The 115343-nt window shown below is 61.0% G+C and carries 98 protein-coding genes, 2 tRNA genes and 3 pseudogenes (2 of these 103 running past the window's edge); 55 read left to right on the plus strand and 48 right to left on the minus strand.

Going from position 1 to position 115343, the window contains the following annotated elements:
• Positions 1-414 carry the 3' portion of a trimeric intracellular cation channel family protein gene (locus tag KZH41_RS03930; protein ID WP_169875734.1) on the plus strand. The gene continues 204 nt to the left of window position 1, outside the view, so 414 of the gene's 618 nt are visible here — the last part of the coding sequence; the start codon falls outside the window, past its left edge; the stop codon is at positions 412-414.
• On the opposite strand, the gene queG is transcribed toward KZH41_RS03930, so the two are convergent.
• Complete coding sequence (gene queG, locus KZH41_RS03935; protein ID WP_094950976.1) at positions 411-1475, minus strand: tRNA epoxyqueuosine(34) reductase QueG; 1065 nt, start codon at positions 1473-1475, stop codon at positions 411-413. The genes KZH41_RS03930 and queG overlap by 4 nt on opposite strands.
• Before the next feature lie 63 nt (positions 1476-1538).
• Here queG and KZH41_RS03940 point away from each other — a divergent pair, with 63 nt between their 5' ends.
• From KZH41_RS03940 to KZH41_RS30385, 14 genes and pseudogenes are all read left to right on the plus strand, one after another.
• Positions 1539-2399 (plus strand): NAD(P)H-hydrate dehydratase, encoded by an 861-nt coding sequence (locus KZH41_RS03940; protein ID WP_263274416.1) that lies wholly within the window; start codon positions 1539-1541, stop codon positions 2397-2399.
• Positions 2387-2857: a tRNA (adenosine(37)-N6)-threonylcarbamoyltransferase complex ATPase subunit type 1 TsaE gene (gene tsaE / locus KZH41_RS03945; RefSeq protein WP_263274417.1), complete on the plus strand. Its 471-nt coding sequence runs from the start codon at positions 2387-2389 to the stop codon at positions 2855-2857. The genes KZH41_RS03940 and tsaE overlap by 13 nt, the downstream gene beginning before the upstream one ends.
• Positions 2858-2874: 17 nt before the next feature.
• On the plus strand, positions 2875-4296 hold the full coding sequence (locus tag KZH41_RS03950) for an N-acetylmuramoyl-L-alanine amidase (protein ID WP_094950973.1): 1422 nt from the start codon (positions 2875-2877) through the stop codon (positions 4294-4296).
• Positions 4296-6209: a DNA mismatch repair endonuclease MutL gene (gene mutL / locus KZH41_RS03955; protein ID WP_094950972.1), complete on the plus strand. Its 1914-nt coding sequence runs from the start codon at positions 4296-4298 to the stop codon at positions 6207-6209. Before KZH41_RS03950 ends, mutL begins: the two co-directional genes overlap by 1 nt.
• Positions 6209-7180 carry a tRNA (adenosine(37)-N6)-dimethylallyltransferase MiaA gene (miaA, locus tag KZH41_RS03960; protein ID WP_242154100.1) on the plus strand — a complete coding sequence of 324 codons (972 nt, stop codon included), beginning with the start codon at positions 6209-6211 and terminating at the stop codon, positions 7178-7180. Before mutL ends, miaA begins: the two co-directional genes overlap by 1 nt.
• 93 nt (positions 7181-7273) lie before the next feature.
• Positions 7274-7534: an RNA chaperone Hfq gene (gene hfq, locus KZH41_RS03965; RefSeq protein ID WP_094950970.1), complete on the plus strand. Its 261-nt coding sequence runs from the start codon at positions 7274-7276 to the stop codon at positions 7532-7534.
• Positions 7535-7546: 12 nt separating this feature from the next.
• Positions 7547-8848, plus strand: a complete 1302-nt coding sequence (hflX, locus tag KZH41_RS03970; protein ID WP_242154102.1) for a ribosome rescue GTPase HflX — start codon at positions 7547-7549, stop codon at positions 8846-8848.
• 96 nt (positions 8849-8944) lie between these two features.
• The gene (hflK, locus tag KZH41_RS03975; protein ID WP_094950968.1) at positions 8945-10120 is read left to right on the plus strand and encodes an FtsH protease activity modulator HflK; all 1176 of its coding nucleotides are present in this window, start codon (positions 8945-8947) and stop codon (positions 10118-10120) included.
• The gene (gene hflC, locus KZH41_RS03980) at positions 10120-10986 is read left to right on the plus strand and encodes a protease modulator HflC (protein ID WP_094950967.1); all 867 of its coding nucleotides are present in this window, start codon (positions 10120-10122) and stop codon (positions 10984-10986) included. The genes hflK and hflC overlap by 1 nt, the downstream gene beginning before the upstream one ends.
• A gap of 293 nt (positions 10987-11279) precedes the next feature.
• Positions 11280-12467, plus strand: coding sequence for an ATP phosphoribosyltransferase regulatory subunit (locus KZH41_RS03985; protein ID WP_094950966.1), 1188 nt, complete (start codon positions 11280-11282; stop codon positions 12465-12467).
• A 54-nt stretch (positions 12468-12521) separates the two neighbouring features.
• Positions 12522-13811: an adenylosuccinate synthase gene (locus tag KZH41_RS03990; protein WP_242154105.1), complete on the plus strand. Its 1290-nt coding sequence runs from the start codon at positions 12522-12524 to the stop codon at positions 13809-13811.
• 1114 nt (positions 13812-14925) lie between these two features.
• Positions 14926-14979 (plus strand): annotated as a pseudogene (locus KZH41_RS30375) (hypothetical protein); the annotation flags it as partial.
• Between the two features lie 411 nt (positions 14980-15390).
• Positions 15391-15657: pseudogene (locus KZH41_RS30380) on the plus strand (methyl-accepting chemotaxis protein); the annotation flags it as partial.
• Positions 15658-15675: 18 nt separating this feature from the next.
• Entirely contained in the window at positions 15676-15885 is a 210-nt protein-coding gene (locus KZH41_RS30385; protein WP_200189760.1) for a hypothetical protein, read from the plus strand.
• A 108-nt stretch (positions 15886-15993) separates the two neighbouring features.
• Here KZH41_RS30385 and KZH41_RS04000 read toward each other — a convergent pair whose 3' ends face one another.
• The 4 genes from KZH41_RS04000 to KZH41_RS04015 all read right to left on the minus strand — a co-directional run bounded on the left by KZH41_RS04000 (position 15994) and on the right by KZH41_RS04015 (position 19092).
• The gene (locus KZH41_RS04000) at positions 15994-17559 is read right to left on the minus strand and encodes an ABC transporter permease (protein WP_263274418.1); all 1566 of its coding nucleotides are present in this window, start codon (positions 17557-17559) and stop codon (positions 15994-15996) included.
• A complete protein-coding gene (locus tag KZH41_RS04005) occupies positions 17559-18584 on the minus strand; it encodes an iron ABC transporter substrate-binding protein (RefSeq protein ID WP_094950962.1) in 1026 nt (341 codons plus the stop codon). Before KZH41_RS04005 ends, KZH41_RS04000 begins: the two co-directional genes overlap by 1 nt.
• Positions 18585-18742: 158 nt before the next feature.
• Positions 18743-18829 (minus strand) — tRNA-Leu (locus KZH41_RS04010).
• A 176-nt stretch (positions 18830-19005) separates the two neighbouring features.
• Positions 19006-19092 (minus strand) — tRNA-Leu (locus tag KZH41_RS04015).
• A gap of 224 nt (positions 19093-19316) precedes the next feature.
• Here KZH41_RS04015 and rnr point away from each other — a divergent pair.
• The 16 genes and pseudogenes from rnr to KZH41_RS04090 all read left to right on the plus strand — a co-directional run bounded on the left by rnr (position 19317) and on the right by KZH41_RS04090 (position 39475).
• Positions 19317-21950: a ribonuclease R gene (rnr, locus tag KZH41_RS04020; RefSeq protein ID WP_094950961.1), complete on the plus strand. Its 2634-nt coding sequence runs from the start codon at positions 19317-19319 to the stop codon at positions 21948-21950.
• On the plus strand, positions 21947-22702 hold the full coding sequence (gene rlmB, locus KZH41_RS04025) for a 23S rRNA (guanosine(2251)-2'-O)-methyltransferase RlmB (protein WP_094950960.1): 756 nt from the start codon (positions 21947-21949) through the stop codon (positions 22700-22702). The genes rnr and rlmB overlap by 4 nt, the downstream gene beginning before the upstream one ends.
• Positions 22703-23013: 311 nt before the next feature.
• Positions 23014-23436 carry a 30S ribosomal protein S6 gene (rpsF, locus tag KZH41_RS04030; protein ID WP_003217491.1) on the plus strand — a complete coding sequence of 141 codons (423 nt, stop codon included), beginning with the start codon at positions 23014-23016 and terminating at the stop codon, positions 23434-23436.
• Between the two features lie 28 nt (positions 23437-23464).
• Entirely contained in the window at positions 23465-23695 is a 231-nt protein-coding gene (rpsR, locus tag KZH41_RS04035; protein WP_003171373.1) for a 30S ribosomal protein S18, read from the plus strand.
• A gap of 36 nt (positions 23696-23731) precedes the next feature.
• Positions 23732-24625 carry a hypothetical protein gene (locus KZH41_RS04040; RefSeq protein WP_242154107.1) on the plus strand — a complete coding sequence of 298 codons (894 nt, stop codon included), beginning with the start codon at positions 23732-23734 and terminating at the stop codon, positions 24623-24625.
• An 18-nt stretch (positions 24626-24643) separates the two neighbouring features.
• Complete coding sequence (gene rplI / locus KZH41_RS04045; protein ID WP_003171376.1) at positions 24644-25090, plus strand: 50S ribosomal protein L9; 447 nt, start codon at positions 24644-24646, stop codon at positions 25088-25090.
• Positions 25091-25200: 110 nt separating this feature from the next.
• On the plus strand, positions 25201-26595 hold the full coding sequence (dnaB, locus tag KZH41_RS04050) for a replicative DNA helicase (RefSeq protein WP_064450415.1): 1395 nt from the start codon (positions 25201-25203) through the stop codon (positions 26593-26595).
• A 99-nt stretch (positions 26596-26694) separates the two neighbouring features.
• Positions 26695-28998 carry a YgiQ family radical SAM protein gene (locus tag KZH41_RS04055; RefSeq protein WP_094950958.1) on the plus strand — a complete coding sequence of 768 codons (2304 nt, stop codon included), beginning with the start codon at positions 26695-26697 and terminating at the stop codon, positions 28996-28998.
• Between the two features lie 220 nt (positions 28999-29218).
• Positions 29219-30151, plus strand: a complete 933-nt coding sequence (locus KZH41_RS04060; protein ID WP_242154109.1) for an NAD synthetase — start codon at positions 29219-29221, stop codon at positions 30149-30151.
• On the plus strand, positions 30148-30597 hold the full coding sequence (locus KZH41_RS04065) for a hypothetical protein (protein WP_263274419.1): 450 nt from the start codon (positions 30148-30150) through the stop codon (positions 30595-30597). Before KZH41_RS04060 ends, KZH41_RS04065 begins: the two co-directional genes overlap by 4 nt.
• A gap of 86 nt (positions 30598-30683) precedes the next feature.
• Positions 30684-30881: pseudogene (locus tag KZH41_RS30390) on the plus strand (hypothetical protein); the annotation flags it as partial.
• Positions 30882-31101: 220 nt separating this feature from the next.
• Complete coding sequence (locus KZH41_RS04070) at positions 31102-32019, plus strand: NAD synthetase (protein ID WP_263274420.1); 918 nt, start codon at positions 31102-31104, stop codon at positions 32017-32019.
• Positions 32019-32462 (plus strand): hypothetical protein, encoded by a 444-nt coding sequence (locus KZH41_RS04075; protein WP_263274421.1) that lies wholly within the window; start codon positions 32019-32021, stop codon positions 32460-32462. Before KZH41_RS04070 ends, KZH41_RS04075 begins: the two co-directional genes overlap by 1 nt.
• Before the next feature lie 187 nt (positions 32463-32649).
• Positions 32650-35940, plus strand: coding sequence for a DUF2126 domain-containing protein (locus KZH41_RS04080; RefSeq protein ID WP_263274422.1), 3291 nt, complete (start codon positions 32650-32652; stop codon positions 35938-35940).
• A gap of 158 nt (positions 35941-36098) precedes the next feature.
• On the plus strand, positions 36099-38585 hold the full coding sequence (locus tag KZH41_RS04085) for a circularly permuted type 2 ATP-grasp protein (protein WP_242154120.1): 2487 nt from the start codon (positions 36099-36101) through the stop codon (positions 38583-38585).
• The gene (locus KZH41_RS04090) at positions 38585-39475 is read left to right on the plus strand and encodes a transglutaminase family protein (RefSeq protein ID WP_094950953.1); all 891 of its coding nucleotides are present in this window, start codon (positions 38585-38587) and stop codon (positions 39473-39475) included. Before KZH41_RS04085 ends, KZH41_RS04090 begins: the two co-directional genes overlap by 1 nt.
• 46 nt (positions 39476-39521) lie before the next feature.
• Here KZH41_RS04090 and KZH41_RS04095 read toward each other — a convergent pair whose 3' ends face one another.
• Positions 39522-39704 carry a hypothetical protein gene (locus tag KZH41_RS04095; RefSeq protein WP_064450422.1) on the minus strand — a complete coding sequence of 61 codons (183 nt, stop codon included), beginning with the start codon at positions 39702-39704 and terminating at the stop codon, positions 39522-39524.
• A gap of 333 nt (positions 39705-40037) precedes the next feature.
• On the opposite strand from KZH41_RS04095, the gene azu reads away from it, so the two are divergent.
• Positions 40038-40484 carry an azurin gene (gene azu / locus KZH41_RS04100; RefSeq protein ID WP_094950952.1) on the plus strand — a complete coding sequence of 149 codons (447 nt, stop codon included), beginning with the start codon at positions 40038-40040 and terminating at the stop codon, positions 40482-40484.
• A gap of 134 nt (positions 40485-40618) precedes the next feature.
• Here the strand turns inward: azu and nadE are convergent, their stop codons facing one another.
• The 3 genes from nadE to KZH41_RS04115 form a co-directional block, all read right to left on the minus strand.
• Positions 40619-41446: an ammonia-dependent NAD(+) synthetase gene (gene nadE / locus KZH41_RS04105; protein WP_263274423.1), complete on the minus strand. Its 828-nt coding sequence runs from the start codon at positions 41444-41446 to the stop codon at positions 40619-40621.
• 3 nt (positions 41447-41449) lie between these two features.
• Positions 41450-42664, minus strand: a complete 1215-nt coding sequence (pncB, locus tag KZH41_RS04110; protein WP_094950950.1) for a nicotinate phosphoribosyltransferase — start codon at positions 42662-42664, stop codon at positions 41450-41452.
• 1184 nt (positions 42665-43848) lie between these two features.
• The gene (locus tag KZH41_RS04115; RefSeq protein ID WP_094949737.1) at positions 43849-44739 is read right to left on the minus strand and encodes a LysR family transcriptional regulator; all 891 of its coding nucleotides are present in this window, start codon (positions 44737-44739) and stop codon (positions 43849-43851) included.
• A 154-nt stretch (positions 44740-44893) separates the two neighbouring features.
• Between KZH41_RS04115 and KZH41_RS04120 the strand changes: the two genes are divergently transcribed.
• The 9 genes from KZH41_RS04120 (at position 44894) to KZH41_RS04160 (ending at position 55945) form a co-directional block, all read left to right on the plus strand.
• Positions 44894-46384, plus strand: coding sequence for an aldehyde dehydrogenase family protein (locus KZH41_RS04120; protein WP_094949738.1), 1491 nt, complete (start codon positions 44894-44896; stop codon positions 46382-46384).
• Between the two features lie 174 nt (positions 46385-46558).
• Positions 46559-47842 (plus strand): NAD(P)/FAD-dependent oxidoreductase, encoded by a 1284-nt coding sequence (locus tag KZH41_RS04125; RefSeq protein WP_263274424.1) that lies wholly within the window; start codon positions 46559-46561, stop codon positions 47840-47842.
• Positions 47843-48243: 401 nt separating this feature from the next.
• Positions 48244-49380, plus strand: coding sequence for a branched-chain amino acid ABC transporter substrate-binding protein (locus KZH41_RS04130; protein ID WP_094949740.1), 1137 nt, complete (start codon positions 48244-48246; stop codon positions 49378-49380).
• A gap of 191 nt (positions 49381-49571) precedes the next feature.
• Entirely contained in the window at positions 49572-50486 is a 915-nt protein-coding gene (locus KZH41_RS04135; RefSeq protein ID WP_094949741.1) for an ABC transporter permease subunit, read from the plus strand.
• Between the two features lie 2 nt (positions 50487-50488).
• Complete coding sequence (gene livM, locus KZH41_RS04140; RefSeq protein WP_242154126.1) at positions 50489-51766, plus strand: high-affinity branched-chain amino acid ABC transporter permease LivM; 1278 nt, start codon at positions 50489-50491, stop codon at positions 51764-51766.
• Positions 51763-52638 carry an ABC transporter ATP-binding protein gene (locus KZH41_RS04145; protein ID WP_094949743.1) on the plus strand — a complete coding sequence of 292 codons (876 nt, stop codon included), beginning with the start codon at positions 51763-51765 and terminating at the stop codon, positions 52636-52638. The genes livM and KZH41_RS04145 overlap by 4 nt, the downstream gene beginning before the upstream one ends.
• Positions 52635-53351, plus strand: a complete 717-nt coding sequence (locus tag KZH41_RS04150) for an ABC transporter ATP-binding protein (RefSeq protein WP_094949744.1) — start codon at positions 52635-52637, stop codon at positions 53349-53351. The genes KZH41_RS04145 and KZH41_RS04150 overlap by 4 nt, the downstream gene beginning before the upstream one ends.
• Positions 53352-54089: 738 nt before the next feature.
• Positions 54090-54857, plus strand: coding sequence for an SDR family oxidoreductase (locus KZH41_RS04155; RefSeq protein ID WP_094949745.1), 768 nt, complete (start codon positions 54090-54092; stop codon positions 54855-54857).
• Positions 54858-55039: 182 nt separating this feature from the next.
• Positions 55040-55945, plus strand: coding sequence for a cation diffusion facilitator family transporter (locus KZH41_RS04160; RefSeq protein ID WP_242154130.1), 906 nt, complete (start codon positions 55040-55042; stop codon positions 55943-55945).
• Positions 55946-56060: 115 nt separating this feature from the next.
• Here KZH41_RS04160 and KZH41_RS04165 read toward each other — a convergent pair whose 3' ends face one another.
• The 5 genes from KZH41_RS04165 to ureE form a co-directional block, all read right to left on the minus strand.
• Positions 56061-57185: an AGE family epimerase/isomerase gene (locus tag KZH41_RS04165; protein ID WP_094949747.1), complete on the minus strand. Its 1125-nt coding sequence runs from the start codon at positions 57183-57185 to the stop codon at positions 56061-56063.
• 159 nt (positions 57186-57344) lie between these two features.
• Entirely contained in the window at positions 57345-57917 is a 573-nt protein-coding gene (locus KZH41_RS04170; protein WP_094949748.1) for a HupE/UreJ family protein, read from the minus strand.
• 26 nt (positions 57918-57943) lie between these two features.
• Positions 57944-58558 carry an urease accessory protein UreG gene (gene ureG / locus KZH41_RS04175; RefSeq protein ID WP_017849719.1) on the minus strand — a complete coding sequence of 205 codons (615 nt, stop codon included), beginning with the start codon at positions 58556-58558 and terminating at the stop codon, positions 57944-57946.
• Positions 58559-58581: 23 nt separating this feature from the next.
• Entirely contained in the window at positions 58582-59256 is a 675-nt protein-coding gene (locus tag KZH41_RS04180; RefSeq protein WP_094949749.1) for an urease accessory protein UreF, read from the minus strand.
• Entirely contained in the window at positions 59253-59753 is a 501-nt protein-coding gene (gene ureE, locus KZH41_RS04185) for an urease accessory protein UreE (RefSeq protein WP_242154139.1), read from the minus strand. Before ureE ends, KZH41_RS04180 begins: the two co-directional genes overlap by 4 nt.
• A gap of 340 nt (positions 59754-60093) precedes the next feature.
• On the opposite strand from ureE, the gene KZH41_RS04190 reads away from it, so the two are divergent.
• Positions 60094-60576 carry a C40 family peptidase gene (locus KZH41_RS04190; protein ID WP_094949751.1) on the plus strand — a complete coding sequence of 161 codons (483 nt, stop codon included), beginning with the start codon at positions 60094-60096 and terminating at the stop codon, positions 60574-60576.
• 11 nt (positions 60577-60587) lie between these two features.
• Here the strand turns inward: KZH41_RS04190 and KZH41_RS04195 are convergent, their stop codons facing one another.
• Together KZH41_RS04195 and KZH41_RS04200 are read right to left on the minus strand one after the other, a co-directional pair.
• The gene (locus KZH41_RS04195) at positions 60588-61220 is read right to left on the minus strand and encodes a TetR family transcriptional regulator (protein WP_053254084.1); all 633 of its coding nucleotides are present in this window, start codon (positions 61218-61220) and stop codon (positions 60588-60590) included.
• Between the two features lie 152 nt (positions 61221-61372).
• Positions 61373-61744 carry a hypothetical protein gene (locus KZH41_RS04200; protein ID WP_094949752.1) on the minus strand — a complete coding sequence of 124 codons (372 nt, stop codon included), beginning with the start codon at positions 61742-61744 and terminating at the stop codon, positions 61373-61375.
• A 368-nt stretch (positions 61745-62112) separates the two neighbouring features.
• Here KZH41_RS04200 and KZH41_RS04205 point away from each other — a divergent pair, with 368 nt between their 5' ends.
• Positions 62113-64185: an AsmA family protein gene (locus KZH41_RS04205; protein WP_094949753.1), complete on the plus strand. Its 2073-nt coding sequence runs from the start codon at positions 62113-62115 to the stop codon at positions 64183-64185.
• A 127-nt stretch (positions 64186-64312) separates the two neighbouring features.
• Here the strand turns inward: KZH41_RS04205 and KZH41_RS04210 are convergent, their stop codons facing one another.
• Positions 64313-64843, minus strand: a complete 531-nt coding sequence (locus KZH41_RS04210; protein ID WP_094949754.1) for a ferritin-like domain-containing protein — start codon at positions 64841-64843, stop codon at positions 64313-64315.
• A gap of 98 nt (positions 64844-64941) precedes the next feature.
• On the minus strand, positions 64942-65841 hold the full coding sequence (locus tag KZH41_RS04215; protein WP_263274425.1) for a LysR substrate-binding domain-containing protein: 900 nt from the start codon (positions 65839-65841) through the stop codon (positions 64942-64944).
• 137 nt (positions 65842-65978) lie between these two features.
• Between KZH41_RS04215 and KZH41_RS04220 the strand changes: the two genes are divergently transcribed.
• On the plus strand, positions 65979-66620 hold the full coding sequence (locus KZH41_RS04220; protein ID WP_263274426.1) for an FMN-dependent NADH-azoreductase: 642 nt from the start codon (positions 65979-65981) through the stop codon (positions 66618-66620).
• A gap of 77 nt (positions 66621-66697) precedes the next feature.
• Positions 66698-67588 (plus strand): esterase/lipase family protein, encoded by an 891-nt coding sequence (locus KZH41_RS04225; protein WP_263274427.1) that lies wholly within the window; start codon positions 66698-66700, stop codon positions 67586-67588.
• Positions 67589-67701: 113 nt separating this feature from the next.
• On the opposite strand, the gene KZH41_RS04230 is transcribed toward KZH41_RS04225, so the two are convergent.
• Positions 67702-68589 carry a DMT family transporter gene (locus KZH41_RS04230; RefSeq protein ID WP_094949758.1) on the minus strand — a complete coding sequence of 296 codons (888 nt, stop codon included), beginning with the start codon at positions 68587-68589 and terminating at the stop codon, positions 67702-67704.
• Positions 68590-68686: 97 nt separating this feature from the next.
• On the opposite strand from KZH41_RS04230, the gene KZH41_RS04235 reads away from it, so the two are divergent.
• The 3 genes from KZH41_RS04235 (at position 68687) to KZH41_RS04245 (ending at position 71065) form a co-directional block, all read left to right on the plus strand.
• Positions 68687-69475 (plus strand): AraC family transcriptional regulator, encoded by a 789-nt coding sequence (locus KZH41_RS04235; protein WP_094949759.1) that lies wholly within the window; start codon positions 68687-68689, stop codon positions 69473-69475.
• 71 nt (positions 69476-69546) lie between these two features.
• On the plus strand, positions 69547-69846 hold the full coding sequence (locus KZH41_RS04240; RefSeq protein WP_094949760.1) for a PsiF family protein: 300 nt from the start codon (positions 69547-69549) through the stop codon (positions 69844-69846).
• A gap of 205 nt (positions 69847-70051) precedes the next feature.
• Complete coding sequence (locus tag KZH41_RS04245) at positions 70052-71065, plus strand: AI-2E family transporter (protein ID WP_094949761.1); 1014 nt, start codon at positions 70052-70054, stop codon at positions 71063-71065.
• 270 nt (positions 71066-71335) lie between these two features.
• Here KZH41_RS04245 and KZH41_RS04250 read toward each other — a convergent pair whose 3' ends face one another.
• Positions 71336-72604 carry an Hsp70 family protein gene (locus KZH41_RS04250; protein WP_094949762.1) on the minus strand — a complete coding sequence of 423 codons (1269 nt, stop codon included), beginning with the start codon at positions 72602-72604 and terminating at the stop codon, positions 71336-71338.
• Positions 72605-72842: 238 nt separating this feature from the next.
• Here KZH41_RS04250 and KZH41_RS04255 point away from each other — a divergent pair, with 238 nt between their 5' ends.
• Positions 72843-73784 carry a DnaJ C-terminal domain-containing protein gene (locus KZH41_RS04255; protein WP_094949763.1) on the plus strand — a complete coding sequence of 314 codons (942 nt, stop codon included), beginning with the start codon at positions 72843-72845 and terminating at the stop codon, positions 73782-73784.
• 45 nt (positions 73785-73829) lie between these two features.
• Here KZH41_RS04255 and ureC read toward each other — a convergent pair whose 3' ends face one another.
• From ureC to urtA, 11 genes are all read right to left on the minus strand, one after another.
• Positions 73830-75530 (minus strand): urease subunit alpha, encoded by a 1701-nt coding sequence (ureC, locus tag KZH41_RS04260; RefSeq protein WP_242154144.1) that lies wholly within the window; start codon positions 75528-75530, stop codon positions 73830-73832.
• Between the two features lie 123 nt (positions 75531-75653).
• Entirely contained in the window at positions 75654-75962 is a 309-nt protein-coding gene (locus KZH41_RS04265; protein ID WP_094949765.1) for an urease subunit beta, read from the minus strand.
• Positions 75959-76492 (minus strand): GNAT family N-acetyltransferase, encoded by a 534-nt coding sequence (locus KZH41_RS04270; RefSeq protein WP_094949766.1) that lies wholly within the window; start codon positions 76490-76492, stop codon positions 75959-75961. The genes KZH41_RS04265 and KZH41_RS04270 overlap by 4 nt, the downstream gene beginning before the upstream one ends.
• A 5-nt stretch (positions 76493-76497) precedes the next feature.
• Positions 76498-77010 carry a GNAT family N-acetyltransferase gene (locus tag KZH41_RS04275; protein WP_094949767.1) on the minus strand — a complete coding sequence of 171 codons (513 nt, stop codon included), beginning with the start codon at positions 77008-77010 and terminating at the stop codon, positions 76498-76500.
• A 9-nt stretch (positions 77011-77019) separates the two neighbouring features.
• Positions 77020-77322 (minus strand): urease subunit gamma, encoded by a 303-nt coding sequence (gene ureA, locus KZH41_RS04280; protein WP_003171437.1) that lies wholly within the window; start codon positions 77320-77322, stop codon positions 77020-77022.
• Positions 77323-77469: 147 nt separating this feature from the next.
• A complete protein-coding gene (locus KZH41_RS04285; protein WP_094949768.1) occupies positions 77470-78309 on the minus strand; it encodes an urease accessory protein UreD in 840 nt (279 codons plus the stop codon).
• Between the two features lie 31 nt (positions 78310-78340).
• Entirely contained in the window at positions 78341-79039 is a 699-nt protein-coding gene (gene urtE, locus KZH41_RS04290) for an urea ABC transporter ATP-binding subunit UrtE (RefSeq protein WP_094949769.1), read from the minus strand.
• A gap of 165 nt (positions 79040-79204) precedes the next feature.
• Positions 79205-80038 carry an urea ABC transporter ATP-binding protein UrtD gene (urtD, locus tag KZH41_RS04295; protein WP_162530288.1) on the minus strand — a complete coding sequence of 278 codons (834 nt, stop codon included), beginning with the start codon at positions 80036-80038 and terminating at the stop codon, positions 79205-79207.
• Positions 80035-81102, minus strand: a complete 1068-nt coding sequence (urtC, locus tag KZH41_RS04300) for an urea ABC transporter permease subunit UrtC (protein ID WP_242154149.1) — start codon at positions 81100-81102, stop codon at positions 80035-80037. Before urtC ends, urtD begins: the two co-directional genes overlap by 4 nt.
• Positions 81102-82604, minus strand: coding sequence for an urea ABC transporter permease subunit UrtB (gene urtB, locus KZH41_RS04305; RefSeq protein ID WP_242154152.1), 1503 nt, complete (start codon positions 82602-82604; stop codon positions 81102-81104). Before urtB ends, urtC begins: the two co-directional genes overlap by 1 nt.
• A 158-nt stretch (positions 82605-82762) precedes the next feature.
• Complete coding sequence (urtA, locus tag KZH41_RS04310; RefSeq protein WP_094949773.1) at positions 82763-84028, minus strand: urea ABC transporter substrate-binding protein; 1266 nt, start codon at positions 84026-84028, stop codon at positions 82763-82765.
• Between the two features lie 374 nt (positions 84029-84402).
• Here urtA and KZH41_RS04315 point away from each other — a divergent pair, with 374 nt between their 5' ends.
• The gene (locus tag KZH41_RS04315; protein WP_263274428.1) at positions 84403-90303 is read left to right on the plus strand and encodes a DUF4329 domain-containing protein; all 5901 of its coding nucleotides are present in this window, start codon (positions 84403-84405) and stop codon (positions 90301-90303) included.
• A 2-nt stretch (positions 90304-90305) separates the two neighbouring features.
• On the opposite strand, the gene KZH41_RS04320 is transcribed toward KZH41_RS04315, so the two are convergent.
• The 11 genes from KZH41_RS04320 to cbiE all read right to left on the minus strand — a co-directional run bounded on the left by KZH41_RS04320 (position 90306) and on the right by cbiE (position 102711).
• Positions 90306-91316 carry a FecCD family ABC transporter permease gene (locus KZH41_RS04320; protein WP_094949775.1) on the minus strand — a complete coding sequence of 337 codons (1011 nt, stop codon included), beginning with the start codon at positions 91314-91316 and terminating at the stop codon, positions 90306-90308.
• The gene (locus KZH41_RS04325; protein WP_263274429.1) at positions 91313-92260 is read right to left on the minus strand and encodes an ABC transporter substrate-binding protein; all 948 of its coding nucleotides are present in this window, start codon (positions 92258-92260) and stop codon (positions 91313-91315) included. Before KZH41_RS04325 ends, KZH41_RS04320 begins: the two co-directional genes overlap by 4 nt.
• Positions 92257-93045, minus strand: coding sequence for an ABC transporter ATP-binding protein (locus KZH41_RS04330; protein WP_242154168.1), 789 nt, complete (start codon positions 93043-93045; stop codon positions 92257-92259). The genes KZH41_RS04325 and KZH41_RS04330 overlap by 4 nt, the downstream gene beginning before the upstream one ends.
• A gap of 183 nt (positions 93046-93228) precedes the next feature.
• Complete coding sequence (locus KZH41_RS04335) at positions 93229-95337, minus strand: TonB-dependent receptor (RefSeq protein WP_263274430.1); 2109 nt, start codon at positions 95335-95337, stop codon at positions 93229-93231.
• A gap of 152 nt (positions 95338-95489) precedes the next feature.
• The gene (locus tag KZH41_RS04340; RefSeq protein WP_263274431.1) at positions 95490-96872 is read right to left on the minus strand and encodes a PepSY-associated TM helix domain-containing protein; all 1383 of its coding nucleotides are present in this window, start codon (positions 96870-96872) and stop codon (positions 95490-95492) included.
• 137 nt (positions 96873-97009) lie between these two features.
• Complete coding sequence (locus tag KZH41_RS04345) at positions 97010-99070, minus strand: TonB-dependent copper receptor (protein ID WP_263274432.1); 2061 nt, start codon at positions 99068-99070, stop codon at positions 97010-97012.
• A 93-nt stretch (positions 99071-99163) separates the two neighbouring features.
• Positions 99164-99526 carry a DUF2946 domain-containing protein gene (locus tag KZH41_RS04350; protein WP_094949819.1) on the minus strand — a complete coding sequence of 121 codons (363 nt, stop codon included), beginning with the start codon at positions 99524-99526 and terminating at the stop codon, positions 99164-99166.
• A 64-nt stretch (positions 99527-99590) separates the two neighbouring features.
• On the minus strand, positions 99591-100073 hold the full coding sequence (locus tag KZH41_RS04355; protein WP_263274433.1) for a copper chaperone PCu(A)C: 483 nt from the start codon (positions 100071-100073) through the stop codon (positions 99591-99593).
• Between the two features lie 46 nt (positions 100074-100119).
• The gene (locus KZH41_RS04360; protein ID WP_094949782.1) at positions 100120-100515 is read right to left on the minus strand and encodes a DUF2946 domain-containing protein; all 396 of its coding nucleotides are present in this window, start codon (positions 100513-100515) and stop codon (positions 100120-100122) included.
• 274 nt (positions 100516-100789) lie between these two features.
• Positions 100790-101509 (minus strand): cobalt-precorrin-6A reductase, encoded by a 720-nt coding sequence (locus KZH41_RS04365; protein ID WP_263274434.1) that lies wholly within the window; start codon positions 101507-101509, stop codon positions 100790-100792.
• Positions 101506-102711 (minus strand): precorrin-6y C5,15-methyltransferase (decarboxylating) subunit CbiE, encoded by a 1206-nt coding sequence (gene cbiE / locus KZH41_RS04370; RefSeq protein WP_263274435.1) that lies wholly within the window; start codon positions 102709-102711, stop codon positions 101506-101508. The genes KZH41_RS04365 and cbiE overlap by 4 nt, the downstream gene beginning before the upstream one ends.
• A gap of 38 nt (positions 102712-102749) precedes the next feature.
• On the opposite strand from cbiE, the gene cobG reads away from it, so the two are divergent.
• From cobG to KZH41_RS04395, 5 genes are all read left to right on the plus strand, one after another.
• Positions 102750-104096, plus strand: a complete 1347-nt coding sequence (gene cobG, locus KZH41_RS04375; RefSeq protein ID WP_263274436.1) for a precorrin-3B synthase — start codon at positions 102750-102752, stop codon at positions 104094-104096.
• A complete protein-coding gene (locus KZH41_RS04380) occupies positions 104089-104715 on the plus strand; it encodes a precorrin-8X methylmutase (protein WP_094949786.1) in 627 nt (208 codons plus the stop codon). The genes cobG and KZH41_RS04380 overlap by 8 nt, the downstream gene beginning before the upstream one ends.
• The gene (locus KZH41_RS04385) at positions 104715-105446 is read left to right on the plus strand and encodes a precorrin-2 C(20)-methyltransferase (RefSeq protein WP_094949787.1); all 732 of its coding nucleotides are present in this window, start codon (positions 104715-104717) and stop codon (positions 105444-105446) included. The genes KZH41_RS04380 and KZH41_RS04385 overlap by 1 nt, the downstream gene beginning before the upstream one ends.
• A complete protein-coding gene (cobJ, locus tag KZH41_RS04390) occupies positions 105446-107083 on the plus strand; it encodes a precorrin-3B C(17)-methyltransferase (protein ID WP_263274437.1) in 1638 nt (545 codons plus the stop codon). The genes KZH41_RS04385 and cobJ overlap by 1 nt, the downstream gene beginning before the upstream one ends.
• Positions 107084-107320: 237 nt before the next feature.
• The gene (locus tag KZH41_RS04395; RefSeq protein WP_094949789.1) at positions 107321-108103 is read left to right on the plus strand and encodes a hypothetical protein; all 783 of its coding nucleotides are present in this window, start codon (positions 107321-107323) and stop codon (positions 108101-108103) included.
• On the opposite strand, the gene KZH41_RS04400 is transcribed toward KZH41_RS04395, so the two are convergent.
• The 6 genes from KZH41_RS04400 to dusB form a co-directional block, all read right to left on the minus strand.
• Positions 108100-108696, minus strand: coding sequence for a MarC family protein (locus KZH41_RS04400; RefSeq protein ID WP_017253590.1), 597 nt, complete (start codon positions 108694-108696; stop codon positions 108100-108102). The genes KZH41_RS04395 and KZH41_RS04400 overlap by 4 nt on opposite strands.
• A gap of 131 nt (positions 108697-108827) precedes the next feature.
• A complete protein-coding gene (locus tag KZH41_RS04405; protein WP_263274438.1) occupies positions 108828-111599 on the minus strand; it encodes a hybrid sensor histidine kinase/response regulator in 2772 nt (923 codons plus the stop codon).
• Positions 111600-111714: 115 nt separating this feature from the next.
• Positions 111715-113007 (minus strand): phosphoribosylamine--glycine ligase, encoded by a 1293-nt coding sequence (purD, locus tag KZH41_RS04410; protein WP_094949791.1) that lies wholly within the window; start codon positions 113005-113007, stop codon positions 111715-111717.
• 139 nt (positions 113008-113146) lie between these two features.
• Positions 113147-114754: a bifunctional phosphoribosylaminoimidazolecarboxamide formyltransferase/IMP cyclohydrolase gene (gene purH, locus KZH41_RS04415; RefSeq protein ID WP_094949792.1), complete on the minus strand. Its 1608-nt coding sequence runs from the start codon at positions 114752-114754 to the stop codon at positions 113147-113149.
• A gap of 82 nt (positions 114755-114836) precedes the next feature.
• Positions 114837-115157: a DNA-binding transcriptional regulator Fis gene (gene fis, locus KZH41_RS04420; protein WP_002555375.1), complete on the minus strand. Its 321-nt coding sequence runs from the start codon at positions 115155-115157 to the stop codon at positions 114837-114839.
• Positions 115154-115343: the end of a tRNA dihydrouridine synthase DusB gene (dusB, locus tag KZH41_RS04425; protein WP_242154184.1), read on the minus strand. The gene runs 824 nt beyond the window's last position; the window shows 190 of its 1014 coding nt (coding positions 825-1014); its start codon lies beyond the right edge, outside the window; the stop codon is at positions 115154-115156. The genes fis and dusB overlap by 4 nt, the downstream gene beginning before the upstream one ends.

Genomic DNA, 115343 nt, shown 5'->3' on the forward strand with positions numbered 1-115343 from the left:
TCCATCGCTGCCTTGGTGACGATCTTTATCGCGCCGCTGATGCGTCACCTGCGTTCGCTGTTCCTGGCGCTGGATGCCGTTGGGCTGGTGGCGTTCACCCTGATCGGCTGCATGACCGCCCTGGAAATGGGCCACGGTATGTTGGTGGCGTCGGTCAGCGGCGTAATCACCGGGGTGTTCGGCGGCATCCTGCGGGATATCTTCTGCAACGACATTCCGCTGATCTTCCGTCGGGAGCTGTACGCCAGCGTGTCGTTCCTGGCCGCCTGGTTCTACATGCTCTGCCTTTATCTGGAACTGCCCAGCGAGCAGGCGATTCTGCTGACCCTGTTCAGCGGCTTTCTATTGCGCCTGCTGGCGATTCGTTTTCACTGGGAAATGCCCAAGTTCGTCTACAACGACGACGTGCACTAGCGCGTAGCGTGTTGGTTGAGCGCCCACTCCACGTGTTCGCGCACCAGCTCCGAGGGGTAATCCCGGCGCGCCTTCAAGGCCTCCAGTACTGGAATGCTCGAGGGCGCATTGCCCAGGCCCACGGCCAGGTTGCGCAGCCAACGCTCGTAACCGGCGCGGCGTAGCGGCGAACCTTCAGTGCTGCTGAGGAATTTGTCCTCGTCCCACATAAACAGTTCGGCCAGCTCGGCGTTATCCAGATTGTGCCGCGGCTTGAAATCGCTTTCGGCGGTCGGGCGAGCGAAACGATTCCACGGGCAAACGATCTGACAGTCATCGCAACCGAACACGCGATTGCCGATCAGTGGGCGCAAGTCTTCCGGGATTGCGCTCTTGAGTTCGATGGTGAGGTAGGAAATGCAGCGTCGCGCGTCCAGTACATAGGGGCCGACGAAGGCATTGGTAGGGCAGATGTCCAGGCACGCCGTGCAGCGGCCGCAATGTTCGGTGGAGTGGGGTGGGTCTACCGGCAGCGGCAAATCGACAAACAGCTCGCTCAAGAAGAAATAGCTGCCGGCCTTGCGATTGAGCACCAGGGTGTTTTTGCCGATCCAGCCGAGGCCGGCTTGTTCGGCGATGGCTTTTTCGAGCACCGGCGCGCTGTCAACAAACGCGCGAAAGCCGAACGGGCCGATTTGCGCCTGGATACGGTCAGCCAGTTGCTGCACGCGTTTGCGGATCAGCTTGTGGTAATCGCGGCCTAGGGCGTATCGGGAAATGTAGGCTTTTTCTGGCTTGGCCAGCAGCTGCGCCATTTGGGTGTCGCCTGGCAGATAATCCATGCGCAGCGACACCACGCGCAAAGTGCCGGGCACCAGCTCATCGGGGTGCGAGCGTTTGCTGCCATGGGCGGCCATGTAGTCCATCTCGCCGTGGTAGCCCGCGTCGAGCCAGCGTTGCAGGTGCTGTTCATGCTCGGCCAGGTCCAGGCCGCTGATGCCGACTTGTTGAAAGCCCAGCTCACGGCCCCAGTCTTTGATCGATTGGGCGAGGGCGGGCAGATCGGTGGTGATGGCAGGCATGAGACAAGGGAAACCGCAGGTTAGATAGGTATAATTCTGCCAGACATCGGAGCTTGAAGACGCATGCCGCAGACAAAACACGCAATAACCGACGTACAGCCCCTGTTGCACGGCCATTTGCCGCAACTGGCTGCACGTTCCCCGGAGGCCCATAAAGGCCAATTCGGCCACCTCTTGGTCATCGGCGGCGACCGCGGCTTTGGCGGCGCCGCGCTATTGAGCGCAGAAAGTGCCTTGCGCAGTGGCGCGGGCATGGTCTCGCTGGCGACCCGCCCCGAACACATCCCCGCCGCGCTGGCGCGCTTGCCGGAAGTCATGACCGTTGGCGTGAGTTCGGCCAACCAGTTGATGGGGGTGCTGGAAAAAATCTCGGTCATCGTCATCGGCCCGGGCCTTGGAGAGGCTTCCTGGGGCAAAAGCCTGTTGTCCGTTGCCGCCAATGCCAAGCAGCCGCAGGTCTGGGACGCCGATGCCTTGAATCAATTGTCTATCGGCAGCGTGAGCCTGCCGGCGAACTCGGTGATCACGCCACATCCGGGTGAAGCTGCGCGTTTGATGGGGATCTCGACAGCCGAGGTTCAGGCCGATCGCTCTAAGGTTGCGCGCGCGTTGAGCCAGAAATTCAATGCAGTGGCTATTCTCAAGGGGGCTGGCAGTTTGATTGCCAGCCCGGACGGACGTGTTTCGCGCTGTGACCAGGGCCACCCGGCGATGGCCACGGCAGGGTTGGGTGATGTATTGAGCGGTCTGGTGGGCGCGTTGCTGGCCCAGGGCATGCCAGCCTATGAGGCAAGCTGCCTGGCCGTGTGGTTGCACGCCACGGCCGGGGATCGCCAAGGCACCTTTGGTCGCGGGTTGGCTGCCAGCGACCTGATACCTGCCATTCGTCAATTGCTGGAGGAACAGTCGCCGTGTCTGAAGTAACTCTTTTTCTGGCCGATGAAGACGCGATGGTCGCGTTGGGTCATCGCATCGCCCAGGTTACGGCCGGCGCAGGGCTGATCTTTCTCGAAGGCGACCTTGGGGCGGGCAAGACCACGCTGTCGCGCGGGATTATTCGCGGGTTGGGCCATACGGGCGCGGTCAAAAGCCCGACGTTCACCTTGGTCGAACCCTACGAGATTGGCGAGATTCGCGCCTTTCACTTCGACCTCTATCGCCTGGTAGACCCCGAAGAGCTGGAGTACATGGGCATCCGTGATTATTTCGACGAAGACGCGCTGTGCCTGATTGAATGGCCAGATAAAGGCACAGGCTTTTTGCCAAAGCCGGACCTGACCATTACCATTACGCCGCGTGATCACGGACGTCAGCTGAAGTTGTTGCCCCAGAGTGCGCGAGGCCAGTCGTGGTGCGCCGCTCTGGCACTGGAATTCAAATAAAATTGGTGGGGTTAGGTATGCGCTTTCGCGCGATGGTTGCTGTCGTAGGGGTGTTGCTTGCGGCAATGACTTTCAATGCTCTGGCTGCTTCACAGGTGAAAAGTGTTCGCCTGTGGCGCGCGCCGGATAACACGCGACTGGTGTTCGACCTGTCTGGCCCGGTCCAGCACAGCGTCTTTACCCTGACGGCGCCTGATCGCCTGGTGATCGACATCAACGGTGCGACCCTGGCCGCGCCGCTGAAAGTCTCCACCGCCAACACGCCGATTACTGCGATGCGCTCCGCCCAGCGCACGCCGACCGACCTGCGTGTGGTGATCGACCTGAAAAAGGTCGTAACCCCGAAAAGTTTTGTGCTTCCCCCGAACGCCCAATACGGCAACCGGTTGGTGGTCGACCTGTTCGACAATGCCGCCGATGCCGCGCCGCCGCCTGCGCCGACGCCAAGTGTGGCCACTGTGCCGGCCGTGCCAGTCAGCCCGGCGCAGCCACAGGTCAAGCTGCCGCCGCCACCACCGGCGCCTGCGGGCAAGCGCGACATTATCGTGGTGATCGACGCCGGCCACGGCGGTGAAGACCCGGGCGCCTCCGGCTCGCGCGGCCAGCATGAGAAAGACGTGGTACTGGCTATCGCCCGTGAACTGCAGCGTCAGGTCAATGGCATGAAAGGCTATCGCGCCGAGCTGACCCGTACTGGCGACTATTTCATCCCGTTGCGCGGCCGTACCGAAATCGCGCGTAAGAAGGGCGCCGACCTGTTCGTGTCGATCCACGCCGACGCCGCACCGTCTACCGCCGCCTTCGGCGCCTCGGTGTTTGCCCTGTCCGATCGCGGCGCCACGTCCGAGACCGCGCGTTGGCTGGCCGACAGCGAAAACCGTTCCGACTTGATCGGCGGGGCCGGCAACGTGTCCCTCGATGACAAAGACAAAATGCTCGCCGGCGTGCTGCTCGATCTGTCGATGACGGCGTCGTTGACCTCCAGCCTGAACGTGGGCCAGAAGGTCTTGAGCAATATCGGCCGCGTCACTTCCTTGCATAAGCAACGTGTGGAACAGGCCGGGTTCATGGTGTTGAAGTCGCCGGACATCCCATCGATCCTGGTGGAAACCGGGTTTATCTCCAACGCCAACGAAGCCTCGAAGCTGGCCAGCGCCAGCCACCAGCAGGCGCTGGCGCGTTCGATCAGTGCCGGTATTCGCCAGTTCTTCCAGCAGAACCCACCGCCGGGCACTTACATCGCCTGGCTGCGTGACTCTGGGAAAATCGCTCAGGGCCCACGTGACCATCGCGTGCAGCCCGGCGACACCCTGGCCATGCTGGCCGTGCGTTTCCAGGTGTCGGCCGCTACCTTGCGCAGCGCCAACAACCTGAAAACCGATGAATTGAAAGTTGGCCAGGTGTTGACCATCCCTGGCACCGAATTGGCGGCGCAGTAATGAGCGAATCTGTCCTCAACAGCGGTTCGCGCATCGAACTGCTCAGCCCACGCCTCGCCAACCAGATTGCCGCGGGCGAAGTAGTTGAGCGCCCGGCGTCGGTGATCAAGGAGCTGCTGGAAAACAGCATCGACTCCGGCGCCAAGCGCATTGATGTCGACGTGGAGCAGGGCGGCGTCAAGCTGCTGCGCGTGCGCGATGACGGCAGCGGCATCTCCTCCGATGACCTGCCGCTGGCCCTGGCGCGTCATGCCACCAGCAAGATTCGTGACCTGGAAGACCTTGAACGGGTGATGAGCCTGGGCTTTCGCGGTGAGGCCCTGGCGTCTATCAGCTCGGTGGCGCGCCTGACCCTGACCTCGCGCACCCGCAGCGCCGAGCAAGCCTGGCAAGTGGAAACCGAAGGCCGCGACATGGCGCCTCGGGTTCAGCCGGCTGCGCACCCGGTGGGCACGTCGGTGGAAGTGCGCGACCTGTTCTTCAATACCCCGGCGCGGCGTAAATTCCTCAAGGCCGAAAAAACCGAATTCGATCACTTGCAAGAAGTCATCAAACGCCTGGCCTTGGCGCGCTTTGACGTGGCGTTTCACCTGCGTCACAACGGCAAGACCATCCTCAGCCTGCATGAAGCCCATGACGACGCCGCGCGTGCTCGACGTGTATCGGCCATCTGTGGCGCTGGGTTCCTGGAGCAGGCGTTGCCGATTGAAATCGAGCGCAACGGCCTGCGTCTGTGGGGTTGGGTCGGGTTGCCGACCTTCTCCCGTAGCCAGGCAGATTTGCAGTACTTCTTTGTGAATGGCCGCGCGGTGCGCGACAAACTGGTGGCCCACGCGGTGCGCCAGGCTTACCGCGATGTGTTGTTCAACGGGCGGCATCCGACTTTTGTACTGTTTTTTGAGGTCGACCCATCGGTGGTTGACGTCAACGTGCACCCGACCAAGCACGAAGTGCGCTTCCGTGACGGGCGCATGGTGCATGACTTCCTTTATGGCACCTTGCACCGTGCCCTCGGCGATGTGCGCCCGGATGATCAGCTGTCGGCGCCGATCGTGACGGCGGTGGTGCGGCCGAGTGGCCCGGAGGCCGGTGAGTTTGGCCCGCAAGGCGAAATGAGCCTGGCGGCCAATTTGCTGCAATCGCCGCAGCCACAGCCTGCTTATACGGCGCCGGGTTCCGGGTCGGGTGCGGGTTACCAGTATCAATACACACCGCGTCCGCAATCGGCGGTGCCGGTGGCCGAAGCCCAGGCGGCCTATCGCGAGTTTTTCGCGCCGCTGCCGGGTGCCGAGCCCGGCGCTGTCGCGTTGCCGGAGGGCGGTGGGGATATCCCGCCGCTGGGCTATGCGTTGGCACAGCTCAAGGGCATCTACATCCTGGCGGAAAACGCCCATGGCCTGGTGCTGGTGGACATGCACGCCGCCCATGAGCGCATCATGTACGAGCGCCTGAAGATCGCCATGGCCAGCGAAGGCCTCAGCGGCCAGCCGCTGTTGGTGCCGGAATCCCTGGCCGTCAGCCAGCGTGAAGCCGATTGCGCAGAGGAGCACCACAGCGTGTTCCAGAAGCTCGGCTTTGAACTGCAGCGCCTGGGCCCGGAAACTCTGGCAATCCGCCAGATTCCCGCGCTGCTCAAGCAAGCCGAAGCCAACCGATTGGTCGCCGACGTGCTGGCGGACCTGATGGAATACGGCACCAGTGACCGTATCCAGGCGCACATCAACGAGCTGCTCGGCACCATGGCCTGCCACGGTGCCATTCGCGCCAACCGCCGCCTGGCCTTGCCGGAAATGAACGGCTTGCTGCGCGACATGGAAAACACTGAGCGCAGCGGGCAATGCAACCATGGCCGACCGACTTGGACCCAAATGGGCCTGGACGATCTGGACAAACTGTTCTTGCGCGGCCGTTGATGAGTGCCTTGCCCCCCGCGATCTTCCTGATGGGCCCCACGGCCGCCGGCAAGACCGACCTGGCCATCGAGCTGACCAAGGTGTTGCCGTGCGAGCTGATCAGTGTCGACTCTGCCCTGGTTTACCGGGACATGGACATCGGCACCGCCAAGCCTTCAAAAGCGCTGCTGGCCGAGTATCCGCATAAACTGATCGACATTATCGACCCGGCGCAGAGCTATTCCGCAGCGGATTTTCGCACTGACGCACTGGCCGCCATGGCCGAGATCACCGCACGGGGTAATATTCCGCTGCTGGTGGGCGGTACGATGCTCTACTACAAGGCTCTGCAGGAAGGCTTGGCGGATATGCCGCCGGCCGACGCCCAGGTGCGCGCCGAACTTGAAGAAGAGGCTGTACGCCTTGGCTGGCAAGCCCTGCACGACCAGTTGGCGGCGATTGACCCGGTGTCTGCCGCGCGCATTCACCCCAATGACCCTCAGCGCCTCACGCGCGCTCTGGAAGTTTGGCGGGTCAGCGGGCAGACCATGACTGAACACCGGCTGAAACAAACTGCGCAAAGTGCTGATGCAGGCGCGTCTGGACAGGCACAATTGCCCTATACTGTGGCGAATCTGGCCATCGCTCCGGCAAATCGTCAGGTGCTGCATGAACGAATTGCACAAAGATTCACAATTATGTTGGAGCAGGGGTTTGTGGATGAGGTCGTAGCACTGCGTTCACGAGGAGACCTGCACGCTGGGTTGCCTTCGATACGTGCTGTTGGCTACCGCCAAGTCTGGGATCATCTGGATGGCAAGCTGACGTCAGCCGAAATGCAGGAGCGCGGCATCATTGCCACGCGCCAATTGGCGAAACGCCAGTTCACCTGGTTGCGCAGCTGGAGCGATTTGCACTGGCTGGACAGCCTGGACAGCGACAATCTGTCACGCGCCTTGAAATACTTGGGAACGGTCTCCATATTGAGCTGAGTCCTTGCAATTGCCGTCTATCCTTGGGGGTGTGACGGCCATAAGCTATCTATTTTCCGAATTTTATTATTGATCCTTAAAGGAGTGCGGCACATGTCAAAAGGGCATTCGCTACAAGACCCTTACTTGAATACTTTACGTAAAGAGAAAGTGGGGGTTTCCATCTACCTGGTCAACGGGATCAAGCTGCAAGGCACGATCGAGTCGTTCGACCAGTTCGTAATCCTGCTGAAAAACACCGTCAGCCAGATGGTTTACAAGCACGCTATCTCGACAGTAGTTCCAGTTCGTCCTATCCGTCTGCCTAGCGCAACTGATGCCGAACAGGGTGACGCTGAGCCAGGTAACGCCTGATAGGAGTCTCCTTTGTTCTTTGAGCGCCACGGTGGTGGTGAACGAGTAATCCTCGTTCACTTGGATGGACAGGACCCTGAGGCGCGCGAAGATCCGCAGGAGTTTCAGGAGTTGGCAAATTCGGCCGGCGCCGAGACCGTTGCGTTTTTTAACGTGCCGCGTCATCGGCCAACCGCCAAATTCCTGATCGGCAGCGGCAAGGTCGAGGAACTGCGCGACCTGGTCCATGCTGAAGAAGCCGATCTGGTGATCTTCAATCACACCCTCACGCCCAGTCAGGAACGTAACCTCGAACGTGTTTTCGAGTGTCGCGTGATCGACCGCACCGGTCTGATTCTCGATATTTTCGCCCAACGCGCCCGTACCCATGAAGGCAAGCTCCAGGTAGAACTGGCTCAGCTTGACCACATGAGCACCCGGCTGGTTCGCGGCTGGACTCACCTTGAGCGCCAAGGTGGCGGTATCGGCATGCGCGGTCCGGGTGAAACCCAGCTGGAAACCGACCGCCGTCTGTTGCGAGTTCGCCTGCGCCAGATCAAGGGCCGCCTGGAAAAAGTGCGCAGCCAGCGCGAACAATCGCGTCGTGGTCGTATGCGTGCGGATATCCCTACCGTGTCTTTGGTGGGCTATACCAACGCCGGCAAATCCACGCTGTTCAATAACGTGACGAAATCGGACGTGTACGCGGCCGACCAACTGTTCGCCACCCTCGACCCGACCTTGCGCCGTCTGGAACTGGACGACCTGGGGCCGATTGTCCTGGCCGACACCGTGGGTTTCATTCGTCACCTGCCTCACAAGCTGGTCGAGGCGTTTCGGTCTACGCTCGAAGAGTCGAGCAACTCCGACCTGCTGTTGCACGTGATCGATGCGGCTGAACCGGATCGCATGTTGCAGATTGAACAGGTGATGGTGGTGCTGGGCGAGATTGGTGCACAGGACTTGCCGATCCTTGAGGTGTATAACAAACTCGATTTGCTTGAAGGCGTTGAGCCACAAATCCAGCGCGACGAAGACGGCAAGCCCCAGCGGGTCTGGCTGTCGGCGCGTGATGGCAGTGGTTTGGAGTTGCTTGAACAAGCCATTGCCGAGTTGCTGGGCGGCGATTTGTTTGTCGGCACCTTGCGCTTGCCTCAGCGTTTTGCTCGACTGCGTGCACAGTTTTTTGAGTTGGGCGCGGTACAGAAAGAAGAATACGACGAAGAAGGTGTCAGCTTGCTGACCGTTCGATTGCCGCGCTCGGAGCTGAATCGGCTGGTTAGCCGTGAAGGAGTGGTGCCGACGGAGTTTATCGAGCAACACACTTTGCAATAAAAGCCTCCTAAAGCGGTTGTGCCGCGGCAGCAGGCATTCTGTAGCATTGGTCGGCGCGCCGTGGGTGCGTCTTTGCTTTATCAGATGGAGAGCGCTATGGCTTGGAATGAGCCGGGTGGCAACTCGAATAATCAGGATCCTTGGGGTGGTAAACGCCGCAATAATGGCGACCGCAAGGGGCCACCAGATCTCGACGAGGCCTTCCGAAAGCTGCAGGAAAGCCTGAATGGGTTGTTCGGTGGTGGGAAAAAACGTGGTGGTGACGACGGCGGTCGCACAAGCAAGGGCGGTGGCTATGGCCTGCTGGGCCTGGGTCTTGTCGTGCTCGCAGCCGTGTGGCTGTACAGCGCGGTTTACGTAGTCGACGAGCAGGAGCAAGCCGTAGTGCTGCGCTTCGGCAAGTACTACGAGACTGTCGGCCCGGGTCTGAACATCTACTTCCCCCCGATCGACAAAAAGTACATGGAGAACGTCACGCGTGAGCGTGCCTACACCAAGCAGGGCCAGATGCTGACCGAAGACGAGAATATCGTCGAAGTGCCGCTGACCGTGCAGTACAAGATCAGCAATCTTCAGGATTTCGTGCTGAACGTCGATCAACCTGAAATCAGTCTGCAGCAGGCGACTGAAAGTGCCCTGCGCCACGTGGTGGGTTCCACCGCCATGGACCAGGTGCTGACTGAAGGTCGTGAGTTGATGGCCAGCGAGATCAAGGAACGTCTGCAACGGTTCCTAGACACCTATCGCACCGGTATCACTGTTACTCAGGTCAACATACAGAGCGCAGCCGCACCGCGCGAAGTGCAGGAAGCCTTTGACGACGTGATCCGCGCCCGTGAAGACGAGCAGCGTTCGCGCAACCAGGCTGAAACCTACGCCAACGGTGTTGTGCCGGAAGCCCGTGGTCAGGCCCAGCGTATCCTTGAGGATGCCAACGGTTACCGCGATGAAGTGGTCTCCCGCGCCAAGGGTGAGGCGGATCGCTTCACCAAGCTGGTTGCCGAGTACCGCAAGGCTCCGGAAGTCACGCGTGAGCGTCTGTACCTGGACACCATGCAGGAAGTCTTCAGCAACACCAGCAAGGTTCTCGTGACCGGCAGCAAAGGTGGGCAGAACAACCTGCTGTACCTGCCGCTGGACAAGATGATCGAAGGTGGTCGTAGCAGCACCAGCGCACCGGCCTCCGGTTCAACGGCTGCGGCCAACGAAGCGAGCGCCCGTGCGGCCGCTGACTTGCTGCAACAGCAAACACGTACCAGGGAGAGTCGTTGATGAGCAATAAATCGCTGACCGCCCTGATTGTGGGCGTCGTCGTGGTCATCGCTGCCTGGAACTGCTTCTACATCGTGGCTCAGACCGAGCGCGCGGTGTTGCTGCAATTCGGTCGTGTGGTCCAGGCGGATGTCCAGCCGGGCCTGCATGTGAAAGTCCCCTACGTGAACCAGGTGCGCAAGTTCGACGGCCGCCTGATGACCCTGGATGCACCGACACAGCGCTTCCTGACCCTGGAAAAGAAAGCCGTGATGGTTGACGCCTACGCCAAGTGGCGCGTCAAGGATGCCGAGCGCTTCTACACCGCGACTTCCGGCCTCAAGCAGATTGCCGACGAGCGTTTGTCGCGCCGTCTGGAATCGGGCCTGCGTGACCAGTTTGGTAAACGCACCCTGCACGAGGTGGTATCCGGTGAGCGTGATGCGCTGATGGCTGACATCACGCGTTCGTTGAACACCATGGCTGAAAAAGAGCTGGGCATCGAAGTTGTCGATGTTCGGGTCAAGGCGATCGACCTGCCCAAGGAAGTGAACCGCAGCGTGTTCGAGCGTATGAGCACCGAGCGTGAGCGTGAAGCCCGTGAGCATCGCGCCAAGGGTAACGAGTTGGCTGAAGGTATCCGTGCGGATGCCGACCGTCAGCGCCGTGTACTGCTGGCAGAAGCCTATCGTGAGTCTGAAGAGGCCCGTGGTGATGGTGATGCTCAAGCGGCGTCGATCTACTCCAAGGCTTATGGCCAGGACCAGGAGTTCTACGCGTTCTACCGTAGCCTGCGTGCCTACCGTGAAAGCTTCGCGAACAAAACCGACGTCATGGTGCTGGACCCAAGCAGCGACTTCTTCCGCTACCTGGAAAAGTCCAAGTAACCAGCCGGTGATTCTGTAGGACCCACTCCGTCGGGCGGCTAAAATGCCTGGCGGGGTGATCCTTTCAGAAAACGGGTGTATGATGCGGCAGCCGGGAAATTCCCGGCTTTTTTGCGTCTGCATGTTTGATTCGGCAGGCGTGACAGGTTTTTCGAGGAAAGTGCCCGACGAGGCCGTTTGCAGGCCATTCGTCACGTCGTTCTTGCGCGTTGTTTATGCAGGGGCCGGGCATTTTCTGCTTCACTCAGGGCTCGGCCGAAGGCTGGTCGCCCGGATCATAGGGGAATGGCGTAATGGCAACGGTAGACCGCTGGCTGCTGCCAGATGGCATCGAAGAAGTACTGCCACCAGAAGCTGCGCGCATTGAAGTAGCGCGTCGTCAGGTGTTGGATCTGTTCCAGAGCTGGGGTTACGAGTTTGTCGTGACTCCCCATATCGAGTACCTGGAATCCCTGCTGACCGGCGCGGGCCAGGACCTGGATCTGCGCACCTTCAAGGTCATCGACCCGCAATCGGGCCGGCAAATGGGCTTTCGTGCTGACATCACGCCGCAAGTGGCGCGCATCGATGCGCACACCTTGCGCCGCGAAGGCCCGAGCCGCCTGTGCTACGCCGGCAGCGTGCTGCATGCGCAACCGCGAGCCTTGTCGTCGTCCCGTAGCCCGATTCAGCTGGGCGCCGAGTTGTACGGCGATGCCAGCCCGAGCAGCGACGTTGAAGTGATCAGCTTGATGCTGGCCATGCTGCAACTGGCTGACGTGCCGGATGTGCACATGGACCTGGGTCACGTCGGTATCTACCGTGGCCTGGCGCGAGCGGCCGGTTTGTCCGGTGAAGTGGAGCAGCAGTTATTTGATGCCCTGCAACGTAAGGCTATCGATGAAGTGATCGCCCTCACCGAAGGTGTGCCGGCAGACCTCGCCGAAATGCTGCGCGCACTGGTCAACCTGTGCGGCGGCCCTGAAGTGTTGGTGGCTGCACGTGAGCGCCTGGCGAATGCGCCGGCGCCTGTATTGGCGGCGTTGGATGACGTGCTGGCGATTGCCGAACGTTTGTCGGCACGGTTCCCGCAGCTGCCGCTGTATTTTGACCTGGGTGAGTTGCGCGGCTACCACTACCACACCGGTGTGGTGTTCGCCGTATTTGTACCGGGTGTTGGCCAAGCCATTGCCCAAGGCGGTCGTTATGACGATATCGGCGCTGACTTCGGTCGCGCGCGTCCGGCGACTGGCTTTTCCACCGATTTGAAAACCCTGGTGACCCTGGGGCGTGCTGAGGTCGAGCTGCCGTCTGGTGGCGTCTGGATGCCCGACAGTACGGACGCAGCACTCTGGCAGCAGGTTTGCCAGTTGCGCAGTGAGGGTCAGCGTGTCGTCCAGGCTCTGCCTGGGCAGCCATTGGCCGCCGCCCGTGAAGCGGACTGCGACCGGCAATTGATTCTGCAGAACGGGCTTTGGCAAGTTTCGCCACTGGCTTCTTGAGTTTTCCTGCCGGCCATCGCCGGCACCAAGTTTGCGCGAATGAGGACAAGTGTTATGGGTAAGAATGTCGTAGTCCTGGGCACCCAATGGGGTGATGAGGGCAAAGGCAAGATCGTTGATCTGCTGACCGAACATGCTGCCGCCGTAGTGCGCTACCAAGGTGGCCACAACGCTGGCCACACCCTGGTCATCGATGGCGAAAAAACCGTCTTGCACCTGATCCCGTCGGGCGTGCTGCGCGAAGGCGTGCAGTGCCTGATCGGCAACGGCGTGGTGGTTGCACCTGACGCTCTGCTGCGTGAGATCACCAAACTGGAAGAAAAAGGCGTACCGGTGCGCAAGCGCCTGCGTATCAGCCCGTCCTGCCCGCTGATCCTGTCCTTCCACGTTGCGCTGGACCAGGCCCGTGAAAAGGCCCGTGGCGAGCTGAAGATCGGTACTACCGGTCGCGGCATCGGCCCGGCGTACGAAGACAAGGTTGCACGTCGTGGCCTGCGTGTGGGCGACCTGCTCAACATGCCGCGCTTTGAAGACAAGCTGCGTGAGCTGGTGGATTACCACAACTTCATGCTCGTTGGTTACTACAAAGAGCCAGCCATCGAGTTTGAAAAGACCCTGGCTGAGTGCAAAGAATACGCTGAGCTGCTCAAGCCGCTGATGCTGGACGTGACGGCCGAGCTGCACGACCTGCGTCGCGCCGGCAAAGACATCATGTTTGAAGGCGCCCAAGGTTCGTTGCTGGACATCGACCACGGTACCTACCCGTACGTGACCAGCTCCAACACCACCGCTGGCGGCGTAGCCACCGGTTCTGGTGTTGGCCCGATGTTCCTGGACTACATCCTGGGCATCACCAAGGCTTACACCACGCGCGTAGGTTCGGGCCCGTTCCCGACTGAGCTGTTCGACGAAGTCGGCGCACACCTGGCCAAGCAAGGTCACGAGTTCGGCGCTACCACCGGCCGTGCACGTCGTTGCGGCTGGTTCGATGCCGTTATCTTGCGTCGCGCTATCGATGTGAACAGCATCTCGGGCATCTGCCTGACCAAGCTGGACGTACTCGACGGTCTGGAAACCATCAACATCTGCGTCGGCTACAAAGATGCAGACGGTAAGGACGTTGCTCCGACCGACGCTGACAGCTACGTGGGCCTGCAGCCTGTGTACGAAGAAGTGCCGGGCTGGACCGAATCGACCGTGGGCGCCAAAACCCTGGAAGAACTGCCGGCCAACGCCCGTGCTTACATCAAGCGCGTTGAAGAGCTGATCGGCGCGCCAATCGACATTATTTCGACGGGCCCGGACCGCAACGAGACCATCGTTCTGCGTCACCCGTTCGCTTAATAAGCTGTTGATGTAAAAAGCAAAGGGCTCCTTCGGGAGCCCTTTGTCGTATCTGTCTGGCAAACGGCACGACCCTTGCTATGGTTCTTTCTTTCGCGGTGCTATCAAATTAATGGCACCCGTGGTGGAGGGATTCCCAGTGTCTGCCGTTCTCTCATTGTTACAAAGCCGGCTGTTGCGGCCGGTGTTCGTTACCCTAGGTATCGCTCTTTTGGTGCAAGTGCTGGTGGCTGTCGCTCTGACGAGGAGCACGGTCACTGCATTGGAAGCTGATTTGGGCAATCGCCTGGGTATCGACAGCCAGAAACTCTCCGGTGAACTGGCGCAAGCCGGCAAGGAAGTCACATCGAGTCTGGACAGCCTGTCTTCCAGTACCCGTCAGCGTCTGACCGCAGGGCTTTCCACGCGTCTGCAGGAGGAGCAGAAGCAACTGCGTGCGACCCTGGAAAAAGACCTGCAAGACTCGGCCAACGACATGGCGCAACTGCTGGCCTCGGTGGCGCCGCGCGCCATGTGGGACAGCGACGTGCCGACGCTGTCGGAGTTTGCCCGGCGTGCCCAGCGCAATCCCAACGTGTTGTTCGTGGTCTACGACGATGCGGCCGGGGAGCATGTGACCCGTTATCTGAACCGTGACAACCCGATCAACCAGGCATTGCTGGCCAAAGGTCAGGGCGACCGGGCCCTGGACAAAGTCTTGGATGCGGCGAAAAATGATCCTTCCGTGTTCTACGTCGAAGCGTCCATCAGCCCCAACGGCGTAGAGATTGGCAAGGTCCGCATAGGTGTCTCAACCACGGCGGTAGAGGCGGACCTGGCTGCGCTGGACAAACGTTTTGCCGCGCTGATCGCCAGCAGTGATCAACTGGTAGGCGACAGCCTCAAGGGCGCTGCCGCAGACAGCGCCGCCGCCATGGGCGCGCGCCTGCAATCGGCGCAAGCCACCGCCACCCAGATGACCGCCAACACCACCAGTGCCGTACAAGATGCCGCAGGCACTTTGCGCTGGCGCATCGGCATGGGGCTCGCAGTGGTGGGGTTCGGCGTATTGCTGCTGATCGCTATCGTGCTGGGGCGGCGTGTGGTCAATCGCCTGAAGTTGCTGATCGCAGCCATGGATGACTTGGCGGCGGGCGAGGGCGACCTCACCAAGCGCGTGCAGATCAGCAGCAAGGATGAAATCGGCGACATGGCTTCGGCGGTCAATCGCTTTGTGGATAAGTTGCAGCCGATCGTGCGTGAGGCGGGGGATGTGGCTCAGCGTACCGGTGTGGAAATCGGCGCCATGACCTTGCGCAATGCCGGTGCCGACAAGGCGGCCGGTTTGCAGCGTGATGAAGTGGCCGAGAGCTTGCGCGCGCTGTCGCAAATGGCAGACGAGGCCCAGGCTGAAAGTCATGCGATGCAAGCGGCGTTGCAACAGGTGGTGGAAATCCGCCGGGCGACGGATGAAAACTCGCGCACTTCAGCAGAGGTCGGCAGCTTGATCGAAGCGTTAGCGGGGCAGGTGCAGGCGGGTTCTCAGGTTATTGAGCGCCTGGCTCAGCAAAGCGAACAAATTGAAGTGGTGCTGACGGTGATTCACGGCATTGCCGAGCAGACCAACTTGCTGGCACTTAACGCAGCGATTGAAGCCGCGCGTGCCGGTGAGACCGGGCGTGGCTTCGCGGTAGTGGCCGACGAGGTGCGTGCCCTGGCCAGCAAAACCCAGAGTTCCACGGGTGATATCCAGGCGCATATCGTGGCGTTGCAGCAGGGCGCACGTGAGGCGGTGGAAACCATCGGCAAGGCGGGTCGTCAGGCGAGCGAAGGCTTGCTGGTGCTGCGCGACAGCGTGCGCCTGTAGCAGACGGTGCAGGCTTCGGTGGAGCAGGTACATGCAGCGATTGGCTTGGCGACGCGTGCGGCTGAGCATCAGGCCCAGGGCGCGCATGCGGTGCGTGGGCGGGTCGAGGTGATTCATGCCCAGGCCGAGCGTGCTGCGCAGGCGGTGGTGGAAACCACGGCCAGTGGCAAGGTGCTGGATGGGTTGGCGGCGCAGTTGAAGGCGAGCCTGGGGCAGTTTCGGGCTTAGCGTCGCCTGTTCCGGCGCAATCGCAGGCAGGCCTGCTCCCACATTCAGCTGCATTCCAACGTTGGAACTCTGCCAACTGTGGGAGCTGGCTTGCCTGCGATTGCGGTCTCAGCGGCTCAGATACATCCGAGTCGTAAGCAGATACACCGGCAACCCCGACACCAGAATCAACAGCGCCGCGTAAGGCGCTGCCGCTGCAAACTCCACATTCGAGGTATGCGCCCAAACGGCGGTTGCCAGGGTATTCAGCCCGGTCGGGCTGAGCAGCAACGTCGCCGTCAACTCCTTCATCGCATCCAGAAACACCAAGGCGAACGCCGCGCCCAGTGCCGGGAAGATAATCGGTAAGGTCACCCGGCAAAATGCGCTGAACGACGATGCGCCCAACGTGCGCGCGGCCTCTTCCAGCTGCGGCGCCGCCTTGTTCAAGGCCGTACGAATCGGCGCCTGGGCCAGCGGCAGGAACAACAGCGCATAAGCGATCAGCAGCAGTGCCGACGTCTGATACAGCGCTGGCACATAATGCAGGGCGAAATACACCAGCGTCAGTGCGATCACCAGGCCGGGCAGGGCATGCAACAGGTACGGCAGGCGCTCGGCCCAGATCGCCAGTTGGCCTTTGTAGCGCGCCACCAGCAACCCAACCGGCACTGCCAGCACCAAGCACAGCGCCGCGCCACCTAAGGACAGTGCCAGCGAAGACAACAGTGCCTCACCAATTTCGGCCACGGGAAATGCCGCCGACGAACCCACCGCCAGCCAGTACCCGAGCATCCCCAAAGGAATGCCGCTGCCAATGATCGCCAGCGCCAGGCAATAGAGTTGACCGAGCGGCGCCCATTTGCCCAATTGAACCTGTTCAGCGTGCCGTGCCGCGCCCTGGCCGATGCGCACATGCCGGCCCTTGCCGCGTACGCGCAGCTCCAGCCACAGCAGCGTCAGGCACATCACCAGCAACACCGCCGAGAGCATCGCGGCATTGGCATTGCTGAATTCCAGTTCGAACTGTTGGTAGATCGCGGTGGTAAAGGTCTGCAGGCCGATGATCGACAGCGCACCGAACTCCACCAGCATATGCAAGGCAATCAGCAGTGCCCCGGCCAGTAGCGAAGGCCACAGCATGGGCAGTGTGATGCGAAAAAATACGCCCCAGCGATTCAGCCCCAAGGTGCGGGCCGATTCTTCCAGGGACGGGTCGAGGTTGCGCAGGGTCGCCGCCACCGGCAGAAACACCAGCGGGTATTTGGACAGGGTCATCACCAGGATCGCACCGCCCAGCCCTTCGAAGTTGGCGCTCAGCGACACCCAGGTAAAGCTGCTGACAAACGCCGGCACCGCAAACGGCAGGCACAGGATCACGCCCCAGATACGCCGACCCGGCAGGTTGCTGCGTTCCAGCAGCCAGGCCAGGGACAGGCCGATCACGCCGCAGGCCACTGTCACGCCAATCATCAGCGCCAGGGTGTTGCGCAGCAGCCCGAATACATACGGCCGCCATAGCAGATGCACCGCTTGCGCCCAGCCCGCCTGCCAGGCTTTGGTCCCGACATACACCAACGGCAGCAGACTCAGGCCAACCAGGAATAGGACGGGGATCAGCAGCCAGATTGACGGGCGTTTGCGTCGCGGGCTGAAACCCCCGCGCAAGGCGGGGGCGGGGAGCGATGGGTTCATCAGTTCAAGCCAACGTCACGTTCCAGGTCCAGGGCTTCTTCGGCGTTGCCGAGGTCCGCAGGGGTGACTTTCGGCGGTTGCAGCTCGCTGAAAGGCTTGAGGCCACGGTTCGATTCCATGCCCTTGCGCAGCGGGTATTCGGCCGAGGTGTTGGTGATCACACGCTGGCCTTCTTCGCTGGTCATGAAGGCGAGTAATTGCTGGGCCTCTTTCGGGTGCTTGCTGGATTTCAGCGCGGCAGCCGAAGACACGGTGATCAGGCCGCCGGCATCGCCATTGGTGAAGTAATGCAGCTGCGAATCCAGGTTGGTTTTTTCTTTCTTGAGCGCAAACCAGTAGTAGTTGTTCACTAGCACGGTGGCCACTTCGCCGTTTTCCACGGCCTTAAGGGCGACCATGTTGTTGCTGTAGACCTTGCCGAAGGCGCGCAGGCCAGTCAGCCACTCTTCAGCGGCTTCGCGACCGTGCAGCTTGATGATTGCCACGGCTTGTTCCTGGAACGCGCCGCTGGTGGGTACGAAGCCGACTTTGCCTTGCCACTCGGGGCCGGCGAAATCCAGTACCGATTTGGGCAGGTCTTTTTCGGCGATCAGTTTGGGGTTGAACGCTACAACGCGCGTGCGTGCGGTGACGCCCATCCAGTCGCCGTTGCTGCCGACATAATCCTTGGGCAATACGTCGAGGGTGCTGGCATCGATCTTGGCCAGCAGGCCTTGTTCACCGAGCTTGTTTAGCGGCGGCGATTCTTCGGTGTAGATCACGTCGGCGGGGGAGCGGTCGCCTTCTTCGACGACTTGGCTGGCCAGCTGGTTGCTGCTGCCTTTGCGCACGTTGACGTGAATGCCGGTCTTGGCTTCGAAGGCCTTGGCGAGTTCATCGCCGACTTCTTTGTGTTGGCCGTTGTACAGGGTCAGTGACACCTTGTCGGCGGAATAGGCGGCGGGCGAGAGCAGGGTCAGGCTGAGCAGAGTGAGGGTCAGGCCACGCAGAAGGGATGTCTTGAGACGGGTATTGCTAATCATCATCCGAAGTTTTCCTCGTTTAAATGCAACAAATCGTTGCCGATTTATACGGGCAGGATAAACGATAAAACTTCTCAAGTGCGCACGGGAGGGGAAATCGCCGAGGATGTTTTCAAACCCCGGAAACGAAAAAACCCGCTTTCGCGGGTTTGATCTGAATTTGGTGCCCAGGAGAAGACTCGAACTTCCACGACCTTGCGATCACCAGCACCTGAAGCTGGCGTGTCTACCAATTTCACCACCTGGGCATTATCAACAACGCTTGCGCCGTTGATGGAGCGAACTATACGGAGGGCTTTTTGATCTGTAAACCCCTGATTCAAAAATATAAATCAGGATTCTTGTTAAAAATCAAAGGCCTGAAACGCAAAAACCCGCTTTCGCGGGTTTTTGGAGACTCGAGGCATAACCTTGAGTTTGAAATTGGTGCCCAGGAGAAGACTCGAACTTCCACGACCTTGCGATCACCAGCACCTGAAGCTGGCGTGTCTACCAATTTCACCACCTGGGCAGCATCAACAACGTTGCCGTCGTCGATGGCGCGCACTATACGGAGGCGATTTTGAGCTGTAAAGCCCTGGTATGAAAAAATCCTGGAAAATTTCGCCAATGGTCGTGCAAGGTGTGTTCCGGGGGCGACAAAAGCCTTTTAAACGCTTGTTGATGCCTGAAATTTCCCGTTTCAATACGCGTATGCCAAACTAACCCGCATATAGACAAGGTGAAAACTCTCTAATGGCCGATTGGCAGTCCCTCGATCCCGAGGCCGCTCGTGAAGCGGAAAAATATGAAAACCCTATTCCTAGCCGCGAACTGATTCTGGCGCACCTCGCCGATCGTGGTTCGCCTGCTAGCCGCGAGCAGTTGGTTGAGGAATTCGGTCTGACCACCGAAGACCAGCTCGAAGCCCTGCGCCGCCGTTTGCGTGCCATGGAGCGCGATGCTCAACTGATCTACACCCGCCGTGGCACTTACGCGCCCGTGGATAAGCTCGACCTGATCCTTGGCCGCATCGCCGGCCATCGTGATGGCTTCGGCTTCCTGATCCCGGATGACGGCAGCGACGATCTGTTCATGAGCCCGGCACAAATGCGCCTGGTGTTCGATGGCGACCGTGCCCTGGCGCGCGTTTCCGGCCTGGACCGTCGTGGTCGCCGTGAAGGCGTGATCGTCGAAGTGGTGTCGCGTGCCCACGAGTCCATCGTCGGCCGCTACTTCGAAGAAGGCGGTATCGGCTTTGTTGTGCCAGATAACCCGAAGGTCCAGCAGGAAGTGCTGATTACCCCGGGCCGCAACGGCGCCGCCAAGGTCGGCCAGTTCGTGGAGGTGAAAATCACCCACTGGCCAACCGCGCGCTTCCAGCCGCAAGGCGATATCGTTGAGGTGGTCGGCAACTACATGGCGCCGGGCATGGAAATCGACGTTGCGCTGCGCACCTACGATATCCCTCACGTCTGGCCTGAGGCTGTGCTCAAAGAAGCCGCCAAGCTCAAGCCGGAAGTGGAAGATAAAGACAAAGAAAAACGCATCGACTTGCGCCATCTGCCGTTCGTCACCATTGACGGCGAAGATGCCCGCGACTTCGACGATGCGGTTTACTGCGAAGCCAAGCCTGGCAAACTGCGCCTGTTCTCCGGCGGCTGGAAGTTGTTCGTCGCGATTGCCGATGTGTCCAGCTATGTGAAGATCGGTTCGGCCTTGGATAACGAAGCCCAGGTGCGCGGTAACTCCGTGTACTTCCCTGAGCGCGTGATCCCGATGCTGCCTGAGCAGCTGTCCAACGGCCTGTGCTCCCTGAACCCGAAAGTCGACCGTTTGGCCATGGTGTGCGAGATGACTATCTCGAAAACCGGCGAAATGACCGACTACCAGTTCTACGAAGCGGTGATCCACTCCCAGGCGCGCCTGACCTACAACAAGGTCAGCACCATCCTGGAACAGCCGAAAACCAGCGAAGCCAAAGCCCTGCGCGGTGAGTACGGCCATGTCGTGCCGCACCTCAAGCAGCTGTATTCGCTGTACAAAGTATTGCTGGGCGCTCGTCATGTACGTGGCGCGATCGACTTTGAAACCCAGGAAACCCGAATTGTCTTCGGCTCCGAGCGCAAGATCGCGGCGATCACCCCGACCACGCGTAACGATGCTCACAAGCTGATCGAGGAATGCATGCTGGCGGCCAACGTGGCCACTGCCGAGTTCCTGAAAAAGCACGAGATTCCTGCCCTGTACCGGGTGCACGACGGCCCGCCGCCGGAGCGTCTGGAGAAGTTGCGCGCGTTTCTCGGCGAGCTCGGTCTGTCCCTGCACAAAGGCAAGGACGGCCCGACGCCGAAGGACTACCAGGCACTGCTCGCGAGCATCAAGGACCGTCCGGATTACCACGTGATCCAGACCGTGATGCTGCGTTCTTTGAGCCAGGCGGTGTACAGCGCCGACAACCAAGGCCACTTCGGCTTGAATTACGAGGCGTACACCCACTTCACTTCGCCGATTCGCCGTTACCCGGACCTGCTCACGCACCGCGCAATCCGCAGCGTGATCCACTCCAAGCAGAACACCCCGCACGTCAAGCGCGCCGGTGCCATGACGATTCCGAAGGCACGGATCTATCCGTACGACGAAGCGGCCCTGGAACAGCTGGGCGAGCAGTGCTCCATGAGCGAGCGCCGTGCCGACGAAGCCACACGCGATGTGGTGAACTGGCTCAAGTGCGAGTTCATGAAAGACCGTGTGGGTGAGTCGTTCCCGGGCGTGATCACCGCCGTGACCGGTTTTGGTCTGTTCGTCGAGCTGACCGACATCTACGTCGAAGGCCTGGTGCACGTCACCGCCTTGCCGGGTGACTACTACCACTTCGACCCTGTGCATCACCGCCTGGCGGGCGAGCGCACCGGTCGCAGCTTCCGTTTGGGCGATACCGTGGAAGTGCAGGTCATGCGCGTCGACCTCGACGAGCGCAAGATCGACTTCGGCATGCCTGACAAGCCAGTCGAACCGTCTGGCCGCAAAAAACGTGGCAGCGAAACCGCCGCACCGGCCGCCAAAGGCAAAGGCGCTCCTGCCAAAGCAGCGGCTGCCGAGCCTGCGCCAGCCAAGGCCGGTCGTCGTTCGTCGGCCAAGGATAAAGCCCCTGAAGCCTACCGCCCAAGCGACGCTGCGGCGAAAAACGCCGAGCTGCGCAAGAGCCGCGAGTTGAAGCAGCAGTTGCTCAGCGAAGCCAAAAGCGGTGGTAAAGCGGCGTCAGGGGGAAAGTCCCAGGGGGCGGAAAAGCCGTCGAGCAAGCCGAGCAAACATCGTAAAGGCCCGCCAAAAGCGGGTTCGGCTCCCGCGAAAAGCGGCGGGTCGCGCAAACCTAAGGCCAAGTCATGAGTCTGGAAAAAATCTACGGCGTGCACGCCGTAGAAGCACTACTGCGTCACCACCCTAAGCGCGTCAAGCAAGTGTGGTTGGCCGAAGGTCGCAGCGAGCCGCGCGTACAAGCGCTGGTCGAGCTGGCGACCCAGAATAAAGTCGCCATCGGCCAAGCCGAGCGTCGTGAGATGGACGTGTGGGTAGAAGGCGTTCACCAGGGCGTGGTAGCGGACGTGAGCCCGAGCCAGGTCTGGGGCGAGGCGATGCTCGACGAGCTGCTCGATCGCACCGAAGGCGCGCCGCTGCTGCTGGTGCTGGACGGCGTGACCGACCCGCACAACCTCGGCGCTTGCCTGCGTTCGGCGGATGCTGCCGGTGCGCTGGCAGTGATCGTGCCTAAAGACAAGTCGGCCACCCTGACGCCGGTTGTGCGTAAAGTGGCCTGCGGCGCGGCGGAAGTGATTCCGCTGGTGGCGGTGACCAACCTGGCGCGCACTCTGGAGAAGCTCCAGCAGCGCGGCCTTTGGGTTGTGGGCACGGCGGGCGAGGCTGAGGTCAGCATTTATGACCAAGACCTCACCGGCCCGACCATCCTGATCATGGGCGCCGAAGGCAAAGGCATGCGTCGCCTGACCCGTGAGCATTGCGATTACCTGGTGAACCTGCCGATGGCCGGTAGCGTCAGCAGCCTCAATGTGTCGGTTGCGACGGGCGTGTGCCTGTTCGAAGCCCGGCGTCAGCGTGGTGTCAAGGCTAAAGCCAAGAAGTAAGCCTGTCAGTGATCGTTCCCACGCTCTGCGTGGGAATGCCTCTTGTGATGCTCCGCGTCATGCTTTTGATGCGCACGCGGAGCATCCAGGGCGGCGTTCCCACGCAGAGCGTGGAAACGATCGCCTGAGCGCGTGGTGATTGTTCAAATAATCACCAATCACCTTGCGCGGTTTCTCCCCCTTCTCTACAATTGCGCCCCTTGCCTTCCTGGCAGGCACCTATGTGCCTCCCTACGGCAAGATCCATAAGTGTCATTCACTCCTTGTCTGACCGTTTTTGAGCGGCAGGCTACAACCCGTAAGGAGCATTCATGCGTCATTACGAAATCATCTTTTTGGTCCACCCGGATCAAAGCGAGCAAGTCGGCGGCATGGTTGAGCGTTACACCAAGCTGATCGAAGAAGACGGCGGCAAAATCCACCGTCTGGAAGATTGGGGCCGTCGTCAACTGGCCTACGCAATCAACAATGTTCACAAGGCTCACTACGTGATGCTGAACGTTGAGTGCACTGGCAAGGCCCTGGCCGAGCTGGAAGACAACTTCCGCTACAACGATGCAGTGATCCGTAACCTGGTCATCCGTCGCGAAGAAGCCGTTACCGGCCAATCCGAGATGCTCAAGGCTGAAGAAAACCGCAGTGAGCGCCGTGAGCGTCGCGACCGTCCTGAGCACGAAGGCGCTGAAAGCGCTGATAGTGATGACAGCGACAACAGCGACAACGCTGACGAGTAATCCACGGACCTTTTAAGGAGCCTATCAAATGGCACGTTTCTTCCGTCGTCGTAAATTCTGCCGCTTCACCGCTGAAGAAGTGAAGGAGATCGATTACAAAGATCTCAACACTCTGAAAGCCTACGTATCCGAGACCGGCAAAATCGTTCCAAGCCGTATCACCGGTACTAAAGCACGTTATCAGCGTCAGCTGGCCACCGCTATCAAGCGCGCCCGCTTCCTGGCCCTGCTGGCCTACACCGACAGCCACGGCCGCTGAGACCGGGCAGTCGACAAGTAGTAAGGGATTGAATGCATGCGCGCCTTAGCTGAGTTCATCATGCGCGGTCGCGTGCAGGCCACTCTGGTAGTGGCTGGATGTGCGGCATTGCCGTTGCTTTATTGGTTGGGTGCTGCCGCGGGTTGCCTTGTGCTGCTGCGGCGCGGTTTGAAGGACGCCCTTGGCGTTCTTGCCCTGGGTTTGTTGCCGGCCTTGATCTGGTGGCTGCAAATGGGTGATCCACGGGTACTTCTGGTACTGCTGGGGTCATCGAGCCTTGCGTTGGTTTTACGCGCAAGTGAGTCCTGGGCCCGCACGCTGCTGGTCAGCGTGGCATTGGGGTTGGTGTACTCAGTGATGCTTGGCGCGGCTTTCCGCCCGCAAATCGAGGCGCTGTCGCAGGAAATCGTCAAGATCCTGCCGCTGGCCCTCGGGGATCTCTACCAGCAATTGTCGGTAGATGAGCGAGCGCGGTTTGCGTCACTGATTGCCCCGGTCCTGACCGGCCTGATTGCGGCATTGTTGCAGATCGTCAGCGTGCTGAGCCTGATTCTTGGGCGTTATTGGCAGGCGTTGTTGTACAACCCGGGTGGTTTTGGTCGCGAGTTTCGCAGTATCAGAATCCCCGCGGGGCCGGCGATGTTGCTGCTGGCGTGCATGGTTGTCGGGCCGAACTTCGGCCCACAGATGGCCGTGCTGGCGCCGATTTGCAGTGTACCGCTGGTGTTTGCCGGGCTGGCCCTGATTCATGGGCTGGTGGCGCGAAAGCGCCTGGCCAAGTTTTGGCTGGTGGGGTTGTACGTGACGCTGTTGCTGTTCATGCAGCTGATCTATCCGTTACTCGTGGTTTTGGCCATTGTCGACGGCCTGATTGATTTTCGCGGTCGTCTGGCGTCGAAAGACGCCGATAACGCGAACGGTGAAGGTTAAAAGTTAGAGGATTTTCACATGCAACTGATCCTTCTGGAAAAAGTCGCCAACCTGGGCAACCTGGGCGACAAAGTGAACGTTAAGGCCGGCTACGGTCGTAACTACCTGCTGCCATACGGCAAAGCCACCGCTGCAACCGCTGCCAACCTGGCTGCGTTTGAAGAGCGTCGTGCTGAGCTGGAAAAAGCAGCAGCAGACAAAAAAGCTTCGGCCGAAACTCGCGCTGCCCAACTGGCTGAGCTGGAAGTGACTATCACTGCCACCGCCGGTGACGAAGGCAAGCTGTTCGGTTCGATCGGCACCCACGACATCGCTGATGCACTGACCGCCTCCGGCGTTGAAGTGCAGAAGAGCGAAGTTCGTCTGCCGAACGGCACCATCCGCAACGTAGGCGAATTCGATGTAGCCGTGCACCTGCACGCCGAAGTTGAAGCCACCGTACGCGTTGTAGTGGTAGCAGCTTAAGCCGCACCTAACTGACTGGCACCTCGCGTGTCAGCCGGTTAACATCGGGCACGATCCTGTTTACAGGTCGTGCCTTTTGTTTTTCTACGATTCCCCAATTCCAAGTGGCCATGAACGATATTTCAGCTCCTGAGCAATATGATCTGCAAACCGCTGCCCTGAAGGTGCCGCCGCATTCCATCGAGGCCGAACAGGCCGTGCTCGGTGGCTTGATGCTGGACAACAACGCCTGGGAACGCGTGCTGGATCAAGTCTCGGACGGTGATTTCTATCGCCATGACCACCGCCTGATTTTCCGCGCCATCGCCAAGCTGGCCGACCAGAACTCGCCAATCGACGTGGTGACCCTGGCCGAGCAGTTGGACAAGGAAGGCCAGACCTCCCAAGTCGGCGGCCTGGGCTACCTGGGCGAACTGGCGAAAAACACGCCATCGGTCGCCAACATCAAGGCTTATGCGCAGATCGTTCGTGCGCGGGCCACGTTGCGCCAGTTGATCGGCATCGCCACCGAGATTGCCGACAGCGCGTTCAACCCGGAAGGCCGCACCGCTGAAGAGATTCTTGATGAGGCCGAGCGGCAGATCTTCCAGATCGCCGAGGCTCGGCCAAAAACCGGCGGCCCGGTCAGCGTCAACGACCTGCTGACCAAGGCGATCGACCGTATCGATACCCTGTTCAATACCGACAACGCCATCACCGGCCTGTCCACCGGCTACACCGACCTCGACGGCATGACCAGCGGCCTGCAGCCGTCTGACCTGATCATCGTCGCTGGCCGTCCATCCATGGGTAAAACCACCTTCGCGATGAACCTGGTGGAGAACGCCGTGTTGCGCAGCGACAAGGCCGTACTGGTTTACTCCTTGGAGATGCCAGGTGAATCGCTGATCATGCGTATGTTGTCGTCCCTGGGCCGCATCGACCAGACCAAGGTGCGTGCCGGTCGCCTGGAAGACGACGATTGGCCGCGGCTGACTTCGGCGGTCAACCTGCTCAACGACCGCAAGCTGTTTATCGACGACACTGCGGGCATCAGCCCCTCGGAAATGCGCGCGCGTACCCGACGCCTGGTGCGCGAGCACGGCGACATTGCCCTGATCATGATCGACTACCTGCAGTTGATGCAGATCCCGGGTTCCAGCGGTGACAGCCGAACCAACGAGATCTCCGAGATTTCCCGCTCGTTGAAGGCCCTGGCCAAGGAGTTCAACTGCCCGGTGGTTGCCCTGTCGCAGCTCAACCGATCCTTGGAGCAGCGCCCGAACAAGCGCCCGATCAACTCCGACTTGCGGGAATCCGGAGCGATCGAGCAGGATGCTGACGTGATCATGTTCGTATACCGGGACGAGGTGTATCACCCGGAGACCGAGCATAAAGGCATCGCTGAAATCATTATCGGTAAACAGCGTAACGGCCCGATCGGCACCACGCGCCTGGCCTTTATCGGCAAATACACCCGCTTCGAGAACCTCGCGCCGGGTAGCTATAACTTCGACGACGAGTAAAAAGTCGTCCCGCCAATTCCGATTGCAAAGGTCGGAATTGGTCAAGATTTGTGCTATATTCCGCGCCCGCGATTTTTCATCTCAACACCGGTCATCGTCATGCAAACAGCCAAGCCGTTATTTGACTATCCCAAGTACTGGGCCGAATGTTTCGGTCCTGCGCCATTCCTGCCAATGAGCAGGGAGGAGATGGATCAGCTTGGCTGGGATTCCTGCGACATCATCATCGTCACCGGTGATGCGTATGTGGATCACCCGTCTTTCGGCATGGCCATCATCGGCCGGCTGCTGGAGGCCCAGGGCTTTCGCGTCGGGATCATCGCCCAGCCGAACTGGCAGTCCAAAGACGACTTCATGAAGCTCGGCGAGCCGAACCTGTTCTTTGGCGTCGCGGCCGGCAACATGGACTCGATGATCAACCGCTACACCGCCGACAAGAAAATCCGTTCCGACGACGCCTACACCCCAGGCGGCATGGCCGGCAAACGCCCGGACCGCGCGAGCTTGGTGTACAGCCAGCGTTGCAAGGAAGCCTACAAGAACGTGCCGATCGTGCTCGGCGGCATCGAAGCCTCCCTGCGCCGTATCGCCCACTACGACTACTGGCAGGACCGTGTGCGTAACTCGATCCTGATCGACGCCACCGCCGATATCCTGCTGTACGGCAACGCCGAGCGGGCTATCGTCGAAGTCGCCCAGCGCCTGTCGTGGGGCCACAAGATCGAAGACATCACCGACGTGCGCGGCACCGCGTTCATTCGCCGTGACACGCCGGCGGGCTGGTACGAAGTGGACTCCACGCGTATCGACCGCCCGGGCAAGGTCGACAAGATCATCAACCCGTACGTGAATACCCAGGACACCCAGGCCTGCGCCATCGAGCAGGAAAAGGGCCCGGTGGATGATCCTGAGGAAGCCAAGGTCGTACAGATCCTGGCCAGCCCGCGCATGACCCGCGACAAGACCGTGATCCGCTTGCCATCGGTAGAAAAAGTCCGTGGCGACGCGGTGCTCTACGCTCACGCCAACCGCGTGTTGCACCTGGAAACCAACCCAGGCAACGCCCGCGCCCTGGTGCAGAAGCACGGTGAAGTGGACGTGTGGTTCAACCCGCCGCCCATTCCGATGACCACCGAAGAAATGGACTACGTGTTCGGCATGCCTTACGCACGTGTTCCGCACCCTGTGTACGGCAAGGAAAAAATCCCGGCCTACGACATGATCCGTTTCTCGGTGAACATCATGCGAGGCTGCTTCGGCGGCTGCACCTTCTGCTCGATCACCGAGCACGAAGGCCGGATCATCCAGAACCGTTCCGAAGAGTCGATCATTCGCGAGATCGAAGAGATCCGCGACAAAGTGCCAGGCTTCACCGGCGTGATCTCCGACCTCGGCGGCCCGACCGCGAACATGTACCGCATCGCCTGCAAGAGCCCGGAAATCGAATCCGCGTGCCGCAAGCCATCGTGCGTGTTCCCGGGCATCTGCCCGAACCTGAACACCGACCACTCGTCGTTGATCCAGCTGTACCGCAGCGCCCGTGCGTTGCCGGGTGTGAAGAAGATTCTGATTGCCTCCGGCCTGCGCTACGACCTCGCGGTCGAGTCGCCGGAATACGTCAAAGAGTTGGTGACCCACCACGTCGGTGGCTACCTCAAGATCGCCCCGGAACACACCGAGGAAGGTCCGCTCAACCAGATGATGAAGCCGGGCATCGGCAGCTATGACAAGTTCAAGCGCATGTTCGAGAAGTACACCAAGGAAGCGGGCAAAGAGCAGTACCTGATTCCTTACTTCATCGCCGCCCACCCGGGCACCACCGATGAAGACATGATGAACCTGGCCCTGTGGCTCAAGGGCAACGGCTTCCGTGCCGACCAAGTGCAGGCGTTCTACCCGTCGCCGATGGCCACCGCCACCGCGATGTACCACTCGGGCAAGAACCCGCTGCGCAAGGTCACCTACAAGAGCGACTCGGTGACCATCGTCAAGAGCGAAGAGCAGCGCCGTTTGCACAAGGCATTCCTGCGCTACCACGACCCGAAAGGCTGGCCGATGCTGCGTGAAGCATTGACCCGCATGGGCCGTGCCGACCTGATCGGGCCGGGCAAAGACCAGTTGATCCCGCTGCACCAGCCGGCCACCGACAGCTACCAGAGCGCCCGTCGCAAGAACTCGACGCCAGCCGGCAGCCACAAGGTCGCCAAGGAAACCACCACCAAGATCCTCACCCAGCACACCGGCCTGCCGCCACGTGGCAGCGACGGCAGCAACCCGTGGGACAAGCGCGAACAAGCCAAGGCTGCGGCCATGGTGCGCAACAAGCAGGCGGCCAAGGAGCGCGCCGACGCGGCTAAGGGCAAGGGCGGCAAGCCTGCGCGCAAGCCGGTCGTGCCGCGTTGATCGCAGCCTGAACATGCAAAACGCCAGCCTCGTGCTGGCGTTTTGCTTTCTAGCGGGTGGGTAGGCTGTTTGTTAAGGTGGCGCGCATTAGATTGCTATCGCAGGCAAGCCAGCTCCCACAGTGGACCGCCTTCCAACGTTGAGACCCGGTCAACTGTGGGAGCTGGCTTGCCTGCGATGGGGCCGGCCCGGCCACCGTCACTTTCAAGGAAGAACACTTATGAGCAACCCCCTGCTCAGCATCGGCATGGACTCCAACCGCTCGCAATTCATGGCGCGCCAGCGCATTGAAAGCCAGATCAACCTGCCACGGTTGTTTGCGGCCATCGACGCTGACCCCGGCATCGTCGGCGCTGGCGTGGTGTACATCGACGCTGACTTCAATGTCGTGACCCTGCGCGAATTCAAGCCCATCTGCAGCATCAAGCCCAAGCGCATCATTCTGCGTGAGGCGCAGAAGTACATTTCGCCTGCACAGTTTGTGGAGCAAGTGAAGACCGACCCTAGGGAAGGTCGCCTCAGGAAAGAGGCGTTTGATATGGGGTTGTCTTGTACCGCCGCTATTATCGGTTGGATTGTTGTGTTCAGTGGCAGCGTGGCCGTGCCCTTTACGGCGGGTGCAAGTGCGTTTGTGGTGGGCATTGGCGTGACGGCGGCATTGGCCAGTAGTGCGCAGTGCGGGTTCGGCGTGGCACGTACCTACAACGAGATCCTTGACCCTGATGCAAACGACCGCATGGATGACGCCGAATGGTATGGCGCTGTCTCACCCATCCTCGATGCAGCGTCTTTGGTGGGGATTGGAACCGGCGCCTTGACCACGGTAAAACTTTTGAAAGCCAACAAAGCCGCCGCGCTGGGCAAAAGCTGGTATGAACTGCTCAAGGGCCTGAGCCGTCAGGAACGCAAAAAATTGACCAAGGAACTGCTGAGCCTGCGGGATCCGAGCCTCACGTCCAAGCTGCTTAAGTTGCAGCAACGTGCCGGAAAACTGACCAAGAGCTACAGTTCCACCGAAATCCGGCATGCGACGTTGACTCAACTCAAAGACGCGCTAGGCGGACTATTGGGCATCTGGGGTAGCTACCGAAGCGGCAGTGTGGGCAGCGCCAGTACTATTGCAATCGGCTTGTATGAGGACCTGACGCAATGAACGGCTTCCCCGACATGGGCAGCTTCCTCGCCCGCTATTTTCCGGTGTTTATGGGCACGATCTTCATGGCGATCTTTTCCGGGGCGTCCGCTGTATCGCTCGCGGGCGTGACGTACTTGCGTGGCGTGGATCCGGCGCTCAAAGCCGACTACTCCGGCCTGGCGATTTTGGTGCTGGTGGCGGTGCTGGTGTTTGGCAACGTAATGATTGCGCGCGGACGCTCATGGGCCACGTGGCTGGTGGCAGGTTACCTGGGATGTTGCCTGCTGTTCGTACTGCCGATGATTCAGTACCCCCCTCATATGCTGGTCTATGGCTCAGCTGTGCTCTTCCCGTTATTGGGATTGCTCCTGCTCAACAGCAAACGCCACCGCGAAATGCGCCAAAAGCTGCTCGAAGTTCGCCACCTGCGCGAAGCCATGATCGCCAAGCACAAAGCCCGCTGACTGGGTAGATTCACCACCCAGCCTCACACGCACGCCACAAATAGGCGCAACCCTTGCACCATTGCACTGACGACGGCGCCGTTTAGAACTCGACGCCAGTTGGCAGCCACAAGGCCGCCAAGGAAACCACCACCAAGATCCTCACTCAGCACACCGGCCTACCACTGCGTAGCAGCGACGGCAGCAACCCGTGGGACAAGCGCGAACAAGCCAAGGCTGCGGCCCTGGCGCGCAACAAGCAGGCGGCCAACGGCAAGGACGGCAAGCCGGTCGTGCCGCGTTGATCGCAGCCTGAACATGCAAAACGCCAGCCTCGTGCTGGCGTTTTGCTTTCTAGCGGGTGGGTAGGCTGTTTGTTAAGGTGGCGCGCATTAGATTGCTATCGCAGGCAAGCCAGCTCCCACAGTGGACCGCCTTCCAACGTTGAAACCCGGTCAACTGTGGGAGCTGGCTTGCCTGCGATGGGGCCGGCCCGGCCACCGTCACTTTCAAGGAAGAACACTTATGAGCAACCCCCTGCTCAGCATCGGCATGGACTCCAACCGCTCCCAATTCATGGCGCGCCAGCGCATCGAAAGCCAGATCAACCTGCCACGGCTGTTTGCGGCCATCGATGCCGATCCTGCTATCGTCGGCGCTGGCGTGGTGTTCATCGACGCTGACTTCAATGTCGTGACCCTGCGCGAATTCAAGCCCATCTGCAGCATCAAGCCCAAACGCATCATTCTGCGTGAGGCGCAGAAGTACATTTCGCCTGCACAGTTTGCCGATCAGGTGACCAACAATCCGCGTGAGTCTCGACTCGTGGGGGAGGCCGTCAATACGACCTTGTCTTGTGCCGGTGCGATTCTGGGCTGGATTGTGGTGTTCAGCGGCACTGTCGCCGTACCGTTCACGGGGGGAGCGAGCTTGGTGGTGGCGGGCCTCGGCGCCACCGCTGCGGCGGCCAGTACCGCGCAGTGTGTGGTTGGAGGCATGAGAACGTTCAACGAACTCAACGACCCGACCGCCAACGACGATATGGACAACGAGGAATGGTATCGCTATGCAATGCCGGTATTGGACGCGGCTTCGCTGTTGGGCGCAGGCGCCTCTACCCTGACGACTGTTCGACTGTTGCAGGCTCGAAAAGCAACGACGGGTAGAAGCTGGTACGAGTTGTCTAAAGGCTTGACCCGGCAGCAACGTAAGGCGCTCACCAAAGAGTTGCTAAGCCTGAAAGACCCAAGCCTGAGCAATAAGCTGTTGAAGTTGCGCCAGCGCTCCCGTGAGTTGGTGAAGCGCTATTCGGCGACCGAGATCAATCATGCTACCGTTACGCAGATCAGGGATTCCCTCGGTGCCGCCATTGGTTTCACCGGGAGTGCCTTGTCCGGCAACATTCGAACCATTGCAGTAGGGTTATACGAGGAGCTTGAGTGATGGTGCGCCAAGTCTCGTTAAAATCTTTTTTGGCTGAGTACTTCCCTGCGTTTATTTGCGCATTTTTCCTTGCCTGTTTTTCCCTATCCGCTGCTATTTCATTGGCATCGAGTACCTTTTTTCGCGGTGAACCAGAGCGAGCGCGTTATTCCTTTGTGGCGGCGGTTGTCTTGGGGCTGCTCTTGGCATTCAGCCACTTCGTCATGATCAGGGGGAGAACCTGGGGCGTTTGGGCCATCGTCGCCTTCTACGTGGCGTGCTTTTTGATCGTATTACCAACCTATGGCTATCGGCCGCATATGGCCGCCTATGTCATAGGGTTGCTGTTTCCAATGCTTGGACTGTTGTTGCTGAACAGTAAACGCCATCGGGAAATGCGCCGTCAGCTACTGGAAATCCGCCACCTGCGCGAAGCCATGATCGCCAAGCACAAAGCCCGCTGACTGGGTAGATTCACCACCCAGCCTCGCACGCACGCCACAAATATGTGCAACCCTTGCACCACGGCCCCCACGTTGGCGCCGTTTTGGTGCTGTACTGCACCGGGTCTTACGATAAAGCGCAATGACGGCCGCTCTGGCATAAGTCTTGCGCGCTTTGTTTTCATGCCCTGGCTCGCAGGAGGCCGCCGTGTCGATTCATGTCGCGTTGCACCACGTTACGCATTACCGCTATGACCGCGCTGTCGAACTCGGCCCACAGATCGTGCGTTTGCGCCCGGCGGCCCATAGCCGCACGCGGATTTTGTCCTACGCACTCAACGTGCTGCCCGAGCAGCACTTCATCAATTGGCAGCAGGACCCGCAGGGTAATTACCTGGCACGCCTGGTGTTCCCGGAAAAGACCGATGAACTGCGCATCGAAGTCGACCTGGTCGCCGAGATGGCGGTGTTCAACCCGTTCGACTTTTTCCTCGAACCTTACGCCGAAAAAATCCCCTTCAGCTACGCCACCGATGAGCAGCGCGAGCTGGCGCCGTACCTGGAAACCCTGCCGCTGACGCCGAAGTTTGCCGCCTACCTGGCCGGTATCGACCGCACGCCCTTGCCGGCCGTGGATTTTCTGGTCGGGCTCAACCAGCGCTTGGCCGCTGATATCGGCTACCTGATCCGCATGGAACCGGGTGTGCAAACCCCGGAATTCACCCTGGAAAACGCTTCCGGCTCCTGCCGCGACTCGGCCTGGCTGCTGGTGCAATTGCTGCGCAACCTGGGGCTGGCGGCGCGCTTTGTGTCGGGCTACCTGATCCAACTGACCGCCGACGTCAAAGCCCTCGACGGCCCGTCTGGCACGGAGGTGGACTTCACCGACCTGCACGCCTGGTGCGAGGTGTACTTGCCCGGCGCCGGCTGGATCGGCCTGGATGCCACTTCCGGGTTGTTCGCCGGTGAAGGTCATATTCCGTTGGCCTGTAGTCCCGAACCATCTTCCGCCGCCCCGATTAGTGGGCTGGTGGAACCCTGCGAGTGCGAATTTACTCACGAAATGTCGGTGGAGCGCATTTGGGAAGCTCCTCGGGTTACCAAGCCCTACACCGAGGAGCAATGGTTGGCGATCCAGGCCCTCGGCCGGCAGATCGATGCCGACCTGCTCAAGGACGATGTGCGCCTGACCATGGGCGGCGAGCCCACTTTCGTCTCCATCGACGACCCCGACGGCGCCGAGTGGAACACCGCTGCGCTGGGGCCGGACAAGCGCCGCCTGTCGGCCGAGCTGTTCCAACGCATGCGCAAGCACTACGCACCCAAGGGGCTGGTGCATTTCGGCCAGGGCAAGTGGTACCCCGGCGAGCAACTGCCGCGCTGGTCGCTCAACTGCTACTGGCGCCGCGACGGCGTGCCGATCTGGCACAACAGCGCGCTGATCGCCGATGAGCAAGAGGATTACGGCGCCGACGGTGTAATGGCCGGGCGCTTCCTGGCCAGCGTCGCCGAGCGCCTGAAACTGCCGGCGCGCTTTGTGTTTCCGGCTTTCGAAGACAACTTTTACTACTTGTGGCGCGAAGGTGCGCTGCCGCAAAACGTCACCGCCCAGGACCCGCGCCTGAGCGACGACCTGGAGCGCGAACGCCTGCGCAAAGTGTTCAGCCAGGGCCTGGATAAAGTCATCGGCCAAGTGCTGCCACTGGCGCGTACGGCGGCCAATGATCGCTGGCAGAGCGGGCGTTGGTACCTGCGCGACAACCACTGCCGCCTGGTGCCGGGGGATTCACCGTTGGGTTATCGCCTGCCGTTGGCCTCGCAGCCTTGGGTGACGGCGGCGGAGTATCCGTTTGTGCATCCAACCGACCCGAACCAGGATCAACCGCAGTTGCCCTCCACCGGTCAGCTGCAAAGCCACGGCGAGCCCGCGCCGAGCGATGAGCGCGTACCGAAAGTCGATGAGTCCGCTGACTGGCTGACCCGCACCGCCTTGTGCGCCGAAGCGCGGGAAGGGCGGCTGTATCTGTTCATGCCGCCGCTGGAGCGCGTCGAGGATTACCTGGAGCTGGTGGCCGCCATCGAAGCGACCGCCGAGGAACTGCACTGCCCGGTATTGCTGGAAGGCTACGAGCCACCGTTCGACACCCGCTTGAGTAACTTCCGGGTGACGCCGGACCCGGGTGTGATCGAGGTGAACGTGCAGCCGTCCGCCACCTGGGACGAGTTGGTCGAGCGCACTGAATTCCTCTACGAAGAGGCGCGGCAAACTCGCCTCACCACGGAAAAATTCATGATCGACGGCCGCCACACCGGCACCGGCGGCGGTAATCACTTTGTGCTCGGCGGCGCTACGCCCAAGGATTCACCGTTCCTGCGTCGCCCGGACCTGCTGCGCAGTTTGATCAGTTACTGGCATAACCACCCCTCGCTGTCGTACCTGTTTTCTGGCCTGTTTATCGGCCCGACCTCCCAGGCGCCACGGGTGGATGAGGCGCGTAACGACGCGCTGTATGAGCTGGAAATCGCCTTCGCGCAAATGCCCGAACCCGGCGAGGAATGCCCGCCGTGGTTGGTGGACCGCCTGCTGCGCAACCTGCTGATCGACGTGACGGGCAACACCCACCGCGCCGAATTTTGCATCGACAAACTCTATTCGCCGGACGGCGCCACCGGCCGCCTGGGCCTGTTGGAGTTGCGCGCCTTTGAAATGCCGCCCCATGCGCGCATGAGCCTCACCCAGCAATTGCTGCTGCGCGCGTTGGTCGCACGCTTCTGGCGTGAGCCGTATGCGCCGCCGAAACTGGCGCGCTGGGGCACCGAGCTGCATGACCGCTTCGTGTTGCCGCACTTTATCGAGCAGGATTTCGCCGACGTGATTGTCGAGTTGAATGCCGCCGGTTACCCGCTGCGAGCCGAGTGGTTTGCTGCGCACCTGGAGTTCCGTTTCCCCAAGGTCGGCGACTACGCCGTCAGCGGTATCGAACTGGAACTGCGCCAGGCCCTGGAGCCTTGGCACGTGCTGGGCGAGGAGGGCGCAGTGGGCGGCACGGTGCGTTATGTGGATTCGTCGCTCGAGCGCTTGCAGGTGAAGTTGAGCGGGTTGGCGCCGCAACGGTATCTGCTGACCTGCAACGGCATCCCGGTGCCACTGCAACCGACCGGGCGTATCGGTGAGTTTGTCGCCGGTGTGCGTTACCGCGCCTGGCAACCGGCCAACTGCCTGCAGCCGACCATCGCGGTACATGCGCCGCTGGTGTTCGACTTGCTCGACACTTGGATGCAGCGCTCGTTGGGCGGCTGTCAGTATCATGTGGCCCACCCGGGCGGGCGCAACTACGACAGCTTGCCGGTGAATGCCAACGAAGCCGAGAGCCGGCGCATGGCGCGGTTTTTCCGCTTGGGGCATAGCCCGGGTAAGCTGGCGGTGCCGACCGTAGTGATCAACGACGAATTGCCCATGACTCTGGATCTGCGGCGTTTCCCCAATAAAAATGACTGAACCCAATCCAAATGTGGGAGCTGGCTTGCCTGCGATAGCGGTGTATCAGCCAGCCAATCAAGTGCCTGGAAAACCGCCATCGCAGGCAAGCCAGCTCCCACATTAGATTGCAGTGAATTTGAGTTAATCTGACTTCCCTTGCCCCTGCCGAGCGTTCCATGCCCGACTTGCTCGACCGTTACCCGCTGACCGCGGGCACCTATCACGAACTGCTCGACGACAGTGGCGCGGTGCGTGCCCATTGGCAGCGCTTGCTCGATCACCTGCAACGCAGCACGCCCGCGCAGTTGGCCCAGCGCCAGGCGCTGCTGACCCGGCAGATCCAGGAAAACGGCGTGACCTACAACGTCTACGCCGACCCCAAGGGCGCCGATCGCCCGTGGGAACTGGACCTGCTGCCGCATGTGCTGGCCTTTGACGAGTGGCAGCACCTGTCGGCCGGCATCGCCCAGCGTGCGCGCCTGCTCAATGCGGTGTTGGCCGATTTGTACGGCCCGCAGCGCCTGATCAAAGAGGGTTTGTTGCCGGCGGAGTTGGTATTCGGTCACAACAACTTCCTGTGGCCGTGCCAGGGCATTCAGCCGCCCGACGGTGCGTTTCTGCACCTGTATGCCGTGGACCTGGCGCGCACCCCGGATGGCCGTTGGTGGGTCACCGCCGACCGCACTCAGGCGCCGTCGGGCGCTGGTTATGCGTTGGAAAACCGCACCATCGTGTCCCGCGCCTTCCCGGACTTGTACCGCGACTTGCAAGTGCAGCACCTCACCGGTTTCTTCCGCACGTTGCAGGAGACCCTGGCCCGTCAGGCGCCTAGCGACGACCAGCCGCCGCTGATCGTGCTGCTCACGCCGGGGCGTTTCAACGAAAGCTATTTCGAACACCTCTACCTCGCACGCCAGCTCGGTTACCCGTTGGTGGAAGGCGGCGACCTCACCGTGCGCGACAGCACAGTGTTCCTGAAAACCCTCAGCGGCCTGCGCCGGGTGCACGCGATCATGCGCCGCCTGGACGACGACTTCTGCGACCCGCTGGAGCTGCGCACCGACTCGGCCCTCGGCGTGCCCGGCCTGCTCGATGCGGTGCGCCAAGGTAATGTACTGGTGGCCAACGCCCTCGGCAGTGGCGTGTTGGAGTCCCCAGGTTTGCTCGGCTTTTTGCCGAAGATCAACCAGTTCCTGTTTGGCGAAGAATTGATCCTGCCGTCCATCGCCACCTGGTGGTGCGGTGAGGCGCCAGTGCTGGCTGAGGCTTTGGAGAAACTGCCCGAGCTGCTGATCAAACCCGCGTTTCCGTCGCAAAGCTTCACGCCGGTATTTGGCCGCGACTTGAACGACGAACAACGCCAGGCCCTGGCCGAACGCATGCGTGCGCGGCCTTACGCGTATGTCGCCCAGGAGCTGGCGCAACTGTCCCAGGCACCGGTGTGGCACACCGTCGATGACCATTTGCAACACCGCGCCATCGGCATGCGTGTGTACGCGGTGGCCAGCGATGAAGGCTACCGTGTACTGCCCGGTGGCCTGACCCGCGTGGCCGCCGAGGCCGATGCCGAAGTGGTGTCGATGCAACGCGGCGGCGCGAGCAAAGACACCTGGGTGCTCGGCGAGCGCGCTGCCGGCGGCGAGCAATGGCGCGCGCAACGGCCGATTGGTGCCCACGATTTGGTGCGCCGCGATCCGTACCTGCCGTCACGTGTGGTGGAGAACTTGTTCTGGTTTGGCCGTTACTGCGAACGCTGCGATGACAGTGCGCGCTGGCTGCGCATCGTGCTGGCGCGTTATGTCGACGGCGACGACCCACTGGCATTGCAGGCGGCGGTCGAGCTAGGTGAGACCCTGCGCTTGCTGCCGGAAGAGGGTGAATTGCCCGAGCGCCTGCTCGCCGCCTTGCTCGGCGATGATTGGCCGTCGAGCCTGCGCGCCAACCTGCAACGCCTGCAGTGGGCCGCGTCTCAGGTACGCGGCAAGTTGTCCCGGGAAAACTGGCAGGCCTTGGTCGAGCTGCAACGCGAAGCCATGGAGCTGGAAAGCGAAACGCCGGACTTCGGTGAGCTGCTGGATTTTCTCAACCGTCTGGTGATGTCCCTGGCGGCGCTCTCCGGGTTTGCCCTGGACGACATGACCCGCGACGAAGGCTGGCGCTTCTTGATGATGGGGCGGCGCATCGAGCGTCTGCAATTCCTGAGCAGCAGCCTTGCGGCGTTCCTGCGCGGCGTGGCGGTGTTTGATCAGGCCGGGCTTGAGTGGCTGTTGGAGTTGGGCAACAGCAGCATCACCTATCGCTCGCGCTACTTGGCGGTGCCGCAGTTGATCCCGGTGCTCGACTTGTTGCTGCTGGATGAGCAGAACCCGCATGCGGTGCTGTTCCAGCTGAAACTGGTCAGTCGCACCTTGCGTCGCCTCAACGATGACTTTGGCGTGCCTCGGGAAACTGGCCTGGCGCCGTTGGTGGAGCGCTTGGCGCGTTTCGACCTGGGCTGCCTGGAGAACCCGTTGTTCGGCGAGTCCAGCGTGCGTGCCGCGTTGGATGGCCTGGCTGACCTGCTGCAAGCGGTGGCCGATGAGAGTGGGCAAGTGTCGGATCGCCTGGCCTTGCGCCATTTTGCCCATGTGGATGATGTCAGTCAGCAAACGGTGTCGGTGTGATGAGTGCGCGCTACCAGATTTTCCACGATACCCATTACCACTACGACAGCCCGGTGTCCCTGGCCCAGCAGCTGGCGCACCTGTGGCCACGGCCGTGTGCCTGGCAGCGTTGCAGTTCGCAGCAATTGGAGATCAGCCCGGAGCCGACAGCGCGGCGTGATGAGCTGGACGTGTTCGGCAACCCGATCACGCGCCTGGCGTTCGAACGGCCCCACGATGAGCTGCTGGTGAATGCCGGGCTGACCGTCGAAGTGCTGGCGCGGCCTGCGCTGGATTTTCAGCAGTCGCCGGCCTGGGACCAGACCCGCGACAGCCTGACCTACAGCAGCCAGCCACTCTCAGCCGAACTGATCGAAGCCTGCCGCTATCGCTTCGAATCGCCCTACGTGCACCTGAAAAAAACCTTCGTCGAGTTTTCCGAAAGCTGTTTTCCACCCGGCGAGCCATTGCTGCTGGGCGTGCAGGCATTGATGCAGAAGATTTTCAGCGAGTTCACCTTCGATGCCGAAGCCACCCAGGTCGCCACGCCGTTGGTGGAGGTGCTGGAGCGCCGACGCGGCGTGTGCCAGGACTTCGCCCACCTGATGCTCGCCTGCCTGCGCTCGCGAGGCCTGGCGGCGCGGTACATCAGCGGCTACCTGCTCACACAGCCACCGCCCGGCCAGCCACGGCTGATCGGCGCCGATGCGTCCCATGCGTGGGTCTCGGTGTATTGCCCGGTGTTGGGCTGGGTAGATTTTGATCCGACCAACAATGTGCAGCCGGCCCTGGAGCACATCACCCTGGCCTGGGGCCGTGATTTCTCTGATGTGTCGCCGTTGCGGGGGGTGATTCTGGGAGGTGGGAGCCATGACCCGGAGGTGCGGGTGACGGTGATGCCGCTGGAATAGGGGTGGGTTGGGGTGAGCAGGGAGGGCCTGCTCACCTCAACAGAATTTATTCCGCCGGGTCTTTCGGTGTCTCAGTCTCATCAGTCGCCACTTCACCTTCAGCATCCGGGTTCAGTGCGCCAGCTTCTTCATCTGCAGTGGCTTTCTTGCGTTGCAGCTTTTCCTCTTTCTTCTGCTCCTTGGCCAAGTCTCTCTGACGTTTGGCGAAGGAGTAATTAGGTTTGGCCATGGGCGATCCTCTAGGGTCGAAGGTGAGGGTGGGGCGGCGCGCAGCTGCCTTGGGTCGCTATGGTAGCAGCTTAGCACCTCGCTTGGCCTTCACTTACCGCAGGCGTACGCGGCCAGCAGGCCGTTGAACAGTTGGTTGAGGTGCATGGCGCAGGCTCCAAGGGGGGTGAGCCGATCATAAACCGCGGGCCGAAGGTTGGCTGGTAGATTGTGCTGATCAGTCTGATAGCCTAAAGTTGTATACAATCTGTTGATTCAGATCATAAGAATTTAAGCCTGCTTGAGGCACCCTTGTCGCAATATGCGTTTATTAAACCCTGCCTTGGAGATTCACATGTTTGCCAAACTCGTTGCTGTTTCCCTGCTGACTCTGGCGAGCGGCCAGTTGCTTGCTGCAGAGTGCAAGGTCACCGTCGACTCTACCGACCAAATGTCCTTTAACACCAAGGCCATTGAAATCGATAAAAGCTGCAAGACGTTCACCGTTGAGCTGACTCACTCCGGTAGCTTGCCGAAAAACGTCATGGGCCATAACTGGGTGCTGAGCTCCGCCGCCGACATGCCTGGCGTCGCCAGCGACGGCATGGCTGCCGGTATCGACAAGAACTACCTGAAAGAAGGCGACACCCGCATCATCGCCCACACCAAGATCATCGGTGCCGGCGAAAAAGACGCCGTGACCTTCGATGTGTCGAAGCTGGCAGCGGGTACGGATTACGCGTTCTTCTGCTCGTTCCCAGGCCACATCTCGATGATGAAAGGCACTGTGACCGTCAAATAAGCCAACCCTGGTCGAAAAAAAAGCGCCTTGCGGGGCGCTTTTTTGTGGGCGTTGAATACCTTGTGGCGAGCCAGCCCCCACAGGGGAGTGCATTCCAACTGTGGGCGCTGGCTTGCCTGCGATAGCGATCTACCTCACGGCGCGAATGGCATGACCCGCTTGTGCTCAGTCTTGCGATACGTGTCGCAGATGATCTTGAACGCTTCCGCGCGCACCGGTTCGCCCTGCAGGAAGGCATCGATTTCGGCGTAGGTCACGCCGTGGGACGCTTCGTCCGGCTTGCCTGGCGACAGGTCTTCAAGGTCGGCAGTCGGGATCTTCTCAACCAACGACTCCGGTGCACCAAAGTGCCGGGCAATGGCGCGTACTTGGTTTTTCACCAGCCCGCTCAACGGCGCCAAGTCGCACGCGCCATCACCGAACTTGGTGAAAAAGCCCATCACCGCTTCCGCCGCATGGTCGGTGCCGATCACCAGGCCGCCGGCCGCGCCGGCGATGGTGTACTGCGCCACCATGCGCATGCGCGCCTTGGTGTTGCCCAGTACGAAGTCACGCGACACCGCCGCCTTGCCTTCAAACGCCGCCACTTCATTGGCCAGGGATTTCACCGCCGGGCCGATGTTCACGGTGTGGCGCTCGTCCGGTTCGATAAAGTCCACCGATGCCTGGGCGTCGATTTCGTCGAACTGGGTTTCGTAAGGCAGGCGTACCGCGATAAAACGGTAGGCCTCATCACCGCTGCTGGCGCGCAGTTCCTGTATCGCCCGTTGGGCCAGCAGGCCTGCGGTCAGGGAGTCAACGCCGCCGCTGATGCCCAACACCAATGCTTTGAGCCCGGAATTGCGCAGGCAATCCTGGATAAAAGCCACGCGTCGGGCAACGTCGGCCTCAAGGGCGGCCTGGTCGTTGAAGGGCGCTTGGACCTTGAGCTGCTGCGCAATCTCACGCTGTACGGCTTGCATGATTCACTCCTTGCTAGGTAGGGCAGGTACTTTAAAAACGTGGCGCAAATAGGCGACGAAATTCGGGTCGGTGCAGTGGGTCTTGCCTGCTTCATCGGAGATCTTCGCGACGGGCTGGCCATTGCAGGCGGTCATTTTAAGCACGATGCTCATCGGCTCAACCCCTGGAATGTCACAGGTCAGGTTGGTGCCGATGCCGAAGCTGACATTAATGCGACCGCGCAACGCGCGGAAAATCTCCAGAGCCTTGGGCAGCGACAGGCTGTCGGAGAACACCAGCGTTTTGCTCATCGGCTCGATGCCGAGTTTGTGGTAGTGGGCGATGGCTTTTTCGGCCCACTGTATCGGGTCACCGGAGTCATGGCGCAGGCCGTCGAACAGCTTGGCGAAGTACAAATCGAAGTCGCCGAGGAAGGCGTCGGTGGTGATGCAGTCGGTCAGGGCGATGCCCAGCAGGCCACGGTATTCGCGTACCCAGCAGTCGAGGGCGGCAATCTGGCTGTCGATCAGGCGTGGGCCGAGTTGCTGGTGGGCCATGATCCATTCGTGGGCCATGGTGCCGAGCGGCTTCATATCGAACTCGCGGGCCAGGTGCACGTTGCTGGTGCCGACAAAGCGCCCGGGGAAATCGTGCTTTAGCACGCTCACCACTTCTTCCTGCACTCGGTACGAGAAGCGTCGGCGCGTGCCGAAGTCAGCCACTTGCAGCTCCGACAGCTCGTCGCTGCTGGCGTTGGCGGTCAGCCAATCGAACTTGCGGTACAGCTGCTCGCGGGCCTGCTCGAGGATCACGGTCTGGTAGCGGTAGCGGTTACGCACTTCGCTGACGATGGCCAGCATTGGCACTTCAAACAGGATCACATGCAGCCATGGCCCGCGCAGGCGGATAAACAGCTCGCCGTTTTCAATGCCGGTTTGCACATAGCGCAGGTTGAAGCGGAACAGCCCGAGGAAGCGCAAGAAGTCCGGCTTCATAAAGCTGATGCGCTCAAGAAAACCAAGCTGGTCGGGGCTCAGGCTCAGTTCGGCGAGGCGCTCGATCTGGTAGCGGATTTCCGCCAGGTACGGGCGCAGGTCTTCACTGTTGCGGCAACGAAACTCCCATTCAACTTCCACGTTCGGGTAGTTGTGCAGCACCGCCTGCATCATGGTCAGCTTGTAGAAGTCGGTGTCGAGCAGGTTCTGCACGATGCGATCGGCAAACACACTCTCGCTCATAACGGGAATCTCCAGACGGGTCGGCGATGGGCGCCGACCTTTACGCACAATTAAGGAATGGCGCTAGTGGCGCATAGACCTGTGGGGTTTTGCCAGTGATTTTTTTGGGAGTGGCCACTGGCGCCATCGCAGCATAGGTATCTACACATCTTTTTATGGGTTGAATTCTTTGGTTGTCGTGGGGGCGCTGGGTGCATATCCGTTATTTGGGTAACGGCTGCTATTGGTTCCGCTCTTACAGCGGGTCACTTTTGAAAGAGCGCAAAAGTAACCAAAACGCTCTTGCCCCACCACTCGGCACCTCGCTCACGCTTCGGTGTGCCCTCACGCAGGCTTTGGACCGTGGGCCGCCGCCATGGGCCATCCTTGGCCCATCGCGGCTAAACCGGCGTCCTGCCGGTTTACCCACGCTCAAAAGCCTGCGTTCGGCCAGCGTGGTTTAACGGGGCGCCTCAGATCAAAATCAAGAGCAAGAGCACGGCGGCCTGGTAGCCGACCTGAGTGGTTGAAGCAAATCAAAAGCGAAGCCGAGGCGGCCTGACAGCCGACCTGATCTCTGAAACTGAACATCAATCTAATGTGGGGCTGGCTTGCCTGCGATGGCATCAACTCGGTGTACTTGATGGACCGAGGTGTCTGCATCGCAGGCAAGCCAGCTCCCACAGAAAAGCAGATCTGCTTTTGCTGTGCTTTTGCCCTGCTTTTGCTTCAACCACTCAGGTCGGCTACTAGGCCGCCGTGCTCTTGCTTTTGATCTTGATCTTGATCTTGATCTGAGGCGCCCCGTTAAACCACGCTGGCCGCACGCAGGCTTGAATCCGTGGGTAACCCGGCAGGACGCCGGGTTAGCCGCGATGGGCCAAGGATGGCCCATGGCGGCGGCCCACGGATTCAAGCCGGAGTGAGGGCACACCGAGCCTAAGCGAGGTGCCGAGTGGTGGGGCAAGAGCCCTTTGGTTACTTTTGGGGCTCTTTTCCAAAAGTGACCCGCTGTAAGAGCGGAACCTTACGAAGCCGTTACCGCAGCAACGGATATGTACCCAGCGGCCCCGCGACAACCAAAGAATTCAACCCATAAAAAGATGTGTAGTTACCGATGGCCATCGCAGGCAAGCCAGCTCCCACACTTGAAATGCATTCAAAATGTGGGAGCTGGCTTGCCTGCAATGGCGGTATTCCTGGCGCTAAACCACTTGCTCCATCATCCACTTCACAAAATCCCGCACTTTGGGCACTTCCGCCGAATGCTCCGGATACGCCAGGTAATACGCATCCTGGCTCGGCAACGCATGCTGCCAAGGGATCACCAGCTTGCCGTCCGCCAGTTCTTCTTCCACCAGAAAGCGCGGCAGCAGCGCCACACCGCAGCCCACCTGCGCTGCCCGAATACACATATAGAAGGTGTCAAAGCGCGGCCCGTGGTAGCTGTGCTCGGTGTGGAAGCCCTGGCTGGCAAACCAGTCATGCCAGCCCTGCGGCCGCGAGGCGTTTTGCAGCAGCACCAGGTCGCTCAGCTGCGTGGGATCGGTGAACGGCTGCGCGGGCAGGCTTTCCGGCGCGCACACTGGCACCAACTCCTCGCTGAACAGTTTCAGGCTCTCGGTGCCGGGGCGTGAGCCTTGGCCGAAGTAGAAGGCCATGTCGGCCTTGCCTTGCAGCAGTTCGTCGGGCTCCTGCTCGTTGCACAGGTCCAAATGGATTTGCGGGTGACGCAGGCGCCAGCCCTTGAGGCGCGGCACCAGCCAGCGTGCGCCAAAGGTGTAGGGCGTGGACACGCGCAGTACTTCGGTCTCGCCGCCGTAGGAGCGCAAGTAGTGAGTGGACATCTCCACCTGGGTGAGGATCTTGCGCACTTCCACCAGGTACAAATCGCCCGCCGGGGTCATCTGCAAGCGGCGGCGCACGCGGCGAAACAGCAGGTGCTGGAGCAATTCTTCCAACTGCGCCACCTGCTTGCTCACCGCGCTTTGCGTCAGGTTCAGCTCCTCGGCGGCGCGGGTGAAGCTCAGGTGGCGGGTGGCGGCTTCGAAACACTGCAGGGCGGTGATCGAGGGCAAATGTCTTTTGTTCAGCACGGCACGCCTCTTTTTATTCTATGCATGAATAAACGGAATGATATCTCGCCTAATCGTCGTTTGTTGGCAAGTCTTGGGCCAGCTACAAATAAGGTCTGGATCGCCGTGCGGGCCGCGGCGCAATTTTTCTGTTTGTGGATTGAAGGAGTGACCCATGGTTGCCGCATTGCTTGATCGTCTCGGGGTAAACCCGGCGCTGTACCAGTCGGGTAAACAACCCGTGCATTCGCCGATTGATGGCAGCCGTATCGCTAGCGTGCACTGGGAAGGTGCCGCCGAGGTGGAGCAGCAGGTCAGTCGCGCCGAGCATGCATTCGACGCCTGGCGCAAGGTGCCGGCACCGCGTCGCGGCGAGCTGGTGCGCCAATTTGGCGATGTGTTGCGCGAATACAAGGCCGACCTGGGCGAGCTGGTGTCCTGGGAAGCCGGCAAGATCACCCAGGAAGGCCTGGGCGAAGTGCAGGAGATGATCGACATCTGCGACTTCGCCGTCGGCCTGTCCCGCCAGCTGTACGGCTTGACCATCGCCTCCGAGCGCCCGGGCCACCACATGCGTGAAACCTGGCACCCGCTGGGCGTGGTCGGCGTGATCAGCGCCTTTAACTTCCCGGTGGCGGTGTGGGCGTGGAACACCACGCTGGCGCTGGTGTGCGGCAACGCCGTGATCTGGAAACCGTCGGAAAAGACCCCGCTCACCGCTTTGGCGTGCCAGGCGCTCTTTGAGCGCGTGCTGAAGAAATTCACCGATGCCCCCGAGTACCTGAGCCAAGTGATTATCGGCGGCCGTGACGCCGGCGCTGCCCTGGTGGATGACCCGCGCGTGGCGCTGATCAGCGCCACCGGCAGTACGCGCATGGGCCGCGAAGTGGCGCCGAAAGTCGCCGCCCGTTTTGCCCGCAGCATCCTCGAGCTGGGCGGCAACAACGCGATGATCCTCGGCCCAAGCGCCGACCTGGACATGGCCGTGCGCGCCATCCTGTTCAGCGCCGTCGGCACTGCCGGCCAGCGTTGCACCAGCCTGCGCCGGTTGATCGCGCATGAATCGGTCAAAGAAGAAATCGTCACCCGCCTCAAGGCGGCCTATTCCAAAGTGCGCATCGGCCACCCGTTGGAAGGCAACCTGATCGGCCCGCTGATCGACAAGCACAGCTTCGAAAACATGCAGGACGCCCTGGAGCAAGCCTTGAGCGAAGGCGGCAAGGTGTTCGGCGGTAAGCGTCAGTTGGAAGAAACATTCCCGAATGCCTACTACGTGTCACCGGCGATTGTGGAAATGCCCGAGCAAAGCGACGTGGTGTGCACCGAAACGTTCGCGCCGATTCTGTATGTGATCGGCTACAGCGACTTCAACGAAGCCCTGCGCCTGAACAACGCCGTGCCACAAGGCCTGTCGTCGTGCATCTTCACCACCGATGTGCGTGAAGCCGAGCAGTTCATGTCGGCGGTGGGCAGTGACTGCGGCATTGCCAACGTCAACATCGGCCCGAGCGGCGCGGAGATTGGTGGCGCGTTTGGTGGTGAGAAAGAGACCGGTGGCGGGCGTGAATCGGGTTCGGACGCGTGGCGCGGGTACATGCGCCGCCAGACCAATACCGTGAACTACTCGCTGGAGTTGCCGCTGGCGCAGGGTATTACTTTCGACTGATCCCTCAAGTCGCAGTGAGATCAAAATGTGGGAGCTGGCTTGCCTGCGATAGCATCACCTGGGTGTACCTGATGCACCGAGGTGCCTGCATCGCAGGCAAGCCAGCCCCCACAGTTGGTTGGGTTTGCAATTCAAAATAATAGTTGTTTGTTAGGTCCTCTCCGGAGTCTGGCAATGCCATTACGCGAAACGTGTTTATGGGAACACCTCACCCCCGGCCGCCCGGACCGGGCCGCGCTCAAGGGCGAGGTCAAGGTGGATGTGTGCGTGATCGGCGCCGGGATCACCGGGTTGTCGGCGGCTATTCACTTGCTGGAACAGGGTCAAAGCGTCGCCGTGCTTGAGGGCCATCGCACCGGCCATGGTGGTTCGGGGCGTAACGTGGGGCTGGTCAACGCCGGCATGTGGATCCCGCCGGATGAGATCGAAGCCGGTTTTGGCGAGGCGGTGGGCAGCCAGCTCAACCGCATGTTGGGCGCGGCGCCGTCGCTGGTGTTCAGCCTGATCGACAAATACAGCATCGATTGCCAATTACGCCGCGAGGGCACTTTGCACATGGCGCATAACGCCCGTGGCGAGGCGGATTTGCGCAGTCGAGAAGAACAATGGAGGCGCCGTGGCGCGCCGGTTGAACTGCTGACCGGGCAGGCGTGCGAGCAAGCCACGGGCACTAAGAAGATTGCCGCCGCCCTGCTGGATCGGCGCGCCGGCACCTTGAACCCGATGGCCTACACCAGTGGCTTGGCCAATGCGGCGGTCGGCCTGGGCGGGCAGCTTTTCGACCATTCCCCTGTCACCCAGCTGGAACGTCAGGGTTTACACTGGTCGGTGCAGACCGCGCAGGGTTCTGTGCAGGCTGCACAGGTGGTGATCGCCTCCAATGCTTACACCGAAGGCGAGTGGACCGAGCTGCGGCGCAATTTCTTCCCTGGCTATTACTACCAAGTCGCGTCGGCCCCGCTGACCGACGACGCCGCCAAACAGATCCTTCCCGGCGGGCAAGGCTCGTGGGACACACGCCAGGTACTCAGCAGCATCCGCCGCGATGCTGACGGCCGACTGTTGCTTGGCAGCCTGGGCAACGGCAACCAGAAACCGGCATGGTTCCTCAAGGCGTGGGCCGACCGGGTGCAGCAGCACTACTTTCCGTACCTCAAATCGGTGCAGTGGGAATTCACCTGGACCGGCTGCATCGCGTTCACCCCAGACCACCTGATGCGCCTGTTCGAGCCGGCGCCCGGCTTGGTGGCGGTCACGGGCTACAACGGGCGTGGCGTGACTACTGGCAGCGTAGTGGGCAAGGCATTTGCCGACTATTTGTGTCACCAGGACCCCAAGGCGTTGCCGATTCCCTTTGCACCGATGCAGCCGCTGGCCGGAGTGGGCCTGCGCAGTTGCTTGTATGAGGCTGGATTTTCGCTGTATCACGCGGGCCAATGCCTGCGGATCGTGATCTGATCAGCGAAATACATGGCAAAAGCCTGCATTTTCTTAGCAGGCTACTAATCTGTATTGGTGCAAGTCGTAGCAATCACGCACTGTAAATGTGCAGTTCCGTTACGCACATTGTTACAGGTGCAGGAACTGTCGTTTATCCGACTGGTTGCAGGTGCGACCTGCCAGGGTTGTACTTTTTAGGCTCGCTGGTTGCACCTTCCGATGCTAGACGGTTGCACGTCCTGGCAGAAGGAGTCGAAACGCCTGTAATAACAATGACACCGTGTCTTTTTGAAGAATAAAAAAGTAATGGCACGCGCCTTGCTCTGGGCTTTCCCTGAAAGTTTTGGTTGAAAGTCCGCAGTGAATTCGCTCTTTATTTATGAAGAATGCCAACAAACAAAAACCTCGGAGCACCACTCATGTCCCAGACGTTTTACAAGAAAGGCTTTCTGGCCCTCGCCGTTGCAGCGGCGCTGGGTGTTTCTGCGTTTGTTCAAGCTGATGTGAAGATTGGCGTAGCGGGGCCGATGACTGGCGCCAACGCAGCTTTCGGTGAGCAGTACATGAAGGGGGCCCAAGCGGCGGCCGACGTCATCAACAAAGCGGGTGGGCTTAACGGCGAACAGATCAAGCTGGTGGCCGGCGACGACGCCTGTGAGCCCAAGCAAGCTGTAGCGGTAGCCAACCGCCTGGCGGACCAAGACAAAGTGATCGGCGTGGTCGGGCACTTCTGCTCGTCCAACACCATCCCGGCCTCCGAGGTGTACGACGAAGCGGGGATCATCATGATCACCCCGGGCTCCACCAACCCTCAGGTGACCGAACGTGGCCTGGGCGCCGTGTTCCGTATGTGCGGGCGTGACGACCAGCAAGGTATCGTCGCCGGCGACTACATCGTCGACGTGCTCAAGGGCAAAAAAGTCGCGGTTATCAACGACAAAGACACCTACGGCAAGGGCCTGGCTGACGCCACCGCTCAGCAGTTGACTAAGCGTGGCGTCAAGCCGGTGCTGGAAGAAGGCCTGACCCGCGGCGAGAAAGACTTCAGCGCCCTGGTCACCAAAATCCGCTCCACCGGTGCCGACGTCGTTTACTTCGGCGGGCTGCACCCGGAAGCCGGTCCACTGGTTCGCCAAATTCGTGAAGCCGGCCTCAAAGACGTCAAGTTCATGTCCGATGACGGCATTGTCACCGACGAATTGGTCGCCACCGCAGGCGGCGCGCAATACGTAGACGGCGTCTACATGACCTTCGGCGCCGACCCGCGCCTGCTGCCAGACAGCAAGACCGTGGTGGAAGAGTTCCGCAAAAATGGCACCGAGCCTGAAGGCTACACCCTGTACGCCTATGCCTCGATCCAGGCCCTGGCTGCCGGCTTCAACGGCGCCAAGTCCAACAAAGGTGAAGACGCTGCCAAGTGGCTCAAGGCTAACCCGGTAAAAACCGTAATGGGCGAAAAAGCCTGGGACGGCAAGGGCGACCTGAAAGTCTCTGACTACGTGGTTTACCAGTGGGATAAAGACGGTAAATACCACCAGCTGGAAAAGCAGAAGTAATCACGCGATCTACCCGGCATCCCTGAACCTTGTGGGCGCCGGGCTTGTGTGGGAGCCAGCTCCCACACAAGGCCAGCTCCCACAGGGAACTTGGTTGCCTGCCCCATCGTGACCGGCAACAGATCTGTCTTTTCCTCCAGAAGCGCCGCACACCCACGGGTGTGCAGGTGCTCACCGCGTGAGATTGCGTTATGGATGGTATTTTCCTGCAGCAACTGGTCAACGGTCTGACTCTCGGGTCGGTCTATGGCCTGATCGCCATCGGCTACACAATGGTCTATGGCATCATTGGCATGATCAACTTCGCCCACGGCGAGGTTTATATGATTTCCGCTTACCTCGCGGCGATCAGTCTGGCACTGCTGGCTTACTTCGGCATCGAATCCTTCCCGCTGCTCATTCTCGGCACCCTGATATTCACCGTTGTCGTCACCGGCGTTTACGGTTGGGTCATCGAGCGTGTCGCCTACAAACCGCTGCGCAACTCCACCCGACTGGCACCGCTGATCAGCGCCATCGGTATCTCCCTGATCCTGCAGAACTACGCGCAGATCGCCCAGGGTGCGAAACAACAAGGGATTCCTACCCTGCTGGCCGGCGCCTGGCGCGTCGATATCGGCAGCGGGTTCGTGCAGTTGACCTACACCAAGGTGTTCATCCTGGTGGCCGCGTTTCTCGGCATGGGGCTGCTGACCTACATCATCAAATACACCAAGCTGGGCCGCATGTGCCGTGCCACCCAGCAAGACCGCAAGATGGCGTCGATCCTGGGTATCAACACCGACCGGGTGATCTCCTACGTGTTCGTGATTGGTGCAGCCATGGCGGCCCTGGCCGGCGTGCTGATTACCCTGAACTACGGCACGTTCGACTTCTATGCCGGCTTCATCATCGGCATCAAGGCATTTACCGCAGCGGTACTCGGCGGCATCGGTTCCCTGCCTGGGGCCATGCTCGGCGGGATCATCCTGGGTATCTCCGAGTCGCTGTTCGCAGGGTTGATCAACTCTGACTACAAAGACGTGTTCAGTTTCTCTCTGCTGGTGGTGATTCTGATTTTCCGTCCTCAGGGCCTGCTTGGTCGTCCGCTCGTGGCGAAGGTGTAAACATGTCTGCTGCCAAATCTATCGATATCAAGAAAAGTGTGGTCGATACGGTCCTCGCCGGGCTGATTTCGTTGATCGTGTTCGGTCCGATCGTCGGCGTGGTACTCGACGGCTACAGCTTCAACCTGCAACCGGCGCGCGTGGCCATTCTGGTCGCCATCGTGATGGCCGGCCGTTTTGCCTTAAGCCTGTTCCTGCAAACCCCCAAGGGCGTGAAGATTCTGCAGGGGTTCGAGAGCAGCAGCTCCGGCGTGCACGTGCTGCCGCCGGACTACAAGTCGCGACTGCGCTGGATCATCCCGGCGCTGATCGTGATCGCCATCGTGTTCCCGATCTTCGCCAACAAGTACTTGCTCACCGTGGTCATCCTCGGGCTGATCTACGTGTTGCTCGGCCTGGGCCTGAACATCGTGGTCGGCTTGGCCGGCTTGCTCGACCTGGGTTACGTGGCGTTCTACGCCATCGGCGCCTACGGCTTGGCGTTGGGTTATCAATACCTGGGCCTGGGCTTCTGGAGCGTACTGCCACTGGCGGCCATCGCAGCGGCGTTAGCGGGGTGCATACTCGGCTTCCCGGTGCTACGAATGCACGGTGACTATTTGGCCATCGTGACCTTGGGCTTCGGTGAAATCATCCGGCTGGTGCTGAATAACTGGCTGTCGTTTACCGGTGGCCCGAACGGTATGCCGGTGCCTTCGCCGACGTTCCTGGGCCTTGAGTTCGGGCGTAAAGCCAAGGAAGGTGGGATTCCGTTCCACGAGTTCTTCGGCCTCGATTACAACCCCAACATCAAGTTCATGTTTATCTACATCGTGCTGTTCCTGGTGGTCCTGGCCGTGCTGTACATCAAGCATCGCCTGACCCGCATGCCGGTCGGCCGCGCCTGGGAAGCCTTGCGCGAAGATGAAATCGCCTGCCGTTCCATGGGCCTGAACCACGTACTGGTCAAGCTCTCGGCCTTCACCATCGGCGCGTCGACGGCGGGTCTTGCCGGGGTGTTTTTTGCCAGCTATCAAGGCTTCGTCAACCCGTCGTCGTTCACCTTCTTCGAGTCGGCGCTGATTCTGGCCATCGTGGTATTGGGCGGTATGGGCTCGACGGTCGGCGTGGTGATTGCGGCCTTCGTATTGACCGTGGCGCCGGAACTGCTGCGCAGCTTCTCCGAGTACCGCGTGCTGCTGTTTGGCGTATTGATGGTGGTGATGATGATCTGGCGGCCACGCGGCCTGATCCGGATCAGCCGTACCGGTGTGACACCACGTAAAGGAGTGGCGCCATGAGCAAAGAAGTCGTGCTCTCCGTCGAACATTTGATGATGCACTTCGGTGGCATCAAGGCCTTGAGCGATGTGAGCCTCAAGGTCGAACGCAACTCGATCTTCGCCTTGATCGGCCCCAACGGCGCCGGCAAGACCACGGTGTTCAACTGCCTCACCGGCTTCTACAAAGCCAGTGGCGGCAAGATCGAACTCAGCATACGCGGCAAGCAGACCAACGTGATTCAGTTGCTCGGCGAACGCTTCAAAGCTGTCGACTTCGTGTCGCCCAAAAGCTTCTTCAGCCGCGTGTACTACAAGATGTTCGGCGGCACCCACCTGGTGAACCGTGCAGGCTTGGCGCGGACCTTCCAGAACATTCGCCTGTTCAAGGAAATGTCGGTGCTGGAAAACCTGCTGGTGGCCCAGCACATGTGGGTCAACCGCAACATGCTCGCCGGCATCCTCAATACCAAGGGCTACCGCAAGGCCGAAAGCGATGCGCTCGACCACGCCTTCTACTGGTTGGAAGTGGTGGACCTGGTGGACTGCGCCAACCGCCTGGCCGGCGAGCTTTCCTACGGCCAGCAGCGCCGCCTGGAAATCGCCCGTGCCATGTGCACCCGGCCGCAGATCATCTGCCTGGACGAACCGGCAGCCGGCCTTAACCCGCAGGAAACCGAAGCGCTCAGCGCGATGATTCGCCTGCTGCGCGATGAACACGACCTCACGGTGGTGCTGATCGAACACGACATGGGCATGGTGATGAGCATTTCCGACCACATCGTGGTGCTCGACCACGGCAACGTGATCGCCGAAGGTGGCCCGGAAGCGATCCGCAACGACCCGAAAGTGATTGCCGCCTACCTGGGCGCAGACGAAGAGGAGTTGGTATGAGTGCACCTATCCTCGAAATGAAGGACCTGGACGTGTTTTACGGCCCGATCCAGGCCCTGAAAAAAGTCTCGCTGCACATCAACGAAGGCGAAACCGTCAGCCTGATCGGCTCCAACGGCGCGGGTAAATCCACGCTGCTGATGTCGATCTTCGGCCAGCCTCGCGCTGAGTCCGGGCAGATTCTCTATAACGGCGTCGACATTACCCACAAGTCGTCCCACTACATCGCCTCCAACGGCATTGCGCAGTCGCCGGAAGGGCGGCGGGTGTTCCCCGACATGACCGTCGAGGAAAACCTGTTGATGGGCACCATTCCGATTGGTGACAAATTCGCCCAGGAAGATATGCAGCGTATGTTCGAGCTGTTCCCTCGGCTCAAGGAACGGCGCACCCAGCGCGCCATGACCATGTCTGGCGGTGAGCAGCAAATGCTCGCCATCGCTCGCGCGCTGATGAGCCGGCCCAAGCTGTTGCTGCTGGACGAACCGAGCCTGGGCTTAGCGCCGATTGTGGTGAAGCAGATCTTCGCCACCCTGCGTGAACTGGCGGCCACTGGCATGACCATCTTCCTGGTGGAGCAGAACGCGAACCATGCGTTGCGCTTGTCTGACCGGGCTTACGTGATGGTTAACGGCGAGATTCGCCTGACGGGCACGGGTAAGGAGTTGCTGGTGAACGAGGAAGTGCGCAACGCCTACCTCGGCGGGCACTGATCTGAAGGCTTGATGCAATAACCCATGTGGGAACCGGCTGCCACATAAAGCCGGTTCCCACACTTGTTTTTAGGGGTGTCCACAGGCTCCCCGGCAAATTGTGGAAAACAAATCCAGCCGCCCTCCAAAGCGCGACATATAGCCGCCGCAAATCCCTGTTTTGTCACAGTTTTGACTTGTCCCCATTCGCTGTGGAACCGGCTGTGGGTAACGTGGGAGTAGCTGGCTGAAAGCCTTTAACCACGTGGCTTGTAGCGTGGTGGTTGTTTTATGATCAGCTGGTTTTTCGAGACCGATCAAGGGTTTTGTCAACCTGTTTAAAGACACAGGTATATGACCGATTTATGTCCCCTCAGCCTGTGGATAAGTCTGTGACTAAACTCTGGAAAGACTGCCACAGAGGCCGGAATGACTGGCCTGGAGCCATCGCTCAGATTTTCCCTCTTTACAAGGGGCTACATACGCCCCGCCCAAGGTCAAGCAAAAAACTTTCTAAAACTGCCTACAGGCCTTGCACACAGCGGCTTTTGGCTTTTTACACTTGCCCCCAAAGACTGTGGGCGCAGCTGTGGATAACCTGCGCGCATATGGCTGCAGGCCACGGTGTATAAGGCTCTGCTCGGCGTGGTTAAAAAATGATCAGCTGTACATGAAGTTGTGTGCTTAGCGGTTGCCGCAATCGCGGCGTAAGGGCATTCTGCTGGCAACTTTTTTTCCGATGCCCGCAAGGAGAACACCATGTCCGACACGCTGTTTATTACTGGCGCAACCTCAGGTTTCGGCGAAGCCTGCGCCCGTCGTTTTGCCGACGCCGGTTGGAAACTGGTGCTTACCGGCCGGCGTGCCGAGCGTTTGAATGCCTTGGTCGAAGAGCTTTCCAAGCAGACCGAAGTACACGGCCTGGTTGTGGACGTGCGTGACCGCAAGGGCATGGAAGACGCCATCGCCAACCTGCCGCCTTCTTTTGCCAAATTGCGTGGCCTGATCAACAACGCCGGCCTGGCCGTGGGCACCGACCCTGCGCCTAAGTGCAGCCTCGACGATTGGGAAACCATGGTCGACACCAACATCAAAGGCCTGCTGACCACCACCAGCCTGTTGCTGCCGCGCCTGATTGCCCACGGCCGTGGCGCCGGGATCATCAACCTCGGTTCCATCGCTGGCAGCTACCCGTACCCAGGCAGCCACGTGTATGGCGGCTCCAAGGCGTTCGTGAAGCAATTCTCGCTGAACCTGCGCTGCGACCTGCAAGGCACTGGCGTGCGCGTGACCAACATCGAGCCAGGCCTGTGCGAGAGCGAGTTTTCACTGGTGCGCTTCGGCGGTGACCAGGCGCGTTACGACGCGACCTACGCCGGTGCCGAGCCGATCCAGCCACAGGACATCGCCGACACCATCTTCTGGGTGCTCAACACGCCGGCGCACGTGAATATCAATCGGTTGGAGCTGATGCCGGTGAGCCAGACGTGGGCTGGGTTTGCGATTGAGCGTGGGGCTAAAGGTTAAGACCGAGTTGCGGCCATCGCGGGCAAGCCCGGCTCCCACATTTTGACCGTGTGAACCCGACCAAATGTGGGAGCTGGCTTGCCTGCGAAGGCGTCAAATCGGCCAAAACAAGACATAAGGTACACTCCACTCCGGAAAACCCCTCCGCGCTGTGCGGTTTAAAGGTTTTGACGGGAGGAAATGTGAGTAACCGAGGTGAGCAGGCACTGCTCAAACAATCGACCATCCTGATGTTCGCTGTAGCGATCGCCGGGATTGTCACGGGTGTGATGTCTGGCGCCCAATCCATTCTATTCGACGGCTTTTTCTCGCTGATCGCCACCGCCATCAAGGTGTTGATGCTGATCACGGCCAAGCTGATCGCAAAGAAAAGCAACGAGCGCTTCCAGTTCGGCTACTGGCACTTGGAGCCGATGGTATTGCTGATCGAAGGCAGCTTTTTGCTGCTGATCGCCATCTACGCGTTTCTCAACGGCGTGTTCGGCATTATCAATGGCGGGCGCGAAATCGAGTTAGGGCTGGTGATCGTTTACGCGGCGGTGTTTACCGTCGTCGAATTCGGCTACTTCTTCTACGTGCGCTACCGCAATCGCAAACTGAAATCCTCGCTGATCCAGTTCGACAACATCAGTTGGCTGGTGGACGCGATGCTCTCGGTGGGCTTGCTGATCAGCTTTCTTGCCGCGCTGTTGCTCAAGTCTCAAGGCTATGGCGAGTGGGCGGTGTATGTCGACCCACTGATTTTGATCCTGTTGGCCCTGAGCATGCTGGCGCCGGCGTTCAAGATCCTGCGCCCGGCGTTGCGCGAAGTGCTGGGGATTGCCCCGGACCACTTGGACGACAAGGTGCGCGAAGTGATGGACGCGGCCCAGGCCAAGCATGGTTTCGACGACTACGTGTCCTACGTGCAAAAGCACGGGCGGGCGCGGTTTATCGAGATTCATGTGGTGTTGCCGGCGGATTACCCGGTGGGCAGCGTCGCAACCCTTGATGGGTTGCGCGAAGAGATATCCACAGGGCTCGGTACGCCGGATGCGGCGCGCTGGCTGACGATCAGTTTTACCGGGGATCGCAAGTGGATTGCGTGATGGTCAGTTAGACCGAGGTGAGGCTATCGCAGGCAAGCCAGCTCCCACAGTTAACCGCATTCCAACGGTTGGACGCGGTCAAGTGTGGGAGCGGGCTTGTCGACAGGTCGCACCGCTACGATAGGGCCTTTGAGGTCAGCCCCTGATAGCAGGTCGCCAAGTGATACGGCGTAGTCGACGGCATATCCCGTCGGCTCACGGCGCCCTTGGCATCCAGGCACTCATGCCAACCCTTTTCATGCAGGAAGTGCTGTTGCAGCGCCAGCAATTGGCGTTGCAGCACCGCCTCACTCTCAGGCCGTAAGGTCAGTGCCCGCAGGTATTCCGCCTGGGCCCAGATCCGTTGAGTGCCATCACGCACCGTGCCGTCCAGGGCAAGCATGCCGCTGACCGCGCCGCTCAATTTATCCACACCCTTAAGCTCGGCGTAGGCAAATGCCCGCGTCAACGAGGCATGCAGCGGCGTGCCGCGCAGTACGTCTGAAGACTCGAGCAAAAAGAACCATTCGAACTGGTGGCCCGGCTCAAACCAGTTATCCACAGCGCCCAGCGGCTTTTCCATCATCACGCCGTGCTGGCGGTCGATGAAGCGCTTCTGCATGGCGGTGGCGAGGTCCAGCAGCGCATCTTGCGTGACGGCGTCTTCACGCACTGCCAGCGTGGCGAGAAAACCTTCGGCCAGGTGCATCAGCGGGTTTTGCAGCGGGCCGGACTTGAGGGACGACCAATTGCGTTCCAACACCGCTTCGTACAGGCCGTCGCCGGTGGCGAAGCGTTCGGCGACCACTTCCAGGGCTGCGTCGAGCACCGACTCCACCAACGGCTCACGCACTTTGGCCCAGTAATGGGCACAGGCGAAGATGATGAAGGCGTGGGTGTAGAGGTCTTTGCGCTTATCCAGCGGCTTGCCGTGGGCGTCGATGCTGTAGAACCAACCACCGTGCTCGGCGTCGTGGAAGTGCCGCTGCAGGGAACGGAACAGCGCCGCCGCGCGCTCTTCGACAAAGGTTGCACCGGGCTCGCCGATCAGGCTGGCGAACAGGTACAACTGCCGGGCACAGGCCATCGCGCGGTAGCGTTGCGGGGGCAATGGCTGGTGATCGGCGTCCAGCGCCTCATAGGGCAACGCCAACTCGGCATTCCAGCCCGGGCCCTGCCAGAGCGGCACGATCAGGTCATGGAAGTGCGTGAGCACGGCGTTCAACGAAGGCTGGGAGGCGGAACTTGGAGCGATGGGCATCGGCTGGCGTCGTCACGGCAGGGGTGTAGGCGCGCATGGTAGCAGGCTGATCGTTCCCACGCTCTGCGTGGGAATGCATTTTGTGACGCTCTGCGTCGTGCTTTGGGACGCGGAGCGTCCTGGGCGGCGCTCCCACGCAGAGCGTGGGAACGATCAAGGTTAGCCCGCCAACAACCAAACCCCAGTCGCCGCCGAAGCCGCTCCAGCCACCCGCACCAGCGGCGCTGCGGCCGCCGGCAGGAAGCGCACTACGGCATAACCCGCCGCATGCAGAACCGCCGTCGCGCCCACAAACCCAGCCGCATACGCCCACGGGCTGGACATGTCCGGCAGTTCCAGGCCATGCGCCACGCCATGGAACAACGCAAACAGCGCTGTAGCACCCACCGCCACAAACAGCGGCGGCCGCACCGCCAGCGCCACTGCCAGGCCCAGCGCCAGCACCGAGGCAGCAATCCCGCTCTCCAGCGCCGGCAATTGCAGGCCTTCAAAGCCCAGCAGGCCGCCAATCAGCATGGTGCCGACAAAGGTGCAAGGCAGGGCCCAGCGCGCGTTGCCTTTTTGCTGCGCCGCCCACAGGCCGACCGCGACCATAGCCAGTAAGTGATCAATACCGCCCAACGGGTGGCTGATGCCGGCAACCAAACCATTATCACCATGCCCGGGGTGAGCGAAGGCGAGGGCTGGGGCGAGCAGCAGCGCAGCGGTTGCGAGAAATTTGTTGAGACTCATGAACAGGCTCCTTTTTTAGGGTGGGATCAGGCAGCAGTCAGCAGGCCCTGACGTTCGATAAAGGCGACGATTTCATCCAGGCCGACGCCGGTTTTCTGGTTGCTGAACACAAAGGGTTTGCCGTTGCGCATGCGCTGGGTGTCGCTGTTCATCAGCTCAAGCGAGGCGCCTACCAACGGCGCGAGGTCGATCTTGTTGATCACCAGCAAATCGGATTTGCAAATACCGGGCCCGCCTTTGCGTGGCAGCTTGTCGCCGGCCGATACATCGATCACATAGATGGTCAGGTCTGACAGCTCCGGGCTGAACGTCGCCGACAGGTTGTCGCCGCCGGACTCCACCAGGATCAGGTCCAGGCCGGGGAAGCGGCGGTTGAGTTGGTCCACCGCCTCGAGGTTAATCGAGGCATCTTCGCGGATCGCCGTGTGCGGGCAGCCGCCGGTTTCCACGCCGATGATGCGTTCGGGCGCCAAGGCTTGGTTGCGCACCAGAAAGTCGGCGTCTTCGCGGGTGTAGATGTCGTTGGTCACCACGGCCAAGTTGTAGCGATCGCGCAAGGCCAGGCACAGCGCCAAGGTCAGGGCCGTCTTGCCGGAGCCCACCGGGCCGCCGATGCCGACACGCAAAGGTTGTGTGTTCATGTGCTTCTCCAAAATTAAAGGCCCTAGCTACGAAACAAGCGGCTGTACTGGCGCTCATGGGCCATGCACGCCAGGGACAGGCCGAACGCGGCGCTGCCGAAATGGTTGGGGTCGATGCGGCCGGCGTCTTGCTGGGCTTGTTGCAACAGCGGCAGCAGTTCGCTGGTCAGGCGCTGGGCGGCCTGCTGGCCCAACGGCAACGTCTTCATCAATACGGCGAGTTGGTTTTCCAGCCAGCTCCACAGCCAGGCGGCGAGGGCGTCATCCGGGCTGATGTGCCAGGCGCGCGCCGCCAGGGCCCAGCCCAGGGCCAGGTGCGGTTCGGCGCATTGCTGCACAAATGTGCGCGCGGCGTCGTCCAGTTCCGGCAAGCCATTGAGCAGTTGTTGCAGGGAGTAGCCCATTTGCCGGCTCTCCTGATACAGCTCGCGGGTCTCGCGGCTGGCGCGATGTTCTTCGCACAATTGCGCCAGATGCGGCCAGTCTTCATCCGCCGCCGCGCGGCAATGGGCGAGCAGCAATGGCGCTTCGAAGCGCGCAAGGTTGAGCAGCAACTGGTCGCTGACCCAGCGTCGCGCACTGGCGGCATCCTTGACGCGGCCATTGTCCACGGCCATTTCCAGGCCTTGGGAATAGCTGTAGCCGCCAATCGGCAATTGCGGACTGGCCAGGCGCAACAGCGCCCAGGCTGGGTTCATAGACGTACGCCGAACTGGTGCAGCTTGGGCGGGTAGTTGAAGTCTTCATCGCCGTGGCGCGAATGGTGATGACCACCGCCATAGGCGCCGTGTTCCGGCTGGAACGGCGCTTCGAGGGTTTCTGTGTGAGCCCCTAGCTGTTCGAGCATGGCCTTGAGCACATAGTCATCAAGCAGGCGCAGCCAGCCGTCGCCGACTTGCAGGGCGACATGGCGGTTGCCGAGGTGATAAGCCGCGCGGGTCAGTTCAAACGCGTTGCTGCAGGTGACGTGTAGCAGGTGTTCAGGGCGGGCAACGACGCGTACGACACGTCCGTCTTCAGCCTGTAGGTATTCGCCATCGTGCAATGGCGGTTGGCCGCGCTCCAGAAACAGGCCGACGTCTTCACCGTCGGCACTGAAACAGCGCAGGCGGCTTTTGCTGCGTGCTTCGAAGTTCAGCAGCAGTTCAGCGGCCCAGAGGGCTTGGGGGGCGATTCGGCGGTGGATCACCAGCATCAGGAGGCTTCCAGCTATGAGCGATAAAAGAGCTAGAGCAAGGGGCTTGCCAACCGCACGTGCGAATGGGAAAACCCTGTAGGCAAGCATGGGCATGCCACCGAATAGGGCGTCAGTTGATTCCTACGGCGCATCCAAATGGTGCGTGATTGAATTTATAGCACCGGATGTGGGCGTTTTGAGTTGAGTTCTACTGAGTGCAGCATGAAATTTCTTTCATCTGATTCGCACTGGATTTTTTCTCGGAAGCGTCTTACGCATAACCAAGACTTGGCTCTCAAAAAGTTACGGGCTGTTTCATTACGATGTGCGCCGTCTTTAATTCTTAGCGACGTCGACCATGTTCCAAGTATTTTTATATGCAGTCATTGTCAGTCTCTCCTACGCCGTCATACCGGCGTCGGCCAATTTAAAGCCGTCTGTGGTCTTCAGTTCTGCTGCCTCCATCGATAATGTGATTGATCGTGCCCATGAGTTGCTCGGCACGCCTTACAACGGGCGTGGAGCCACGGTTGATCAAGGGTTTGATTGCAGCGGCTTCCTGGTCTATCTGTTCAAGACCGAAGCCAATATTCGCCTGCCGCGCACGACCACGCAGATGCATCGCTCAAGCGCCGCGACCGTCCCGAAAGAGGCTCTCATGCCGGGCGATGCGGTGTTTTTCAAAGGCAATGGGAGCGGCCAGGTCAGCCATGTCGGCCTTTATGTGGGCGAAGGCAAATTCATTCACTCGCCCAGTACCGGCAAGCGCGTTCGTATCGATTCGCTGAATAGCACTTACTGGAAAAAAAACTACACCAGCGCCAAACGCTTCCACCCGTAGGGCTGATCGGCTTACTCGGTGCTGCCCAGGCCTTGCCAGTGCTTGAGGCCGATAAAGATAAAGCGCAGTTGCTGGGTGATTTTCGCCTGAGGCGTGAGATGGGCAGGCAGGGCCTGGGCCGGCGGGTCAATGATGTCGGGCAGGGTGGCGAACACGCTCTTGACGATCAGGTCTGCCATTACGTGCAAGCCTTCGGCATCCAGGTGCTGGAGCTTGGGCATCAGTGTGAGGTCGGCCGCCAAGTCGCTGGTGATGTCTTCGCGCAATGCGCCGATGGCCTGGCGCACAGCCAGGCAGCCACCGTATTGTTCGCGGGCCAGGAACAGGAACTGCGAGCGGTTGGCCGAGACCACATCCAGAAAGATCCGTACGGACGCATCAATGATGCCGCCCATCACGAACTCGTTGTGGCGCACCAGGCGAATCGTGGCGCGGAAGGTCTGGCCGACTTCACTGACCAATACCAACCCCAACTGGTCCATGTCGTCAAAATGACGATAGAACCCGGTCGGCACGATCCCGGCGGTCTTGGCCACTTCGCGCAGGCTCAGGCTGCCGAACCCACGGCCACACTCCATCAGATGGCGGGCTGCATCCATCAGGGCGAGGCGGGTCTGTTGCTTCTGTTCGGCGCGGGGCAGCATCGGCGGGCGGGCTTAGTCGGCAAGTACAGCGACGCACTCTAGCAAAACCGCTTCGCTGGCGTCGAACTTGGTGGTGTGGGGTGTGACGTGGTTTCTATAAAAAAGCAAAAGCCCGATCGGTCGATCGGGCTTTTTTCTGGGCCACCACGGGCTTAGCTCTGAGCTTGATGCAGTTCTTGCAGGCGATCAGCACCACCTTCGGCAATACCTTGGGTGTATGCGCGGTCGTTGGCTTGTTCAGCGCCGCCTTCTACCAGACCTTTCTGTTCCAGGCGATCACGGCCACCTTCAGCAACGCCTTCGGTGTAGGCACGTTTGTTGGCGTGTTCCGAACCGTTTTCTGCAACAGCGCCTTTGGCGTAGTCACGGTTTTCATCTTCTTGCGAACCGCTGCGAGCCACGGTTTGGCTGGATTGCACGGCTTGAGCTTTGTTCTGTGGGGTAGCTTGTTCAGCGGCTGGCAGGGCAAAAGCACTGGAAGCCAGGACAGACAGCAGAACGGTAGCGAGTATTTGGCGTTTCATGAGGGTTGCTCCTTGGGAGGGCGATAAAGTGGGTACAGGGCTAATGCTACTCTCGATAAGTCGATATAAAAGTTCATAAACGCAATGGTAATAATCAACAGAATTGATTGTTCCCTGCGGAGGCTCTAGACCGAGCCTCTCAAGCCCGCGGTTTTGCACCATGGTGGGTATTTTCGACCCGTTCATGGGTAACACTGGTGCATTGTTGATGGTTTGGTCGACTTGAGCTGTAGGAGAAGTCGCTTTTTTTGCTGGGAATTCGTACTCGGGCTAAACCCCCAGACCATTTGTCAGTCGTAGCTCTATAAGCTGTAGTCAAAAGGCGCGCGGCAACGCGCGCCCTCAGTCGTAACCAGGAGTCCTGTGCAATGACGCGCACTCGTAAAATTGTCGTTTGGAGCTGCGCCAGCTTCGTTCTGTTAATCGCCGTGGTGGTCTTGGTGCTGGTGTTCTTTGACTGGAACCGCATCAAACCGCCGCTTAATGCCAAGGTCTCCGAGGAGCTGCATCGCCCCTTTGCCATCAATGGCAACCTGGCGGTGGTGTGGGCGCGTGAGCCGGATGAAGGTGGCTGGCGTGCCTGGGTGCCGTGGCCGCATGTGATTGCCGAAGACCTGACGCTGGGCAACCCCGACTGGTCGAAAAAGCCGCAAATGGTCACCCTCAAGCGCGTGGAGTTGCGCATCTCGCCCCTGGCGTTGCTGGTGCAGCGCGTGGTGATTCCGCGTATCGACCTCACCGAACCCAGCGCCGACCTGCAGCGCCTGGCCGACGGCCGCGCCAACTGGACCTTCAAGTTCGACCCCAAGGACCCCAACGCCGAGCCTTCCAGCTGGGTGGTGGACATCGGCGCCATCGGCTTCGACAAAGGCCACGTGACCCTCGACGACCAGACCCTCAAGACCCAGCTCGACGTGATCATCGACCCGCTGGGCAAGCCGATCCCCTTCGGCGAAATCGTCGGTGACGCCGATGCCAAAAAGGCCTTGGAAAAAGGCTCAGCGCCCCAGGACTACGCGTTCGGCCTCAAGGTCAAAGGCCAATACCACGGCCAGAAACTCGACGGCACCGGCAAGATCGGCGGGCTGCTCGCCTTGCAGGACGCGGCCAAGCCGTTCCCGCTGCAAGCCCAGGTGAAAATCGCTGACACCCGCATCGCGCTGGCCGGCACTCTGACCGACCCGCTGAACCTCGGCGCCCTGGACCTGCGCTTGAAACTCGCCGGCAGCAGCCTGGGCAACCTGTACCCGCTGACCGGCGTCACCTTGCCGGACTCGCCGGCCTATTCCACTGACGGCCACCTGATCGCCAAACTGCATGAAGCCAGCGGCGCCTCATTCCGCTACGAGAACTTCAACGGCAAGATCGGCGACAGCGACATCCACGGCAACCTGGCCTATGTCGCCAGCCAGCCACGGCCCAAACTCAGCGGCGCGCTGGTGTCCAACCAACTGCTGATGACCGACCTGGCACCGTTGATCGGTGCCGATTCCAACGCCAAGCAAAAAGCCCGTGGCGGTGAAAGCAAGCAACCAGCGACCAAAGTGCTGCCGGTGGAAGAATTCCGCACCGCGCGCTGGCGCGAGATGGACGCCGATGTGGAATTCACCGGCAAACGCATCGTGCACAGTGCCGATCTGCCTTTCACCGACCTCTATACCCACTTGGTGCTCAATGATGGCGAACTGAGCCTGGAACCCCTGCGTTTCGGCGTGGCCGGCGGCAAGCTGGATGCGCAAATTCGCCTGAATGGCCGCACTGTACCCATGGAAGGTCGCGCCAAACTCACTGCGCGCAACTTCAAGCTCAAGCAGCTGTTCCCGACCTTCGAACCGATGAAAACCAGCTTTGGTGAACTCAACGGTGACGCGGATATTTCCGGGCGCGGTAACTCCGTGGCGGCGCTGCTGGGCAGCTCTAACGGCGATCTGAAGATGCTCATCAACGACGGCGCCATCAGCCGAGGCCTGATGGAAATTGCCGGGCTTAACGTGGGCAACTACGTAGTAGGCCGCCTGTTCGGCGACAAGGAAGTGAAGATCAACTGCGCGGCGGCGGACTTCGGCATCAAGACTGGCCTTGCGACCACTCGCCTGTTTGTGTTCGATACCGAGAACGCGATCATCTATATCGATGGCACCGCGAACATGGCGACCGAACAGTTGGACCTCACCATCACGCCGGAGTCGAAGGGCTTCCGCCTGTTCTCTCTGCGTTCGCCGCTGTACGTGAATGGGCCGTTTATCAAGCCGAATGCGGGTGTGAAGGCGGTGCCGCTGATGCTGCGTGGCGCCGGGATGGTTGCGCTGGGTGTCATCGCCGGCCCGGCGGCGGGGCTGCTGGCCTTGGTAGCACCTAGCGGTGATGAGCCGAACCAATGTGCACCGTTGTTGCAGCAGATGAGGGAAGGCAAAGCGCCAAAGACCGTGAAAAGTAACTGACGAAACCGCAAGCCAAATGTGGGAACTGGCTTGCCTGCGATAGCGGTGTAACAGTCGACAGATGCACTGACTGTTCGATAGCTATCTCGGGCAAGCCCGCTCCCACAGGGGTTCAGCGGTGTGGCGGTTACAGGTCCTGCAGAATATCCGCCATGTCATCGGCGTGTTCTTCTTCCTGGGCCAGGATGTCTTCGAAGATGCGACGGGTAGTCGGGTCTTTGTCGCCGATGTACTGGATGATCTCGCGGTAGCTGTCCACCGCAATCCGTTCGGCCACCAGGTCTTCGTAGACCATTTCCTTCAGCGAGTTGCCGGCCACGTATTGGGCGTGGGAGTTCTTCGACAGCAGGTCAGGGTTGAACTCCGGCTCGCCGCCCAGTTGCACGATGCGCTCGGCCAGTTTGTCGGCGTGCTCAGCTTCTTGGGTCGCGTGCTCGAGGAATTCATCGGCGGCGACGCTGGCTTTCAGGCCGGTGGCCATGAAGTAGTGACGTTTGTAGCGCAACACGCAGACCAACTCAGTGGCCAGGGACGCGTTGAGCAGTCGGATGATTTCTTCGCGGTCGGCGTTGTAGCCTTCGGTTACGGCGCCGTTTTCGACGTTCTGGCGGGCGCGGCTGCGTAAGGTCGCAACGTCAGTCAAATGTGCTTCAGTCATCTCAATCTCCTGGTGCTAATCCGGTTTTACGCCACGCTCTGCCGGCGTGATCGCTATAAGTTGTGAGTCCCGCGCGACGCAAAAAGTTTTATCGGATTTCACAACGCATGGCCGGACAGCCTCGCCTCCTCCTGCACCCACTGGAAAAACGCGCGCACCGGTGGATGCCGCTCCCGCCCCGGCACACACAGCGCGCTGTAGCCGGCGCCGCCGACGCTGACCTGCGGCCGATAGGGCACCAGTAAACCGCTGGCCACGCTTGCCGACACCAGAATGTTACTCGCCAGCACCAACCCCTGGCCGGCAATCGCCGCTTGCAATGCGTAGTGTTCCTCATCGTATTCACGCGAAGGCAGCCGGTGATCCAGCCACCTCTCCGAGGCTTTGTCGCACCACGCCTGCCAGCCCAAGGCGTAAAGCTCGGAGTTGTGCCAGCGCACGCTGATCAGCGTTGGCACCTGGGTGCTGGCCCGCGCGACCTGTTCGGGCGAGCCATACACCGCAAAACATTCATCGAACAGGCACTGGCCGTACAGGTTGGGGTAGTCGCCCATGCTGTAGCGAATCACCAGATCAACGCTGGCATCCTGCTGCAAGTCGACGACCTCGCACTGGGTGTCCAGGCGCAGGTTGATGTCCGGGTGGGCTGCGTAGAAACGCCCCAGCCGTGGCACCAGCCACAGCGCCGCAAAGGCTGGCGTGGTGGACACCGTGAGGTGCCCGGCGCTGCGTTGCGGGCGCAGGGTGTCGAGGCTTTGTGCCACATCCAGCAGGGCGCCATGCACGCTGTGAAACAGCCGCTCGCCGCCTTCGGTCAGGCGCACCTGACGTGGCAGGCGCTCGAACAATTGCACGCCCAGCCAGGTTTCCAGGGCGCGAATCTGATGCGATACCGCCGTGGGCGTCACCGACAGTTCCTGGGCCGCCGCCTTGAAGCTCAACAGGCGCGAAGCAGACTCAAAGGTACGCAGGGCGGTCAGGGGTAGCGAAGCAAACATTCTGTCTCCATGGATGAAATGGATTCATCCGGATTAACTATTGCTCATTTGTCGGTCAGGGCGCTCAGCTCTAGATTTACTGGCAACAGCGGCGGCCATCCAGGTTGCCTGAGTGTATCCGGTGAAGGCTAAAACAGATGAAAAAAATGCTAGTGGTTCACGCCAGTCCACGTGGCGAGCGTTCTCACTCCCGGCGCCTGGCCGAGTCGTTTCTCGATGCCTGGCAGGCGGCTAACCCTGATGCACAGATCACCCGACGCGAAGTCGGCCGGGCTTTTATCCCGCATGTCACCGAGGCGTTTGTCGCGGCGAATTTCTACCCCGAGCCGCAATCGCTGCCGAAAGTGATGAAGGCCGACCTGCAATTGAGCGACGAACTGGTCGGCGAGCTGATCGAACATGAGCTGCTGGTGATCTCCATGCCGCTGTACAACTTTGGCGTGCCCAGCGGCCTCAAGGCCTGGATCGACCAGATCGTGCGCTTGGGCCTCACCTTTGATATCACCCAAGACAGCCAGGGTATCGCGCAGTACCAGGCGTTGCTCAAGGGTAAGCGCGCACTGATCATCACCAGCCGTGGCGGCAACGGGTTCGGCCCCGGTGGTGAAAACGAAGGGATGAACCATGCCGACCCGCACCTGCGCACGGTGCTGGGTTACATCGGTATCGATGACATTCGGGTGATCGCCGCCGAAGGTGAGGAGTCGGACAAAAGCGTATTCCTGCGCGCCTGTGAAGAGGCTGAGCGCCAGTTGCGCGACCTGGCCGGGCATTTTTAACCCGCCTCGATCATGGGGCGGTCACGTCCAGTGGTCTAGGATGGCGTTATCGCTTGCCTGATCAGGATGCCCGCTGCATGCCCGAGTCTCTCGCCACGCGTTATCCCCTGGTGCTGGTGCCCGGCATGCTCGGCTTCGTGCGTCTGGGGTTGTTTCCCTACTGGTACGGCATCGTCCCGGCGCTGCGCAGGGGTGGGGCGCAGGTGATTCCCGTGCAAGTGGCGCCGCTGGATTCCAGTGAGGTGCGCGGTGAGCAGTTGTTGGTGCAGATCGAGCAGATTCGCCGCGAGACCGGCGCCGACAAGGTCAACCTGATCGGCCATAGCCAGGGCTCGCTGACGGCGCGGTATGCCGCGGCCAAGCGCCCGGAATGGGTGGCATCGGTAACGTCGGTGGCCGGGCCTAATCATGGTTCGGAATTGGCGGATTATTTCCATGCCCATTACCCTCCGGACAGTTGGAAAGGCCGGCTCGTGAGCACGCTGTTTCATCTGGTCGCCTGGGTGATGGGCCTGCTGGAAATCGGCTATCGCGGGCCGCGCTTCAAGACCGATTTGCACGCCTCGCATCAGTCCTTGACCACTGCAGGCGTGGCCCTGTTCAACCGCCAGTATCCGCAGGGTTTGCCGCAAACCTGGGGCGGGCAGGGTGCTGAGGTCGTCAACGGCGTGCGTTATTACTCGTGGTCCGGCACCTTGCAGCCGGGCAAGACTGATCGTGGGCGCAACCTGCTGGACGGCACGAACCGCAGCTGCCGGTTGTTCGCGCGCAGTTTTGTGCGGGAGAAGGGCCAGTGTGACGGCATGGTCGGGCGCTATAGCTCACACCTGGGGTTGGTGATTGGCGATGACTACGCTTTGGATCACTTCGATATCGTCAACCAATCCTTCGGGCTGGTGGGCAAGGGCGCGGAGCCGATTCGGTTGTTTGTTGAGCATGCGCAAAGGCTGAAGGTTGCGGGGGTTTAGCAGGTTCACCGCGTTATCGTTCTTCGCGAGCAAGCCCGCTCCCACATTCGACCGAGTTTCACATTTGGAATGTGATCGAATGTGGGAGCGGGCTTGCTCGCGAAGGCTATTTATCAGGCAACACTGACCTGACGACGAACCGGCGTCGTCCAACGCTCCGACAAAATCACCCCGCCCAACGTCAGCAAACCACCCACCAAGTGGTACATCGCCAACTCCTCCTTCAACACCACCGCCGCAATCAACGCGGTAATCAACGGCAGCAGGTTGAAAAACAGCGTGGTTCGGCTTGGCCCCAGGGTTTTCACCGAGTGCATCCACGCCAGTGGCGCGACCATCGACGCCAGCAAGCACGCGTACAACACCAGCGGAATGTTCGCCCAGCCCAGGCCCGCCTTGGTCGAGAACAGGAACAGCGGAAACAGCACCACCACCGCCACCAGCACTTGCAGGTACAGCAGCACCAACGGCGGCAGGCGCAGCTGCCATTTTTTCAGCAAGGTGCTGTAGACCGCGTAGGCCAGGGTGGCAATCAGCATCATGGCGTCGCCCAGGTTGAGCCCGTGTTGCAGCAACGCGCCCAGGCTGCCGGCCGAGACCACCACCACCACGCCTGCGAACGACAGCACCGCGCCGGTCAGTGCGCCAAAGGTCAGGCGTTGGCCGAGGCTGATGATGGCGGCGGTCAATGACATCAACGGCATCAGCGAGAGGATGATGCCCATATTGGTGGCGCTGGTCAGGGTCGCGGCGTAGTAGGCCAGGCTCTGATACACCGCCATGCCGAGCACGCCGAGGATGAAGATCTTGCCCAGATTCGGGCGGATCAGCGCCCAGTTGGCGATCACCGGCTTGAGCATGAACGGAGTGAACAGCAGCGCCGCCAGCAACCAGCGGTAAAAGCCGATTTCTGCGGGGAAGATAGTGCCCACGGCCAGTTTGTTGACCACGGTGTTACCGGCCCAGATAAAGATAGCCAGCAGGGGGTACGCGTATTGCATCGAAAGAAACCAGGTGTGTTGATGAGGCAGGATTATCCCCTGTCTGGATGGAAGCCTATACTGCGATCCAGACAAATGACCTTTGTATCCAGACAATATGGCCAGACATACCGTACGCCTCGCGGATTTCCACAGCCTGCCGAGCCCGGTCTACTTCCGTTACTCCGAATTTGCCCCGGACACCGAGTGCACACCGCACCGGCATTTGTGGGGTTCGCTGGACTACTCAGCCAACGGCGTGATGCGCATGGAAGTGGCCGGCAGCCGCTTTATGTCGCCGCCGCAGTACGCGGTATGGATCCCGCCCAATACCGAGCACAGCTCCTACAATGCCCAGGCGATTGTCTACCGCTCGGTGGGCCTGGCCCCGGCACTCTGCGAGCAATTGCCCAAGGCGCCCTGCACCTTGGCGATCAGTGAAATCCTCAAGGCCATTCTCAGTGATTTTGCCCAGCGTGACGTCAACATCCCGCAGACCGAGGCCGACATCCGCCTGGCCCAGGTGTTGGTGGATCAACTCAAGCAAGCGCCGATTCACGATTGCTTCCTGCCTTACGCGCGCCACCCCGGCTTGCTGGGTGTGCTCGAAGGCATGCAGGCCGAGCCCGGCGACAACCGCCCGCTGGCGCAATGGGCGCAGCAGGTGCATGTGAGTGAACGGACATTGGCGCGCCAGTTTGTGCGAGAGCTGGGCATGAGCTTCGGCGAATGGCGCCAGCGTCTGCGTTACCTGGCGGCCATCGAAGCCCTCGACAGCGACCACAGCGTGCAACACGTGGCGTTTGACCTGGGCTACAGCACCGCCTCGGCCTTCATCGCCATGTTCCAACGCCACGCCGGCTGCACCCCGGAGCAGTATCGTCGAACAAATATACGTAGCCGGTGAAGATGTAACAGGCTTTGACTACACTGCTGCGTAGGCCGTGCCCCCCGGCACGGTAACAGGGAGAAAACTCCATGAAGATGCTGCGTATTCCGTTGTTGATGATGGGCCTGCTGCTGTGTTCCCAAGGCTTTGCCGCTACCGCCCAGCAAAATAAAATGACCACCTGCAATGCTGACGCCACCACCAAGACGCTTAAAGGCGATGATCGCAAGGCCTTTATGAAGACCTGTTTGTCGGCGCCAGCCGCCAACGACGCCAAGACCCTGACCCCACAGCAGCAGAAGATGAAAGACTGCAACGCCACAGCGAAAACCAAGGCGTTGACCGGCGATGCGCGTAAGACCTTTATGAGCACTTGCCTCAAAGGCTGATCACGATTTCGCCAACGCTGGAGCTCAATGTGGGAGCTGGCTTGCCTGCGATAGCATCACCTCAGTAGGCCTGATAGACCGAGGCGCCTGCATCGCGGGCAAGCCCGGCTACCACACTTGATCGCATTCACACCCTGGCCTCTCGCTTGATTCCCTCAAGGCTGGCAGACTGCCCATCCTTTAACGCCGTTCGTTTTGAGGCTGTATGCCAACGTTTTCTCAGCGTCACGTGTTGTTGTTGGTCAGTTGCATCATCATTTTCGGTGGATTACTGCTGGTCCTGCCGCTCAAGCTGCTGCCCAGCCTGTTGGCCGGCCTGCTGGTCTATGAGCTGGTCAACATGCTCACCCCGCAGTTGCAGCGGCTGATCGAAGGCCGCCGTGCGCGCTGGCTTGCCGTGGCCTTGCTCGGCACGTTGATCGTCAGCGTGCTGACGTTGATCTTCGCCGGCGCCATCAGCTTCCTGCTCCACGAAGCGGAAAACCCCGGGGCTTCCCTCGACAAATTCATGGGCGTGGTCGACCGCGCGCGCGGCCAATTACCGCCGTTTCTCGACGCCTACCTGCCCGCCAGCGCCGCAGAATTTCGCGTGGCTATCGGCGATTGGCTGAGCAAACACCTGAGCGAGTTGCAACTGGTCGGCAAAGACGCCGCCCACATGTTCGTCACCTTGCTGATCGGCATGGTCCTCGGTGCGATCATCGCGCTGCAACGCGTGCCCGACGTGACCAAGCGCAAACCCCTGGCTGCCGCGCTGTTCGACCGCCTGCACCTGCTGGTCCAGGCGTTTCGCAACATCGTCTTCGCCCAGATCAAGATTGCCGCGCTCAACACTATGTTCACCGCGATCTTCCTCGCGGTGGTGCTGCCGCTGTGCGGGATCCACCTGCCGCTGACCAAAACCCTGATCGTGCTGACCTTCTTGCTTGGCCTGCTGCCGGTCATCGGCAACCTGATGTCCAACACCCTGATCACCATCGTCGCGCTGTCGATTTCAATCTGGGTGGCGGTGGCGGCGCTGGGGTATTTGATCGTGATCCACAAGGTCGAATACTTTCTCAACGCGCGCATCGTCGGCGGGCAGATCAGTGCCAAGTCGTGGGAATTGCTGCTGGCGATGCTGGTGTTTGAAGCCGCATTCGGCTTGCCGGGCGTGGTGGCGGGGCCGATTTATTATGCGTATTTGAAGAGTGAACTGAAACTCGCCGGCATGGTTTGACTGACATCGGCGACGTTGGGCTGCGAAGCGGCTCCAGTTTCAGGTACTCCCGAGTGGCTGGTTTTGGGGCTGCTGCGCAGCCCAGCGCGGGGCAAGCCCGCTCGCCACAGAGGGGGGCTGTGGCAACTGGGGTTTCAGGTGTGCACAGGTCAAAATGTGGGAGCGGGCTTGCCCGCGATGGCGTCGGGTCAGTTGATAAATACATCGACTGACACTTTACTATCGCGGGCAATCCCGCTCCCACCTATGGATTTGCTGTGTTAGTGAAGGTCAGCTGCCGTAACGCTTGCTTGCTTCAATCGCCAAACCACTGCCGATACTGCCAAAGATATTGCCTTCCACATGCCGCGCATTCGGCAGCATCGCCGAAATGCTGTGGCGCAGTGCCGGTATCCCGCTGGAACCGCCGGTAAAGAACACCGTGTCCACCTGCGCCACTTCCACCGACGCATCGGTTAGCAATTTGGTAACGCTGTTACGCACGCGCTCCAGCAAACCATCAATCGCCGATTCGAACAGGCTGCGGCTCAGGTCCACGCTCAACCCTGGCTCAACCCGGTCCAGCAGCACATGGCGGTTGTCTTCGTGGGTCAGTTGGATCTTGGTTTCTTCCACTTCCATCGCCAGCCAGTGCCCAGCGCGCTGTTCGATCAGCTTGAACAGGCGGTCGATGCCGCCGGTGTCTTCGATGTCGTAGCGCATGCTGCCCAGGGCCAGCTGGGATTTTTGCGAGTACACCGAGTTGATGGTGTGCCAGGTGGCCAGGTTCATGTGGTGGCTGGTGGGCATGTAGGCGCCGCTTTTCATGCGGCTGCCGTAGCCGAACAGCGGCATCATGCCGGCCAGCGACAGTTGTTTGTCGAAGTCGGTACCGCCGATGTGCACGCCGCCGGTGGCGAGGATGTCATCGTGGCGGTTGTCGTTGTGACGGCGGTCCGGCGACAGGCGCACCAGCGAGAAGTCGGACGTACCACCGCCGATGTCGACAATCAGCACCAGCTCCTCTTTCTCGATGGTGGACTCGTAGTCGAAGGCTGCCGCAATCGGTTCGTACTGGAACGAAATGTCCTTGAAACCGATCTTGCGTGCCACATCGACCAGGGTGTTCTCGGCCTCTTGGTCGGCCATCGGGTCGTCATCGACAAAAAACACCGGGCGGCCCAGCACTACTTCCTCGAACTCACGGCCGGCGGTGGTCTCGGCGCGGCTCTTGAGCTGGCCGATAAACAGCGCCAGCAGGTCGGTGAACGGCATCGCCGTGCCGAGTACGCTGGTGTCGTGCTTGATCAGCTTGGAACCCAGCAGGCTCTTGAGCGAGCGCATCAGCCGGCCTTCGTAGTTTTCCAGGTATTCGTGCAGGGCCAGGCGCCCGTAGACCGGGCGGCGCTCCTCGAAGTTGAAGAACACCACCGACGGCAACGTGATCTTGTCGTCCTCCAGCGCAATAAGCGTCTCCTCGCCGGGGCGGATCCAGCCGACGGTGGAGTTGGACGTGCCGAAGTCGATACCGCAGGCACGGGCTGGGGATGGGTTTTTCATGTCTATCTGGTTCCGGTTGAAAAACGGCCGCGCAGTGTATGCCAGTCGAAGGCGGATGCGTAGGCCGACCATCCGTTAAATCGTGCTTGAAAGTGCGGGATTTGCCCCCACATCTGTTGCATACGGTTAGCGCCGATAACACTTTTACGTACCCTCAGGCCACAACACTCAACAGGTGCAAAGCAACGCACGTTGTGGCCCAGGCTGTGCGATCTCGATTAAGGATGGTGAACCGCCGATGGATTTCAAAGACTACTACAAGATTCTGGGTGTCGAGCCGACGGCTGATGACAAGGAAATCAAGGCCGCCTATCGCAAGCTCGCGCGCAAATATCACCCTGACGTGAGCAAGGAAAAAGACGCCGAAGAAAAATTCAAGGACGCGTCCGAAGCCTATGAAGCGCTTAAAAGCGCGGACAAGCGCGCGGAATACGACGAACTGCGCAAATACGGCCAGCACGGCCAGCCGTTCCAAGGGCCGCCGGGCTGGCAGAGCCGTGGCGGTTATGGCGGTGGCGCGGGCACTGAAGACTTCTCCGACTTCTTCAGCTCGATCTTCGGCAACCGAGGCGACGGCTTCGGCGGTGGCGGCCAGCGCCGCTCAACCGGGCGCAAGGGCCAGGATGTGGAGATGCAACTGTCGGTGCTCCTCGAAGAGACGTTGTCCACCGAGTCCAAGCAGATCAGCTTCCAGGTGCCGCAATACGACGCCTCGGGTCGCCACGTGAGCAACACCACCAAGAGCCTGAACGTGAAGATCCCCGCCGGCGTGGCCGACGGCGAGCGAATCCGCCTCAAGGGCCAGGGCGCGCCGGGTATTGGCGGTGGGGCGAATGGCGACCTGTACCTGATCATCAAGTTCGCGCCGCACGCCAAGTTCGAAGTGGATGGCGAAAACCTGATCATCAACTTGCCCCTGGCGCCGTGGGAGTTAGCGCTGGGCGCTGAGATCGCCGTGCCGACCCTGACCGGCAAGATCAACCTCAAGGTGCCGGCCGGTAGCCAGAACGGCCAGCGCATGCGCGCCAAGGGCCATGGTTTGCTGAACAAGGCCGGGCAGCGTGGCTATTTGTTCGTGCAGCTCAAGGCCGTGATGCCACCGGCAGGTGATGACGAGGTGAAAGCGTTGTGGCAGGAGCTGGCGCGGAAAGCGGCCTTTAACCCGCGCGAGAACTTCTAAATCGACACCCAGTGGGGGCTGGCAAGCCAGCTCCCACATGGATAGTCAGAACAGGAAATACCGCTGGGCCATCGGCAGTACTTCGGCCGGCTCACACCACAGCAACACGCCATCGGCCTTGACCTGATAGGTCTGCGGGTCCACTTCGATGTCCGGCAGGTAGTCGTTGTGGATCAGGTCGGTTTTCTGCACGTCGCGGCAACCTTTAACCACCGCAATCTGCTTCTTCAACCCCAGGGCTTCGGGCAACCCAGCGTCCTGCGCTGCCTGGCTGATAAAGGTCAGGCTGGTGGCGTGCAGCGAACTGCCGAAGCTGGCGAACATGGGGCGGTAGTGCACCGGTTGAGGGGTGGGGATCGAGGCATTGGCGTCGCCCATCAAGCTTGAAGCAATCGCGCCGCCCTTGAGAATCAAGGTCGGCTTGATGCCAAAAAACGCCGGGCGCCACAGCACCAGGTCGGCCCATTTGCCCACCTCGATTGAGCCGACGATATGGCTGATACCGTGAGTGATCGCCGGGTTGATGGTGTACTTGGCGATGTAGCGCTTGGCGCGAAAGTTGTCATTGCCTGGGCCATCACCGGGCAGGGCGCCACGTTGTTTTTTCATCTTGTCGGCGGTCTGCCAGGTGCGCGTGATCACTTCACCGACGCGGCCCATGGCCTGGCTGTCGGAGCTGATCATCGAGAACGCGCCGAGGTCGTGCAGGATGTCTTCGGCGGCGATGGTCTCGCGGCGGATGCGGCTTTCGGCGAAGGCCACGTCTTCGGCAATGCTCGGGTCCAGGTGGTGGCAGACCATCAACATGTCCAGGTGCTCGTCGATGGTGTTACGAGTGAACGGCCGGGTCGGGTTGGTGGAGCTGGGCAGCACGTTCGGGAAGCCGCAGGCCTTGATGATGTCCGGCGCGTGGCCGCCACCGGCACCTTCGGTGTGGTAGGTGTGAATAGTGCGGCCCTTGAGCGCGGCGAGGGTGGTTTCGACGAAGCCGGACTCGTTGAGCGTGTCGCTGTGGATCGCTACCTGCACGTCGTATTCGTCGGCGACGCTCAGGCAGTTGTCGATGCTGGCGGGCGTGGTGCCCCAGTCTTCATGCAGCTTCAAACCGATGGCGCCGGCCTTGACCTGCTCGACCAACGGCCCCGGTAAACTGGCGTTGCCCTTGCCGGTAAAGCCGATGTTCATCGGGAACGAGTCGCTGGCCTGCAGCATGCGCGCCAAATGCCACGGGCCGGAGGTGCAGGTGGTGGCGTTGGTGCCGGTGGCCGGTCCGGTGCCGCCGCCGATCATGGTGGTGACGCCGCTGGTCAACGCTTCTTCGATCTGCTGCGGGCAGATGAAATGCACGTGGGAGTCGATGCCGCCGGCAGTGAGGATCATGCCTTCACCGGCGATCACTTCAGTGCTGGCGCCGATGGCCATGGTCACGCCGGGCTGGATGTCCGGGTTACCGGCTTTGCCGATCGCGTGAATGCGGCCGTTTTTGAGGCCGACGTCGGCTTTGACGATGCCCCAGTGGTCGATGATCAGCGCGTTGGTGATCAAGGTGTCCACGACCTCATGGGCGAGCAACTGGCTCTGGCCCTGGCCATCGCGGATCACCTTACCGCCGCCGAATTTCACTTCTTCGCCGTAGACGGTGAAGTCTTTCTCGACTTCGACGAACAGCTCGGTGTCGGCCAGGCGGACCTTGTCACCGACGGTGGGGCCGTACATGTCGGCGTAGGCTTGTCTGGAAATCTTCATGTGTGTGTCCTCGATCGTTCCCACGCTCTGCGTGGGAATACATCCTGTGACGCTCTGCGTCACGACGTTAAGAGCGGACGCGGAGCGTCCATGGCGGCATTCCCACGCGTAGCGTGGGAATGATCAGTCGAGGTCACCCATGATCCGCCCGGCAAACCCAAACACCCGGCGCCCACCGCTCAAATCCACTAACTCGATTTCACGACTTTGCCCCGGCTCAAACCGCACCGCCGTGCCCGCCGCAATATTCAGGCGCATGCCACGGCTCGCGGCGCGGTCAAAGGTCAGCGCGTCATTGGTCTCGAAAAAATGGTAATGCGAGCCCACCTGGATCGGCCGGTCGCCGCTGTTGGCCACGCTCAGCGTGACGGTGCGCCGGCCCACGTTCAGTTCGATGTCGCCAGGCTGGATCTGATATTCACCAGGAATCATGCAGGTTGCCCCAGGGTCTTGAAGTAGATAGCGGTCGGGCTGTAGCGCCCGTCCGGGCTTTGGCAGTAGTCGGGCAGCTCACCGATCTTGGTGTAGTGCAGCGACTGGTAGAAGGCTTCGGCACCGGAGCCGGCCTCGGTGTCCAGGTACAGCAGGCCGCGCTTGTGCTGGCGCGCGGCGAGTTCCAACGCGCCCATCAGTTGCTGGCCCAGGCCATGGCGGCGCGCACTGCTGTGTACCAACAGCTTTTGCACTTCGGCGCGGTTCAGGCCGTTGGCTTTCTGGCACAGCGCCAATTGCACGCTGGCGATCACCTGTTCGTCGCGCACCACCACCCAGAGCAACAGGCTGGCGTCTTCAATACTGGCTTGTACGCCCTTTAGATAGTCGCGTGCCTGGGCGTCATCGAAGTCAGCCATGAAGCCGACCGACGCGCCGTGCTGCACCGCGTCCAGCAACAGCTCAATCAAACCCAGGCGGTAATGGGCAAAACTTTCAGCATTCACTCGACGCAGTTGTGCAGCGCTCATCGATCTCACTCCTTGGGCGGTTCTGCGCCCGGGTTCAATGTCAGTTGCATAAAGGTCAGGTCCAGCCAGCGGCCGAACTTGATACCCACTTGCGGCATTTGCCCGGTGGTGATGAACCCCAGGCGCTCATGCAGGCGAATAGATGCCTGGTTACCGCTTTCGATGGCCGCGACCATCACATGCTTGCCGCAGGTGCGGGCACGCTCGACCAGCGCTTGCATCAGGCGCGGGCCGAGGCCTTTGCCGCGCTGGTCATTGCGCACGTACACCGAGTGTTCAACGCTGTAACGGAAGCCTTCGAAGGGGCGCCAGTCGCCGAACGAGGCGTAGCCGGTGACTTCATCGTTTTCCACCGCCACCAGGATCGGATAGGCCTGGGCCTGGCGCGCACTGAACCAGGCCTGACGATTGGCCAGGTCGACCGGTTGTTCGTTCCAGATTGCCGTGGTGTTAAGCACTGCGTCGTTGTAGATGTCTCGAATGGCCGGCAGGTCTTGCCAGGTTGCATCACGAATCATGGCCGTGCCTCACGCGATGGGCTGGTGAACGGTGACCAGCTTAGTGCCGTCGGGGAAGGTGGCTTCCACCTGAATATCCGGGATCATTTCCGGGATGCCTTCCATCACCTGTTCGCGGCTGAGCAGGGTGGTGCCGTAGTGCATCAGGTCGGCGACGGTACGGCCATCGCGCGCGCCTTCCATCAAGGCGGCGGAAATGTAGGCGATGGTTTCCGGGTAGTTGAGCTTCACGCCCCGCGCCAGGCGGCGTTCGGCGACAAGGCCAGCGGTGAAGATCAGCAGTTTGTCTTTTTCCCGTGGGGTCAAATCCATGGTTCAAGGTCCTTCAAAGAATGCATTTTTAACTACAACAGAGATCAACTGTGGGAGCGGGCTTGCTCGCGAATGCGGTCGATCAGTTAAAGAGGTGTCGACTGACACACCGCATTCGCGAGCAAGCCCGCTCCCACATTTTGATCTTCATGTGCTCCAAATTCGTGGGGCCACGACTTCCCGCCCCAGCACCACCGGACGTAATAGTTTCCATAAATCAATCAACCAACCCCGCGCCAGCAGCGCTTCACTGGCCAGGCAACGGGCGACCAGCAGCCCGGGCAATTGGGTCAGGTCACCACGCACCGCGTGGGGCAGGGCGCGGCAGGTTTCCAGCAGTTCAGGTTCGATGTCGCCCGTCACCAGCAACGTGGCAAACACCGGTTGCCCGTCCAGCCCGATGGGCGAGTCGAGCAACCCGTCGGCGCCCACAATGCGCTGGCGCTCATGCCAGAGCAACTGGCCGTCGCGGCGAATATCTAGGTGCGATTGGAAGTGGCCGAGGTCGAAACGCTCGCCACTGGCCGGGCGGCCGAGGGCGACCACATCCCAGTAAAACAGCCGCGCATCGCCTTGCAGGTCAATGCGCGTGGTGAGTTCGGCCTGGGCAGCGCTGAACACGATGGTTTCCTGGGGCAGCCATTCCAGCGTGGCGCCAGCTTCCACGGTCAAGTCGAGCTGCTGAAACGCCGGGCCGCTGGCGCGGTACCACTTGGCGGCGCCGGGGCTGGTCAATTGCGCCCAGGCGCCTGCGCCGACATGGGCGCGGATGTCCAGGCGATCACCGCCGGCAATCCCGCCGGGCGGGTGCACGATGATGTGCTGGCACACCTCGGGGCCTTCGGCGTACAGGTGCTTTTGCACGCGCAGCGGGCCGAGGTGGCGGCGCATCACCGGGCGCGTGGTGTCGCCGAAACGCGCGTAGCCGAGTTCCAGCGCGGCGTGCCAGCTGGGGGTGAACAGGGCAGGGGAAACGGGCAGGTTCATGTTCTAGTGCTTATCGTTAGGACGCTACAGATTAGATGGTAACCAAGCCGCGCACACCCTCACTTTCCATATTTTCACCTCGGCCTTGCTGGACGATCTCTCCGCGAGACATCACCAAGTATTGATCCGCCAGTTCGGCAGCAAAGTCGTAGAACTGCTCTACCAACAGAATCGCCATGTCACCGCGCGCGGCGAGCTTCTTGATGACCATACCGATTTCCTTGATCACCGACGGCTGAATGCCCTCCGTAGGTTCATCCAGAATCAACAGGCGCGGTCGGCTCGCCAGGGCGCGGCCAATTGCCAGTTGTTGCTGCTGGCCGCCGGACAAGTCACCGCCACGGCGGTGCTTCATCTGCAGCAATACAGGGAAAAGTTCGTAGATAAACGCCGGCACTTCCTTGGCTTCGGAGCCGGGAAAGCGCGAGAGGCCCATCAACAGGTTCTCTTCCACCGTCAGCCGCGCAAAAATCTCCCGGCCCTGGGGCACGTAGGCGATGCCGGCGTGCACGCGTTGGTGCGGCTTGAAGCCAGTGATGGCCTTGCCTTCCCAGTTCACCGCGCCTTCTTTGGCTGGCAGCAGACCCATCAGGCACTTGAGCAAGGTGGTCTTGCCCACACCGTTACGGCCAAGCAGGCAGGTGACTTCGCCGATCTTCACGTCAAAGGACAGCCCGCGCAGGATGTGGCTACCGCCGTAGTACTGATGCAGCTTGTCGACTTGCAGCATGTTCAAAATCTCCTCAATTCCCTGGTAGGAACCGGATCAAATGTGGGAACTGGCTTGCCTGCGATGCAGACAACTCGGTATGTCTGTTGGACCGAGGTGATGCCATCGCAGGCAAGCCAGCTCCCACATTGATTCGGTTCCCACAGTAAGCGGTCTGTGTCTGGCTCAACGGCCGAGGTACACCTCGATCACCCGCTCATTTTCCTGCACCTGTTCCAGCGACCCTTCGGCCAGCACGCTGCCCTGATGCAACACGGTCACGTGGTCGGCAATCGAGCCGACAAAGCCCATGTCGTGCTCCACCACCATCAACGAGTGTTTGCCCGCCAGGCGCTTGAACAGTTCGGCGGTGAACTCGGTTTCGGCGTCGGTCATGCCCGCCACCGGCTCGTCCAACAGCAGCAACTGCGGGTCTTGCATCAGCAGCATGCCGATTTCCAGGAACTGCTTTTGCCCGTGGGACAAAAGCCCCGCCGGGCGCTGTACCGAGGCGGTCAGGCGGATGGTGTCGAGCACTTCATCGATGCGGTCTTTCTGCTCGCCACTCAGGCGTGCACGCAGGCTGGCCCACACAGATTTGTCGGTTTTCTGCGCCAGCTCCAGGTTTTCGAACACGCTGAGAGCTTCGAATACCGTGGGTTTCTGGAACTTGCGCCCGATACCCGCCTGGGCGATCTGCACTTCGCTCATGCTGGTCAAATCGAGGGTTTCGCCGAACCAGGCCTTGCCGTGGCTGGGGCGGGTCTTGCCGGTAATCACGTCCATCAGCGTGGTCTTGCCCGCGCCGTTGGGGCCGATGATGCAGCGCAATTCGCCGACGCCGATGTAGAGGTTCAAGTCGTTAAGCGCCTTGAAACCGTCGAAGCTGACGCTGATGTCCTCCAGGGTCAGGATGGTGCCGTGGCGGGTGTTGAGGCCCTTGCCTGCGGCCTGGCCGAGGCCGATCGCATCGCGGCTGCTGCCCGCATCGAAAATAGGTTCGAGCATGACATTCCTCATTTCTTCAGCAAGCCGATAACGCCCTTGGGCAGGTACAGGGTGACGATGATGAACAGCGCCCCCAGGAAGAACAGCCAGTACTCCGGAAAAGCCACGGTGAACCAGCTCTTCATGCCGTTCACCACGCCAGCGCCGAGCAATGGCCCGATCAAGGTGCCACGCCCGCCCAAGGCCACCCACACGGCGGCTTCGATGGAGTTGGTCGGCGACATCTCGCTGGGGTTGATGATGCCCACTTGCGGCACATACAACGCCCCGGCCAGGCCACACAACACTGCGCTCAGCACCCACACAAACAGCTTGAAACCACGCGGGTCGTAGCCGCAGAACATCAAGCGGTTCTCGGCGTCGCGCAACGCGGTCAGCACCCGGCCGAACTTGCTCTGCGCCAGGCGCCAGCCGGTGTACAGGCTCGCGACCAGTAACACCACCGTGGCAAAAAACAACACCGCCCGCGTGCCTGGCTCGGTAATGCCAAAGCCCAGGATGCTGCGGAAATTGGTGAAACCGTTATTGCCGCCAAACCCGGTCTCGTTGCGGAAAAACAGCAGCATCCCGGCAAAGGTCAGCGCCTGGGTCATGATCGAGAAATACACGCCCTTGATCCGCGAGCGGAAGGCGAAAAACCCGAACACCAGCGCCAGCAAACCCGGGGCCAACACCACCAGGCACATGGCCCAGAGGAAGTGCTCGGTGCCGGTCCAGTACCAAGGCAGCTCGGTCCACGACAAAAAGGTCATGAACGCCGGCAGCTCATCACCGGAGGCCTGGCGCATCAGGTACATGCCCATCGCATAGCCGCCAAGGGCAAAGAACAACCCGTGGCCGAGGGACAACATGCCCGCGTAACCCCACACCAAATCCAGCGCGAGGGCGACGATGGCGTAGCAAAGGATCTTGCCCACCAGCGTCAGGGTGTAGGCCGACACCTGCAGCGGGTTGTCCGCAGGCAGCAGCGAGCACAACGGCAACGCCAGCAGCAGGATCAGGATCACCACGCCCACTGCAATCGTGACTTTGGGACCGGCCTTTTGCGTGGCCGTAAGCATCAATGGCTGGTTCATCAGTCGATCACCCGTCCTTTCAGTGCGAAGAGTCCTTGCGGGCGTTTCTGGATAAACAGAATGATCAGCGCGAGGATCAGGATCTTGCCGAGCACGGCACCGATCTGCGGTTCGAGAATTTTGTTGGCGATGCCCAAGCCGAAGGCGGCCATCACGCTACCGGCCAACTGGCCGACACCGCCGAGCACGACCACCAGGAACGAGTCGATGATGTAGCTCTGGCCCAGGTCCGGGCCGACGTTGCCAATTTGGCTCAGGGCCACACCACCTAAACCTGCGATACCGGAGCCCAGGCCAAAGGCGAGCATGTCCACCCGCCCGGTGGGTACGCCGCAGCAGGCGGCCATGTTGCGGTTCTGGGTGACCGCACGCACGTTGAGGCCCAGGCGGGTCTTGTTCAGCAGCAGCCAGGTCAGCACCACCACGCACAGTGCAAACGCGATGATCACGATGCGGTTGTACGGCAGCACCAAGTTGGGCAGCACTTGAATGCCACCGGACAGCCAGGCGGGGTTGGACACTTCGACGTTCTGCGCACCGAACACCAGGCGCACCAGCTGGATCAGCATCAAGCTGATGCCCCAGGTGGCGAGCAGGGTTTCCAATGGGCGGCCGTAGAGGTGACGAATCACCGTGCGTTCCAGGGCCATGCCGATGGCGGCGGTGACGAAGAATGCCACCGGCAGCGCGATCAGCGGGTAGAACTCAATCGCGGCGGGCACATAGCGCTGCATCATCAGCTGCACCATGTAAGTGGAATACGCGCCAAGCATCAGCATCTCGCCGTGGGCCATGTTGATCACGCCGAGCAGGCCGAAGGTGATCGCCAAACCCAAGGCCGCGAGCAGCAGGATCGAGCCCAAGGACATGCCGCTGAAGGCCTGGCCGAGGATCTCGCCGACCATCAATTTGCGTTTGACCTGGGCCAGGCTGGTCTCGGCAGCGGTGTGCACGGCGGCGTCGGTTTCGACACCGGGCGCGAGCAACGCTTCAAGGCGGGTGCGGGCCAGGGGGTCGCCAGTGCTGCCGAGCAAACGCACGGCAGCGAGGCGCACGACCGGGTCGGTGTCGACCAGTTGCAGGTTGGCCAGGGCCAGGCTGAGGGCGGTGTGCACGCCCTCGTTGGTTTCGGCGGCGACCTGCTGGTCGAGGAATTTGAGCTGCGCAGGTACAGCGGTTTTTTGCAGGGTTTGCGCGGCGACCAGGCGCACCTTGGGGTCGGCCGCGAGCAATTGCTGGCTGGCCTGTACGTTGTCGATCAGGCCGCGCAGGCGGTTGTTCAAGCGAACGGTTTTGGTTTCACCATTGACCGTGAGCTGGCCTTGTTGCAGCGCGTCCACCAGCTCGATGCGCGCCGGGTCGGGCTGGGCGGCCCAGTCCTGGAGCAGCTTGGCTTGTTGCATCGGGTTGGCGTTGAGGAAATCTTCGGCGTCGCTGGCGTGTGCGGCGAAAGGCAGCATGAGCAGCAAGGCCAGGATCAAGCGGTAGAGGGCAGTGGGCATAACAAAATGTCCTGATCATGCGCGGACGGTGTGGGCACTGGCTCGTGTGTGGGAGCTGGCTTGCCTGCGATGGCATCACTGCGGTGTGTCTGCCACACCGAGTTGTTTGCATCGCAGGCAAGCCAGCTCCCACACTGACCGTGCCCGACCTTTAGGCTTTAGTTGCTCTTGACGGCGTAGTCGGGTTTTTTGTCATTCCCCGGGATGTACGGGCTCCACGGCTGCGCCCGAATCGGCTCCTGGGTCTGCCACACCACCGAGAACTGCCCATCGGCCTGGATCTCGCCGATCATCACCGGCTTGTGCAGGTGGTGGTTGGTTTTGTCCATGGTCAGGGTGAAGCCCGACGGCGCGGCAAAGGTCTGCCCGGCCAGCGCTTCACGCACTTTGTCGACGTCGGTGGATTTGGCTTTCTGCGCCGCTTGCGCCCACATGTGGATGCCCACGTAAGTGGCTTCCATCGGGTCATTGGTCACGGCTTTATCCGCGCCTGGCAGGTTGTGGGCCTTGGCGTAAGCCTTCCAGTCGGCGACGAACTTTTTGTTCACCGGGTTCTCCACCGACTGGAAGTAGTTCCAGGCGGCGAGGTTGCCCACCAGCGGCTTGGTGTCGATGCCGCGCAGCTCTTCTTCACCCACGGAGAAGGCCACCACCGGTACGTCGGTCGCCTTCAGGCCCTGGTTGGCCAGTTCTTTGTAGAACGGCACGTTGGAGTCGCCGTTCACGGTGGAGATCACGGCAGTTTTGCCGCCTGCAGAGAACTTTTTGATGTTGGCCACGATGGTCTGGTAATCGGCGTGGCCGAACGGGGTGTAGACCTCTTCGATGTCTTTATCGGCGACGCCTTTGGAATGCAGGAACGAGCGCAAAATCTTGTTGGTGGTGCGCGGGTACACGTAGTCGGTGCCGAGCAGGAAGAAGCGCTTGGCGCCGCCGCCTTCTTCGCTCATCAGGTACTCCACCGCTGGGATCGCCTGCTGGTTGGGTGCTGCACCGGTATAGAACACGTTGGGCGACATCTCTTCGCCTTCGTATTGCACCGGGTAGAACAGCAAGCCGTTGAGTTCTTCAAACACCGGCAATACCGATTTACGCGACACCGAGGTCCAGCAGCCGAACACCACGGCGACCTTGTCCTGGGTCAGCAACTGGCGGCCTTTCTCGGCGAACAGCGGCCAGTTCGAGGCCGGGTCGACGACCACCGGCTCAAGCATCTTGCCGTTGACGCCGCCCTTGGCGTTGATCTCGTCGATGGTCATCAACGCCATGTCTTTAAGCGAAGTTTCGGAGATCGCCATGGTCCCCGACAACGAGTGCAGGATGCCGACCTTGATGGTCTCGGCGGCCTGCACGGTCCAGGTCAAACCCATGGCGGCAATGGATGCCGACAAAGTAAAAGCCTTGATCAAGCTACGACGCTGCATGGTGCGATCTCCGTAAACCGATATTTTTTGTGGGGCAGATACACCGGACTTTGCAAAGGCTGTGCCTGCGGCGCTTAACGTGAGCATTGATGGGGGTTAGCGGGTGAAGGCGCGGGCGTGGCGCACCAACTTGGCGCTGTAATGGCGGGCCCGTGCACGGCAAGCCCTCAAAAAGGGCGTGTGGGCAGACCCGAGCGCGGGCGAGCGGGTATTCACGCGGTTGTTGCTTGAATGGTGCAAAATCTGTCAGCGCTGAGGCAGTCCCGTACCGCCTTGCGCGAACAACTATCTACCGTCTTTAAGTCCGTCCTCAGTTCATCTTGAGTGCTGACACCGCTCCTGGCGTGTCGGCATTTTTTTGGACGAGACTACCTATGAATGACGTTAAAGATTTACCGCAACACACCCCGGGGCATGTGCCGGAACTTCCGGCACTGAGCCCCTTATTTATCTCGGCGGATGACGCCGCCAACTGGGCCCACCAGCAACCCCGGCCGAACACGGGCATGGAGTATGGTGCGCTCATCCTCAAACGCCCGGACGGCAAGTTTGTGGCGACGATGCCGATCCTTGGCCAGAAGTTGGGTTTTGACTATAAAGCGCTGTTGGAGGCCGATGCCGATAACTTTTTCATGCATCCCCGTGGTTATACCTGCCACGGGCTTTTTCACTCTCACCCGGCGTTGCGCCAGGAGTTTGAAAAAGCCAACCCCAGCTTTTCCGTCGACCAGATCAAGTTGTTCATCAGTTTCTTTTCTGGCTCGGACATCATGCAGTCCTATCGCAGGGGGGACTTCGCCAGCATCAATTACCTTTCCGGCCCTTACGGCTCCTTGATCAAAAATGAAGTGCGCCTGACTGAGCAGAGCAAAAATTATGCGCACTGGTTGTTGGCCATTAAGCAGCAAACACCGGCAATCAGTGGTCATGGCGATAACCGGACGCCTGAGGGGATTGTCAGAAAGCTCGCCTCGCTTTGGGATGTGCGCGTACTGATCCCAGGCGCCGTTTTCCAGGGGCTGCGTGGGCGGGTCACTGAAGATTGGCAGCCGTTTGAGCCCGTTGATTCAAGTGAAGTGACTGAGCTGCCGTTGTGCGGGCCGATTTTCAGCCAGGCCCGGCAGGCGGTTGAGCATGCGCTGAGTCAGCAAGGCAGCACAGACCAGCGAGGCGGTTTTGTGTTGAAACGTGCGGACGTGGAGGAATATGTAGCCACCGAGGCGATGCTGCTGACTTCGCTGAACCCGACGGCCTCCCGACTTTTTCCCCTGGCCGCGAGCCTGTGGCCCTTGTTACCGGCGCAGCATTTTGTCGAGGGATGGTACTGCGCCGCGCCGCTGACGAAGGCGGCGCCAGTGCCGTTGCAGCCGTGGCTATACGGAAACTTCTTTTCTCCTCAGGAACTCGCCGAAGGTATTGCCCAATCGAGACGGCTTAAAGCGTCGATCGAGCCAGGCAAACCGTTGAGCGTTTATCGTAGAACCCGCGACGGTGCGCTGCTGCGTTACCGTTTTTCGTTTTCTGCGCAGGAGGAGTTGCTCTATAGCGTCACGCCAGAGGGGCAAGTGACGGACAACGGCATTCAGGGCACGATCATGAACGCCCAACTCAGCCCCAAAGCGTTTATCCAGCAAGTGGCGGCTGCAGGTGAGTTGACGGTGCTGGAAGCCAGTAATGTGTGGGACAAGGTCGGCGCCGTGACGCCTGCTTGGCGGCCCTTCTCAAAGATTCCCGTGCCCGTTCTCAGCCCGGCCTTTATCACCGCCGCCGACGCCGCCCGTTGGGCCCATGAGGCTATCGGCGCGAGGCGCGACGTCGAATATGGCGGTGTCATTCTCAAACGTGGTAACCGCTACTACGCGACCGAGCCCCTACCGGACCAGCACGAAAGCTTTGACCATGGGTTGTTGTTGGCCAAGGACAGTGAGGGCAACTTCATCGCGCCTGATGATTTCAGCGCTGAGGCGTTCTATCACTCCCATCCCGCCAACGCGACAAAAATCCGCGAACAGTTTCGAAGTTTCACGCCTGACCAGGTGCAGCTGTTCAACAACTTCTATTCGGTGGCGGACCAACTCTTCAGCTTCAAGCAGCGAGCGTTCGCCAAGACCCACTATTTTTCCGGGCCGGACAATGTGTTGCTCAAATACGTCAGCAGTGGTTCGGCGTTGGAAAAAACCTGGGAACAACAACTGCGCACCGGAACGGTTGAGGCCAGCAGCGATTTTGAGAACATGATTTGGAAGCTGACCGAGGCCGGCGAATTGTCGGTACTGATTGGCCATGGGGTTTGGGGCGGTGTTTGCGGCCAGGTTAAAAAAGGCTGGCGAATCAACACGCCAGTGACCCTTGGCAGTGCCGTACTGCAACAACCCTTTTTCACCTCAGTGTTCCCCACCTCGGAAACGGCCGTGCTGAGTGCGCTTTTGACTTCCGGCCCACTCGACGCGGGCGCCATGGGGTTCGTCCTCAAGCACACTCGCGAGGACGTCTATGTCGCGACGTTGGCAGTGCCCAAGACTCAGCCGCTGTTTTCGCCCAACAAAGTGTTTCCTGAACGCCCCGGCGGCAAGCTTCGATTGCCGTCCAATTTCCGCCTGGCGGCCATTTATTTCCGAAGCTGGTACGAGAACGACGAAGTCGCGGCCCGGGAAAAATGGCTGGCCAGTACCTTCTTTACGCCTGCGCAGGTTGTCGCAGCGGCCCGACAGGCGCGGGCTACCTTGGACGTCCAGGACTCGGCTCGCGGGTTGTCGCTGTACATGCACGCCTCCGATGGCGCCCTGCTGACATTCAAGGTGCCCGAGGTCACGGCCATGTTGGAGCTGGTCGGGCAAAAAAATGACGGTGAGCTTGACGATAATGGCGCACAAGCAGCTCTGGCCGCCGGTACGCTCAGCCCGCGAACGTATGTGCGCAGGGTCATTGCAGCGACCGATCTGTCGGTGGTGCAGGCCGGAGGCCTGTGGCGCAGGGTGGGCGGGGTGGATAACCGCTCCGACCTGCTGACGTCGTTTTACACGGTGACCTTGAGTCGTTCGTTTCTTTCGGCGCGCGATGCGGCGGTGTATGCCCATGAGCGCATTGGCACTCGGCGGGACCGCTACTACGGCGGTTACGTACTCAAGGGCGAAGACGGCCGTTTTGTGATCACTGAGCCCATGGAAAGCGCGGCGAATCCATTTGCCTTCACGCTGTTTTTTCCACGCGACAACCAAGGCCCGCTGATCCCGCCAGAACCTTACGTATTGCAGGGGCGCTATGGCTCCCACACCGCCCTGTCGATGATTGACCCGGACTGGGTCGCGCGGCGCCGTTGGACGCGGGATGAGGCACAGACCAACCTGCAGGTATTCTCTGACGATGAAATGTACTCGATCATCCCGGCCGGGCGGGTGGCGTACTTGTCGGGGGCGCGGGACTGCTTGCTGGAGTACACCCCGAACAATTCGCCTGAGGAACGGATACTGCTGGCCAATATTGGCCCGCACGCCGGTGATAACAGCCTCGGCAAGCGCCTCGACAGTGGGCAGATCCGCCCTCTCGATTGGGTCCGGCGCCTGGCTCAAGCCGGGGATTTCAAGATTATTCTGGGCAACCCGTTGTGGGGCCCACGCTCGGTGGTCTACAGCGACTGGACGCCCAACTTCGATTACGCCCCGAGGTCCGGCGCTCCCACCTACGCTACCAACGGCGCCGTATTCGCCAGTGCCGATGAGGCTGCCCGCAACCTGCATGGGCGGGTCCATGCGCGTAACTTCGCAGAGCCGGCCTGCTTTGCCTTCATCCTCAAGCGCCGGGATCAGGAACAGTACATTGCGAGTGAGGTGGTGGGCGTCAGCCAGCAGAACAAACTGTTCAATCTCAACAGCCTGTTTGAGCCCAAGGCTGAGGGCGGCTACCGCTTGCCCGATGGGTTTGTATTGCACGGGCTGTTTCGCTCGCAGCAATGGTCCCCTGCTGGGCTAAACACGTCGTACGCTTGGCTGACGCTGTTTTTTATCACGCCGCAGGTGTTGTACGTCGCGCTCTATGAAGCGAATCGAAGTGGCGTGACCAACCTGCCGATTTACTGCTCAACCCTGGATGGCGCGCTGTTGCGGTATGTGCCCTCACCGGTTGACGTTAAGGCGGGCGGCCCGGCAGAAACCTTATTGACTCAGGCGCAGGAAGAGTTGAACTCCGGTAAAAAGACGCCCTCGGCTTTCGTCAGGGAGTGGGCGCTGAGGGGCAGGCTTCATGTGATACGTACCAGCCAGTGCTGGGATAAAAAAGGCGTAGTCGCCACTACCTGGACCGGTTACGAAACCTTGGCACCTCGCCGATTAAGCCCGGCTTTTTCCAGCCCCGATGATGCGGCTCGTCACGCGGCAGCCTTGGTGGGCAACGGGCATCGTCGGCGTTATGGCGGGGTGATCCTCAGGCTGGGCAATCGGTTGTTCGCTTCGACGAACCCTTTGGCGATTCCGCCCCAGGGCTTGGCATTGCACTGGATCTACCCTGAACACGCGGCTGAGGTGGGGCTTTATCCGGGGGGCAGTACTATTGTTGCCCGTTACCGGTCCGAGGTGGACCAAGAAGTACCGCTGCTGCTGTCCTCCACTCAGAAATCCATCTACAAGAGCATGATCCCTAGCGCAGTGCTGTCGAACCTGTTGCACCGTGAAGCCCACATCAAGCGTGAATATGTGTTCGGCGCAAATGGCTCGATCCTCAGTTACGAGCTGTCGGGCACCGAGGAGGAGAGGCAGCTCAAGAGTCGGCTTGGCCCTCTGAACCTGGCCAAGGGTGATTACGGCGACAACGGCGTCGAACAGCAACTGCGCAGCGGTGCACTCTCGCCGCAGGCGTTTATCACTGAGGTGGCGAAGGCGGGTAAATTGTATGTGGTTGAGGGCGATCAGACATGGGGGCAGCCCAGGCAGATAACAGCGGATTTTGTGCCGAATCAATTTCGCCCCAACGCCGGGGATATTCGCCAGGTGTTCTTCGACTCGCCCTGCGGGCCGATTTTTACCCGCGCGTTGGATGCTGTTCGTTACGCCCAGCGCGCGTGGAAACCGCACACCGACGTGGCCTTCGGTTACGTGCTCAAGTCAGTCAACAAGCCGCTGTACATGACGACCTTGGCGCTTGTCAGAGATAACCTGGCCGACTTCGAGCAAGTGTTTGTCGACGGCCAGTTGCCCCAAGGCTATGTGCTCGATGGCCTGTATCTGTGCGCTTCCACGGTTGCCATCGCCTCGGCCGAGGATGAAATGGCGCGCAGCTTCCTGCCGCCCCAGTACCTCGCCAAAGCACTCAACTTCATGACCTCTGCGCGCAATGTCAATGTCCTGCCACTGTATGTGGCGTGCAGCGATGGTGCGCTGCTCACGTATGTGTTTCCCAAGACCGCGTCGCTGTCCGACTGGACCCGCACCGCGCACCTGGACCGCACGCACTTGCTCGAAGGCACCCTCACGGTGCGTGACTATGTGCGCCGCCTGGCAGGTGCGGGTGAGTTGTCCATTCGGGTGACCAGTGACGTCTGGGGCAGAAAGGAGCGAGTCACTGCCGAGTGGGTGCCAAAAAAAGCGCCCCATGCGTTTGCCGACGACCCGCGTTTGCATTCGTTTTGCGGGCCGCTGTTTCTTTACCCCGATGATGCGGCCCGCTATGCCGAAGGCTTGGTGGCGCCGTTCAGTACTCAGCAGTATTTGGGCGCGGTCCTGGTGCCTGGGCTCACGCAGGGCTACGTCGCCCTCGATCCGGTGGAGGATCAGGGCACGGGAGACACAAGTACCTTGCAACTGTTGTTCTGGATCGACCATGCCGGGTTCGACGTGCCTGACACCCATGAGCTCAAGACCTACAAAATCTCCGCTGTGCAGGCGTTCTACAAAACCATTGCTTCGACGTCCAGCCTGGAACCGATCGACACAAGCCTGTTGGCCAACTTCGTCTCCAAGGACGACCTGCGCGACTATGTGTCGGTGATCAAGAGCAACTTTCCCGACGCCAAGAGTTGTTACCTGTCCTGCCGGGGCGGTGCCCTGCTCAAGTACGTGCCGGCATTTACAGAGGCAGAAACCCGGGTTCTTGCACCAGGGGCCGCGCCAGATCCCAGGGTGCTGGTCAATCAGTTGCGCGGCCAGGGCAGTTTGTCGGTGCTGGTCACCGATGCCTTCTGGACACGTCTGGGGGTGCTGGGTGAAGAGTGGAATATCAGCGAGGTGCAGGCAGAACTGGAGGCCGAGGAGTTCTGGTACTCACGAACCAGGGACGAACTCTGACCTCAGCGCTTGCGCATCAAACCGATAAAAAACAACCCGCCAATCGCCGCCGTCGCCACGCCAATGGGCAGGTCTTCGGGGGCGATGAGGGTGCGTGCTGCGACGTCGACCCACACCAGGAACACGCTGCCCAGCAGCACGCACACCGGCAGCAATCGCCGGTGCTCGGCGCCCACCAGGCGTCGGGCGATGTGCGGCACCATCAGCCCGACGAAGCCGATGGAGCCGCTGATAGACACCAGCACGCCGGTCATCAGGGACGCGACCAGAAACACCTTGAGCCGTACGTTGCGCGCGTTCAGGCCCAGGGTCACGGCGGTCTGTTCGCCAGCCATCAACGCATTCAACGGCCGCGCCATGCCCAGCAGCAATACCAAGCCCAGCAGCACGGTAGCGGCGGGGATCGCCAGCAGCTCCCAGCGCGCGAGGCCCAAGCCGCCGAGCATCCAGAACATGACTGCCGACGCGGCGCGGTGGTCGCCCATAAACAGCAGCAGGTTGGCCACCGCCATCATCACGAACGACACGGCCACACCGCACAGCAGCAGGCGATCACTCTCCAGGCGGCCGTTACGACTGGCCACGGCCAACACCACCAGCATGCTCAGCAGGGCACCGACAAAGGCGGCGATGGGCAGGGTTAGCAGGCCGATGACTTCCCCCACATGCAGCACCACGATCACCGCGCCGAGGGTGGCGCCGGAGGTCACGCCGAGCAGGTGCGGGTCGGCCAGCGGGTTGCGTGTCACCGCCTGCAGCACCGCGCCGATCAAGGCCAGCCCGGCGCCCACCAGCGCGCCCAGCAGCATGCGCGGCACGCGGATCAGCCACACGATGTGCTCCTGCCCCGTGCTCCAGTTCACCGCGCCAATGCCGAACGCCTTGTTGAGTAAAATCCGCCACACCACGTCCACCGGCACCCGCGCCGAGCCGAACCCCAGCGAGATCACGCAGGACACCAGCAACAACGCGCCAAGGGCACTCAATAGCAGGGCGTAGCGACGCGTGATCATTCGCCGTGGAACCCCTTGGCCAGGGTTTCAACCGCCAGCACATTGTCGATACCCGGCGTGGCCTGCACGTAGGGGATCACGATAAAACGCTGGTTCTTGATCGCGTCCACTGATTGCAGGGCCGGGTTGTTGAGCAGGAATTTCTCTTTTTGATCAGCAGTGATTTCGCTGTAGTCGACGATCACGATCACCTGCGGGTTGCGTTCCACCACGGTTTCCCAGTTGACGCGGGTCCAGCTGGCGTCGATGTCATCGAGAATATTGCGCCCGCCGGCTGCATCGATCAGCGCCTGCGGCATGCCCAGGCGGCCTGAGGTCATGGCGCGGTCTTCACCGCTGTCGTAGAGGAACACCCGTGGCTTGTCGGCGGGCAGGTCTTTTTGCACCTCGGCCACTTGCGCCTGCATCTGTGCGATCAGTGCGTTGGCGCGGTCTTGCACATCGAAGATCTTGCCCAGGTTGCGCACGTCGTTATAGGTGTCTTCCAGCGTGGCAGCCGGGCGCTTCATCACGAACGCGCACGACTCGGTCAGCTCATACACGTTGATGCCCAAGGGTTGCAGGGTTTGCGGCGTGAGGTCGCCGCCCACGCGCATGCCGTAGTCCCAGCCGGCGAAGAAGAAATCTACGTTGGCATTGAGCAGGGTTTCCACCGACGGGTACTTGCTCGCCAGCTCCGGCAGGCCGTCGAGGTGCTTGGCCATTTCGGGCGTCACCGACTTCCAGCCAGTGACGCCGCTGTAGCCAGCCATGTTTGGCTTGAGGCCCAGGGCGAGCATCATCTGGGTCATGTTGATGTCGTGGCTGACCGCGTGTTTGGGCGCCTGCTGAAAGGTCACATCGCGGTTGCAGCTTTTGAGGGTCACCGGGTAATGGGTCGCGTCGGCGAACGCTTGGGCAGTGCCGAACAGCAAGGCGAGAGACAGCAGGGCGCGCAGGGTCATGGTTGGGTTATCCAGGTGATTCGGGGGTAGCCGGACAAAGGATGGGTGTCGATCAGGGCGTCGACGGCAAATACCTCGCGCAGCAATTCGACGGTAAGCACTTCGTGGGGAGGGCCGCTGGCGACAATGCGCCCGTGGTTGATCACGTACAGGCGATCACAGAAGGCGGCGGCCAGGTTCAGGTCGTGGATGCTGGCCAACGTGCCGATGTTCAAACGTTTTACCAGCCGCAACAACTCCAGCTGATAGCGTGGGTCGAGGTGGTTGGTCGGCTCGTCGAGGATCAGCAGTTGGGGTTGCTGGGCCAGGGCGCGGGCCAGGATCACTCGCTGTTTTTCACCGCCCGAAAGGGTGGCGAAGGCATGGTCTTCGAAGTCCTGCATGCCGACCGACGCCAACACGCTGCGAACAAGCTGTTGGTCGTGCAGCGTGTCGCTGTCGAACAAACCCTTGTGGGGCGTGCGGCCCATGGCGACCACTTCGTCCACGCGCAAACCGAAGGCGTCGGGGAATTCCTGAAGCACCACGGCGACGCGTTGCGCGCACCACTTTGCGCTGTGCTTCCACACATTCTGATGCTCAAGCAACACGTCGCCGTGTTCCGGTTTGCTGAAGCGATAGGCGCAGCGCAGCAGGCTTGTCTTGCCACTGCCATTGGGGCCGATCAGCCCGACAAACTCCCCCGCACCGACCTGCAGGCTGGCGTCACGCAGCTGGAACTGGTGCAGGCAGTGGTCGTGGCCCGGTGGTGTCCAGGCAAGGTCGGTCAGGGTGAGCGAGGTCATCAATGTTCTCTTGTTCAACACAATTCAAAGGTGGGAGCTGGCTTGCCTGCGATAGCGGTGGATCAGGCACACCGTTATCGCAGCATCGGTATCTACACAACTTTCAATGCCAGCCACAATCCTCCGTGGCGAGCGGGCTTGTTGTGGCAAGCCAACTGCCACACTGGAGCCTGTGTTGTTCGGTTAAAAGGTGTAGTCCGCCGTGACGAAAAACGAGCGCGGTTCACCCAGGATCCACTGTTGGCCATCGTTGTATTGGCTGACGGCGTAGGTGCGGTCAAACAGGTTGTTCAGTTGCAGGCCCAGGGTGGTATTGCGCAGCGCCTTCCATGACACGGTGGCGTCAACCACGGTGTAGCTTGGCAGTTCGTTCTGGTTGGCCATGTCGGCGTAACGCGCATCGACATAGCGCACGCCGGCACCGGCGCGGATGCTGTCGGTCACGGCCTTGCTCAGCCACAGGTTGGCGGTGCGGCGCGGTACGTCCACCGGGCGGTTGCCGTCGCGCGATACTTGCACGCCGCCGACATCCTGTTTGAACGCGTCGTACTGCGCACGCACGATGGCGGCGTTGGCTTGCAATTGCCAGGCGTTGGGCAGTTGTAGGTCGAGGCTGGCTTCCAGGCCGTTGGAGGATTGCTGGCCGACTTGCTGCTTGAGGTTCGGGTTGCCCGGGACGTCGGTGAGCAGTTTCTTTTTAACGATGTGGTAGGCCGCCAACGTCCATTCGCCGCGCTGGTCCCAGAACGCCTGCTTGATGCCAATTTCGCCCTGCTTGGCCGTGGACAGGTCGAACTGCTGCTGGCCCGGGCTCAAGGAGATCAGGCCGCCGACGCCATCGGTGCTGGTGGCGTACTGGCCGTAGACCGAGGTGTCTGCGGTGATCGCATAGACCAAACCGGCCTTCCAGTTGTTGCCGGTGAGGGTCTTGTTGGACTGGTTGCCATCGCGCAAATCATCGCGGTCGATGTGCGCATAGTCGCGTCGAATACCGGTGATCAGCGACAGTTGGTCGGTGAGCTGCAAGCGGTTTTCGGCAAAGCCGGCGACCGTTTTAGTGGTGGTGGCGAACAGCGGTTTGAACGGGTCTTTGCTTTGAAACGCAGCGGGCGCCGGATGGTACAGGTCGATCGGCTGGCCGTTTTTAAGCACGTCGTCAAAGGGCGAGTTGCTGGCGAGGCGGAAGCGAATACGGTTGTATTCCACACCGGCCACGGTCTGGCTGTCGAGGCCAAACAGCGTGTGCTTGAAGGTGAAGGTCTGGCGGTCGCCCACCTGTTCCTGGTTGTGCTTGATGCCGAAGTTACCGCTGCGGGTCAGCTGACCGTTGGTGAAGTTGTAGTTCTCGGCGTTCTGCCAGCGGCGCTGGTTTTTCAGGTAGTACAGCTCGTTGGTGGCGCTGACATTGTCGTTGAGTTGCCACTCGCTGGTCAGGCGCGTCCACTGATCGTTGTAGTGCAGGGTGTCGTTGCTGACGTTGTAGTTCTTGTCGCGCAGGCTCTTGTGCAATTGGCCGTTGAGCAGCGGTGTGCCGAAATAATTCTGTGGGCGCTGGTCGCCGTAGTCGCTGGCCAGGGTGAAGCTCAAGTTGTCGGCTGGTTGCCAGCGCAGAGCGGCGCTGACGAAGTCGCTGCCGGAGTCGCCACGGTCGATGAAACCGTTGCTGCGCAGGCGGTTGAGGTTCAGGCGATAGCTCAGGGTGTCGGTCAGCGAGCCGCCACTGTCCAGGGCTTGCTGCTGGCGATCATAAGAGCCGTAGCCCAGGCGGACATGGTTTTCGATGTCGCCGGTGAAGGGCTTTTTCGAGCGTGTATTGACCACCGCACCGGTGGCGCCTTCGCCGTACAGCACCGAAGCCGGGCCGCGCAGCACGTCCACGCGCTCCACCGCCCAGGTGTCCACCGGGAAGGTCGATGTGCCCATGCCGGTGTACATGCGGTTGCCGTCGTACAGTTGCATGACCGAACTCTGCCCGGTAAAACCGCGTGCCTGCAACGAGGTGCCACCGTCGCCCGGCGTGCCGGTGCGGCTAATGCCGGAGGCACGCGAGATGGCGTCCTGCACGCTGGCGTCGCCGCGTTCGCGGATTTTCTCGCCGGTCTGGCTCTCGACACTGCCGGGCGTCTGCAAGGCCGTGAGGTTCAAGCGCGAGCCGGCGGTGGTCGGGGTGTTCAGGTCGACGCGCTCGTCATCCACGGCGGGCGCAGTCACGGGGCTGGCGGGCAGAGTCAGGGCCTGGGCGCTGTTGTGCAGGGCGAGCAGGCACAGGCCGCACGCGAGGTACTTGTTCATCGGACGATCAATCACTTCTTGAAGGGTGTGCTCGCCGCAGGGCGCGGCGAGCAACGATAACGCAGAAAGTGTTATAAGTTAACACTTATTGGCTGCGCGACGAAAGTCGCGCAAGGCTACAGAAGGGCTCTGCCGTGGGCATCTCGCCTGCTTCATGCAGAACCTGAGGCAGATTCACGTGGGTTGAAAAAACGCGCCAACACCAGACGATCCAATACCCACACCACGATCAACGACGCGCCCACCAACGGGAAGATAATCGCCAGCCCGAGCATGATCACCATCGCGGTTTTCCACTTCGGCAGGTCATGGCGCAACGGCGGAACACCCAAACCTCCCACGGGCCGACGCTTCCACCAGATCACCACGCCACTGACGGCGCTGAGCAGAATCATCAAGCAAATCACCAGCACGATCAGTTGATTGACCCAGCCGAACATCTTGCCTTCATGCAGCATCACACCGGTCTCAGTAGCACGGGCGACGGTGTTGTAGTGTTCCCAGCGCACATCGGCGAGGACTTTGCCGGTGTATTGGTCCACGTGCAGGGTGGCGTCGTTGCGCGGGTCGTTGGCGAATACCGCGATGGTGAACACGCCTTCGGCGGTGGTGGGGAAGGTGATGCTGTAGCCGGGCTCGACCTTACGTGCGTTGGCCAGGTCGACCACGTGTTGCAGGCGCACGGTGGGGGCGGCCGGGCCAGAGTGCATGGCGCCGTGGTTCATGTGTTCGGCGTGGTCGCCGGACATGGGCATCGGCGTGTTTTCCATGGCCCAGGGCACGGTTTGCTGGCTGGCGGTATTGAGCACGCGGGCCTGCTGATCGGACTGCGGCACGTTGTTCCACATCGCCGCCGGGAAGGTGTTCCACAGCTCGGCGTATTGCTTGCCCCAGAAGCCGGTCCAGGTCATGCCGCTGAGCAGCATCACCAGTAAAAAGGCCGCGCCCCAGAAGCCGGCGACCGCGTGCATATCGCGCCAGAACACCCGGCCACGAGTGTTAAATCGCGGCCACAAGACCCCGGCCGACGACTTGCCGCGCGGCCACCACAGGTACACGCCGGACACCACGAGCATCACGCCCCAACCGGCGGCGAGTTCCACCAGGCGATCGCCGACGGTGCCGATCATCAGCTCACCGTGCAACGCGCGGGCGATGGCTTGCAGGTTGTATTTGGCATCCTGTTCGCCAAGCACGGTGCCGCGATACGGGTCGACGAACACGGTCACTTCGCGCCCATCGTGACGCATCACGAATTGCGCGCTGCTGGTGGCGTCGGCAGGCGGCAAATATTTGCTGATCTTGCCTTGGGGAAAGGCCGCCTGGGCGCGTTGCAATTGTTCGTCGGCACTCAATGCGTGTTCGGCGCTTTGCACCTTGAGCAGGTCGCCATACATCAGCGGGTCGAGCTGGGGTTTGAACAGGTAGATGATGCCGGTGAGGGCCAGCAGCACCATGAAAGGGGCGACGAATAGCCCGGCGTAGAAGTGCCAACGCCAGGCCAGGTTGTAGAAGGAAATCTTTTGAGTGGTCATCAGGTGCTCCGCAAAGGCTTTAAAAATTTTTGTCAGTTATGCAGCCATCGCGGGCAAGTCGCACCGCCGCTCCCACAGGGGAATGTATTTCAACTGTGGAAGCGGCGGTGCGACGATTCGACTTGCCCGCGATGCTGTTAGAAGCTCATGTCCACCTTGGTCCAGAGCGTGCGCCCCGGTTCCTTGATGGCTTGCGGGTCGTTGGCCGGGTAGCCGAAGCCTGCGTTACCGGCCAGGTTCAGGTGCTCGGCGTAGGCCTTGCCGAAGAGGTTGTCGACGCCGGTGCTGACCTTGAAGTTTTTGTTGATGCGGTACGCCGCGTTCAGCGAGAACACGCCAAAGCCGCCGCTCTTGTCGAAGTCTTTACCGACCACGTTGCCCTTGTTTTGGTCGATGCGGTTTTGCGCCGCGACTACGCGCCACAAGGCACCGGCGCTCCAGTCGTCTTCGCTGTAGGTCAGGCCGAAACGGGCGTCCAGCGGTGGCATTTGCGGCAGCGCTTTGCCGTCGCTGCTGTTCTTGCCCCAGGCGTAGGCGAGGCTGGCGTCGGCCTTCCAGTTGCGCGTCAGCTTGTAGGCTGCACCCAGTTCGCCGCCCATGATCCGTGCATCGACGTTACGCGCCTGGGAGGTGGTGCCCATCATGCCGGGCTTGTAATCGAACAGGATAAAGTCGCGTACCTGGCCGATATAAGCCGAGGCCCAGGCTTCCACATCGGCGGTTTTGTATTGTGCGCCGAAGTCGAGTTGGGTGGTCTTTTCCGGCTTCACGCCATCGAAGGCATTCACCGAATCGGCGGCGCCGGTTTTGGGCGAAAACAGCTCCCAGTAATCCGGGAAGCGTTCGGCGTGGCCCAGCCCGGCGTAGACGGTGGTCGGGCTGTCGGCCAAGTCATGCTCATAACGCATAAAGCCTGACGGCAGGGTATCGGCGCGGGTGTTGTCGGCGGTCGGGTTGGGGCGCGACATCATTCCTGAGCCCGTGCGCTGGCGGAAATCCTTGGCCGAGGCCCGGTCCAGGCGCGCACCGGTGATCAGACGATCGCGGTCGGCGGCGTACCAGGTCAGTTCGCCGAACACCCCGTAGTTGTGGAAGTTGGCGTCTTTGTTGCGCGGCAGATTCTTGTAGGTGTCGATGCCCATGCTGCTGCGTTGGCGGTGCTCGTTGGTCTGCGCATCCAGGCCGCTGATCAACTGCACATCGGCCCAGCGCCAAGTGGCCTTGATCCGCGCGCCGAGGGTGCGGCGGTCGACGTTGGAGGCCATGGGCCCGGCCATCATCCCGGTGCCCGACGGCGTGCGCAGGCTGTAGTTGTCCATCACATGGTCGGCGTAGTTGTAGTAGACCTGGGCCTCGACCTTATCCAGCACCTCGCCGATATTGGACTTCTCGAAACGCAGGCCCAGGCTTTCGCGCAAGAACTGCGAACCGTCCATGCCGCGCCCGGCGTAGCGGGCTTCACCATCGCCACGGCCGGCGGTGAGTTCCAGCAGGGTGTCGGCGTCGGGGGTGAAACCGACCGCGACGTCGCCGTTCCATTTGTCGTAGCGCGAGGCGACTGTGTCGTTGTTGCCATCCTTGTAGTCATCGGCATGCGCTTGGTTGCCGATCACCCGCACATAGCCCAGCGGCCCGCCGGCGGCGGCATCGATGACTTTGTCGAAGCGCCCGTTGGAACCGGCCAGCACGCTGGCGTTGACCCGTGTGCCCAGTTCGCCGAACTGCTCCGGCTCACGCTCGAACAGGATGGTACCGGCCGAGGCGCCCGGGCCCCAGAGCACGGTTTGCGGGCCTTTGATCACGGTCAGCTTGTCGTAGGTCTCCGGCGAGATATACGAGGTGGGCGCATCCATCCGGCCGGGGCAGGCGCCGAGCATCATGCCGCCGTTGGTGAGGATATTCAGGCGCGAGCCGAACATGCCGCGCAGCACCGGGTCGCCATTGGTGCCGCCGTTGCGCACCAGGGCGAAGCCGGGGATGGTCTTGAGGTAGTCGCCGCCATCGCTGGCGGGCACCGGTTGGCGCGGGTCTTTGGGGTTGGTGATCACGGTCAGCGGCGAGCTGGGGGCAATCGCAGTGATCACCGTGGGGCTCAGATCATGATCTTCCGCGTGAACCTGTGGCACCAACAGTGCGCCACACAGAACAGCGAAAACAGGGGTACGTCCCAAACGGGTGTCAGCAGAAAACCTGGACATGAAAAATTCCATCAATCATTCGTAAACAACACGGCCAGCAGCCTGCGGCTGTCTGTCTAAAGTCGGCCGGGGTGAAGTAACGCGGTGAAGTGCTTACGCGGTGATGGGTGGCGCGCGGCTGCGGGCGCCGGGGAAGATGCTCTGCCGGGCATGGCCCAGGCGTGGGGCGGGGGTGAGGGCGTTGGCCGGCGGCGGGGTGCCAAGGGTGACGTAGGACACGCTGCCGGGCAGGGCCGGGCAGCTGAAGAGCAGGCTGCAATAGCCGCACTTTTCCCAGAGCACGTGGTGTTCGTCAGGCGTTTTACTGTGTTGCGGTGGGGCGCCATGGCAGTTGGGCATGTCCATGGACATTTCCATCGACATACCGGCGTGATGATCCATCGGCATCGCTTGGGAAATCAGCGGACCGATAAAGATCATCAGCATGGCGAACAGGCTGATCCAACTGCCGCGCATCAAGCCCATGGGCTTGCGGCGCTGCGCGGATAACCTGGCGCGAGGGGCGCCCATCGAGGTTGGCCTATTGAGCGTGCATATGCTCGTGGCCCGCCATCGGCGGCGTTTTCTGAACCGAGACTTCCACTTCAACCTTGCCGGCTTTTTCGAACGTCAGGGTCAGGGGGAATTGCTTGCCATCGGCCAACAGGCTACGGTCTTTGAGACCCAGCAGCATCACGTGATAGGCCATCGGCGCGAAGGTCAAATCACCCTTGGCCGGCACGGCAACGCTGGGCACTTGTTGCATCTTCATCAAGTCGCCTTGCATCACATGCTCATGCAGTTCGGCTTTGTCCGCCACAGGCGTCTCGACGCTAAGTAAGCGGTCCGGCGTTTCCCCGGTGTTATGAATCACAAAATACGCCGCGACGGTCGGCGCATTGGGCGGTAATTCCTGAGACCAGGGATCGCTGACCAGCAAGTCGCCGGCCTTGTAGTCATCGGCATTGGCAGCAACGCACACCGGCAGCAACAACGCAGCCAGAAGCAGGGAAGATTTGAGCATGGCAGTTCTCCAGAACGGTTCTAAACGCAGTTCACTTGCGAAGAAATCAGGCCGTTGGAGAGGCGCGCGGGTTGAGGCTCGGCCATTGCTGGCGCGGTGTAGGCGCTTGCAGTGAAGGTGGCGGCAGGCTCTGCACCGCCGCAAACCGTGTGACGTACAACTGCGGCACATGCCCCGGCAACGCCACCAGCGGCGGCGAGCCCGAGCAACACCAGCAATGCTGCATGGTGGAGTGGTCGTCCTGCTGCGGCGCCGGAATGTCCAGCTTGCCCAGGGCAATGGTCTTCAGGCTGGCGCCATTAGACGAACAGAAACTGCCCCACAGCAATTGCTGCACGGGGTCACTGGACTGCTGCATCGCACTGGCCATCGGCATGGCAAAGGCGTTGAACAGCACTGCAAAGCAGGCGATCCACACAATTGCAAAGCGTTGACGGGCCATGGCGGACAATCCGTAGGGTTAAACGATCAGGTGGGTATTTAGCCTGATCGATGGGGATAAGTAAAAAGCGCAGGTGTGGTTTGGTGTCGCAGTGGTTGCCTTCATGATAGTCGGGAACCACGGATTGCCAATTTTTCAGACGGGTCGCGACATCCGGCGTGACGTTGAACCCTGTGGGAGCTGGCTTGCCTGCGATGGCATCACCTTGGCCTAACTGGAAGACCGAGCCGTCTGCATCGCAGGCAAGCCCGCTCCCACATTGGAAAGGTGGTGTTTAGAGAGTGTTGACTGCCTGTAGCACCGCAGCCACGTCGGTGAACTCTCGATCTACCGCAGCCAACACTGGACGCTTCAATACAAGCACCGGCATTCCCAGCTCGCGAGCCACTTCCAGCTTCGGTTCAGTGGCCGTGCTGCCGCTGTTCTTGCTGATCAGCACATCAATCCCACGCCGCTCAAACAACGCGCGCTCATCCTCGATCAGAAACGGCCCACGCGCACCGATGACTTCACAGCGCGCATTCCCCGGATACACATCCAGCGCGCGCAGCGTCCAGAACTGCTCCGGCGGAATTTCCTCGAGATGCTGCAACGGCTCGCGCCCAAGAGTGAACAACGGCCGCTTGAAGGGTTTCAACGCTTCAATCAGCTCGGTCCAATCACTGACCTCACGCCAGTCATCGCCCGCCTGCGGTTGCCACGCCGGGCGGCGCAACGCCCAGCAAGGGATGCCGGACAGCGTTGCAGCCTCGGCAGCATTCCGGCTGATCTGAGCTGCATAGGGATGGGTGGCGTCGAGAATCAGGCTGATGTGTTCCTCACGGACAAACTGCACGAGGCCCTCAACGCCACCATAACCGCCGACACGCACGTGGCATGTGAGGTCCGTCGGTACGCGGCCCACGCCCGCCAGGCTATAGATGTGCTCCGGGCCCAGAGTTCGGGCAATGGCCAGGGCTTCAGTCACGCCGCCCAACAGCAGGATGCGTTTCATAGTGGTTTGACCACTTCCAGCAAGGTGATCGGCAGCGCCTGGCGCCAGGTGTCGAACTCACCCAACGGCTGGGCCTGCGCCACATGAATGCGAGTCAACTCGCCGCCGTGCTCCGCGCGCCAGGCCATCAGGGTCATTTCGCTTTGCAGAGTCACGGCATTCGCCACCAAGCGGCCGCCGGGGCGCAGGTGCTGCCAGCAGGTGTCGAGTACGCCCTCGCGGGTGACGCCGCCGCCGATGAAGATCGCATCCGGTGCTTCCAGTCCGTGTAATACGTCCGGGGCCTTGCCGCGAATCAGGTGCAGGCCGGGCACGCCGAGGGCGTCGCGGTTATGTTCGATCAGGCCTTGGCGGCCGGCATCGGCTTCAATCGCCAGTGCACGACAGCTCGGGTGGGCACGCATCCATTCGATGCCGATAGAGCCGCTGCCCGCGCCCACATCCCAGAGTAACTCGCCGGGCATCGGCGCGAGGCGGGCGAGGGTCATGGCGCGCACATCGCGCTTGGTTAGTTGGCCGTCGTGTTTGAACGCCGAATCCGGTAGACCGGCGAGGCGCGACAGGCGCGGCGTATTGGCGTCGGCGAGGCAGTCGATGGCGACCACGTTCAAATCGGCGACCTGGGTGTGCTCCCATGACTGGGCCAGTCCGTCGATACGCTGCTCATCCACGCCGCCTAAGTGTTCAAATACGGTCAACCGGCTGGACCCAAACCCGGACTCAACCAAAAGCGAGGCAATCGCCGCAGGGCTGCGCCCGTCATTGCTCAACACCAGCAACCGCACGCCACTGGCCAAATGTGCATTCAGCGCCGCCAGCGGCCGCGCGACCACTGACAATGTCACCACTTCCTGCAACGGCCAGCCCAACCGCGCCGCTGCCAACGACACCGACGACGGCGCCGGCAAAATCAGCAACTCTTCAGCCGCCACCTGCCGCGCCAAACTGGCGCCCACGCCATAGAACATTGGGTCGCCGCTGGCCAGCACGCACACAGGCTCGCCGCGCCGCGCCAACACCGGCGCCAGGGAAAACGGGCTAGGCCACAACTGACGCTCGCCACGAATACACACCGGCAACAGGTCCAACTGACGCTGGCCGCCTATAATCCGGGAGGCGTGCAACAAGGCGTGCCGGGCGTTTCTGCCCAGCCCCTTGAAGCCGTCTTCACCGATGCCTACTACCGTCAGCCAGGGCGACATATCAATTCCTTGAACGACATCCGACGGGCAGGCTTTTCATGCCACCGGACAAAGCAGGCATAATACCGCGCCTTTACCCGTCAACCGGTAGCCCCGTGAACCCAACGCCTGCTCTGAACACCTTGCGCCCCTCGGCTTGTCCGGGGTTGCTGCGTATTGTCCAGGCGTTGGATGGTGGCATTTGTCGAATCAAATTGGCCGGTGGGTCGATCACTGCCGCCCAGGCGATTGCCGTGGCGGATGCAGCCCAAGCCTATGCGGGCGGGGTGATCGAGGCCACCAACCGCGCCAATCTGCAGATTCGCGGGATTGGCGCCGAGCAGGGCGCCTTGATTGCCGCGCTGCTGGCCGCAGGCCTTGGCCCGAACAACGCCGCTGGCGACGATGTGCGCAACCTGATGCTCAGCCCCAGCGCCGGCATCGACCCGCAGATGCTGTTCGACACCCGCCCGCTGGCCGACCAGATCCTCGCCACCTTGCAAAACCATCCACGGTTTCATGAGTTGTCGGCCAAGTTCGCCGTGCAGCTGGATGGCTTTGAGGCCCTGGCGATGCTCGAGCATCACCACGACCTGTGGCTGTCGGCGTTTGAGCGTGATGGTGAAACATTGTTGGCCTTTGGCTTAGCCGGTTGCCCGGGGTTGGATGCGCCATTGGCGGCTGTGCCCCTAGAGCAAGGTCATGCTTTGGTCGTTGCCGTGCTCGAGCTGTTTCTCGACTTGGCGACCCCGACGCAAACTCGCATGCGTCATCTGGCTGTGGATAACTTACTGGCCCGTCTAAACCTGCCGCTGCTGCCGGTGGATGGCTTCAAACGCCCGGCCAGTGAGGCTCTATTGCATTTAGGGACTTATCCACAGGGTCAAAAAAATCAGTTCTACGTCGCCGCCGTTGCGCCATTGGGTCGTTTGGATTCAACCATGCTTAAAGGCGTCGCGCAGCTGGCCAGTGAGTGTGGCGACGGCACGTTGCGCTTTACGCCTTGGCAGGGCGTGCTGCTGCCCAATGTTCAAAATCATGACGCCGTTACTGCGCAGTTGGAGCGGTTGGGCTTTCTCTGCTCAGTCGACCAACCCCTGGCGCGCATGATCGCCTGCACGGGCTCAAGTGACTGCGGCAAAGGCCTGGCCGACACCAAGGCCGACGCCCTGCAATTGGCCGCGCTGCAACCCGGCGTTGAGGTGCACCTGTCCGGCTGCCCACGCTCCTGCGCCGCCGCACACACCGCGCCGGTCACCTTGCTGGCGGTGAGCCCCGGCCACTACGACGTCTATTTTCGCGACGCAGCCCAACCCGGTTTCGGCCGGCTGCACGCGCGCACTCTTTCCATTGAAGCGGCGGGCGCCCTGTTACGCGCACGCTCACGGAGCAACACCGATGATTGATTACATCCGCGACGGTCAGGAGATCTATCGCAACTCCTTCGCCATTATTCGCGCGGAAGCCAAGTTGGACCGCATCCCGGCCGACCTGGAAAAACTCGCGGTGCGGGTGATTCATGCCTGCGGCATGGTCGAGGCCATCGACGGCCTGCAGTTCTCCGAAGGTGCAGGCAAGGCCGGGCGCGATGCGCTGGCCGCTGGCGCACCGATTTTGTGTGATGCGCGAATGGTCTCCGAAGGCGTGACCCGCACACGCCTGCCGGCCAACAACGAAGTGATCTGCACCCTGCGCGACGACAGCGTGCCGGAGCTGGCGCGGGAGCTGGGCAACACCCGCTCCGCTGCCGCGCTGGAACTGTGGCGCCCGCACCTGGAAGGCAGCGTGGTGGTCATCGGCAACGCGCCGACCGCGTTGTTCTACCTGCTGGAAATGCTCGATGCCGGCGCGCCGAAACCGGCGTTAATTCTCGGCTTCCCGGTCGGCTTCGTCGGCGCCGCCGAATCCAAGGCGATGCTGGCGGCAGACAGCCGTGGCGTGCCGTTCGTGATCATGCAGGGCCGCCTGGGCGGCAGTGCGATGGCCGCCGCAGCGGTTAACGCCTTGGCCACGGAGGTCGAATAATGCCGGCACGCGGACGTTTGATCGGCTTGGGCGTGGGCCCCGGCGACCCGGAACTGATCACGCTCAAGGCCCTGCGCCTGCTGCGCGAGTCGCCGGTGGTGGCGTACTTCGTGGCCAAGGGCAAGAAGGGCAACGCTTTCGGCATCATCGAAGACCACTTGGTCGCGCAGCAGACCTTGATGCCGCTGGTGTACCCGGTGACCACCGAAGTGCTGCCGGCGCCGCTGTCTTACGAGCAAGTCATTAGCGACTTCTACGACACGGCCAGCCTCGACGTCGCCGCGCACCTGGACGCCGGCCGCGATGTGGCGGTGATCTGCGAAGGCGACCCGTTCTTCTACGGCTCCTACATGTACCTGCACGACCGCCTCGCCGAGCGCTATGAAGCCCAAGTCATCCCCGGCGTGTGCTCAATGCTCGGCGGCGCCTCGGTACTCGGCGCGCCGTTGGTGTATCGCAATCAGAGCCTGTCGGTGCTGTCGGGTGTGCTGCCCCATGACGACCTCAAGCGTCGCCTGGCGGATGCCGATGCGGCGGTGATCATGAAACTGGGCCGCAACTTCCCCAAGGTGCGCCAGGTGCTGGAAGAACTCGGTTTGGCCGAGCGTGCGCTGTATGTGGAGCGCGCGACCATGGCCAACCAGAAAATCGTGCCGCTGGGTCAGGTCGACCCGGCGTCTTCGCCGTATTTCTCGCTGATCATCGTGCCGGGTGAAAGGTGGCAAGGTTGATGCGCCCGGCGATCGTCATTCTGGGTCAGGGCAGCCTGGCCACGGCGCGCAAGATTGCGCAGGTTTACCCCGGCGCGCTGATTCATGGTTTGGCCGGGCGGGTTGAAGGTGCCGACCAGACCTACAGTGAGTTCGGCGCGACCCTGCGCCAACTGTATCAACAAGGCACACCGCTGATTGCGCTGTGCGCCGCCGGCATCGTGATCCGCACCCTGGCGCCGCTGCTGCTGGAAAAGGGTGAGGAACCCGCCGTGCTGGCTGTGGCCGAAGACGGCAGCGCCGTGGTGCCCTTGCTCGGCGGCCTCGGCGGTGTGAACCTGATGGCGCGCGACATTGCCGCCGCGTTGGGCGTGTCTGCCGCGATCACCACCAGTGGCGAGTTGCGTTTCGGCACCTGCCTGCTGAACCCGCCGGCCGGTTATCAGCTGGCGGACCTGGAGTTGGGCAAGCGTTTCGTCTCGGACCTGCTCGCCGGCGAAAGCGTGCGCATCGAAGGCGCGGCGCCTTGGCTGGACCAGGCCAATTTGCCGCAGGATCAGCACGCGCGCCTGGCGATTCATGTGGGCAGCACCGAACGTGTGCCTTCGGCTAACGAGTTGCTGATTTATCCAAAGAACGTATGCGTCACCTGCAAGCCCGGCGTGCAGTTGGCTGAGCGAGTGCGTGCGGCATTACATGACGCAGGCATTGCGCTGCAAGCCCTGGCCTGCCTGTTGGCCAGCGAGCTGCAGATGGCCGACGCTTCACTGCATGAGGCTGCATTGGAACTGGGTGTGCCGCTGCGTTTTGCTGGCGTGACTCAAGAGGCCGACATCGTCATCAGCGTTGCCGAGCAACCGCTGGACCTGGCGCATGTCGGGCGCCGGCGTGGTCGTTTGGCGGTGATCGGCCTGGGCCCGGGCGCCGCCGAGTTGATGGTGCCGGCGGTCAAGGCTGAACTGGCGCGCTGCACCGATGTGCTGGGTTATGAAACCTATGTGCGCATGGCCGGGCCGTTTCGCGACGATCAAGTGCAGCACTGCACGGATAACCGCGAGGAAATGCAGCGCGCGCGTCACGCGTTTGAGCTGGCCGCGCAGGGCCGTTCCGTGGTCGTGGTGTCGTCCGGCGACCCCGGCGTGTTCGCCATGGCCGCTGCGGTGATCGAAGCCTTGCACGAGTCCAGCGACCCGGCCTGGCATCAGGTCGACCTGGAGATCCTGCCGGGTGTCTCGGCCTCCCTGGCCACCGCCGCCCAGGCGGGTGCACCGCTGGGCCATGACTTCTGCGTGATGTCGCTGTCGGACAACCTCAAGCCCTGGTCGATCATCGAAAAGCGCCTGGACCTCGCGTCCCAGGCCGACCTGGCCCTGGCGTTCTACAACCCGATCTCGCGTTCGCGGCCTTGGCAGCTGGGCCGCGCGCTGGAGATCGTCGCGTTGCACCGCACGCCGCAGACCCCGGTGGTGCTGGGGCGCGACATCGGTCGCCCAGGCCAGACCCTGCGTGTCACCACGCTTGGGCAATTGACGCCGGAACAGGTCGATATGCGCACCATGGTGCTGATCGGCTCGTCCACCACGTGCGTGTTCCCACGTGCTGGTGGCGGTGACTGGGTGTATACGCCGCGCTGGTATGGCGAGAAGCTCGCCGGCTGAAAACGGCCTGGCGCACGCAAGAAGGCTCCGAGTAACGCTGGGTGAAAACCTGCTGCTACTCGGAGCTTTTTCTTTTTTTATCGATGAAATCCGGACGGCCTGCGTGTACGCCTCGTTATTGCTGGGTGGCGCTTTTTCCACGGGTGGGCCAAGCGATGTTTGTCGCCTGGAAAGCCCGCCCGCCACTGGACTAGTGTGGAGGAAAACCCCATGTGGGGTGCTTGTGGAGAACTGAAAATGGAGCGACATCACAAAAGGATCATCAGTGCGAAAAGGCGCAAGTTGATTGCCGCCTACAAGCTGCCAGGCGCACCGGGAAAGACGCCCTCTGTACCGGTGGGCACCGTGGAGGATGATTGCAACGCGGCCGTGGTGAACAACGGGGTGATCTCGTTTATCGAGGGCATGTCCGCCTTGAACCGCGAGTACGTGCGCAAGAGCTACCTGCTGGCGAGCAGCTATGTCAGCGATGTGTTGAAGGTGCAGCGCGGTACCGAGGTTTGGTACGACGAATTTATTAAGGTGATGGTCAGCCTGGGCTGGCTGCCGGTGCGCAGCCGCTTCAAGCGGGTGTCGAGCTCCGGCAAGGGCCTGACTGTACAACTGGCGGCGCTGAATATCATTGCGACAATGCTGGCATCGACTTCGCTGGCCGGGCCATTGCTCGCCGCACTGCCGAAATTAGCGGCCGACGCGCTGGAGGCGCTCAAGCGTCAACCCGTCTCGTTCGAGCTTTTCAAACGCAACAGCACGGTGCACCAAGGCGGTGATTTTGGCCTGGCGTCTTGTGCCGAAACCGATGGCGAAGTGACGATGGTGCTGGTGACTTACAGCTCCCACGGCGTGAGCAAACAGCTGGGGCTGCCGTTTCTGGAATGGGACAGTGCCTCGTTCGAGGCCTTCAGCGGGCAGACCTGCCTGGTGCTGAATACCTCGGTGGTCAACGAAAAAACTGTTCAGCTGATGCGCGAAAGCGCAGGTGACAAGGTGCAATTGGCAATCGCCAAGTACCGGATCTAGGGCACCAGGTAACCGCGCACCCCGGTAAAGATGATCTGCGCGGCGAGGGCGCACACGAACAACCCCATCAACCGGCTCACTATCTGCAAGCCCTGGTCACCCAGGATGCGTTCGATCCGGTTGGACAGGTACAGCACTACGCCCACCGTGAGGCTGGCCAGGGCGATACTGAGGATGGCCATGATCTTGTCATCCCAGTGCGGTTGGCTGACGCCCATCACCAGCAGCGCACCGATGGTGCCGGGGCCGACGGTGAGCGGGATGGTCAGCGGCACGATGGTCACGTCCTGCTGCACATTGTCGGTCTGCACCGCTGACTTGCCCTGGGCCATGCCCAGGGCGGAGATAAACAGCACGCTGCCGGCGCCGATGCGGAAGGCGTCCACGGTGATGCCGAACACACTGAAAATTACCCGGCCGAACAGGTAGAGCAATACGCTCGAGACCAGTGTTGCCAGGGCCACTTTCCAGGCCAGCCGCCGGCGTTCCTTGCTGGAGTAACCCCGGGTCAGGCTGATAAAGCAGGACAGCACAAAGAATGGGCTGTAGAGCACCAGCATCTTCAGGTAAACGCTGAATAACACGTGGAGCATGGGGGGCGGCTCGCGGGCGGGGGAAGTGGGGAGAGTCTAACAGGCGACACTGATCAAATGTGGGAGCTGGCTTGTTGTGGCAAGTCCGCTCGCCACAAAAGCCTGCTCCCACATTGAGATCGCATTTTATGTCAGGACGGGGCGTGTTCCGGCCGCAGCTGACGCTGTGCCACCCAGAATTCCACCAACTCGCGCAACTGCGATAACTCCACCGGCTTGGCCATATGCCCATCCATCCCCGCCTGGCGTGCACGCTCTTTATGCTCCGAGAGAATGTGCGCTGTAAGCGCAACCACCGGGGTACGAATGCGTTGGTGGCTAACCTCCCACGCCCGCAGTTGCTGGGTAGCAGAGAAGCCATCGAGGATCGGCATTTCACAGTCCATCAACACCAAGTCGTAACGCTGGGCCTTCATCGCCTCGAGCGCTTCTTCGCCGTTACTGGCGGTGTCCGGGTTGAGGTTGAGCTTGCCGAGCATGCCGCGAATCACTTTGGTGGAGATGCTGTTGTCTTCGGCCACCAGGATGCGGAAATCGGCAGGCACGGTCACGGCTGCCGGTGCGCTGAGGGCCACGCGTGGCACCACCACGCCTTTGCTGCGCTGGGTCAGTTCGTCGGCCAGGGTGGTCTTGAGCGTATAGCCGGCCACCGGCTTGGCGAGGATGCGCTTGATCCCGCAGTTGCGCGCGATGATCTTGCTTGGCGCGTTGCTGATGCCGGTGAGCATGATTAGCAGGATGTCGTGGTTCAGGCTTGGGTCTTCCTTGATCTTCGCCGCCAGTTGCATGCCAGTCATGCCGGGCATGTTCTGGTCCAGCAGCACCACGTCGAAGTAGTCGCGCAAGTGCGCCTTGGTGCGCAGCAACGCCAGGGCCTCTTTGCCGGACGGCACGGCACTGACGTTCAGGCCCCAGGCTGTGCATTGTTGCACCAGCACTTTGCGGCACGTGTCGTTGTCGTCCACCACCAGCACCCGTGCGCCTTTGAGCGGGCCGTCGAGGTCAGAGGTCGGGTGCTCCAGGCGTTCCGGGTCCAGCGGCAGGGTCAGCCACAGGGTGCTGCCTTGGTGGCTGCCGCTCTTGATGCCGAACTCGCCGTTCATCAACAGGATCAGTTGGCGGGCGATCACCAGGCCCAGGTGGCCGCTCAAGCGTGTGGCCGAGAGGAAGTTCTTGCTGTGCAGTTCGCTGTGCAGCAACGCGTCGCGCTCGGCGGCTTCCATCGGCAGGCCGCTGTCTTGCACGGCAATGCGCAGGCGCGGTTTGGTGCTGCGCTCGTCGAGGGCGACGACGATCAACACTTCACCTTCATCGGTTTTTTGCAGGGCATTTTCCAGCAGGCTCAACAGTGCCTGGCGCAGGCGCGTCGGGTCGCCACTGATGACGCGGGGCACCTGGGGTTGAATAAAACTAATCAGTTCGACGTTCTGCTGCTCGGCCTTGGCGCGGAAGATACTCAGGCAGTCTTCGATCAGCGCATTGAGGTCGAATTGCACGTCGTCCAGCTCGATCTGCCCGGACTCCAGCTTGGAGATGTCGAGGATCTCGTTGATCAGCGTCAGCAGTTCGTTACCGGCGCTGTGGATGGTCTGTACGTAGTCGCGCTGCTTCACCGACAGCGGCGTGCCCAGCAACAATTCGGTCATACCCAGCACGCCGTTCATGGGTGTACGTATTTCGTGGCTGATCTTTGCCAGGAACTCGGCCTTGGCGGCGATCTCGGCATTGCTCGCCGCCAGGTCGCGGCTGAGGCTGAAGCGCGCCTCGACAATCGCGCGCTGGCGCTCGCCGAGGGCCAGGCTCATCAGCAAGCCGCTCAGGCAGATAAAGCCGAGCAGCGTGACGATCAAGCCTTGCGGGGCCACCAGCGTCAGGCCGAGCAGGGCTGGCAGAATGATCAGCGTGCCGATGTTGAACACCACCATCGCCGCCATGAACAGACGCGCCGGCCGGTAGCCTTTTTGCCAGTGATACGCCGAGACAAACAACATGCTCAAGCCGGCCAGGGCGACCAGTGCATAGGTGATGATGTTCAACGGCAAGGTATTGACGAACAACAGCAGCAGGCCGCACAGCACGATCAGCAGGATGTCGGCCATCAACAGCTTGTTCAGCGGGTGCGGGCCCAACGGCATGAAAAAACGGTAGGCAAACATCAGCCCGCACGGCGCGGTCAGCAGCAGGGCGAGGTAGGCGCCTGGTGTCTGCACCGCGTGCCAGTTTGGCAGCCACGGCCCCACGAGGTTCAGTAACAGCGCCAGGCTCAGCATCAACAACACTTCGCAGGCCGCCAGCCACAGGCTGCTGCGTGAGCGGTGGTAGGCGAAGCGCGTGAGGTTGTGCAGGATCAGCATCAGCAGGCAGCCGAACAGCAGGCCGTAGATCAACGTCTGGTTCTGGTCGGCGGCGGCGAGCACGGCCGGTTCCAGGGTGATATAGGGACGCAGTTCGTGCTCCGAGACCAGGCGCAGGTACACCTCAAGCGGCTTCTGGCTCTGTGGCATCGGCAGCATGAAATCGCTGCTGGGCAGCGGGCGTTCCGCCTGGGGCTGGCGGGTGCCGGTGCTTTGTTGTTCCACCAGGGTGTCGCCGTCCAGTACATAGAGGCTCAGGTGGGAGAGATCCGGGGCAAACACCCGCAGCACTTGCTCGTGCTTGCCGGGTTGCAGCTTGAAGCGTACCCACAACGCACCGTCCGGCTCTGCGGCGGTAATCCGGTCCAGTTCGATGGGGCTGAATTGATTGGTGTAGCGAGCCGAGCGGATGTCGCTCAGTTGCAGGTCGGCCTGTTCATCAAGCAATACTGCCCAGCCAATGCCTTGCGCGGCGGCCTGGGCCGGGAACAAGCAGAGCAGAGTCAGCAGACTGACTGTGAAACCTATGGCGATCCTGAGCCAGCGCACGGCGAAATCCCTTCGTAGGTTGATGCACGGGTTAACTATGCGCGGGGCGACATGGGTACGGCAAGGGCCAGAGGCCCTTGCCTAACCGAACGGATAGCTACTTGAATGTAGCGCCTCAGTTGTTCTCGCCACGTTCACGGGCAATGGCGCGGTAGCCGATGTCCGTGCGGTAGAAGCAACCTTTCCAGTCGATTTTCGCGGCCAGCTTGTACGCCTGTTGTTGCGCGGCGTCGACACTGGCACCCATCGCGGTGGCGCACAAGACGCGGCCACCTGCGGTTACAACTTTGCCATCCTTGAGCGCGGTGCCCGCATGGAACACCTTACCTTCTAGCGTAGCAGCTGCGTCGAGGCCTTCAATCACATCGCCTTTGGCGTAATCGGCAGGGTAACCACCGGCCGCCAGCACGATGCCAACGCTCGGACGTGGGTCCCACTGCGCTTCAACCTTGTCCAGCGCCTGGGCCAGCGCGGCTTCCACCAGCAGCACCAAGCTCGATTGCAGGCGCAGCATCACTGGTTGAGTTTCCGGGTCACCAAAGCGGCAGTTGAACTCGATGACTTTCGGGTTACCGGCTTTGTCGATCATCAGGCCGGCATACAGGAAACCGGTGTACACATTGCCTTCGTCGGCCATGCCACGCACGGTCGGCCAGATCACCAGGTCCATCACGCGCTTGTGTACGTCGCTGGTGACCACTGGGGCCGGGGAGTAAGCACCCATGCCGCCGGTGTTCGGGCCAGTGTCAGCATCGCCGACGCGTTTGTGGTCTTGGCTGGTGGCCATTGGCAAGACGTTTTTGCCGTCGACCATCACGATAAAGCTGGCCTCTTCGCCGTCAAGGAACTCCTCGATGACCACGCGCGAACCGGCGTCACCGAAAGCGTTGCCGGCGAGCATGTCGCGCACGGCGTCTTCGGCTTCCTGCAGGGTCATCGCTACGATTACGCCTTTACCGGCGGCCAGGCCATCAGCCTTGATCACGATTGGCGCGCCTTTTTCACGCAGGTAAGCCAGTGCTGGCTCGATCTCGGTGAAGTTCTGGTAGTCGGCGGTCGGGATCTTGTGGCGCGCAAGGAAGTCTTTGGTGAACGCCTTGGAACCTTCCAGCTGGGCAGCGCCAGCGGTCGGGCCGAAGCAGTCCAGGCCACGGCTGCGGAACAGGTCCACAACGCCGGCAACCAGCGGCACTTCCGGGCCGACGATGGTCAGGGACACATTTTTTTCGGCAAAGTCAGCCAGTTGCTCCAGGGCCAATACGTCGATAGCGACGTTTTCGCACTTGGCTTCAATGGCGGTGCCGGCGTTGCCGGGGGCGACAAAAACTTTCTGGACACGCGGGTCCTGGGCAACTTTCCAGGCCAGGGCGTGTTCACGGCCACCGCTGCCAATGATCAAAACATTCATTTCATAAACCTCAAATTCTGTCAGTTGATCGTTCCCACGCTCCGCGTGGGAACGCAGCCCGGGACGTTCCGCGTCCCTCGGACGCAGAGCGTCCGTAGAGGCATTCCCACGCAGAGCGTGGGAACGATCTGTCGATCTGTCAGTGGCGGAAGTGGCGCATGCCGGTGAAGACCATGGCAATGCCGGCTTCGTCCGCAGCGGCGATGACTTCTGCATCACGCATTGAACCGCCCGGTTGGATCACGGCGGTAACACCGGCCTTCGCGGCATTGTCCAGGCCATCACGGAATGGGAAGAACGCATCGGAAGCCATTACCGAACCGACTACCTGCAAGCCTGCATGCTCAGCCTTGATCGCGGCGATACGCGCCGAGTTCACGCGGCTCATCTGGCCGGCGCCGACACCGATGGTCTGGCGGTTTTTGGCGTAGACGATGGCGTTGGACTTAACGTATTTGGCGACTTTCCAGGCGAAGATCAGGTCGTTGATTTCCTGCTCGGTTGGCGCGCGTTTGGTCACGACCTTCAGGTCTTCGCTGCCGATCATGCCGATGTCGCGGCTCTGTACCAGCAAGCCGCCGTTGACGCGCTTGTAGTCCCAGGCAGCGGCACGGTCAGCCGACCACTCGCCGCAGGCCAGCAGGCGCACGTTGGCTTTGGCGGCAACAATGGCGCGGGCCTCGATGCTGACGGAAGGGGCGATGATCACTTCGACGAACTGACGCTCGACGATGGCTTTGGCGGTTTCGGCATCCAGCTCGCGGTTGAAGGCGATGATGCCGCCGAACGCGGATTCGGTGTCGGTGGCATAGGCCAGTTCGTACGCCTGGCGGATACCGCCTTCAGCGTCCGGGCTCACAGCCACGCCGCACGGGTTGGCGTGCTTGACGATCACGCAGGCCGGCTTGACGAAGCTCTTCACGCATTCCAGCGCGGCGTCGGTGTCGGCCACGTTGTTGTAGGACAGCTCTTTGCCTTGCAACTGGGTTGCGGTGGCGATGCCGACTTCAGCCGGCTTGGCCTCAACGTAGAACGCCGCGCTCTGGTGCGGGTTCTCGCCGTAGCGCATTTCTTGGGCCTTGATGAACTGGCTGTTGAAGGTGCGCGGGAACTGGCTGCGACCTTCTGTGCTGAGGGTTTCAGCTGCCTGGTTCACGGTGCCCATGTAGTTGGCGATCATGCCGTCGTAGGCGGCGGTGTGTTCGAACGCCTTGAGCATCAGGTCGAAACGCTGGGCGTAGGTCAGGCCACCGGCTTTGAGGCTTTCGAGCACTTGGGCGTAGTCGCTGGCGTTAACCACGATGGCCACGTCTTTGTGGTTCTTGGCGGCAGAGCGGACCATGGTCGGGCCGCCGATATCGATGTTTTCGATGGCGGTCGGCAGGTCGCAGCCAGGCTTATTGATGGTGGCTTCGAACGGGTAGAGGTTAACGGCCACCAGGTCGATCGGCTTGATGCCGTGCTCGGTCATGATGGCGTCGTCGATACCGCGACGACCGAGGATGCCACCGTGGATTTTCGGGTGCAGGGTCTTGACCCGACCGTCCATCATTTCTGCGAAACCGGTGTAGTCCGCGACTTCTACTGCGGCCACGCCGTTGTCCTGCAGCAGTTTGAAGGTCCCGCCCGTGGAGAGGATTTCCACACCCAGGGCTTCCAGCTCCCGGGCAAATTCGAGGATCCCGGTCTTGTCGGAAACACTGATCAAGGCGCGGCGGATCGGCAGGCGGGTAGTCTGGTCGGTCATTTCAATTTCCATCAAAAGCAAAGGAGTCAGCAAAAAAGGCGTCCGTTTTTTACGCGGGCGCCTTTCTGGTTTGATTGAATGCTTACAGCAAATCGTACTGCTTGAGCTTTTTGCGCAAGGTGCCACGGTTGAGGCCCAGCAGCTCACTGGCTTTGGTCTGGTTGCCCTTGACGTAGTTCATCACGCTTTCGAGCAAGGGGGCCTCGACCTCGGAGAGCACCAGGTTGTACACGTCCGTGACGGAAGCGCCCTCAAGGTGGGCGAAATAATTGTGCAGCGCCTTCTCGACACTCCCGCGAAGGGTCTGGCCTTCTTCGCTCGGCGTGTTGAGGTGCTGTTTCAAATTGACGTTGTCGCTCACGGGTGTTGTTCCACTCACTAAAGTCTCGGTCATCATCGTCATGCGGCCACCCCCTCTCCGTCCCCTGTCCCCAGGCTCTTTTCGCGCTCGCTGAAAAACTCTCGAACGGTGGCGACCTGTGCTTGCGTATCATCCAAACGATTGAACTGGGCGCGAAACTCCCTGGCGCCCGGCAAGGTTGCGAGATACCAGCCGACATGCTTGCGAGCAATGCGTACTCCCATCACG

Origin of the sequence: Pseudomonas sp. YeP6b (assembly GCF_025642995.1) — a bacterium.
Lineage (GTDB): Bacteria > Pseudomonadota > Gammaproteobacteria > Pseudomonadales > Pseudomonadaceae > Aquipseudomonas.

What these genes read in the sequence shown, in the direction of transcription:
- KZH41_RS04335 (WP_263274430.1), bottom strand. Translation starts at nt 95,337, where the DNA reads ATGAACAAGTACCTCGCGTGCGGCCTGTGCCTGCTCGCCCTGCACAAC.
- KZH41_RS04400 (WP_017253590.1), bottom strand. Translation starts at nt 108,696, where the DNA reads ATGCTCCACGTGTTATTCAGCGTTTACCTGAAGATGCTGGTGCTCTAC.
- KZH41_RS04040 (WP_242154107.1), top strand. Translation starts at nt 23,732, where the DNA reads ATGCGCGCCTTAGCTGAGTTCATCATGCGCGGTCGCGTGCAGGCCACT.
- KZH41_RS04005 (WP_094950962.1), bottom strand. Translation starts at nt 18,584, where the DNA reads ATGATGATTAGCAATACCCGTCTCAAGACATCCCTTCTGCGTGGCCTG.
- nadE (WP_263274423.1), bottom strand. Translation starts at nt 41,446, where the DNA reads ATGCAAGCCGTACAGCGTGAGATTGCGCAGCAGCTCAAGGTCCAAGCG.
- KZH41_RS04270 (WP_094949766.1), bottom strand. Translation starts at nt 76,492, where the DNA reads ATGAGCGCTGCACAACTGCGTCGAGTGAATGCTGAAAGTTTTGCCCAT.
- miaA (WP_242154100.1), top strand. Translation starts at nt 6,209, where the DNA reads ATGAGTGCCTTGCCCCCCGCGATCTTCCTGATGGGCCCCACGGCCGCC.
- cbiE (WP_263274435.1), bottom strand. Translation starts at nt 102,711, where the DNA reads ATGTCGCCCTGGCTGACGGTAGTAGGCATCGGTGAAGACGGCTTCAAG.
- KZH41_RS04155 (WP_094949745.1), top strand. Translation starts at nt 54,090, where the DNA reads ATGTCCGACACGCTGTTTATTACTGGCGCAACCTCAGGTTTCGGCGAA.
- purH (WP_094949792.1), bottom strand. Translation starts at nt 114,754, where the DNA reads ATGACCGACCAGACTACCCGCCTGCCGATCCGCCGCGCCTTGATCAGT.
- KZH41_RS04120 (WP_094949738.1), top strand. Translation starts at nt 44,894, where the DNA reads ATGGTTGCCGCATTGCTTGATCGTCTCGGGGTAAACCCGGCGCTGTAC.
- KZH41_RS04135 (WP_094949741.1), top strand. Translation starts at nt 49,572, where the DNA reads ATGGATGGTATTTTCCTGCAGCAACTGGTCAACGGTCTGACTCTCGGG.
- KZH41_RS04315 (WP_263274428.1), top strand. Translation starts at nt 84,403, where the DNA reads ATGAATGACGTTAAAGATTTACCGCAACACACCCCGGGGCATGTGCCG.
- KZH41_RS04265 (WP_094949765.1), bottom strand. Translation starts at nt 75,962, where the DNA reads ATGATTCCTGGTGAATATCAGATCCAGCCTGGCGACATCGAACTGAAC.
- fis (WP_002555375.1), bottom strand. Translation starts at nt 115,157, where the DNA reads ATGACGATGATGACCGAGACTTTAGTGAGTGGAACAACACCCGTGAGC.
- mutL (WP_094950972.1), top strand. Translation starts at nt 4,296, where the DNA reads ATGAGCGAATCTGTCCTCAACAGCGGTTCGCGCATCGAACTGCTCAGC.
- KZH41_RS04170 (WP_094949748.1), bottom strand. Translation starts at nt 57,917, where the DNA reads ATGAGTCTCAACAAATTTCTCGCAACCGCTGCGCTGCTGCTCGCCCCA.
- azu (WP_094950952.1), top strand. Translation starts at nt 40,038, where the DNA reads ATGTTTGCCAAACTCGTTGCTGTTTCCCTGCTGACTCTGGCGAGCGGC.
- KZH41_RS04365 (WP_263274434.1), bottom strand. Translation starts at nt 101,509, where the DNA reads ATGAAACGCATCCTGCTGTTGGGCGGCGTGACTGAAGCCCTGGCCATT.
- KZH41_RS04055 (WP_094950958.1), top strand. Translation starts at nt 26,695, where the DNA reads ATGCAAACAGCCAAGCCGTTATTTGACTATCCCAAGTACTGGGCCGAA.
- hflC (WP_094950967.1), top strand. Translation starts at nt 10,120, where the DNA reads ATGAGCAATAAATCGCTGACCGCCCTGATTGTGGGCGTCGTCGTGGTC.
- KZH41_RS04240 (WP_094949760.1), top strand. Translation starts at nt 69,547, where the DNA reads ATGAAGATGCTGCGTATTCCGTTGTTGATGATGGGCCTGCTGCTGTGT.
- KZH41_RS04230 (WP_094949758.1), bottom strand. Translation starts at nt 68,589, where the DNA reads ATGCAATACGCGTACCCCCTGCTGGCTATCTTTATCTGGGCCGGTAAC.
- rnr (WP_094950961.1), top strand. Translation starts at nt 19,317, where the DNA reads ATGGCCGATTGGCAGTCCCTCGATCCCGAGGCCGCTCGTGAAGCGGAA.
- KZH41_RS04220 (WP_263274426.1), top strand. Translation starts at nt 65,979, where the DNA reads ATGAAAAAAATGCTAGTGGTTCACGCCAGTCCACGTGGCGAGCGTTCT.
- KZH41_RS04225 (WP_263274427.1), top strand. Translation starts at nt 66,698, where the DNA reads ATGCCCGAGTCTCTCGCCACGCGTTATCCCCTGGTGCTGGTGCCCGGC.
- KZH41_RS04380 (WP_094949786.1), top strand. Translation starts at nt 104,089, where the DNA reads ATGATTGATTACATCCGCGACGGTCAGGAGATCTATCGCAACTCCTTC.
- KZH41_RS03985 (WP_094950966.1), top strand. Translation starts at nt 11,280, where the DNA reads ATGGCAACGGTAGACCGCTGGCTGCTGCCAGATGGCATCGAAGAAGTA.
- KZH41_RS04180 (WP_094949749.1), bottom strand. Translation starts at nt 59,256, where the DNA reads ATGAACCCAGCCTGGGCGCTGTTGCGCCTGGCCAGTCCGCAATTGCCG.
- KZH41_RS03990 (WP_242154105.1), top strand. Translation starts at nt 12,522, where the DNA reads ATGGGTAAGAATGTCGTAGTCCTGGGCACCCAATGGGGTGATGAGGGC.
- rpsF (WP_003217491.1), top strand. Translation starts at nt 23,014, where the DNA reads ATGCGTCATTACGAAATCATCTTTTTGGTCCACCCGGATCAAAGCGAG.
- KZH41_RS04205 (WP_094949753.1), top strand. Translation starts at nt 62,113, where the DNA reads ATGACGCGCACTCGTAAAATTGTCGTTTGGAGCTGCGCCAGCTTCGTT.
- KZH41_RS04350 (WP_094949819.1), bottom strand. Translation starts at nt 99,526, where the DNA reads ATGCGCGGCAGTTGGATCAGCCTGTTCGCCATGCTGATGATCTTTATC.
- purD (WP_094949791.1), bottom strand. Translation starts at nt 113,007, where the DNA reads ATGAATGTTTTGATCATTGGCAGCGGTGGCCGTGAACACGCCCTGGCC.
- KZH41_RS04275 (WP_094949767.1), bottom strand. Translation starts at nt 77,010, where the DNA reads ATGATTCGTGATGCAACCTGGCAAGACCTGCCGGCCATTCGAGACATC.
- KZH41_RS04190 (WP_094949751.1), top strand. Translation starts at nt 60,094, where the DNA reads ATGTTCCAAGTATTTTTATATGCAGTCATTGTCAGTCTCTCCTACGCC.
- urtE (WP_094949769.1), bottom strand. Translation starts at nt 79,039, where the DNA reads ATGCTGCAAGTCGACAAGCTGCATCAGTACTACGGCGGTAGCCACATC.
- KZH41_RS04065 (WP_263274419.1), top strand. Translation starts at nt 30,148, where the DNA reads ATGAACGGCTTCCCCGACATGGGCAGCTTCCTCGCCCGCTATTTTCCG.
- KZH41_RS04145 (WP_094949743.1), top strand. Translation starts at nt 51,763, where the DNA reads ATGAGCAAAGAAGTCGTGCTCTCCGTCGAACATTTGATGATGCACTTC.
- KZH41_RS04165 (WP_094949747.1), bottom strand. Translation starts at nt 57,185, where the DNA reads ATGCCCATCGCTCCAAGTTCCGCCTCCCAGCCTTCGTTGAACGCCGTG.
- KZH41_RS04325 (WP_263274429.1), bottom strand. Translation starts at nt 92,260, where the DNA reads ATGACCCTGCGCGCCCTGCTGTCTCTCGCCTTGCTGTTCGGCACTGCC.
- KZH41_RS03940 (WP_263274416.1), top strand. Translation starts at nt 1,539, where the DNA reads ATGCCGCAGACAAAACACGCAATAACCGACGTACAGCCCCTGTTGCAC.
- KZH41_RS04090 (WP_094950953.1), top strand. Translation starts at nt 38,585, where the DNA reads ATGAGTGCGCGCTACCAGATTTTCCACGATACCCATTACCACTACGAC.
- dnaB (WP_064450415.1), top strand. Translation starts at nt 25,201, where the DNA reads ATGAACGATATTTCAGCTCCTGAGCAATATGATCTGCAAACCGCTGCC.
- cobJ (WP_263274437.1), top strand. Translation starts at nt 105,446, where the DNA reads ATGCGCCCGGCGATCGTCATTCTGGGTCAGGGCAGCCTGGCCACGGCG.
- KZH41_RS03950 (WP_094950973.1), top strand. Translation starts at nt 2,875, where the DNA reads ATGCGCTTTCGCGCGATGGTTGCTGTCGTAGGGGTGTTGCTTGCGGCA.
- ureE (WP_242154139.1), bottom strand. Translation starts at nt 59,753, where the DNA reads ATGCTGGTGATCCACCGCCGAATCGCCCCCCAAGCCCTCTGGGCCGCT.
- KZH41_RS04075 (WP_263274421.1), top strand. Translation starts at nt 32,019, where the DNA reads ATGGTGCGCCAAGTCTCGTTAAAATCTTTTTTGGCTGAGTACTTCCCT.
- KZH41_RS04395 (WP_094949789.1), top strand. Translation starts at nt 107,321, where the DNA reads ATGGAGCGACATCACAAAAGGATCATCAGTGCGAAAAGGCGCAAGTTG.
- hfq (WP_094950970.1), top strand. Translation starts at nt 7,274, where the DNA reads ATGTCAAAAGGGCATTCGCTACAAGACCCTTACTTGAATACTTTACGT.
- KZH41_RS04000 (WP_263274418.1), bottom strand. Translation starts at nt 17,559, where the DNA reads ATGAACCCATCGCTCCCCGCCCCCGCCTTGCGCGGGGGTTTCAGCCCG.
- urtA (WP_094949773.1), bottom strand. Translation starts at nt 84,028, where the DNA reads ATGCAGCGTCGTAGCTTGATCAAGGCTTTTACTTTGTCGGCATCCATT.
- KZH41_RS04250 (WP_094949762.1), bottom strand. Translation starts at nt 72,604, where the DNA reads ATGAAAAACCCATCCCCAGCCCGTGCCTGCGGTATCGACTTCGGCACG.
- KZH41_RS04355 (WP_263274433.1), bottom strand. Translation starts at nt 100,073, where the DNA reads ATGCTCAAATCTTCCCTGCTTCTGGCTGCGTTGTTGCTGCCGGTGTGC.
- rplI (WP_003171376.1), top strand. Translation starts at nt 24,644, where the DNA reads ATGCAACTGATCCTTCTGGAAAAAGTCGCCAACCTGGGCAACCTGGGC.
- KZH41_RS04245 (WP_094949761.1), top strand. Translation starts at nt 70,052, where the DNA reads ATGCCAACGTTTTCTCAGCGTCACGTGTTGTTGTTGGTCAGTTGCATC.
- queG (WP_094950976.1), bottom strand. Translation starts at nt 1,475, where the DNA reads ATGCCTGCCATCACCACCGATCTGCCCGCCCTCGCCCAATCGATCAAA.
- KZH41_RS04285 (WP_094949768.1), bottom strand. Translation starts at nt 78,309, where the DNA reads ATGAACCTGCCCGTTTCCCCTGCCCTGTTCACCCCCAGCTGGCACGCC.
- KZH41_RS04150 (WP_094949744.1), top strand. Translation starts at nt 52,635, where the DNA reads ATGAGTGCACCTATCCTCGAAATGAAGGACCTGGACGTGTTTTACGGC.
- KZH41_RS04215 (WP_263274425.1), bottom strand. Translation starts at nt 65,841, where the DNA reads ATGTTTGCTTCGCTACCCCTGACCGCCCTGCGTACCTTTGAGTCTGCT.
- rpsR (WP_003171373.1), top strand. Translation starts at nt 23,465, where the DNA reads ATGGCACGTTTCTTCCGTCGTCGTAAATTCTGCCGCTTCACCGCTGAA.
- KZH41_RS04085 (WP_242154120.1), top strand. Translation starts at nt 36,099, where the DNA reads ATGCCCGACTTGCTCGACCGTTACCCGCTGACCGCGGGCACCTATCAC.
- KZH41_RS04360 (WP_094949782.1), bottom strand. Translation starts at nt 100,515, where the DNA reads ATGGCCCGTCAACGCTTTGCAATTGTGTGGATCGCCTGCTTTGCAGTG.
- KZH41_RS04200 (WP_094949752.1), bottom strand. Translation starts at nt 61,744, where the DNA reads ATGAAACGCCAAATACTCGCTACCGTTCTGCTGTCTGTCCTGGCTTCC.
- KZH41_RS04060 (WP_242154109.1), top strand. Translation starts at nt 29,219, where the DNA reads ATGAGCAACCCCCTGCTCAGCATCGGCATGGACTCCAACCGCTCGCAA.
- KZH41_RS04385 (WP_094949787.1), top strand. Translation starts at nt 104,715, where the DNA reads ATGCCGGCACGCGGACGTTTGATCGGCTTGGGCGTGGGCCCCGGCGAC.
- KZH41_RS04125 (WP_263274424.1), top strand. Translation starts at nt 46,559, where the DNA reads ATGCCATTACGCGAAACGTGTTTATGGGAACACCTCACCCCCGGCCGC.
- urtB (WP_242154152.1), bottom strand. Translation starts at nt 82,604, where the DNA reads ATGCCCACTGCCCTCTACCGCTTGATCCTGGCCTTGCTGCTCATGCTG.
- KZH41_RS04130 (WP_094949740.1), top strand. Translation starts at nt 48,244, where the DNA reads ATGTCCCAGACGTTTTACAAGAAAGGCTTTCTGGCCCTCGCCGTTGCA.
- cobG (WP_263274436.1), top strand. Translation starts at nt 102,750, where the DNA reads ATGCCACCGGACAAAGCAGGCATAATACCGCGCCTTTACCCGTCAACC.
- livM (WP_242154126.1), top strand. Translation starts at nt 50,489, where the DNA reads ATGTCTGCTGCCAAATCTATCGATATCAAGAAAAGTGTGGTCGATACG.
- KZH41_RS04330 (WP_242154168.1), bottom strand. Translation starts at nt 93,045, where the DNA reads ATGACCTCGCTCACCCTGACCGACCTTGCCTGGACACCACCGGGCCAC.
- KZH41_RS04320 (WP_094949775.1), bottom strand. Translation starts at nt 91,316, where the DNA reads ATGATCACGCGTCGCTACGCCCTGCTATTGAGTGCCCTTGGCGCGTTG.
- KZH41_RS04255 (WP_094949763.1), top strand. Translation starts at nt 72,843, where the DNA reads ATGGATTTCAAAGACTACTACAAGATTCTGGGTGTCGAGCCGACGGCT.
- ureC (WP_242154144.1), bottom strand. Translation starts at nt 75,530, where the DNA reads ATGAAGATTTCCAGACAAGCCTACGCCGACATGTACGGCCCCACCGTC.
- ureG (WP_017849719.1), bottom strand. Translation starts at nt 58,558, where the DNA reads ATGAACACACAACCTTTGCGTGTCGGCATCGGCGGCCCGGTGGGCTCC.
- ureA (WP_003171437.1), bottom strand. Translation starts at nt 77,322, where the DNA reads ATGGATTTGACCCCACGGGAAAAAGACAAACTGCTGATCTTCACCGCT.
- KZH41_RS04235 (WP_094949759.1), top strand. Translation starts at nt 68,687, where the DNA reads ATGGCCAGACATACCGTACGCCTCGCGGATTTCCACAGCCTGCCGAGC.
- KZH41_RS04345 (WP_263274432.1), bottom strand. Translation starts at nt 99,070, where the DNA reads ATGTCCAGGTTTTCTGCTGACACCCGTTTGGGACGTACCCCTGTTTTC.
- KZH41_RS04195 (WP_053254084.1), bottom strand. Translation starts at nt 61,220, where the DNA reads ATGCTGCCCCGCGCCGAACAGAAGCAACAGACCCGCCTCGCCCTGATG.
- KZH41_RS04070 (WP_263274420.1), top strand. Translation starts at nt 31,102, where the DNA reads ATGAGCAACCCCCTGCTCAGCATCGGCATGGACTCCAACCGCTCCCAA.
- urtC (WP_242154149.1), bottom strand. Translation starts at nt 81,102, where the DNA reads ATGAACCAGCCATTGATGCTTACGGCCACGCAAAAGGCCGGTCCCAAA.
- KZH41_RS04340 (WP_263274431.1), bottom strand. Translation starts at nt 96,872, where the DNA reads ATGACCACTCAAAAGATTTCCTTCTACAACCTGGCCTGGCGTTGGCAC.
- KZH41_RS04210 (WP_094949754.1), bottom strand. Translation starts at nt 64,843, where the DNA reads ATGACTGAAGCACATTTGACTGACGTTGCGACCTTACGCAGCCGCGCC.
- hflK (WP_094950968.1), top strand. Translation starts at nt 8,945, where the DNA reads ATGGCTTGGAATGAGCCGGGTGGCAACTCGAATAATCAGGATCCTTGG.
- KZH41_RS04095 (WP_064450422.1), bottom strand. Translation starts at nt 39,704, where the DNA reads ATGGCCAAACCTAATTACTCCTTCGCCAAACGTCAGAGAGACTTGGCC.
- rlmB (WP_094950960.1), top strand. Translation starts at nt 21,947, where the DNA reads ATGAGTCTGGAAAAAATCTACGGCGTGCACGCCGTAGAAGCACTACTG.
- urtD (WP_162530288.1), bottom strand. Translation starts at nt 80,038, where the DNA reads ATGAGGAATGTCATGCTCGAACCTATTTTCGATGCGGGCAGCAGCCGC.
- pncB (WP_094950950.1), bottom strand. Translation starts at nt 42,664, where the DNA reads ATGAGCGAGAGTGTGTTTGCCGATCGCATCGTGCAGAACCTGCTCGAC.